We start from the raw sequence: 115,343 nt of genomic DNA, 5'->3' as shown, positions 1-115,343 counted from the left end.
ATCCGGTCGACAGGAGCGAGGCCACTTCGCGCAGGTCTTGCACAGCCGCTTCGACTTCTTTTTCCAGCGGAATGATCGTGTGGGTAATCATGATGCAGCTCCGGCGTTACGCAATTCGGTGGGATTCAACGCAAACGCAGCAAACGATAATCGAAGTATTCGGAACAGAGACACCCGCTCAAGCATCAGTCCACTTTTCCCACACCAACCACCGAATTAAGCCGACATCAGCCACTGAGCTCCCCCTCTTAGGCTCACTCCCTCGCACAAGGAAGTGAGCCGGTCATGTCAGAGCGCTTTTACCCCCCCACCGAAGAACAGCTACTCAAACATCGAATTCTGATCCCGCCGCCATCGCACGTGCCTTACTCGCCGGCTGTTGATTTTTTCGAACCGCCCCCTGCCACGGCCCCTACGCTAGCCAAGCCTCCCGGCTGCGTTTTCATCAAGCCCTGCCAACTGCCCGACGGCGTCAGCCACTACTTCAATCCACCGGTTACATCCCGTTGGAGCTGACTCACGTAACCGGCGAGCAGCTAAAAGGACCGAAGAAAAAACGAAACATCAAAAAATACCTATGAGGGCTACATGGGACTGAAAGTGAGATTGGAATGGTTCGACAGAACCACAGAGTTGCTACGCGGAACGCAGGACTCAGCGGATTTGGGAGATGACTACTCCGTGATTTCCAAGCTGGGGCTGTCGGCAGCCGAGGACGTCAATAACGGCATGTTTGAACTACGTAGGGAGTGGCTAACAGTGATACAGGCTCACTTCGCTCATGAAATTGCCCTGTCAGAGAGCGACTACTTCATCGCCTTTGATTACGAAGATGCGAACGAATAACACACATCTGGAGAATTCAGCTTCATGCGCAGGCTGTCACTGACAAACAAAAAACTTCGCAATATCCCCAGGCACCTCAGGGCCCTGACGCGTTGGGCAGACGGCTACGAAGGTTGCTTTTACGAAGCCTTACCGTTGCCCCCGGACTACGTGAACCTGAAAATTCCCGTTATCGAAAACCTTGTTGAAGGTCATCAAACCACGCCGGAGATTCTGGCGCATTGCGCTCAACAGTTGATCAAGGTTGCAGGCCACTTGATAGAAGCACGGTCAGACGATGACCCTGAGTGCTGGGTTGTCGCCTGCATCATGGTCCCGGATATGTTTTCAAGCAGAGTCTGTGTCTACACCGATAAAGCCCGCTATCTCGGCCACACCCAACCCTTCGATTACGAGTACTTCCGTCAAACCCGCATCACGGACCGAAGCCTTGCCCGCGAATGGGGATTGGTCGTTCCGCCAAGGCTCCACGAAGTTGGCTTTCACTTTACCCACGAGAACGAAAACGCAGAGGTTTTCGAGTCAGAGCATTGGTACTTCGGCGAAGTCAGCACGACCGATGAAGACCCTGGCGCAGAGCGCTGGGAGTATCAAACCTTCAGATCCTTCCAAGCGCAGCATCCGCATTTGTTCGCTCCATCCAAACTGGCGTAATTAGCGGCAGAGAGCTTTCCAAATGACGATGAAAATCAGATTGCGTCGGTACGAAAAGCACAGCAATGACTTGAAGGCGGATGAGTACTCAGCGGAAATTGCAGATCCAGACAGTGTCTTTGAAGCGTTGGATCTAGCCGAAGAGACCGCGATATATGCCGACGTATTCAACGTTCTGCCTAGCTGGATAATGATTATTCAGCCGCATTTCCAGCACATGATTGAACCCGACCGACTCGACTACCAAATCTCCTTCCGCTACCAAGGCGCCTGGCCACCGCCGCCAAAGCAACCCAAGAAGGCGTCTTGATGCAATGAAACCCACACCGCAAAAGCCCGCCTTCTAGCGCTCACCGGACTCTTAATATCAAACGCCAGTTGCACACTCCATGAAGGACAGCGATACGAGCATCGGGGCCTGCCAGGCATACCGAGGTGATCCCATCGCAGCCTCGCTGGGGCTCGACAGCTCCCACAGGGGATCGGAGGTGCGGCCGCTTCAGGTGTTCTCAAATACCAACCGCGCACACAACCCGCCCCGCTCGCGGTTATGCAGCGCCAGCTGGCAGCCAATCTTGCCGACGATCATCTGCACAATCGCCAACCCCAACCCCGCGCCATTGGCATTGCCTCGGCTGTAAAACCGCTCGAACAGGCGCTCCATCTGCGCCTCGTCAATCCCCGGGCCCTGGTCTTTCACGCTCAGGCAATGGCTGCCGATCACGACTTTCACTTCGCTGCCCGCCGGGGAGAAGTTGAGGGCGTTGGTGACCAGGTTCTGGAACGCAATGGCCAGCGCCACCGGCTCGGTGGCGACCCAGCAAGCCTCATTGCCTTCGAGCACCAGGTCCACGCCTTTTTCCAGGGCCAGCGGGGTCAACTCGGCGAGTTCTTCGCGCACCAGTTCGGTCAGTTGCACCCGTTCACATACGGGGTTGTTCAGTTGCGGTTCGATGCGTGCCATGGTCAGCAGCTGGCTACCGATGCGGGTGGCGCGGTCGACGCCGTTGACCAGAAACTCCAATGCCTCGCGCCGTTGTTCTTCAGTGACGGCGCTCTGCGCGTTCTGGGCGTGAATGCGCAGGATCGCCAGCGGCGTGCGCAGTTCGTGGGCCGCGTCGGCGATGAAACGGCGTTCACGGTCCAGCAGTTCATCCACTTGGACCAACAGGCGGTTGAGCGCGGTTTGCATGGGCTCCAGGTCGCCAGGCAAGGGCTTGAGGTGCAAGGGTTGCAAGGTCTCGGCGGTTCGCCCACGGATGGACAGGGCCATGCGGCGCAATGGTTTGAAGCCCCAGCCAATCACCAGCCAGATCAACAGCGCCAGCAGCGGTACACCGATCAGCGTGGGCCAGAGGGTGTGGCGCACAATGCGCTGGATCAGGTCCTGGCGGATGTCATCGCGCTCGCCGACCCAGATCAACAGACCCTGCTGCGGGTCGGCCAGAAGGAAGGCGCACCAGTCGTTGCCGTTGTCCATCAGGTCGTGGGAACCGAGGGTCGCGGGCGGCGCCGCCAGCACGGGGGCTTCGGCGGAGCGCACGAGCAACTCACCCGCGCTGTTCCAGACCTGGAACGTCAGGCGGGTTTCATAGGGGTGGGCCACGCCATCCTCGCCCACTCGGCTCATGGCCTGGTCAAACGCCTGGTACAGCCGGTCCCAATCCGCTTCGCCGGGGTCACGCTGGCGCAACACGCCTTGCAGCAGGCGCGCACTCTGAGCGAGTTGAGCGTCGTAGACTTCTTCGATTTCGTGGTGGCTGTCACGCAGCACCAACCAGCTGATCAGGGCGTCACCCGCCAGGATCAGTAGCAACACAGGGACGAGGATGCGCGCGCGCAGCGAGGTCATGGTTTGAGCGCCAGTACATAGCCAACACCGCGCACGGTGCGGATCAGCTCGGTGGATAACTTTTTGCGCAGGTTGTGGATCAACACTTCCAAGGTATTGCTCTCGACCCGATCCTGCCAGCCATACAGCGCACGGGACAGGCGTTCACGGGTCACCACCTTGCCGGGGCGCACCATCAGTTGGTGCAGCAGTTGGTATTCCATCGGGGTGACGATGATGTCGGCGTCCTGGTAGCGCACCTGCTGGGTCGCCGGGTCGAGGCTGATACCGACGTGCTCGAGCATCGGTTGCGCACGCCCCTGACTGCGGCGCAACAGAGCGCGCACGCGGGCTTTGAGTTCTTCGACATCGAAGGGTTTGATCAGGTAGTCATCCGCGCCGGCATCCAGCCCGGCGATGCGCTCGGCGGTGCCGTCGCGGGCGGTGAGGATCAGCACCGGGATATCGTGCTGCGCGGCGCGCAATTGCTGCAACAGGTCGAGACCATCGAGGCGCGGCAAGCCGAGGTCGAGCAGCAACAGATCGAAGCTCTCCGTGCGCAGGGCATGCAGGGCCGCGAGGCCATCGTGCAGCCAATCGAGGGTGTAGCCTTCGGCGCCCAACGCCACGCGAATGCCCTGGCCGAGGGCACGATCATCTTCGACGAGGAGTAGGCGCATAGCGAAATCTCTGTAGGAAACGGCCGCATCATGCCGGGTTCTGGCCCTGGCTATTTCGGCAAAGATGTTACGGCGCATTGCCAACTAAGGTTGCGCTAAGGTTGGTTTTGCACTGTGAGACCTCCCACATTTGCTGAGAGCTTTTCCATGCGCAAAATTCTCCTGCTGTCCCTGATTCTCGCCAGCCCCCTGGCCGTCGCCGGCCCGCAGTGCACCACCGCCGAGCGTTCACAGTGGCAAGACGAAAAAGCCTTCCAGGACAAGCTCAAGGCCGACGGCTACACGATCAGCAAATTCAAAGTCACCGACGGCAATTGCTACGAGATCTACGGCTTCGACAAGGACAAGCGCAAGGTCGAGATCTATCACGACCCGGTCACCGGCATAGCCGTGAAGACTGAGATCAAGGGCTGATATGCCGGGCGACTCCCTGCGTCTGTGGGACCCGCTGGTCAGGCTGTTTCATCTGTCGATCGCCGGGGTCTTCATCGCCAACTACGCCTTGAATGAGGCGGGCGATACCTGGCATGTCTGGCTGGGCTACTACGCCATGGCCTGGCTGCTGGTGCGCACCGTGTGGGGGTTCGTCGGGCCGCGCAGCGCACGCTGGGCAGACTTCTGGCCCACACCAAAACGGCTGAAGGCCCACGTGCGCTCCCTGCTTGACCGCAACCCGCAACATCGCTTGGGCCATTCGCCGCTGGGTGCGCTGGTGATGGTGTTGATGCTGACGGCCCTGCTGACACTGGGTGTCAGCGGTTTCCTGATGCAGGAAGTGGACGCGCTATGGGGCGCCGACTGGCCGCTGCAAGTCCACGCGAGCGCCGCCAATGTGCTGCTGGCGCTGGTGTGCGTGCATGTGCTGGGCGCCGTATTTGAAAGTATCCAGGTGAAGGACAACCTGCCGTTATCCATGCTCACCGGCCGCAGGAAGCGCTTGCCGGATGAACGTGCGCAGTAATCTTTTCCGACAGGTTCTCTATGCGCTCCGCCTTAATCATCTGCAGCCTGCTCGCGGTATTTTTCGCTGCCTGGCAAAGCCATCCGCCGCATACCCTGGCGCCATTTGCCCAAGCCGGCCCGAGCGATACGCCAGCCGCCACGACGCCGCACTACACCAGCCGTTTTGTGTCCTCGCAGCTCACCGATTTTGTGCACTCCTCCTCCGTGACGGCCCTGCCCGGCGGCGATCTGATGGCGGTGTGGTTTGCCGGCTCTCGCGAAGGCGCCGCCGATGTGCAGGTGCGCACTGCGCGGTTTGATGCGCATAGCGGCGAATGGGGCGCCGAGCAGGTGTTGGCCACGCGTGAAAGCACCCGCGATGGCACCCAGCGCTACATTCGCAAGCTGGGCAACCCGGTGATCGCGCTGGGTCCGGATCAACGCCTGTGGATGTTTTATGTGTCGGTGTCGGTCGGTGGTTGGGCGACCAGCGCGATCAACGTGATGGTCTCGCAGGATCTGGGCGCGAACTGGTCGGCGCCTCGCCAACTGGTGACCTCGCCCTTCTTCAACATCAGCACGCTGGTGCGTGCCGCACCGGTGTTTCACGCCGACGGCTCCATCGGCCTGCCGGTTTACCACGAGTTCATGGGCAAGTTTGCCGAGTACTTGTACTTGAGCGCCGACGGTGCGGTGATCGATAAATTCCGTATCAGTCGCGGCAAGCATTCCCTGCAACCGACCATCGTGCCGCAGGATGGCCAGCGCGCCGTGGCGATGCTGCGTTATGCCGGTGACACCCATCACCGGGTCCTGGCCAGCCGCACCGAAGATGCCGGGCAAACCTGGAGCGAACCCTACCCACTGGCCCCCGCCAACCCCAATTCGTCGCTGGCGGCCGTCGCCACCCAGGACGAGGGCCTGCTGGTGGCCCTCAACGACCTGCAAGACGGTCGCTTCAAACTCAGCCTCTACGGCACCGACGCCCGCCTCAGCCAGTGGCGCAGCGTGGTCGAGTTGGACCAGTCGCCTGACCCGCAGGGCCAACCGTTCGCCCCCGAGGTGTACAAAGAAATCATCGGCGAAGGCTTTCGCGCCTCCAGCGGGGCCCGGCGCCTGCCGCTGGCACAACGTTTCCTGAGCAACCTGGACTACCGCGTGTGCAAGCCGCGTGGCTGTGAATTCGAATATGAATACCCCTACTTCAGCCGCAGCCCGGACGGCATGTACCACTTGGTGTACTCCTGGAATAACACCTTTATCAAACACGTCAGCTTCAACGAAGCCTGGCTCGCGGAGCGTCTGTGATGATGTCGTTGTGGCAAGCCCATTTGAGTTTTGTGCTGCTGGGCTTTGTGCTCTCCAGCACGCTGGGATTCACCCGGCGATGGCGGCCATGGTTGCTGCCGATGTGGGCAGGGCTCAGCTTCATTCCCGTGCATGAGCTGCCGCTGGCCGCCTACGTGCGCAGCTTCACCGATGACTTGGCCATCAGCACCCTGGTGTTGCTGGCGTGGGTCGCGCTCTGCCGTTTGGGGCTGCTGCAAGCGCTTGAACCCAGGCATCAACGGCAACTGCTGATGCTGTTCGGTGGGCTGAGCCTGCTGCTGTATCCGGCCACGCTGGGGCTGACGTATGTCGACCCTTACCGTTGGGGTTTCAACCCGCGCCCGATGATCGTGATGCTGGCAGCTGCCGCGTTGTTACTGGTGTGGCTACGCAATGCCCTGTGCGTCTGGATGCTGGCGCTGGGCACCCTGGCGTTCGCCTTGCGGCTCAAGGCTTCGGAGAACTACTGGGATTATCTGGTCGATCCGCTGTTGGCGGGTTACTGCCTGGTCGCCGGATTATCGCAACTCAAACTGTGGGAGCGGGCTTGCTCGCGATGGCGTCGGCACGGCCAGAGCCGCTTTGGCTGATACACGCTGCATCGATTCAAAAAATGAGGACGAAACATGGGTGCGTTGCAATCACGCCGCCTGCGCTATGGCGTGGGTGCGATCGGGTTGGTTTTTGTGTTGCTGGCGGCACTGCGGCTGGTGTTTGTGGTGGGCTTTTCGGGCCTGGATCTGAACACGCCAGGGCTGATGGAAACCCTGGGCATCGGCCTGCGGTTCGACCTGCGCCTGGCGGTATTGATCCTGTTGCCACTGGCCGTGCCGGCCTGGCTGCCACGCTGGAACCTCACCACGCTGCCGGCCCTGCGCTGGCTGGCACGCGGCTATCTGGTGCTGGTATTGGCGGTGGTCGGCCTGGTGTACATCATCGATTTCGGCCACTACGCCTACTTGGGGACACGCATCAACGCGACCGTGCTTCGTTACCTGCAAGACGCGCAGATTTCTCAACAGATGGTGTGGGAAACCTACCCGGTGCTGTGGATAACGGCCTGTTGGCTGAGCGCCGTGGGGCTGTGGGTGTGGGCGCTGGTCTGCCTGGAACGACTGACCCTGGACCGCAAAGCCCAGCCAATCGGCAAACTGGCGCTGGCCTCTGTCTCAGTCATCGGCGTCATCGCGGTACTGCTGGCCCTGCTCGGCCGCGTGGCTAACCTCAACCTGGAAAACCCGGTGCCCCTGCGCTGGAGCGACGCCTTCTTTTCCGGCAACAGCCAGGTGGCTGCGGTGGGCCTGAACCCGGTGCTGTTTTTGTACGACACGCTCAAGGTCGGCCAGGCGCAATTCGACGAAGCCAAGGTGCGCGAGCTGTACCCGCAAGTCGCCCACTACCTGGGCGTCGACCAACCCGATGCCGAGCGCTTGAACTTTACCCGCGAACAGGCCGTGCAGCCCTATCGCCTGGCCGGCGAGCGGGCGCCTAACGTGATCTTTGTGATGCTCGAATCCCTCGGCACCAGTGCCGTGGGTGCCTACGGTAACCCGCTGAACCCCACGCCGAACCTGGACAAACTGGCGACGCAAAGCTGGTTGTTCAAACACTTCTATGTGCCCGTCACCGGCACTGCGAAAACCGTTTGGGCGAGCATCACAGGCGTGCCCGACGTGACCCGCCGGGAGACCGCCACCCGCAACCCGTTGATCACTCGCCAACACACGTTGATCAACGCGTTCGAGGGTTACCAGAAGTTCTACATGATCGGCGGCAACGCCGGTTGGGCGAATATCAACGCCCTGATCCGCCAGAGCATCGACGGCGTGCAACTGTTTGAGGAAAGCCACTGGCACTCGCCACGCGTGGACGTGTGGGGTATTTCCGACCTGGATTTGTTCAAGGAAAGCGATCGGCTGCTAAGCGCTGTTCCCAAGAACCAGGCGTTCTTCGCCTACCTGCAAACCTCCGGCAACCACCGCCCCTTCACCATTCCTGAGCAAAACGATGGTTTCCAGGTAAACGACGTCACGCTGGAGCAAGCCCAGGCGGCCGGTTCACGCAGCGTCGAGCAATACCAGGCGGTGCGGCTGCTGGACTACAACATCGGCCGCCTGATGGAAATCGCCAAGGCCGGCGGCTGGTACGACAACAGTATTTTTGTGTTCTTCGGCGACCACAACACGCGCATCAGCCAGATCCCGCACATGGCCCCGGCTTTCGAGCAATTGGGCCTGGAAAGCAACAACGTACCGTTGCTGATCCACGCGCCCGGCCTTGCGCCTCGCGTGATCGAAGAAGCGGTGGGCCTGGCCGACCTGCTGCCCAGCGTGGCCGGCCTGGCGGGCGTACCGTTTACCAATAGCGCAATGGGCCGGGATATCCAGCAACCGGCGCCGGAAGGCGAACGCATGGTGCCGTTGGTACTGCAGGAAGGTACATTTCCGATTATTGGCGGGGTCACCCAGCGCTTTCTCCTGCAAATGCAGCACGACGGTAGTTCACCCACCTTGCATGACTTGGCCTCGCCGACGCCTCGCGAAGACGTCGCTCAACAGCATCCCGAAGCGTTCCAGCGTTTACAGGCGCTGACACGGGGGCTGCATGAAAGTGCACGGCTGATGCTGTTCAGGAATGTGCGCGAATAATCACTTGGGCTGGAAGGTTTCCAGGTACGCCAGGATGTCCTGGATTTTTTGCGGGTCACTGATGCCCCAGAAAATCATGCGCGTACCGCTGACCACGTTCTTCGGCGCCTCGATATAGGCGGCGAGTTTGTCGCGGGTCCAGACCACGCCGGAGTTTTTCATCGCATCGGAGTACTGATAGTCCGTAGTGGTGCCGGCGGGCCTGTCGATGATGCCGTTGAGCTGCGGGCCGAAACCACCCCGCGCGCCCTCGCCGATGCTGTGGCAGCCGCCGCAGGTCTTGGTGAAGAGCTTGCCGCCCGCCTCGGCATCCCCGGCAGCGAAGGCCGGGCCGGTGGTGAGCATCAGGGCGCAGGTCAATAAGGCGTACTTCATGGGCGACTCCACATCAGGTGTAGCGGGCGATTATGCCTGTTTGTCAGTCGGCCATGCCTTGAGGCGTGCGCGCCGATGACCACTCATCGTTTTGGATAGCCTGGATCGAACCTATTCGAGCCGGTCCCACTCCATCTAGTTGTTATCAGCGGGTGAAGTAAAAATCATGGCTCAGCCAGCAATTTTAGTGTTGGAAGACGACGAAATCATTCGGGCGTTGATGGTGGATGTACTGGAAGATTTCGGTGCTCGGGTGACGTCGTTTCCGTCGGCTGATGAAGGCATGATTTACCTGGAACGCGGCGATGCCCCGGTGGACCTGATTGTCAGCGATATCCAGATGCCGGGTTTACTCAACGGGTATGACTTGAGCAAAGTCGTGGCCCATCGCTGGCCCTATGTGCCGGTGGTGCTGACGTCCGGCAATACCAAGTTGGCGGCTGAGTTGGGCAAGTCGGTGAGATTCCTGCCTAAACCCTGGAGCGTCGAGCATTTACTGCAATGCGTGCAAGGAGCTCTGACCCCGCAGGGTTTCTCGATGCATTAATAGCACCGCGACATCATTTGAATTGAACTTTGCGGTATTCGCCAAGGTCGTTGGTGAGACTAGGAGCGATTTTTTCTGATCCGCCGGTCAGTGTTTTCGTGTTTCGCGCAGAACCCGGCCATGAGTTGTGTAGAATCGTCGCCCATTTCCACGCGTCATTCATGGCCGAGAGGCCCACAGTTCGAGCTTATTGAATGCATTCACAGGCCCATGACGTCAGTGCGCCCTCGTTGCTGGAAGCGTTGCGCACAGGCACCGGCTTGTTGCATGTCGCGTTGGAAAAGCGCTTGCCGTTTTTTTCCGAACACCTGGACGCGCAGTGGTATCAGCGCTTGCTCCAGGCGTATTACGGATTTTATGCACCGATGGAAGTCAGCCTGTATGCAAGCGGCCTGATCCCCGCAGGTTTTGACCCGGCACAGCGTGTGAAAACCCCGACACTGGTGAACGACCTGAAAGCCCTCGGCCTGGACGACGAAGCCATAGCGGCCTTGCCCTACTGCCGCCAACTGCCGACCTTCGACACCCCCGCCGCATGCCTCGGCGCTCTTTACGTGCTGGAAGGCGCGACGCTCGGAGGCCAGGTATTGCGCCGGGAAATGGCCCAGCGCCTGGCGGTGAATGCCGACAACGGTGGCGCATTTCTTAACGTCTACGGCGCCGAAACCGGTCGACGCTGGAAAGACTTTCTCGATTACCTGGGTTGCCTGCCACTGGACGCTGACGCCAAAGCGCGCGCGGTCATTGCTGCCCGCTCGACATTCAGCGGCTTTGAGCAATGGCTCGAACGCCAGGAGGTACTGCTATGAAACCCGATGATTTTGAAGAACTGCTGGCCAACTGCGCCGACGAACCGATCCGCTTCCCCGGCGCCATCCAGCCCCACGGCGTACTGCTGACCCTGTCGGAACCGGGCCTGAATATCATCCAGGTCAGTGCCAACGTCGGCAGCCTGTTTGGTCACGCGCCGGAGTCACTGCTGGGCCAGCCGTTGCACACATTGATCGGGATGGACCACGCCCAGGCCGTGCAATCGATAGCCGAGCACGATACGTTTTTCGACGCGCCGACGCTGCACGTCACCTTCAATGGCGAGCCCTTCGAAGGGTTGCTGCATCGCCACCAGAATGTACTGGTGCTGGAATTCGAGCCGCGGCTGGAGCACTTCAAGCCGCGCGCGCTGAACGGCCGCACCAGTGACCTGGGCAAGATGCTCAAACGCCTGCAATCGGCGAAAACCCTGCAGGCGCTGTACGAAATCAGCGTGGCCGAAATCCAGGCGATGACCGGTTACGACCGCGTACTGATCTATCGTTTCGAAGAAGAAGGCCATGGCCAGGTGATCGCCGAAGCCTCGGCACCGTCGATGGAGCTGTTCAACGGGCTGTTCTTCCCGGCGTCCGACATTCCGGAACAGGCCCGCGAACTGTATCGCACCAACTGGCTGCGCATTATCCCGAATGCGGCCTACGAGCCAGTGCCCTTGGTGCCCAAGTTGCGCCCGGACACCGGCCAGCCGCTGGATTTGAGTTTCGCCACCCTGCGCAGCGTGTCGCCGATTCATTGCCAGTACATGCAAAACATGGGCGTGCTGTCGTCCATGAGCATTTCGCTGATGAAGGGCGACAAGCTTTGGGGGCTGATCAGTTGCGGCAACCGCGAGCCGTTGCTGGTACCCAACGAACTGCGCAGCGCCTGCCAGACCATCGGCCAGGTGTTGTCACTGCAGATCAGCGCGATGGAAGCGTTGGAGCTGAACCGTCAGCGCGAAGAAAAAATCGACGCCTTGGCCACCCTCGACAAAGCCATGAAAGCCTGCGACGGCAACGTGTTCGATGGCCTGGCCCAGCAAGGCCAAGTGCTGATGGACCTGACGCTGTCCGGCGGCGTGGCGATCATCGAAGACAGGCAACTGCACCGTTTCGGCAATTGCCCGGAACCGGCGCAGATCCGAGCGCTGCATAAATGGCTGCAAGACAGCGGCGAAGCGGTTTTCTCCAGCCATAACCTGGTGTCGGTCTACCCTCCAGCCGCAGCGTTTCAACAGGTCGCCAGTGGAGTATTGGCCATGAGCTTGCCGAAGCCTGTGGATAACGGCGTGTTGTGGTTCCGCCCGGAGGTCATCGAGAACGTCAACTGGAGCGGCGATCCGAACAAGCCCCTCGATCTGGAAAGCTCTGACGCCGGCTTGCGCCTTCGCCCGCGTACGTCTTTTGAAATCTGGAAGGTGGAAATGGCCGGTATTTCCACCAAATGGAGCCATGGCGACCACTTTGCCGCCAATGACCTGCGCCGCTCGGCCCTGGAAAACGACCTGGCCCGCCAGGTTTTGCGTGAACAACAGGCCGTACGCGCCCGTGATGAGCTGGTGGCGGTGGTCTCCCACGACCTGCGAAACCCGATGACCGTCATCTCGATGCTCTGCGGCATCATGCAAAACGCCTTCAGCTCTGACGGCCCGCACACGTCACGGCGGATTTCGTCGGCCATCGACACCATGCAACAAGCCGCCGGACGTATGAATACGTTGCTGGATGATCTGCTCGACACCTCGAAAATCGAGGCGGGGCGTTACGTGGTCAAGCCGGTGGCGCTGGATGTCAGCCAGATGTTCGAGGAAGCCTATGCCCTGCTGTCCCCACTGGCGTTGGAGAAAGGTATCGACCTGTCGTTCAACGCCGAGCCGGGCCTTCGGATCAACGCGGACCCGGAGCGGCTGTTCCAGGTCCTGTCGAACCTGATCGGCAACGCCATCAAGTTCACCCCGCGCCAGGGCAATATCGGTATCAGCGCCATGAGCCATGGCGAAGAGATCGTGTTTTCGGTACGCGACTCCGGCGAGGGCATCGAACCCGAGCAATTGCCTCACGTCTTCGACCGTTACTGGACCAAGACCGAAAACAACCCCACCGGCACTGGCCTGGGGCTGTATATCAGCCAAGGGATCGTGCAGGCTCACGGCGGCAAGATCGTTGCTGAAAGTGAGGTGGGGCGTGGCAGTGAGTTCCGCTTTACGGTGCCACGCCTCCACGACAACGCTCAGGCCTGACCCAAGCGGTCGGGCGACGCTTGTGCCCGCCCGCTCTTGTTAAGGATGCCGAACGCATTACGCGTGAGCCGGGCCAGCGCATGTTCGCCACGCGCGGCCAGGGAGAAGTGCTCCAACGCCCCCCACAGCTCAATGTCACCCACCAGGTAGACCCGATGCCTGGCGCGGGTCAGCGCCACATTCAGCAGGTTGGGTTTGGAGGCTGCCCATTGCGCGCCTCCCGCGTGGTCCCTGTCCGCGCCCAGGATCATGAACACCGTGTCCTGCTCTTTGCCCTGAAACGTATGCACCGTGCCGACGTTACGCTTGACCCACTCTTTAAGGTCCGTGCGCCGGGGCTCGGCACCCGCCCATTTGACTTGCATCAGGTGCTGGCGCAACGCCTGGCGCACGGCCTTGAAGGGCGACACCACATACAATCCGGGCAATGCCTGGTCGCGCTGGAACAGGCACACGATCACCTTCGCCATGAATTCAATCTGCTCGTACACCACTTGTTTGCGGGTCACGTTGCCGCGGATGTCGACCCAGCCGCTGGGCAGGTCGATCAGCGGCGCGTCCGGGGCGTTTCGCTGCGCAAGGCCCAAGACCATCTTGTCGTCATAAGCCATGCGATTGGCCAGGGAAAACATCGGGTCATAGCAACGCCGGTGCACGCGCAACGGGCTGCCAATCCAGAGACGCTGCCCCATCATCGGCGCATAGGTGCCAAAACGGCTGGCTTGATCCGCCAGGCGTTGCACCGACACCTGATGGGGCGCATAGCTGTCGTCCTGGGTAAACGGTGACAGTTGCCCCAAGGCCGTGATCAGTTGCCGTGGCAGGGTAAACACCGGTTCAATTTGCAGCGGGTCGCCTACCACCACACAACGTCGGGCTCGCCATAGCGCACCGACCGCCGCCTGGGGCACCGCCTGCCCGGCTTCGTCGATAAAAACCCACCCCAGCGCGTCGCTTTGCAAGCCTCGAAACTGATTGGCAAAGGAGGCAAACGTGGTGGACACCACCGGCACAATCATGAACAGGTTTTGCCAGATCGGCAGTACGTGGCCGGCGTCTTCCGGCTGCTTGTTATTCAGCAGGTTGGAGATGGCCCATAGATTGGAGCGCATGCGGTTTTTGGGTTGCCCGGCCTCATGCAACCAGGCTTGCTGCAATTGCAGGGCAGCCGCGAACAACGCCGAGCGCAGTCGAGCGAACTGAGCGTCATGCCACAGACCGTTGATCTGAAACTGCGGCAACTCCAAGTCAGCCAGGGCGGCAGGCAGCACAGGAACACCCAGGCTTTGCTCAAGTACCGCACGCTCTGCGGTTTTGGTTTCCCAGTCGCGAGACCTTTGCGCCAGGCTGCGCTCACAGGCTTGCCGTTGAGCGTCAAGCTTCGCGAGCTGGCTGGAAAGGCTCGCCGCTTCGCTTTTGAGCGCTCTGAGACGAGCATGCGATTCGAGTTGCAACTTGGCATTCTCAGCGCATTGGCGAATGTAGGTCCTGGCAGACTGGGTGCGCCACAACCGCGCCCACCAACCAGGCGAGGTGCGATCGATCAGTCGTTGCTGTTCGACGAGCAATAGGCACTCCTGCCCCTCCACGTGCTGCAGGCGCAGATTCTCGCGCACAGCCGCGTCAGCAGCCTCCACGCCCGCTCGCAATTGCGTATGAGCTTGCTGCGCCTGCGCCACGTAGCTGGCCTGGGTACCATCGCCCAGCTCTTCGAGCAATTGCGCCAGGCGCTCGCGCTCAGCCAGTGCGGCGCTGACGGCCTTGTCGGCCAGGCTGAAAGCGGCGCGAGCCTCAGCAAAACGGGTCGGCTGCGCCTGATCGAACCACTTCCAGAGGGTTTGCGGCCGCTCGGTTTTATCGGACTCGAATTCGTTGAAAAACAGCCCTTCGCGAAAGCGTCGCCGATTACCGGCGTTGCCCAATGCACAGCTGACAAGGCCCCAGGGAACGTCCCGGCCCTTGGGGAAAACCGGGCCGGATTTTTTGACCTTCACGGCCAGGTTATGGGCCACCGGTTGCAGGTAACCGACTGATTGCCAGGCAGCGTCCAGGGCGCTGCGCTTGGTCAAGTCCACCGAGATGTTTTCCACCGCGGCATTATTCGACGATGCCACGACCATCTCAAAACCGGTCAGGGCCTCGATCAAGGGCCATACCTTGCGCTGTTCATCCATGAAACGAACAGTCAGCGGCTGCGTACTGAACGCATCATTGACGCTCGACAGGCCCGACAGCACCCGCGCACGGCGCACGATGTTGTCGGCAAACAGATCTCGCAACAGTGTCGTCTTGCCGGTACCCGGCGGCCCGTTGACCGCAAACAAGCCGTTGTACTGCAAGTCTGCGCCGGCTTGATTGAGCGCGAACTGTTGCATCAGGCTCATCGGGTGCTCGGCGTTGCCCAACCAGTGGCCGATGCTCAAATGGCGCGGCCGCAGCCGTTGGTACAACAGCTCGCGCCCGGCGTTGGAATACAGGTCCAGGCGCTGATCATCGGCAAGCGGGGTCAGGTACTGCCGCAGGGCGGCGGGCACGTTGCCTGTCCGCACACTGTGCATCGCCCGCTCGAGATCGCCGATGTAAAAGCTGTTGAGGATGTCGAGGTCGTCGACAGGGTCATCCTCATCCTCCTCCTCTTCTTCCTGGAGTGTTGCGGGCTCCTGATCGCTTGCATCATCAAGCGCCTGGGTGGTCCTGGCCTTGGTCTTGACCTCAAGTACGGCCAGCGGCTGGTCAGCCCCTGGGTAAAAACCCGCCCACTGGCACAGGGTCTGGTGCAGCGAAAGCACTTCACTCGCCGTCAGCGGGCCGCTGGCATTATCCACACGGGTGGCGAAGAAGTTGTTGAACCGGTTGACCAAGTCGTCGCGGGCAGACTCGAACTCGGCGGCTCCCAGCGCTCCCAACCCGTGGGACAACGCCTGGCCCAAGGCCCAAGGTGCGGTAGAAATGGAGATGGAGCCGGCGAGGGGGCAACCGGACTTATCCAGGCTGATCCTGGCAAAACAGGTCTGCCCCTCAAGGTCGGCACGCGCCTCTTCCTCGAAGCGCGCGGCGGCACTCAACGGTGCGGGAACCGGTACTAACCTCTCACACAGCGAGAGCACTGCAGACTTGTCGAACACGCCCAGGAAGAGGCTGTAGCTGATGATCTCCTGATCAACAGGGACATCCATGCGATTCCACTGGGTAGAGCCGGCGTCGAGACAGGCTTGCGGCAAGATCACCTTAGATTGCCAGTCCTCCAACTCATCCAGGCGCTGATCCAGGCCATAGGGCACAAAAAATTCGACCTTGTGCCAATAATCCAATATGGCTAAAAGTCTTTGCTGATCAAAGGGTGCCAACGTCCTGTATCCCGAATATCCATAATCGAAGGGTGAGTGTACACGCCCCCTCTTCGCAGCGGAGCAGCGCCATCGCCACGCTCGGTCATCTTTTGACGCGAGACGTTTATAGCCCAGTCGCCCAGTGCTCTGTAGGTTGGGTGCGCGTCGACCCGCTCGACACGTTCCCACCAACGGAGATCGCCATGATCGATTTGTTTTTCAGCATTCCGCCCAGCTATGCCTCCCTGCATCCGGATCGCAGTGTCACGCCTGACCGGCCCCCAACCGTAAAACCCAAGCCTGCGCCCGAGCCTGGCCCCGCCATCGATTTCAGCGGGCGCCGAAACAAAGCGGCTCGCCCAGGCAATCTGGATAGCCTTGGAGGCGGAAGCGTTCTTTAAACGCTGCTTGAGATTTTTGGCAGGAGCGAGCTTGCTCGCGAAAAACTCACAGGCGCCGCGCTCATTCAGGCAACCCGCGTTATCGTTGACGTTTTTCGCGAGCAAGCTCGCTCCTACATTGGCATGAGTGATGGCTCATAGCCACAACTCTAAAGCAGTATTCCCGCCCTATTCAAAGCCCACGGCCCACGAGGTAAAGTAGCGCCAGCCACGGAGTATCGGCGTCAACCATGATTGGCCCTCAGAGCCAATCCAAGCAGGGAGCGCGCATATGGACGATACCTCCGACAACCCGCCGCTGAGGAACGATTTTTCCGACCTCAACAGCGAACTGCTGCACGCGGTCATGGAATTGGTCAGCGATGGGATCTGGGATTGGAATGCCAATACCGGCTTCGTCTACCGCAACCCCGGCTGGTACGACATGCTCGGCTACCCCCGCCACTCCATGGAGAACAGCGTATTCACCTGGGAGAACGTGATCCACCCGGATGATTACCCGCAAGTCATGACGCTGTTCGATGACTACATTCATCATCGTGCGCCCTTTTACCGAACCGAATACCGCTGCCGCAAGGCCGATGGCACTTACCTGTGGATCGAAGACCGCGGCTACATCATCGCGCGCAATGACGACGGCTCGGTGGCGCGCATGGTCGGTGCCCATCGCGATATCCAGATACGCAAATCCTCGATCGAACAGCTTGAGCGACGTAACCAGTCCCTTGAAGCCCTGGTAGCCGAGCGCACCCGCGAGCTGTCACGGGTCAACCAGCAACTGCAATTGCAACTGGAAGAAAACCGTTCCCTGGCTGAACGCGACGCCCTGACCCACGTGGCTAACCGCTACTGCCTGGAGAAAGTGCTGCTGGAAGAATGCGAGCGCGCCGAACGCTTTCGTTCGCCGCTGGCGCTGGTGGCCATGGATATCGATGACTTCAAGCCGATCAATGATCAGCACGGCCACGCCGTCGGTGACCAGACCCTGGTGCGTGTGGTGGAGAGCCTGTCGGCCTGCGTACGCGAGGGCGACCTGCTGGCGCGCTGGGGCGGCGACGAGTTCATGTGGGTCTTGCCCAAAAGCTCGCTGGCGGTTGCCAGGGCGCTGGCCGAAGAGGCCCGCCGCGCCATGCACGAGGCTCCGGCGGTAGGTGCGTTCGCCCTCACCTTGAGCATGGGGGTGGTCGAACGTCGGCCGGGTGAGTCTCCCGCCGCCCTGGTGGCAAGGGCCGATCAAGCGTTGTATCGGTCCAAGGCGGCGGGAAAGGACAGGGTGTCGGAATAACGATCAGCGCACCGGCGGCGCGTACTGGATGCCGCCTTCACTCCACAATGCATTCAGCCCGCGCTTGATCTTCAATACGCTGCCCTGGCCGATGTTGCGCTCGAACACTTCGCCATAGTTGCCCACCTGCTTGACGATCTGCACCACCCAATCCTTGCGCAGTTTCAGGTCCTTGCCATATTCACCGTCGGCGCCGAGCAGACGGGCGACGTCGGGATTGCGGGTGGTCTTGGCTTGCTCTTCGACGTTCTGCGAGGTGATGCCCATTTCCTCGGCATTGAGCATGGCGAACAGCGTCCACTTGACGATGCTGAACCACTCATCGTCGCCCTTGCGCACCAGCGGCCCCAACGGTTCCTTGGAGATCACTTGGGGCAGCACGACGAATTCGTCCGGGTGGGCCATCTTGATGCGCTGGGCGTACAGGCCCGACTGATCGGTGGTCAACACATCGCAACGCCCGGATTCCAGGCCCTTGGCGCTTTCATCGGCGGTATCGAAGGTGATCGGCGTGTACTTCATGCCGTTGGTACGGAAGTAATCGGAGACGTTGAGTTCGGTCGTCGTGCCGGCCTGGAGGCAAATGGTCGCACCGTCCAGTTGCTTGGCGTCGGTCACGCCCAACTTGTGGTTCACCAGAAAGCCGATCCCGTCGTAGTAGGTCACGCCGGTGAACACCAGGCCCATGCCCGAATCACGCGAACTGGTCCAGGTGGTGTTGCGTGAAATCACATCGACTTCACCCGATTGCAGCGCGGTGAAACGCTCCTTGGCGGTCAGCTGGCTGAACTTCACTTTCGAGGCATCGCCAAATACCGCTGCGGCGACGGCATGGCACACATCGACGTCGATCCCGGTCATCTTGCCCTGGCTGTCCGGTACGCCGAAACCCGGCAGGCCGTCGCTGACCCCACACTGGATAAAACCCTTCTTCTGAATCGCGTCCAGTGTTGCGCCCGCGTGCGCAGTACCGGCCAAGGCCAAGGCTGCAGTGGTGCCGATCACGGCCAAGGTGGTTTTGAATGGGTTCATGCAAGGCGCTCCCTGTCATTCCTTTTTATTCGGCGCTGCACAGCCCGCGCCGGTTTATAGTGATGCCAGGCAGTATCGGCAGGTTTCCCGCCTGCCACAAACGACCTTTCGGCAAAGGCTCCTTCCAATTTGGAATGAACTGCATGATTTCAAAACGCTTGACCCCTTCGATGACCGCCTTGCAATGCTTCGAAGCGGCCGCCCGCCACCTGAGTTTCACCCGTGCCGCTGAAGAATTGCACCTGACCCAAAGCGCGGTGAGCAAGCAGGTGGCGCAACTGGAAGAGATGCTGTGCCACAACCTGTTCGAACGGGTGCGCCAGCGCTTGTACCTGTCACCGGCAGGTTCGCTGTACCTGGCCGAAGTGCACAAGATCTTGACCCAGGTGGATATCTCCAGCCGCTATATCCTCACCTACGGCGGCGAGACCGAAGTACTGCGCATCGCGACCCAGCCAACGTTCGGTGACCGTTGGCTGGTGCCCAAGCTCAAGGATTTCGCGGCCAAACATCCCAGTATCCACTTGGACGTACGCAACGAGCTGGAGCCTTTTGACGTGCTGCAGGCCAAGGCGGATATCGCGTTTTTCTTCGGCCAGGGCTCATGGCCTGGGGCGACCTGCATCGAGTTGTTTCACGAGGCGGTGGTGCCGGTCTGCGCACCGGGGTTCGTCGCCGAGGGCAGCGATGCCTCTTCGCGCCATACCCTTCTGCAGTGCACTTCGCGCCCGGAAGCCTGGCACGAGTGGTTTCTGGAGCAGGGCCTGCACTCGCAGAACAGCTACCACGGGCCGCGTTTCGATACGTTCTACATGTGCATCCGTGCGGCGCAGTCGGGTTATGGCGTGGCATTGGTGCCGCAGTATCTGGTGGTCGAGGAGTTGGCCAGCGGCAGCTTGATGATCCCGTGGAACTACGCAATGCCCAGCGCCGGCGCGCATTTTATTGCCCATGCCGAACATGCCGGCGATATCCCCAAAGTGAAGGCCTTCCTGAACTGGATGGTCGACTACGTCGGCGCACATCCTGACTTTTAATAATGACCCGGCGACTTTATTTCGTTTGCGACAGGGCCGGGCGTGCGGCTTAGATAAAAAACGCCCGCCACTGCCGAGTCCGAGAGTCATGAGCCACGCCACCATCAGCCAGTCGATTTCCATCGTTCACCCGATCAGCCTCAGCCACGGCAAGAACGCCGAGGTGTGGGACACCACGGGCAAACGCTATATCGACTTTGTCGGCGGCATCGGTGTGCTCAACCTCGGCCATTGCCACCCAGGCGTGGTCGAGGCCATTCGGGAACAGGCCACGAAGCTGACGCACTACGCGTTCAACGCCGTGCCCCACGCGCCCTACCTCCAATTGATGGAACGCCTCAGCGCGTTCATTCCGGTGGGTTACCCGGTCAGCGGCATGCTCACCAACAGCGGCGCGGAAGCCGCTGAAAATGCCTTGAAGATCGTGCGCGGCGCCACCGGGCGCACGGTGGTCATCGCCTTTGACGGCGCCTTCCATGGCCGTACCCTGGCCACCCTCAACCTCAACGGCAAGGTCGCGCCCTACAAGCAAAAGGTCGGCGTACTGCCAGGCCCCGTGTATCACCTGCCCTACCCCAGCGCCGACAACGGCGTCACTTGCGCCGAAGCGCTGAAGGCCATGGACCGCTTGTTCAGCGTGGAAATCGATGTCAGTGACGTCGCCTGTTTCATCATCGAACCGGTGCAGGGCGAAGGCGGCTTCCTGGCCCTGGATATCGAGTTTGCCCAAGCCTTGCGGCGCTTCTGCGATACGAACCACATCCTGCTGATTGCCGATGAAATCCAGTCCGGCTTTGGTCGCACCGGCCAACGCTTTGCGTTCTCGCGACTGGGCATCGAACCGGACCTGATCCTGCTCGGCAAAAGCATCGCCGGCGGCGTGCCCTTGGGCGCCGTAGTCGGCCGTAAACCTTTGCTCGACAACCTGCCCAAGGGCGGCCTGGGCGGCACCTATTCCGGCAACCCCATCGCTTGCGCCGGCGCATTGGCTACCCTCGATGCAATGACGGATGCCCACCTCAAAACCTGGGGTTCACAGCAGGAAGAAGCCATCACCCGTCGTTACCACGCCTGGCGCACCCAGGGCCTGTGCGCGTACCTGGGCCGCATGACCGGCGTGGGGGCCATGCGCGGCATCGAGCTGGTCAATGCCGACGGCACGCCGGCCTCCAAACAACTGACCCAACTGCTGGAACTGGCGCGGGACGCGGGCTTGCTGCTGATGCCCAGCGGCAAGTCGCGGCACATCATCCGCCTGTTGGCACCACTGACCATCGAGCCTGCGGTGCTGGAGGAAGGCCTGGATATCCTGGAGGCGTGCCTGCGGCAGTTGGCCTAGTAAAGCGGAGGGTGACGTCGGTCCGGTCCCGAGGTGACCGTTGGTCTGTTCTGCGGACGAGTCGCGATAAGGGCATTGTGCTGCCTTGACCTGACTCCCCTGCCCCTTGAAAATGCGCGACGCTTTTTTGTCCCGCTTACTGAAGTAGTGAAATTTCAATGTCCGATTCGCACACCGAAGAATCCGTAGTCGCCTTGCACTCCAAAGCTGAATACGAAAACGCCATCAATCTTTCACAGCATGTGCCTGCCGCCAAGATCATCAGCGAGATGGTGTTGGACGCGTTCCACACCTCCAAGGAAAGCGACCAGATCCGCGAACTGCGCGTCGCTATCCGCCAGGCCCACGATGCCTTCGACGATGACAAAGCCTACGACCTGATGGGCCAGCTCAAGCAACTCAAGGACGCCGAAGCCGCCGACAATGCTGCGCTGGAAAACCTCAGCAGCCAGTTTTCGATCAGTCGCATTCTGTCCAGTTTCAAGGACGACCCCGAGTTTCAGGAACTGGTCTATGGCCTGGCCCTCAAGGTGCTGAACCAGAGCCACCAGGCCATCAGCAACCCAAGCGCCGGCAAGGGCAAGGCGGCCCGCGCCAAGAAAGAAGCCGAAGTGTTTGTGATCAGCAAAGACGGCATCAGCGTCACCCTGCCGCTGCGCACGCCACGCTCCAAACTGAACGTGGACCGCGAGGCGCTTGAGTTCCTCGGTTTTGCGTTCGTGGGCGAAGGCAGCGAAGCAGAACTGGAAAGCGAAACCTTCATCGACAACAGCGGCGTAGAGCAGCCGGTCACGCGCAAAAGCATCGTGACAGCCCTGCAACAGCAGAGCGCCTTTGACGGCTACGCCATCGCCGCGCAATAAGGGCGTTCAGCCTGTGGCGAGGGAGCTTGCTCCCGCTGGGCCGCGCAGCGGCCCCAGCTTTGGGTTTGAAAAGACTGGGCCTGCTTCGCAGTCCAACGGGAGCAAGCTCCCTCGCCACAGTCGCAGCGTTGCGCCTTTGGCCGACTAAGCGTTCATCACCTGCCCCGCGAACACTTCACGAAAGCGTTCCATCTCCTGCTGGGTGCCGACTGTCACCCGCACCCACTGCGGCCAGTTTTTCCAGACCCGCCCCACCATCACGTTCTGTGCCGCAAGCCGCTCGATGACGTGCTCGGCGGGCTGTTTCACGTCGATCATGAAGCAGTTGCTCTGCGAGACCGTGCAGGTGAAGCCGCGGGACTTGAGCCAGGCCAGCGTTTCCTCGCGCACCCGGGCATTGAGCGCCTTGCGCTGCGGCAGCAGCGTGACGTCTTCCAGGCTCGCCCGGGCGCCGAGCAAGGAGGACGCGGCCGGTACGTTATCGCCACCGAACACTGCCAGCCGCTCCAGCAACGCAGGGTGGCCGATTGCCAAGCCCAGCCGCGCGCCGGCCATGCCATAGATTTTTGAGAATGTGCGCAGCACCAGCAAATCGTCATGGTCCTTGACCCAGCTCACGCAACTGGGGGCATCGGAGAAATCGATATACGCCTCATCCACCACCAGCACGCAGCCTTCGGGTTTGTTTGCCAGCGCTTGGCGGATCGTCGCGCTGGGCGTCAGGGTGCCGGTCGGGTTGTTGGGGTTGCACAGGTAAAGCAGGCCCGCCTGGGGATCAGCGGCGAGCATGGCGGGCACATCATGGGCGTGCCTGGCATCGAGGTTCACTTCGTGCACCGGCGCCTTGTGCGATTCGGCAGCTTGGCGCGGCAGCTCGTAGGACGGCGTGGCCATCACCAGGCTGCGGGCTTCGCTGGTGAACGCCACCACGGCGTAGCGCAGTGCGGCCATGGAGCCGGCAAACACCGCCACATGGTCTTCCGGGATGGCCTGCTGCTGGGCGAACAAAGCGGCCAACGCGTACATGTCCGGGTAGGGATAACGCCCGGACGTCGCGATCCCACGCTGCATCGCCTCACGAGCAACGCCCGAGGGGCCGTAGGGGCTTTCGTTGTAGTTGAGCAATACCTTGTCAGACGCTGCCGCCGCCGGGCTGGCGAGCGCCCAATCCAGACGCCCGAGTATCGGCAGGGCCGCGCCGACGGCAAGAAGGGAACGACGACTCACGCTGACCATGGTAACGACTCCTCGTAGGCGGGGATGGATTCGCACAGCTCATACAGAGGAGTATGACGAGGAGAACACCGGCTGATTTAACCGGGCACTGGGCGATCAGCGCTCCAGGTAGTCGATGATGGGGTAGTTCGCACACAACGCCTGCACCTGCGAACGCAGCTGTTCGCTTACCGCAGGGTCCTGCCGGTAATCCTCCTCGCCCAGCGGTGTCACGCTGTCCAGCACCTGGCAAATCAGCGCGACAACCTGCCGGCAGCCGGGCGGGTCGATCATGCGTTGCGCCATGGAACCGGTTCCGATACACACGCCGCTGGTGACCCATGACGAGCGCGTCTCACCCGGCACGCGATGCTTGTTCACCAGCAGGCCGCAGCCCTCCAGCGCCGACTCCGCGATGGCGCCGGTCATCGCGCCGCGCAACCGGATCAGCACCGTGTGGTTTTCGCTTCGCCCACCCACGACGTCATAGTCATGCGCCTGAAAAGCGCGGGCCATTTCATCGGCAAGTGTACGAACCCGCTCCATGCAGGCGTCGAATGCCGGCGACTTGGCGTACCCCAGGGCAGCCGCTTTAGCCGCGATCATATTGACTGCCGGTGCCCCCTGCATGCGAGGAAAGACGGCCTGGTCGAGGACGCGGCTGAAGGTCGACTTCAAGCCGGGCACCTTGGTATTCGCATCGCGCCCGGACAGGATCAGCCCACCACGAGGGCCGCCCAATTGCTTGTGCGTGCAGGTAATGGTGACATGGGCTGCGTTGATCGGGTTGGGATGGCGTCCGGTCACGACCAGCCCGGCAATGTAGGAAATGTCAGCGAGCAGGATGGCGCCGGCCTCATCGGCAATCTCGCGAAACCGCTCGAAATCCACCACCCGCGAGTAAGCCTGCGCCCCACAGATGATAATGCGCGGACGATGCGCGAGGGCCAGGCTGCGCACCTGCGCGTAATCGATGAGGCCGTCGGCGGTGGTGCCGTAACGGATGGCTTTGTAATAGGCGCCCGTGAGTACAGCCGGGCTGCCGAGGGCGAGATCGCCGTCATGGTCGTGGGCCATGCCCAGTAAGGTATCGCCCGGTTCAAGCAGCGCTGAGAGGACTTGGGAGATCGCACTGGAGGCCGAGTGCGACTGCACGCCTGCGTAGTGGGCATCGAACAGTTCCAGCGCCCGGCGAATGGCCAGGGCTTCGACTCGGTCGACGTTCTCGCAGCCCGTACGATGACGCCTGCCCGGCATGCCTTCCGCCGTGACATTGACCAAGGCCGAGGCACTGGCCACCAGCGTATGCGGCTTGACGGCGCAGGATGAAGAGACCAGCGATAAGGTGCGGTGCTGTCGCGTGACTTCCGCATCGAGGATGCTCGCCAGCTCAAGGTCTTCAGCGTGCAGATCCGCCAGGCCACGACGCAGCAGGTCGGCCTGGTCTTTCAGTGGTGCGGTATTGAGTGCCATCAGTGCGGTTCCCTTCCAGGGTGTTGCGAGCCGATTCGTCCTGAACCGAGGCATTCAATTAAACAGAAATTTAAACATTTTCCCAATTAAATGTTCATTTCTGCGCGCACAGATGACGGCAAAGCAGCGAGGCAGAGCATGCGGGACTTTATTGTTGTGGCCGACGCGTGCAACACTCGCGACGCCGTGCAACTGGCGGTGTGGAAAACGGACGTTTATACCTAAAGGGAAGTGGTGAGCACGTGATACACAAACGGGAAAAAACCGAGCACTTGAAGAGCAACATCAAGTACTTGATCAAAAGCCGTGGCGAAACCCAGCTTTCGCTAAGCAGTGCCGCCGGCCTGACCAGGACCACCATCTACAACATCCTGGAAGGCAAGGTCGTCAACGTACAGCAGTCGACCATTCGCAAGATCTCCGACTTCTTCGGTATCTCCTACGACGAGATCGAGACCGTCGATTTCGAAGCCAAGGAAATCCTCGAGAGCAGTGTCTCCCCTCTGGGCAACATGAATCCCGCAGCCGTGCCGGTGCTCAAGGAAAGCCAGGTGATGCAGAACCTGGACAAGCGTATTGGCGAACTGGCCACGCGGTATCCGTTGACCTACTACTTCGGCACCTGCTGCAACCTGATCGGCGTGCGCCTGGAGCGCGGCATTCCCGGCATCAACGAAGCGGGTGATTTATTGATCGTGCAAAAAGGCACGTCGAGCCCCGGCAAGGAAAAGTTGGTGTACGACAGGGCCATCCGCAAGATGTTCATCACCCTTGACGCCTGTAGCGCTTCGGAACGCCTGTGCGTGATCGGCGACATCATCGAGGAGCGCTTCAATGACAACGTATGAAGCGAGCGTTGAAAACAGCAACTACAAGCTGCTGGGGTTTGAGAATGACAAGAGCCTGGCGATCATCATGGTGATTGCCACCGGCAAGGTCATCAAAATGAAACTGAGCGAAGTCATCAACAGCGAAATAATGGACAACCTGAACAAAATGGAAGTCAAGAACCTGTACAAGAAGTTCTATTCGCAGGGAGGCACGCTGACCGCCTATGACTTGAACGATCGTAACGAGAACTCCTGGATGATCTACATCATCCTCAACCTGCTGTTGTTCACCTTCTATATTTTTACCAGCATCGCCGCGACCAAACCCATTTACCTGGAGTCGCTGGGCATCATCGTCACGCCGGGCACCTTCCTGTATCCGCTGACCTTTCTGATCGTAGACCTGCTCAACGAGCAGTTCGGCCTGCGCCTGGCCAGAAGGGCCATTCTGTTTGCGTTTGCCAGTAACGCGATGATCATCATCCTGCTCTACGGCTCGACCTTCCTGCCGGGGCTGCCGGGCTGGAAACTGGATGGGCCGTACAACGACGTGATCATCCAAGTGTCCTCGGTACTGGTCGCCTCCTCGGTGTCGTTCCTGGTGTCCGAGAACATAAACTCGTACTTGCTGTGCAAGATCAAAGAGCTGACCAACTCCCAGTACCTGTACCTGCGCATCTTCCTCAGCACATTCTTCGCGGTCATCATCGACAGCTTCCTGTTTTGCTTCATCGCCTTCTACGGCGCGATGCAAACCAGCGATATCCTGAGCATGATCTATGTGCAGATCGCGATCAAAGTCGGCTTTGCCTTCTTCAATATCCTGCCTGCCTACGGTGCGCGCGCATTGTTCAAGCGCTGGATCACCGGCACCACGGCAACACTGTAACCTGTGGCGAGGGAGCTTGCTCCCGCTGGGTCGCGTAGCGGCCCCAGCTTTTGGTTTGAAAAGACTGGGCCTGCTACGCAGTCCAGCGGGAGCAAGCTCCCTCGCCACAGGTGAGCGGTTGCTCGCGGGAATTACTTAATTCAGCTGCAACTTCTGCTTCAGGCTCTGCATGACTTCAGCCTTGTTCTGCAGGTAGTCATTCAAGCCCCGTGCACGCAGGTTGCACGCGTCGCAGTTACCGCACCCCGTACCGATGATGCCGGTGTAGCAGGTCAGGGTCTGATGGCGCACCAGCTCCAACTGGTTGTGATAGTCGGCCAGTGCCCAGGTCTCGGCCTTGTTCAGCCACATCAACGGGGTGTCCAGGTGCAGCTTGTATTCCATGCCCAGTTCCAGCGCCTTGTTCAGCGCCTTGACGAACTCATCGCGGCAATCGGGGTAACCCGAGAAGTCGGTTTCGCAGACGCCGGTAATCACGGTTTCAGCCTTCACCTGGTAGGCGTAGATCGACGCCAGGGTCAGGAACAGAATATTGCGCCCCGGCACAAACGTACTCGGCAGGCTTTCGCCCGAGCTGTTCACGGTCGGCACCGGGATGTTGTCGCGGGTCAGGCTGCTGATGGCCAGTTCGCCGAGCAACGACACATCCATCACTTTGTGAACGGTGGCGCCCAACTGCTTCGCAAGCTGCTGGGCGACTTCAATTTCCGCTACATGGCGCTGGCCATAATCGAAGGTAATGCAGTGCACTTCGTCATACCGCGTCAAGGCCTGGATCAGACAGGTCGTCGAATCCTGCCCGCCACTGAAGACCACAACGGCTTTTTTACTCATCTCTGCGCTTCCTGCATTTGTAGAATGTGGGTGTAGGAGCGAGCTTGCTCGCGAAAAACGACAACGATAACGCAGCGAGTCCGGTTTGGCACGACGCCCTCAGGTTTTTCGCGGACACGCCAAAATATAAAAAACCCCGTGCTTCTTTCGAAGGCGGGGTTTTTCATTGCTCCAAGACTCAGTGTGCGTAGGTCAGCAACAGCTCTTTCGGTACTTGGAAATCCAGGGACATCATCACGCTCAGCGCGGTGATGGTGAAGATCGAGAACACGAACAGCTTGCGCGCCCAGACGGTGTCATCCACCGCCTTGTAACCGGTCCAGGCCATGTACAACCAGTACATGCCCATGGCGGCCGCAACGGCGAGGTAGCTCATGCCGGCGTAGCCACTGAAGGTCAACATCAAGGTCGCCAGGAGGAAGGCCAGGATGTAGAGCAGGATGTGTTTCTTGGCCACCTGGATGCCACGCTTGACCGGCAGAACCGGAATCGAGGCAGCCAGGTAGTCATTGAAGCGGAAAATCGCGATGGCGTAGGAATGCGGCATCTGCCACAGGCTGAACATCACCAGTAGCGTCAGCGCGGCCATGTCGAAGCTATTGGTCACAGCCACATAACCAATCACCGGCGGCATCGCCCCCGACAGACTGCCCACCAGCGTGCCGTGAACCGACTTGCGCTTGAGGTACAGGCTGTAGAGGCCGACGTAGATGACAAAGCCGATCACGGCAAACAGCGCCGCCAACGGGTTGGCCACCTTGTACAACAGGGCTACACCGGCAACACCCAGGACGGTCGCGTAGACCAGTGCCAGTTTCAGGGAAATAAGCCCCTGCACCAGCACGCGGTTCTTGGTGCGTTCCATCTTGATATCGATGTCACGGTCGATGCAGTTGTTGAAGACACAACCGGAAGCTACCACCAGGGACGTGCCGATCATTGCAGCCAGGAAGATGGCCAGATCGACATGTCCCTTGGAGGCCAGGAAGAAACCGCCCGCCACAGAAAGCACGTTACCGAAAATGATCCCCGGTTTGGTGATTTGGATAAAGTGCTTAAGCGACATCGGGTCTTACCTCACTTCGCCATCATGTAGGTGTGGATGCTGAACATGATCCACAGCGACAGACCAACCAGCAGAACGATCACCAGGCCTGCGAACACGAATGCAATCACGTTCTCACGCTGGGCCGCAGAGCGGTCCAGGTGCAGGAAGTACACCAGGTGAACCAGAACCTGAATCACCGCGAACGCCAGGACGATCATCAAGGTGATCGACTTCGGCAAGGTTGGGTACATCACCAGGCCGAACGGGATCAGGGTCAGGATGACCGACAGGATGAAGCCGATAGCGTAAGACTTGACGCTGCCGTGGCTTGCATCGTGGCTGTCATGGGAGTGTGCATTAGCCATTACAGAGTCCCCATCAGGTAGACAACGGTGAATACGCAGATCCAGACCACGTCCAGGAAGTGCCAGAACAGGCTCAGGCAGCTCAGGCGAGTCTTGTTGGTGTTGGTCAGGCCGTGCTTATTGACCTGATACATCATCACCGCCATCCACAGCAGACCTGCCGACACGTGCAGACCGTGGGTACCTACCAGCGTGAAGAACGCGGACAGGAAGCCGGAACGGTGCGGGCCGTAGCCTTCGGAGATCAGCAGATGGAACTCGTTGATCTCCATGCCGATGAAGCCCAGGCCGAACAGGAAGGTCAGTGCCAACCAGCTCAGTACGCCTTTCTTGTTGCCCTTGTAGAAGGCCAACATGGCGAAGCCGTAGGTGATCGAACTGAACAACAGCAAGGCGGTTTCGCCGAGCACGTAAGGCAGTTCGAAGATGTCGTGGCCCGACGGGCCACCGGCAGTGTTGTTTACCAGTACCGCGTACACCGCGAAGATCGACGCAAACAAGATGCAGTCGGTCATCAGGTAGAGCCAGAAACCGAAAACGGTCATCGGCCCCGAGTCGTGGTGATGGTCATCGTGCCCATGGTCATCGACATGGGCGTGTCCAGCATTGGTCACTAAGTTCGACATGGTTTAAGCCTGTTCCAACGAGGTTTCTACACGGTTGGCCGGAATCTTCTTCTCGGCTACCAGGCGAGCGTGCTGCTCGGCTTCGATGCGCTCGATCGTCTCGACCGGCACCATGTAGCCTTGATCATCACGGGCAGCGTGAATGATGAAGTAACCGATAGTGCCGACCAGGCTCACGATTGCCAGCCACCAGATGTGCCAGATCATCGCGAAACCGAATACGGTCAACAGGCCGCCCATCACCACGCCAGTGGCGGTGTTGCTTGGCATGTGGATCGGTTCGTAGTGCTTAGGCTTCTGGTACGCAGTACCGTTTTCCTTGGCTTCGGTGAACGCATCAATGGTGTTCGCAGTAGGGATCACGGCGAAGTTGTAGAACGGAGGTGGCGACGAGGTCGACCATTCCAGGGTGTGGCCGTTCCATGGGTCACCGGATTCGCACATGTTCTGCTTGCGATCACGCACGCTGACGTACAGCTGGATCAACTGGCAGGCGATACCCACGGCGATCATCAACGCACCGAACATGGCGACGTACAGGTACGGCACCCACTCAGGATTGGTAGTGGCGTTCAGACGACGGGTCATGCCCATGAAGCCCAGCGCATAGAGCGGCATGAATGCAACGAAGAAGCCCGAGATCCAGAACCAGAACGCAGCCTTGCCCCAGCCTTCGTGCAGCTTGAAGCCGAACGCTTTCGGGAAGTAGAAGGCGAAACCAGCGATGTAGCCGAATACCGCCCCACCGATGATCACGTTGTGGAAGTGAGCGATCACGAACAGGCTGTTGTGCAGTACGAAGTCAGCACCCGGAATGGCCAGCAGTACGCCGGTCATGCCGCCGATGGCGAAGGTCACCATGAAGCCCAGGGTCCACAGAACCTGGCTGGTCATGCGCAGACGACCGTGATAGATGGTGAACAGCCAGTTGAACAGCTTCACCCCCGTCGGGATGGAAATCAGCATCGTTGCCAGGCCGAAGAAGGCGTTGACGCTGGCACCCGAACCCATGGTGAAGAAGTGGTGCAGCCAAACCATGAAGCCCAGGATCGAGATCGCGCCGGAAGCGTAGACCATCGAGTGGTGACCGAACAGGCGCTTGCCGGTAAAGGTCGAGATCACTTCGGAGAAGATACCGAACGCCGGCAGGATCAGGATGTACACCTCAGGGTGACCCCATGCCCAGAACAGGTTCACGTACATCATTGGATTGCCACCAAGTTCGTTGGTGAAAATGTGGAAATCCAGGTAACGGTCAAGCGACAGCAGCGCCATGGTAGCGGCCAGGATCGGGAACGAAGCCACGATCAGGACGTTTGCCCAGGTGCAGGTCCAGGTGAAGATCGGCATGTCCATCAGTTTCATGCCAGGGGCGCGCATTTTCAGGACGGTGGCCAGGAAGTTGACCCCCGTTAGCGTCGTCCCGAGCCCTGATAGCTGTAGCGCCCAGATGTAGTAGTCCACACCCACGCCCGGACTGTACTGAATGCCCGACAATGGCGGATACGCAACCCAACCGGTCTTGGCGAATTCGCCGACGCCCAGGGAAACGTTGATCAGCACCACACCGGAAACCAGCAGCCAGAAGCTCAGGGAGTTCAGGAACGGGTAGGCAACGTCACGCGCACCGATCTGCAGCGGCAAGGCAAGGTTCATCAAGCCGGTGAAGAATGGCATCGCCATGAAGATGATCATGATCACACCGTGAGCGGTGAAGATCTGGTCATAGTGTTCAGGTGGCAGGTAGCCAGGCGAACCCTCGGTGGCCATGGCCAACTGGGTACGCATCATGATGGCGTCGGCAAAACCACGCAGCAGCATGACCATGGCAACGATGACGTACATGACGCCGATTTTCTTGTGGTCGACCGAAGTCAGCCATTCGGTCCACAGGTAGGACCACTTCTTGAAGTACGTGATACCTGCAACCAGTGCCAGACCACCCAGCGCGATCATGGCGATGGTCACCATCACGATCGGCTCGTGGAACGGGACCGCATCCCAACTTAATTTACCAAACATCGTTTACTCCTCTGCCCCAGCAGTTGAATGCGAGCCCGTGTCAGCACCTTCAACCACGGCCACTTCTTTCTTCTCGTGCTTGACCGGCTTGCCTGGCTTCATACCTTCGTACTTGTCGACGATTTTCTGAAACAGGTTCGGCTCATACGCGGAGTACAGAGCGACTGGGTTGTTCTGGCTTGGTTTGGCCAGGGCGTCGTATTCAGCTTGATCAAGCTGTTTAGGTGCGGCCTTGACTTCGGCTACCCAGGCGTTGAAATCTTCCTGGCTCGTCGAGATCGCTTTGAATTTCATGCCGGTGAAGCCAGCACCGCTGTAGTTGGCGGAGATGCCTTCCATTTCAGCTTTCTGGTTGGCGATCAGGTGCAGCTTGGTCTGCATGCCTGCCATCGCGTAGATCTGACCGCCCAGGGCTGGGATGAAGAACGAGTTCATCACGGCGTCGGAGGTGATCTTGAAGTTAACCGGGGTGTGCTCCGGGAATACGATCTTGTTGACGGTGGCGATACCCAGGTCCGGGTAGATGAACAGCCACTTCCAGTCCAGCGCGACCACTTCGATGTTGATCGGCTTGGCGTCGGATTCCAGCGGACGGTATGGGTCCAGTGCGTGGGTGGACTTGTAGGTCACATAACCCAGGGCAATGATGATGAGGATCGGGACCAGCCACACCGCGATTTCGATCTTGGTGGAGTGCGACCACTTCGGCGCGTAGGTGGCGCTGGTGTTCGACGCGCGGTATTTCCAGGCGAAGGCGAAGGTCATGATGATCACAGGAACCACGACCAGCAGCATCAGCAGGGTGGCGGTGATGATCAGGTTTCGTTCATCCAGACCGACCTGTCCTTTTGGGTCGAGCAAGGTCCACTTGCAGCCTCCCAGCATTAACAACATGCCAAGCAGCGGCAAAAAGCCTAGTAATCGGGGGTACCTGTTTTTACTCATCTCACGACCTCTAAAGCAGCTTGCGCAATGCAGTTGGGTTTTGATCGCCAACACTTCACCCTGCCAAGGGTTGGCATTTCTCTTCGATTGAATAAGAGCCTGCCCATCACGTCATATATGTACGTTTCACGGACCTGCAGTGAGTTCTTATTCGATTTCGTGGTTAAAGGCCTTGTTACAGACCAATTCCATTTGGTGCGGATAGTTGAAAGGCTGCCGGAACCTGGGGTCGCACAGAGCCTTCCATCTGCTCCTCGACCGCTCCAATGCTCAAATATTGAACAGCACCGGACATTCAGTGCGGGCGATTGTAGTTAGCTAGCGATGTATAAACCATGTCTTATAAAGAAATAATTTTTATCGATTACAGCAATAATCCTTCACCATTCTTGCAACGGTTCGCGATCTTATCGCGTTCGATTCTCAACAAAAACCACAAAAATTGCCGTGTTATTGGGCAAAGGGCCACATCCCTTACAGCCTGTAAGGGCATGTCAAACGCGGGCAAGTGCCCATAAAACAAGGCATTCGCAGACTGCTCCGGCACTGGAACGCTACAGGCTTTGCGCGGTCTCACACACCACGAACTGACAGCACAATTTGCGCGTTTGGCGCAAATTTAATGGCCCGTGGCACGGCTCGGAAACGTCCTGCGACAGCCTCCGTGTGACAACATGTCGCACACTGCGCGCACCTGAAATTGCTCCTTGTCACGGCAGTTTCACAAAATCCCTACAAAGCAAAACGCCCCGGCCTTCCTTCAAGAAGGACCGGGGCGTTTTCGTCAGCGACTCAGTGGTTGCGTTGACGGTTACGGTAAATGCCCAGAGGCACCAGGATCACCGTCAGCACGAACGCCACCAGTGCCCATTGCGCCAGGGACAGGCCGAGGATCGGCGGGTACGGTGTGCTGCAAAAGCCATCGACCTGGAAACCCAGCGGGAACACCTTGGCCAGCGGCAGTTCATCGACAATCGGCTGCAATACATCTACACCGCAGCTGACCTCGGGGAACAGCTGGGTATACACATGATGCCCCGCGGCGGCGACGCCACCCAGCGCGCTGAGTACGACCAACCCTTCGAAGAACGTGAGCGCGCCCTTGGTACGCATGGCTGCACCGATGAACGCGAACACCGCGATCAACAGCAAGGCATAGCGTTGCAGGATGCACAGCGGGCACGGCGCCTCGCCCAGCACCACTTGCATGTACAGCGCCCCGCCGATCAGCGCCAGGCAGATGATGCCCAGCAACACCAGAAAGCGTCGCTCCCTGCCTAAACGCAATTCGTCACTCATCCCCGTTTCCCTTTGTCGTTGTGCCAATGGCCGCAAGTTTACACACAGGGAGTGGTTTAAACAGACAAGGGTTAACAGCAGATTAATCTGGGCAAATAGAGATCCAAATGTGGGAGGAGCTTGCCCCCTCCCACACATTGAACAGCGTTGTTCCCGCGAAATTATTCCAGCGCCGCCGCCGGGCCGAAGAATTCATAGCGGCTTTGCTTCTCCGGCACACCCAATGCCTTGAGGTGGCGCTTGATCGCCGCCATGAAACCTTTAGGCCCCAGGAAGTAGGCATCCACATCACGCTGCTCAGGCAACCACGCCGCCAGTTGCTCGCGGGTCAGCATGCCGACTTTGTCCGCCGCCGCGCTCACGCCGTCATCCTCGGCATAGCAGTAAAAGCGCTTGAGCTGGGGATGTTGGGCAGCCAGGCCATCCACCCAGTCGCGAAACGCATGCACCCCGCCGTTACGCGCACAGTGAATGAAATGCACCGGCCGCGCTGTCGCCAGGGCCGCTTCGAGCATCGGCAAGGTCGGTGTGATACCCACCCCGCCGCTGATCAGCACCAGCGGCTTGTCGCTGGCCGCCAGGGTGAACTCACCCGCCGGCGGGAACAGCTCGATAGTCGCGCCGACGTGCATCTGGTCATGCAGGTAATTGGAGACCCGCCCATTGGCTTCACGCTTGACGCTGATGCGGTACAGGCCCTTATCGGTCAGGGCCGAAAGGGAGTAGTTGCGGCGCACTTCCTCGCCGTCGAGCAACAGCTTCATGCCGATGTATTGCCCAGGTGCGGCCGCCAGGATCGGGCCGTTATCCGCCGGGGCGAAATAGAAGGAGCTGATCTCATCGCTCTCCTCCACCCGTTTGACCAGGATAAACGGCCGCGCACCGCGCCAGCCGCCCGGGGCCTGGGCTTTCTCGTCGTAGATGGCGGCTTCGGCGCCGATCAGGATGTCCGCCAACTGGCCATAAGCCGCACCCCAGGCACTGAGCACTTCAGGGGTGGCGATCTCGCTGCCCAGCACCTCGGCGATGGCGCGCAGCAAGCAGCCACCGACGATCGGGTAGTGTTCCGGCAGAATCTGCAAGGCCACATGCTTGTTGATGATCTTCGCCACCAGGTCGCCCAGTTGGTCCAACTGGTCGATATGCCGCGCGTACATCAACACGCCGTTGGCCAGGGCCCGAGGCTGGTCGCCACTGGCTTGGTGGGCCTGGTTGAACAATGGGCGAACCTGCGGGTATTCGCTGAGCATCATGCGATAGAAATGCGTGATCAGGGCTTCGCCGCCGCTTTCCAGCAGGGGCACAGTGGATTTGACGATGGCACGGTCTTGGGCACTAAGCATGGCTGACTCCTGGGTCTTTTTACTGATTGCCCTTACCTACTCAGTATTCGTGCCAACTTTTTATTGGTTATTTTTCAATGAGTTAAATATTTTGTAGTCAGTATGACCTCCTACAACTTATAGTCATAAGGACTACAAGGAGTCATTATGACTGCGCAATCGTTGCTCACGACCCTGCTGCCTCTGGTCGCCGACTTATCCCGCGAGTTGCCTGAGGGCGAGCGCTACCGCCGCTTGCTACAAGCCATGCGCGCCCTGCTGCCGTGCGATGCCGCCGCGTTGCTGCGCCTGGACGGCGAATGGCTGGTGCCCTTGGCAGTCGACGGTTTGAGCCCCGATACCCTCGGGCGGCGTTTCAAGGTCAGCGAACACCCGCGCTTTGCCGTGCTGTTGAGCAGCCCCGGCCCGACCCGCTTCGACAGCGACAGCGAACTGCCCGACCCTTACGACGGCCTGGTCGATGGCGTGCATGGGCATCTGCAAGTGCACGACTGCATGGGATGCCCGCTGTTTGTCGACGATCACCCCTGGGGCCTGCTGACCCTCGACGCCCTGGACACCGAGCGCTTCGAGCGCGTCGAACTGGCTGCCCTACAAGCCTTCGCCAGCCTCGCGGCCGCCACCGTCAACGTCGCCGCACGTATCGAACACCTGGCCCTGCGTGCCGAAGATGAGCACCAGCGCGCCGAGATTTATCGCCAGGCCAGCGGCCAGCAGCACAAGGAAATGATCGGCCAGAGCAAGGCCCACAAGCGCCTGGAGGAGGAAATCAAGCTGGTGGGCAGCAGCGACCTGACCGTGCTGATCACCGGCGAAACCGGGGTGGGCAAGGAATTGGTCGCGCAAGCCCTCCACGCCGCTTCGCACCGCGCCGAAAAACCGCTGATCAGCCTCAACTGCGCGGCGCTGCCGGAGACGCTGGTGGAGAGCGAACTGTTCGGCCATGTGCGCGGTGCCTTCACCGGCGCGTTGAACGAGCGCCGGGGCAAGTTCGAGCTGGCCAATGGCGGCACCTTGTTTCTGGACGAAGTGGGCGAATTGTCACTGACAGTACAAGCCAAACTGCTGCGCGTACTGCAGAGCGGCCAGTTGCAGCGCCTGGGCTCGGACAAAGAGCACCAGGTGGATGTGCGCCTGATCGCCGCCACCAACCGCGACCTGGCCGAAGAAGTGCGCAATGGCCGTTACCGCGCCGACTTTTACCACCGTCTGAGCGTATACCCGCTACAAGTACCGGCGTTGCGCGAACGTGGCCGCGATGTGCTGCTGTTGGCGGGGTTCTTCCTGGAGCAGAACCGCTCGCGCATGGGCCTGGGCAGCCTGCGCCTGAGCAGCGACGCGCAAGCGGCGCTGTTGGCCTACAACTGGCCGGGCAATGTACGCGAGCTGGAGCATTTGATCGGACGCAGCACCCTGAAGGCCTTGGGCAACTGTCGCGAACGCCCGAAGATCCTGAGCCTGAGTGCCCAGGACCTGGACTTGCCCGACATCAGCACGTCGCCTGAGGTCGAAACGCCACCCGCACCGGCCCCCACGGTGACTGGCGACCTGCGCCAGGCCACCGAGCATTATCAGCGCCAGCTGATCAGCGCCTGCCTGGAGCGCCACCAGCACAACTGGGCCGGCGCCGCCCGCGAACTGGGCCTGGACCGCGCCAACCTGGGCCGCCTGGCCAAACGCCTGGGCCTCAAACCGTAGTGAGCGGGCTTGCCCCGCGCTGGGGGGCGAAGCCGCCCCAACAAAGACGCCGCGGTATTTCAGGAGGACCGAGGTGCCTGGGTTTGGGGCGGCTGCGCCCCCCAGCGCGGGGCAAGCCCGCTCACTACTTCAGGCAATGGCGCGGGATGGAGTCAATGTCGGCTTGGGCTTTCTGAATACCAGCACATTGCCCAACATCACCAGCACCAACCCCATCAGCGCCGGCGCGGTCCATTGATAGCCCTCGGCAAACGCCGACACGTTCAGCGCCACCACCGGGAACAGCACCGTGCAATACGCCGCGCGCTCCGGCCCCATGCGGCCGACCAGCGTGAGGTAGGCGGTAAAGCCGATCACCGAACCTGGGATCACCAGGTACCCCAGCGCGCCGATGTAACGTGCACTCCAATCCATATCGAACGGGATACCGCGCACGGCACAGTAGGTCGCCAGCATCGCCGAGCCATACGCCATGCCCCAGGCATTGGTGGTCAACGGCTTGAGCCCGGCCTTTTGCTGCAGGCTCGACAACATATTGCCCGCCGAAAAGCACATCGTGCCGAGCAACGCCAGGCCCAGGCCGAGCAAGGTCTGCGGGCTGGCGGTATGCCCGACCAGCTCCGGCCAGAACAGCAGGCCCAGGCCCAGTAACCCCAGCGCGCCGCCCATCAATACGTTACGCGCGACCCGTTGGCCGAAGAACACCCGGGCATTCAAGGCGTTCCACAGCGTGGCCGTGGAAAACACCACCGCCACCAACCCGCTGGGAATCCACTGGCTGGCGGTGAGAAAACACATGAAGTTGACGCAGAACAGGCACACCCCCTGGGCCAGGCAAATCAGGTGCCCGCGCCGGTTCATCACCTGCAGCTTGCGGCTGAGCAGCAACAGCGCGAACAGCACCAACGCCGCCAGGCCGAAGCGATAGACGATCGACACCGGAATCGCCACTACGCCCAACTGCCATTTGAGGGCAATCCAGGTGGTGCCCCAGATCAGCACCGTGAGTAAATACAGGAAAAGGTTCATAGCGGGCTCCGTCGATTGAGCCCCAGTGTCGCCGCCTCCCTGGCAACTGCGCTTGCACATTCTTGCGCTTTTGTCGGGCGGTGGGATCACAGCGCCGACCGCCCGGAGTAGGATGCAAGGCGCCGGAGAATACGCCATGCCAACCCTGGAATCGCTGCAGGTCTTTCAATCCCTTAACCGCTCGCCCAACGCACGCCTGGAAGCCTGCGCCGAGCTCGGTGACGGTTTGTCCGCGGCCTTGTGGAGCAACCACCACGATGCCCAGGATTACCAGGCGCCCGACCATCACACCCTGTCTTGCTATATCGGCGGCGGCACCGGCACGTTCCGGCGTGACCAGCCGGGCACCAAGGGCGGGCCGGACAAGCTGTGCATCCTGCCCGCCGAGCATCAGTCGGCCTGGGTGATCAACGGCGAAATTCGCCTGGCCCATGTGTATTTCAGCGCGGAGCAATTTGCCCTGGGCTGCGTCACCTTGCTTGACCGTGAGCCACGCGCGCTGCAACTGCGCGAAAGCACCTTTCTGGAAGATGCCGCCCAGGCCCGCCGCTTTCACCGCTTGATCGCCCTGAACTGGCATGAGCCCGGCGAACGCCTGCTGACCAGCAGCCTGGCCCATGAAATGCTCAGCCACACCCTGCTCAGCCAGGTGGGCGCACGCGACGGGCTGCGGTTGAAAGGCGGGCTGGCGGCCCATCAGCGCCGGTTGTTGATCGAGTACATCGACCAGCATCTGCAAGACCCGATCAGCCTGGGCCAGTTGGCCGGGCTGTGTGCGCTGTCGGAATACCATTTTGCGCGAATGTTCCGCCAGAGTTTCGGCCTGCCGCCCCATCAGTATCTCTTGGCGCGACGCCTGGCGCGTGCGCAAGCCCTTCTGCGCGGCGGCGCGTTGCCCTTGGGTGAGATCGCCTGGATGTGCGGCTTCTCCAGCGCCAGCCACTTCACCCATCGTTTTCGCCAGGCCCTGGGCGCCACGCCCGGTGAATACCGCCAGGCCTTGCGCGGCTAGGCCATCAAGCCCAAGGTCTTGGCCTTGGCCACCGCTTGGGTTCGTCGTTCCACGCCCAGTTTGCTATGGATACGCCGGGCATGGGTCTTGACGGTGTGCAGGGAAATAAACAGTCGGTCGGCGATTTCCAAGTTGGAGTTGCCCAGGGCGATCAACTGCAACACTTCCAGCTCACGCTGGCTCAGGGGATTGTCCGCCGCACCCGCCGGTGACACTGGCGTCTCCAGGCCCAATTCGCTCAACAGCCCAGGCGAGCGCAAACGCAGCTCGCGCAGCGCCTGCTGCACCTGGCAACGCTGCGCCAGCGCCTGCCCGGTTTGCAGCGCATGGCGGGCCAGCGCCGGGTCGCCCAACTGCCAGGCCACTTCACCCAGCACCAGGTGCAATTCGGTTTCCAGGCACAGCATGCCGCGCTGGCGAGTAGTCTCGAGCAGCGCATTGAGGCGTGCGATGGGTTGATCGGCGCACCCCAGCTTGACCTCGGCCAGCACCAGCAGGTACTCCAGGCGCGGCACCAGTTCCAGGGTGGCCGGCGGCGCCTGGCGGGCCTGGGGGCCACGAAAGTGACGCAATACCCGACGCACCGCCTCTACCGTCAGTTCGGCACGCCCCTGCTGCAACCAGAAATGCCCACTGACCAACAACAGCACGGCGCGGTACACCGTGTCCGGCACCTGGCGTTGCTGCATCAGCCGTTCGGCGTCACGCAACTGGATAAAGGCCTGGGCGTAATCGCCATGGTTGGCTGCCAGCAACGCCAAGCCGAGAAATCCATACAGCACGCGCTTGTCGTGGCTGTGCAGGCACAGGTTCAACCCTTCGGTGAAACACTCGGTCGCCAGCGCGTCGTGCCCTTGGCGCAACGCCAGGTGCCCACGTCGCAGGGCGATACGCCCGGCCAGTGGCCCGGCCTTGAGCCGCTGGCGAACCAGCATGGCCTGTACCGTCTCCAGCAGGCTCTGGGCCCGATAGGGCGCACCGCGCTGCTCCAGCAATTGAGCATGATCCAGCTCAAGCAGGGCCTCCAGGATCAGCGAGCCATGGGCACGGGCCAGGCAGAGGGCTTCACGATTCAAGGCTTGAGCCACGTCCAGCTCACCGCGCAGCAAGGCTTGCTGGGTCAGGCCCGACAGGCACATCAGGCGTGAGGTCCAAGCGCTGTCGGGCAAGGCTTGCAGCGCTTCCAGAAAATGCTCGCGGGAGCGCTCGGCATCGCCGCCCAAATGCAACAGCCAGCCCCATTGGGCCTGCCAGCGGGCCAGCAAATGGCACTGTTGCGCCGCCGTCGGCTGCGGCGTAAACCGTGCGAGCTGGTCGATACACACGCCTGCTTGTTCAAAGCGGCCGGCAAACAGCAAGGCAGCCGTCATCAGCCCGACCCGTTGCGCCGAGCCCAACAGCAATTCATCCCCGTGCTGCTCATGCAGGCGCAACAACAGCACGGCGTTTTCCCCGCGGAACAAATCCTCGAAACTGAAATGCTGCAACAGGCTCACCGCCACTTCGTACTCTTCGGCCTGCAGCGCCTGTTCAAAGGCGGCTTGCCAGTCGCTTTCTGCGCTGAACCACTGGCAGGCGCGTCGATGCCAGGAGCGCTTGGCCGGCCAGGGCGTCTCACGCAGCAGTCGCGCCAAAGGCGGAAATACCTGCAGCCAGTCCGGGGTGTCTTCCCAGGGCTGGATAAACGCACCGAGGGCCTGCAACTCGCGCAGGTAGCGGTCACCGTCACCGAAGCCGAACAGGTGCTCACACAACCCCGGATTGAAGCGTGGCATGTGGGCCAGCACGCGCCAGGCTTCGGCCAATTCAGCAGGCAGGGTGCTGAATAGCTCATGTTGCAGGTAGTCGAGCAAGGTCTTGTCGGGATGACCGTCGCCAAGCAAGGCGATGCGCACCCCGGCGCACCAACCGCCACTGAACTGCATCACACGCTCGAGGGTCGGCCCGGCGCCGAGCAATCGCTGGATTTCCGCTGGGCTGAACAGCAGCTCGTGGCACTCCCACAGTTCATCGTCGAGCAGCAGGCGTGGCCAGTTGCACGCTGGGCGCCGCCGTACGCCCAGCCACCAAGTGAGTGCCGGGCTGGCGGCGCTGAGCAGGCGGTCAAGCAAGGCGTCCAGTTCGGGCGCGGGCACACGGCAAAAATCATCGAGGAACACCCAACCCGGCGGCTGCCAGCGGCCAAGGTCGAGCAACAGGGTAGCTTCGTCGCTAAAGGGCAGGCCCAGGTTCTGCGCCAACCGCCGGCAGAACTCCAAGGGTGTGAGCGCGGCGCCATTGAGGGGCAGCCAATAGACCTGGCAGCCTGCCGGCGCCTGCAAGGCACACTCGGCCAGCAGCGCACTTTTGCCGCTGCCACCGGGCGCGCACAGCAGTTTCACCCGGGCCGACGCGGCCAGCAACGGCTCGGCCAGGCGTGGTCGCAACAGATGATGGGCGGACAGCCGGGGCATGAATCCAGGACGGTCCAGGCAGCGTGTCATGGCAGTCATTGCTGCATCCTGCTTTTTTATTGTTATGCGATCTGGGGCCTACCCTAGTCCTGTGGTGAGGGGTTATTGAAGAAGTATTCAGCACACTGATTGTCAGCCATGCACAAAACCAAATGTGGGACGGGGCTTGCCCTAATGCTAGTCAATTAAGAGAACCTGCCGCGGCCAAACTCTGTAGTGAGCGGGCTTGTCCCGCGCTGGGTGGCAAAGCCGCCCCAACAAAGACGCCGCGGTATTTCAGAAGAACCGAGGTGCCTGGGTTTGGGGCGGCTACGCCACCCAGCGCGGGGCAAGCCCGCTCACTACGGATGACGTGTTCTACATCCCACCCTTTAACTGACTGGCATTAGGGTTTGCCCCCCTCCCACATTTTTATTGCGTTTCAAACAGGCATTATCGAACGCCCTCGGACCTCAACGCCGCCGGAGTGTAATCCGCAGCCTTGGCCGCAAAACCGAACACGAAGCTGCTCTTCTCCTCGTTCTTCATGCCCAAGGCGATGTAGCGCCCGGCGATGATGTCGTACAGGGTTTCCACGGTGTAGGCCGGCACCTGGTGGTCATAGTAGAACTGTGCATGGCCTTCGGCGACACGCCACAGCTGGCCACGGCCGTCGTAGTGGTCCACCAGCGCGACTTGCCAGCTGTCTTCGTCGATGTACATGTGGCGCTTGGCGTAGATGTGCCGCTCACTCGGCTTGACGGTGCCGACCACTTCCCACACGCGGTGCAGTTCGTAGCGGGTGAGGTCCTGGTTGATGTGCCCGGCCTTGATGATGTCGTCGTACTTGAGGGTCGGCGAATCAAGCTTGTAGCTGTTGTAGGGGATGTACATTTCTTTTTTGCCGATCAGCTTCCAGTCATAACGATCAGGAGCGCCGGAGAACATGTCGAAGTTGTCGGTGGTACGCAGGCCGTCGGAGGCCGTGCCCGGGCCGTCATAGGACACCTGCGGTGCGCGCCGCACGCGGCGCTGGCCGGCGTTGTAGATCCAGGCCAGGCGCGGTTCCTTCACCTGGTCGAGGGTCTCGTGCACCAGCAGCACGTTGCCCGCCAGGCGCGCCGGCGCGGTCACCGACTGCTTGAAGAAGCTCAGCACGTTGGCCGCTTTGGCCTGATCGATATCCGGAATCGCTTGGGGCACCGCCACCTCCTCCTCGAAACGGATCGGCGTGTAGCTGCCGTTGGTCTGCGGGGTGGCCTGGGTGATGATGCGCTTGAGGTTACCGCCGTGGTAACGGGTGATGTGGTTCCACAGCACTTCCACGCCGTTCTTGGGGATCGGGAACGCGTAGTAACGGTTGCCGGTGAAGTTCTCCAGGCCGTTGCCGTCGTTGATGGCGTGCACGTTCAGCGCGCTGCGCTTGATCGACTCGTAGATGTCCGGTGGCAGGTTGACCGTACGGTGGCTGGGGTACACCGGGATCTTGTAGGTTTCGGGGTAGCGCTTGAACATCGCCACCTGGCCATCGGAGAGTTTGTCCTTGTACTTGTCCACCGTCGCTGCGGTGATCACGAACAGCGGTTTTTCACTGGCGAACGGGTCGGCCAGGAAGCCCTTGCTGTCCACCGCTCCGGCATTTTTCGGAATGCCGCCGGTCCAGGCCGGGATCGAGCCATCGGCGTTGCCGGCTTTCTCGGCGCCGACCGGGGTCAGGGTCGTGCCCAGCTTGGCGGCTTCTTCAGGCGACACCGCCGCCATCACGTTGGCGGCCAATACACTCAGCGCCATCACTGCAAATAGCTTACGCATAGGTTCTTGTCCTTCCTTAAAACCAGATCAGAAGTTCACGCCGAAGCTGAGGGCGATAAAGTCGCGGTCGGTCAGGGTGTTGTAGTCGCCACCAAAGAAGTCGGTGTAGCTGAGGCTGGCGGTATAGGTGTTGCGGTAGTCCGCATCCACGCCGACGCTGATCGCCTTGGCGCCTTCGTTGAAAATGCCGTTGGGGCCGTAGCCACTGACGTCATGGGACCACGACAGGTTGGGCTTGAGGTTCACCCCGGCGAACACGTTGTTGTAGTCCAGGATCGCCCGGGCGCGGTAACCCCAGGAGTTGGCGGTGACGAAACCGTCGGTATCGCCCTGGAACCCGTAGGCACCGAACACCGAGTCGCGGCCATAGCGCAGCTTGGTTTTGGCTTCCAGGCCGCCGACGTGCACGAACGCCGCCTCACCCACCAGGGTCAGGCGTTCGGCGCCCAGCACCTGGTCGAAGAACTGGGTCATGGTGCTTTGGATCTGGGTGATTTCCTTGCGGCGATAGCCTGAGTTGTCAGAGCCGAACGAGCTGCGGATCGGCGAAGCGGTATTACCGGCAATCGGGTTGACCAGCGCCAGGGTCAAATCGGTGGTGTTGAGTTGCACCGGTGCGTTGGGGCGGTAGCTGATCTCTCCGGTCCAGGCCGTGCCGGTCGGCAAGGTGGTGGAGAAGCTGGCGCCGTACAGGCGGATGTCTTCCGGGTAGTCGAGGTAATACTGGCCACGACCGAGCATAGTGCTTTGGGCCAGCCCCGCGCCGGAACCGGGGGCAATCGCGTTGGCAGCGTTGGCGATACGCCCGATGGTCGCCAGGCTGGTGTTGGCGGTAATCGTTCCCACGGTGGGCGTACGGCTGTGGTAGTTCATGAAGTACAGGCCGTATTCGGTGTCATCCCCCAGCCAGCGCAACGCCGCGCCGAACTGGCCGCCATCGCGGGCGTCACGGTCTTTGGCACGCTGCACCACCACGCCTTCGCGGGTGACCTGGAAGCCCTGGCCGAACGCCGCCGCCACTGGCTGCAACGGCGCGATCGCCGGGCTGCCGACGGTGTAGTTGTTGTTGCAGCCATGGGCAACCACGTCGTTGCCGAAGAAGGTGCCGCAGTTATCCACCACGGTGTTTTCCCAGTTCAACTGGTAGAAGCCTTCCACCGAGAGCTGATTGGTCAGGCTCTGGGAAGCGAACAGCATGTTGACCGGGATCAGCCCCTCCTTGATTTCAGCGCCCGGACGGCGAAAGGCCGAGACGTCGATGGGGTTGATGCTGTTGATCGAGTTACCGATAAACGTACTCTCGCCCCAGCTCACCACCTGTTTACCGACGCGCACAGCGCCCGGCAGGTCGCCGATGGAGTAGTTGTGATACACGAAGGCATCGAGCAACTCATAGCCGGAAGAGCGCGCGCCCTCGTCACGGTGGTTATTGCTGATCGGCTTGAATTCGCGGTCTTCGTCTTGCAGTTCGAAGTCGTACCAGTACTTGCCGCGCACGAACACGCCGCTGTCGCCGTACTTGAGCTCCAGGTCGTGAATGCCCTTGAAAATCTTGGAGAAGGTTTCACCCTTTTTGAAGTTCAGCCGCCCGTCATCCCCGGTGGACGCCTGCCCCGTCCCACCGTTGGAAACGCCGACCAGCTTCTTGTCGGCATCGCGCATGCCCCAGCTGGCGCCGACCGACAGCGAAGAATCGAATTGCCCTTCGACCTCGCCAATATTGAACGAAACCGCCTGGGCCTGGGCACAGCAGCCCAGTGCAACCGCTGCGGCGAGCGCCTGTGGCGTGAAGATGGCGCGCATTGTTGTTTTTGTCATGCGTCTTCCCCGGTGAGTGACAGAAGGCTCCACCCTACTGCCGCTCGCCAGGAGGGATAAGCGCACCAAGGAGGTATTCGCGTTGTCGCTCGAAAGGATGAACAGCCGCTCTGGCCGGGCTGCGGGCGGGGCCATGGATCGGGTAGATGACCCGTTATCAGAGGGATGGATGGCACACCGGCAACTGTTGCCAATCCGGTAACAGTCCTTGTCCCGATCCGCTATTACTCATTTCGTTACAACGGATTATTCTAAGCGGGCTTTCAGGGCAAACCGCCCGCTCCCACCTTCGGGAGAAAAGTCTGATTTCAACGGATTGGCTAATATATTCAATCTGTTACAGGTGTTCACCGACGTTGATTTATCGCTCCTTGATCCAACGTCTTACTTCGGCCGCTGCTTTTGCAGCGGCCTTTTTTATGCCCCCAATAAAACGGGGCGCCCTCAGCGCCCCGTTGGATTGTATATTTTTCGAACAATGATCAGAGGCTGAACTTCTGCAAGTTGGCCATCATCTCTTTCAAGGCTTCGATATTGTCCTTGGGGTGCGCGGCGCCTTCAAAGTCGCAGATCTGCGCCCAGTGCGCCGCGACATCCTCGGGTGAGAAGCCGGCGTCGGGGTCAAAGCCCACCCCGAGGCTGCGCTCCCAGCGGGTTTTGCCGATCCAACCGCCCCCCACTTCGAACAACCCGGCCGTTTCCTGGCAGGCCTCGCTGCCCAAGTAGACCACCAGCGGGCTGACCAGCTCCGGCTTGAGGCGCTCGAACACCTGCGGCGGGATCAGCCCTTCGGTCATGCGCGTGCCGCCGGTGGGGGCAATGGCATTGACCAGGATATTGTTCTTGCGCCCTTCCAGCGCCAGGGTGCGGGTCAAGCCGTACAAGCCCAACTTGGCCATGCCGTAGTTGGACTGGCCGAAGTTGCCGTAGATACCTGAAGTGGAAGCGGTGAAAATCACCCGCCCGTAACCTTGTTCACGCAGATGCGGCCAGGCGGCGCGGGTGACTTTATAGGCACCTTCGACATGCACCCGATACACCAGGTCCCAATCGCTGTCGTCCATTTTATGGAAGGTCTTGTCGCGCAGGATGCCGGCGTTGTTCACCACCACGTCGATGCGGCCGAAAACGTCGAGGGCGTTCTGTACGATCTTGTCACCGTCGGTGACGGAGTCATGGTTGGCTTCGGCAATACCCCCTGCCGCACGGATTTCAGCCACCACCCGATCAGCCGCCGAGGCATTGGCGCCTTCGCCCTGGGCCGAGCCGCCCAGGTCGTTGACCAATACTCTGGCCCCATGTGCGGCGAACAGCAGCGCATGGGCCCGTCCCAATCCACCGCCGGCACCGGTGACGATCACGACCTTATCCTGGAACTGCACTGATTCACTCATACCGAACTCCGCTGGCGACAATGGGCAATGGACTGAGTGTCAGGCACCCAGCCTCTGGTCACAATAAAGTCGGCCGGGGCTGAATGGTGCGCGATAAGGCAGCGGGATGATTGCGCCACTCAGGAATAGGCCGCACGCGACTCAGACGGGCCAATACGCTCGCGAAACGCCAAATAGTGTTTGAGCACCTGTACGGGGGCTTCGATCTGCGGATAGTGGCCGATGTTGGCCAGCAACACCGTATCGGCGTGGGGCACCAACTGCTCATAACGCGCCACCATGTGGGCGCCGGAGATGGGATCGACCTCACCATCGATCACGCGCAGGGGCACCTCGCCACATTGCATCGCGCCCACCCAGCGCTCACGCAGGCGGCGGCGCTGCGGGATGTAGGCGATCAGCTTGTGCAGGATACGTGGGCCGTCGTTGCAGTTGAGCAGGCTCCAGAAATCATCCAGCACGCTTTCACTGGGCCGTGTGTGTGGGCCGAAAATCTGGTTGAAGCTGTTGGCCATCGCATTGCGTCCAAAGGCACGGCCGATCATCCAGCCAAGGGGGCTGAGCAACAATTTCTGCACCAGGGCCGGGCGGTGGGTTTCCGGGAACAGCCCGCCATTGAGGAACACGCAACTGGCCATCTGAAACCGACCTTCGTAGTGGCGGGCGAGCAATTCCTGGGCGACGCTGTCGCCATAGTCATGCGCCAACACATGCACGGGCTGCTCTATTCCCAAGTGTTCGAGCAATGCCTGTTGCAGATCCGCCTGCTCCAACAGGCAATAGTCGTGGTCCAGGGGTTTGGCCGAATCGCCAAAGCCCAGCATGTCGCAGGCGATCACCAGGTTGCGCTGCGCCAGGGGCTGCCACAGGTAATGCCAGTCCCAGCTACCGGTGGGGAAGCCATGGATCATCAAGAGCGGTTCGCCCTGCCCGGCCACCCAATAACGAATCGAGTAGCCACGAAAGACGAACTCCTGGCTACGTTTGCGCCAGGCTCTGAGGGGGATTTCGGCAAGAGGCATCAGCTTTTATACCCAGGGTCCTGCAGGTCCAATTTACGCAACAAGGCCGGCCAGGCCAGTGCACCGCCCATACCTTGTGCGCTCTTTGTGACAGCTGCCACCATCGCCTTGGCCCCGGCAAGGATCTGCGGCTCGATGGCAATCAATTCGGCGCCGCCGTTTTGCGCCAGGACCTGGATATCGCAGGCGCGCTGGAAGGTGAACATCATCAGGAAGGTGTCGGCAATGCTGCTGCCGCAGGTGAGCAGACCGTGGTTGTGCAGCATCAGGAAATTGTTCTCGCCCAGGTCGGCCTGCAGGCGGGCCTTTTCCTCGTGGTTCAGCGCCACACCTTCATAGGCGTGATACGCCAGGCTCGACAGCACGAACAACGATTGCTGGCTGATGGGCAACACGCCCTGCTTCTGCGCAGCGACGGCAACACCGGCCGCAGTGTGGGTGTGCAATACGCACACCACGTCGTGGCGCACCTCATGAATGGCGCTGTGGATGGTGTAGCCCGCGGGGTTGATCTCGTAGGGGCTGTCCATCCGCTTGTTGCCGGCCTGGTCGACTTTGACCAGGCTCGACGCCGTGATTTCGTGGAACATCAGCCCGTACGGGTTGATCAGGAAATCATCGGTGCCCGGCACCTTGGCCGAAATATGCGTGAAGATCAGATCATCCCAGCCATGCAACGCCACCAGGCGATAGCAAGCCGCCAGGTCGACACGGGTCTGCCATTCGGCAGCGCTGACCTGATCTTTGACATTCTGTGGCGCTTGAACAGGGGCTAGGCTCACGGCAACGACCTCCTTGGTGCATTTCTTATTATTTTTTGAGTGAGGGGCCAGTCTAGTCAGGCGTCGTGGCGTGCGGAGTCGCCTTGCCAGCCAGCTTGATGACTGAACGAGTCAGCCATGAGAATAGTACAAGTCGTGTCAGAGAACCGCCGCCAATAAAGGCGCGGCGGACGCTGGCATTGTTGCGCGCTTGCGATCAGCCGCGCAGTGCGATGATCAACTCGGCCAACCACGGTTCGGCGTCGGCTTCCGGGGTCACGCTTTCGCTGGCGTCCAGGCGCAGCATCGGCAGTACCTCACGTACGCCCAGTTCGCCGAACAGCTCGCGCATTTGCTCGCCACCGCCGCAGAAGGTGTCGCCGTAACTGGCATCGCCCAGGCCGATCACGGCACCGGGCAGGCCACGCCAGGCCGCCGGCAGTTGGTCGCGAATGCTCGAATACAGGGGTTGCAGGTTGTCGGGCAATTCCCCCATGCCGGTGGTGGAGGTCACCGCTAGAAACGCCTGGGGGGCAAACGCCTGCACATCGGCCAGGGTGGCGCGAGGGTTGTGCCAGGCTTCAAAACCGGCCGCGTTGAGGATGCCGACGGCGTGGCGGGCGACTTCTTCAGCCGTGCCGTACACCGAGCCGGAAAGGATGGCGACTTTCATCAATCTGATCCTGTCATTGAGCGAAAGCGTGGGATATTAGCAGTAGGCGCAAATTTTTCAGCGCGCCACGTGCAACATTCAAGACTTGCCATAAACTCCAAACTCCAGAACACGCCACGGACCGCTCGATGATTAACGCCAAGCTGATGCAAATGGTGGTCAACGCTTCCAACGACGGTATCGTCGTCGCCGAACGCGAAGGCAAGGACAAGCCGCTGATCTACGTCAACCCGGCGTTCGAACGCCTGACCGGCTACGCGCTGGACGACATCCTGTATCAGGACTGCCGTTTCCTGCAGTCGGGTGACCGCGACCAACCCGCCCTGATGGCCATTCGCGAAGCCCTCGACAGCGGCGGTGCCTGCCGCGAAATCCTGCGCAACTACCGCAAGGACGGCACCCACTTCTGGAACGAGTTGTCGCTTTCCACGGTGTACAACGAAGCGGATAAGCAGACCTACTTCGTCGGTGTGCAAAAAGACGTCACCACCCAAGTCAAAGCCCAGCAGCGCGTGACACAGCTGGAGGCCGAAGTGGCCGAGCTTAAACGCGAGCTGGCGGCGCTCAAGGCGACGAGTGGATTTAACAAACTGTAAAAAATGCAGTCTTTAGAGCGATAATGGCTTTTTAATGCCTCACCCTTGAGCTACATCAATGCACCGCGACGCTCTCTTGACGCAGGACGAACTGGATTTCATCCAAGATATGCAACATAACCCGCAACTCAACTTGCGGGATGCCGGGTCGAGCCTGACCGTCAATGGCGGTGCACAGATCCGCGATTTGCTCACGCGGCTGGCCGCCCATGACCATGTCACCATCCAGGCGCAGTTCGACAACCAGCAGCTCACCTTTCCCCTGCAATTGGTTGAAGACGAGTTTCATGCGGTGCATCTGCGCCTGGGCGTGCCGAGCATTTTCGAAGATGGGCCGATGGTCCGCCCCTGGCGCCTGGCCCTTGAAGCACCGGTGCCGCTGGAAAACGTACGCGGCAACCCGGGAGCGCTCTGGGTGCATGAGGTGTCATTCAAGGGTGTGCTGGTGGAGTTTCGGGGCCGGGCCAAGCCGCCGAAAACCTTTTCCCTGTGGTTCAGCCCGTCAGGTTACGAACGCATTGCCTTGCGTGGCGCGCTGGAGCGGGAAACCGCCCGGGGCTTGTTCGCTTATCGCTTGAACCAGAGTAACGCGGATGAAATCGAGCGCTTGCGCCAGTTCATCCTGCATCAGCATCGCCTGGTCCACCCCCACGTGCATGCCTGACTTCAGGTATCCAACTGCCCGTTGAGAAACTGCTGCAAGCGGCGCTGCATCAAGCGCCCTTCGTTGCCCAGACAGCCGATGGAGGAGCCTGCGAGGTCGTCTTCGGCCAGTTCCGAAGCCGCCCCGGCCAGAAACAGCGGGCAATCGAGCGTCAACGCCAACCGGTTCAGACGCTTGTGCAGGTCATGTCGGTGTGAATGGTTGGAGAAGACAACGAGCGCGCGCGGATGGGTCTTCTCACAGATCAGTGTCAACTCATTAAAAGGCTGGCCCATCGCGAGCACCTTGATGGCCAGGTCATCACGACTGATCAGTAATGCCGCGACCAGCAACTCCAATTTACGACACTCGCCGGGAATCGCGGCCATCACCACCCGCGGCGCCGAAGAGGCGCAGGCCACCTGCAGGCGCTGCAGGGCCTGCACGCGCAGGAAGGCATCGTAGAACAGCCATTCGCTGGCCTGACCGAACTGGTTCTGATGATGCAGCAGCTCGCCCCAAAGCGGCATCAGGATGTTCTGGAACGCCACACTGAGGGGGTAGGTGCCCAGGATCTGGCCATACAACTGCTCCAGCACGCGATCGTCGAAAACACTGACGGCCTGCATCAGGCGTGCCTGCCATTGCGACCATTCTGCGTTTTCGACCGTGCCCTGCTCGGAACGTACGACTTTTGCCTGCTGCTCGTCACGCGCAAGGATCTTGCCCACCTTGCTCACTGCCACACCGCGTTCAACCCAATCGAGAATGCGATGAACGGTTTCAATATCGCTCTTGGAGTAGAGCCGATGCCCACTTTCGGTGCGCGTGGGCTGAATCAGGCCATAACGGCGCTCCCAGGCGCGCAGCGTGACTGGATTGATGCCTGTCAATCTCGAGACTTCACGAATCGGAAACAGCTGATCTGAATCGGTCGGATCTAGAAGCGAAGTGCTATCTATCGGAGCAGTATTCACGGGCATTTTGAACAAAAACCAACGGTAACTGGGCGTTCATTTAACGCCTTTAGAACTGTCTTTTTCAAGGTGTATGCCCTTCAGACCAATGTCACTGGCGCATTTTTGCAAAACAGGAATAATCCTTGCCTGTTTTTTCCACGTGGCTGCACTACCCCCGCAGCTTCGTTCGTGCGCGACCTACCCGGTGCTGCGCACCCGTTATCTGGAGATACACAATGTCTACCTCCCCCGTTACCTTGATGGTCGCGCGTCGCGTGGCCAAAGGACGCTACGAAGAATTGATGGCCTGGCTGCGCGAAGGCGAGCAACTGGCCACCGACTTCCCGGGTTACCTGGGCTCCGGCGTACTGGCCCCGCCACCCAACGATGACGAATTTCAGATCATCTTCCGCTTCGCCGACGAAAAAACCCTGCATGCCTGGGAGTTCTCCGCTTCGCGCAGTGCCTGGCTGAGCCGTGGCAGCGAGCTGTTTGCCGACCCGTCCGAGCATCGCGTCAGAGGTATTGACGGCTGGTTCGGCGCCGCGGGCGCACGCCCTCCCCGCTGGAAACAGGCGGTGGCTATCTGGCTGGCGTTCTTCCCGGTGTCACTGCTGTTCAATTTCGGCCTTGGGCCATTGCTCAGCGAGCTGGATCTGTTCAGCCGCGTGCTGGTCAGCACGGCCGCACTCACGCCATTGATGGTTTACTGCTTTATCCCGTTGTCGACCCACCTGCTGGCAAACTGGCTACATCCCACGCCACCGCGCAAGGCCACTGAAGCCGCCGCGTGAGTACAGGGGGGCCGGTCGCTGGTATCATTTCAACCTGCCAGCGATTTGAGTCCCCCCATGACTGCAACCAACGCCCCGATCCTGATCACCGGTGCCAGCCAGCGCGTCGGCCTGCACTGCGCCGAGCGCCTGCTGGATGACGGTTACCCGGTGATGTTCAGCTACCGCAGCGAGCGCGAAGGCATCCAGACGTTGCGCGAGCGTGGCGCGATCGGCCTGTTTGCCGATTTTTCCAGCGAAGCCGGGATTCTTGCGTTTATCGCGCAGTTGAAGACTCACACCGACAGCCTGCGTGCGATCGTCCACAACGCCTCGGCATGGATCGCGGAGACGCCGGGCGATGAAAGCCGCGCCTTGCAGGACATGTTCAGCGTGCACATGCTTGCGCCCTACCTGATCAACCTGCATTGTTCAGCGTTGCTGCAGCGCTCGACGCCTGCCGATATCGTGCATATCAGTGATGATGTGGTGCGCAAGGGCAGTCGCCAGCACATTGCCTACTGCGCCACCAAGGCCGGGCTCGACAGCCTGACGCTGTCGTTTGCCGCGCAGTTCGCGCCGCTGATCAAGGTCAACGGCATCGCCCCGGCAATGGTAATGTTCAACGAGGACGACGACGCCGCCTACCGCGCCAAGGTGTTGGCCAAGTCCGCTCTGGGCATCGAACCTGGGCCGCAGGTGATCTACCAGAGCCTGCGTTACCTGCTGGACAACCCCTATGTCACCGGAACCACCCTGACCGTCAACGGTGGGCGGCATATCAAGTAAGCCGTTTTTGAGGATGTCGTATGACCTTATCCCTGCCCCACCATTACCGCGAGATCCTCAAGGGCCTGGGCGAAGACCCGCAGCGCGAAGGCTTGCTCGACACGCCCAAGCGCGCCGCCAAGGCCATGCAATACCTGTGTCACGGCTACGAGCAGAACCTGGACGAGATCGTCAATGGCGCACTGTTCGCGTCCGATAACGACGAGATGGTGATCCTCAAGGACATCGAGCTGTATTCACTCTGCGAGCACCACCTGCTGCCCTTTATCGGCAAGGCCCATGTGGCCTATATTCCAACCGGCAAGGTGCTCGGCCTGTCGAAGCTGGCGCGCATTGTCGACATGTATGCGCGGCGCCTGCAGATCCAGGAAAACCTCACGCGGCAAATTGCCGACGCGATCCAGCAGGTCACCCAGGCCGCCGGCGTGGCGGTGGTGATCGAAGCCAAGCACATGTGCATGATGATGCGCGGTGTGGAGAAACAGAACTCAACCATGAACACTTCGGTGATGCTCGGCGCGTTCCGCGAGTCGAACACCACGCGCATGGAGTTCCTGCAACTGATTGGACGGAGCAAATAGCAATGCCACAACTTCAACCAGGCATGGCGCGCATCCGGGTCAAGGACCTGTGCCTGCGCACATTTATCGGTATCAACGAGGACGAAATCCTCAACAAGCAGGATGTGCTGATCAACCTGACGATCCTGTATGCCGCCCAGGAAGCCGTGCGTGACAACGACATCGACCACGCGTTGAACTACCGCACCATCACCAAGGCCATCATCGCCCACGTCGAAGGCAATCGCTTCGCCTTGCTGGAGCGCCTCACTCAGGAACTGCTGGACCTGGTGATGAGTAACGAATCGGTGCTGTACGCCGAAGTCGAAGTGGACAAGCCGCATGCGCTGCGTTTTGCCGAATCGGTGTCGATTACCCTGGCGGCCAGCCGTTAACCTCCCCTGAATCTGCGTGAACCCTATGAACGATCAACAACGTCTCGAACTCGAAGCCGCCGCCTTCCGCCGGTTGGTGGCCCATCTGGACAGCCGCAAGGACGTGCAGAACATCGACCTGATGAACCTCGCCGGCTTCTGCCGTAACTGCCTGTCAAAGTGGTACAAGGCCGAGGCTGACGAGCGCCGGATCGAACTGAGCCTCGATGACGCCCGGGAAGTGGTGTACGGCATGCCGTATGCCGAGTGGAAAGCCCAATACCAGAAAGAAGCCAACGCCGACCAACAAGCGGCGTTCGCCAAAGGAAAACCCCATGACTGATTTGAATACCCTGCGTGCCAGCCTGAACAGCGGCGAACATGCTTTTGCCGATACCTTGGCGTTTGTCGCTGCCGGTTATGACTACCAGCCGCAAGCGTTCACCAACGGCAACGTGGAAAACGCGGCCGGGCAGAACGAAGGGTCGTGCAAGACGCTGGGTTTGGCCCTGCTGGAAGGCTTGAGCGATCAGGAAGCTCTGCTGGCATTTGGTGAGCATTACCGCTCGGTGGTGGCGACGCCTGAGGGCAGCGACCATGGCAACATCCGTGCGTTGATCGCCAATGGCTTGGCCGGTGTGAAGTTCAGCGCGCAGCCACTGACTCGCCGCGCCTGAGCCAGGCATAAAGCAAAATGTGGGAGGGGGCTTGCTCCCGATGTGCCGCGAAGCGGCCCCAGCTTTGGGTTTGAAAAAGCTGGGCCTGCTGCGCAGGCCATCGGGAGCAAGCCCCCTCCTACATTGGTTTTGCGGCGTTGGTTAGAACGAAGCGTCCTTCAAGCCGTCGAGGTAGCGCTCGGCATCCAGGGCCGCCATGCAACCGGCACCGGCCGAGGTGATGGCCTGGCGGTACACGTGGTCGGCCACGTCACCGGCAGCGAAGATACCTTCAATGTTGGTCGCAGTCGCATTGCCTTCACGGCCGCCTTGCACCACCAGGTAGCCATCTTTGGCTTCGAGCACGCCTTCGAACAACGAAGTGTTCGGCGTGTGACCGATGGCAATGAACACGCCGTCGACTTTCAGCTCGTCGAAGCTGCCGTCGTTGTTCTTCAAGCGCGCACCGGTCACGCCCATGTTGTCGCCCAGGACTTCGTCCAGGGTGGCGTTGAGCTTGAGGATGATCTTGCCTTCAGCGACACGGGCATGCAGCTTGTCGATCAGGATTTTCTCGGCGCGGAAGGTTTCGCGGCGGTGAATCAGGGTCACGGTGCTGGCGATGTTGGCCAGGTACAGCGCCTCTTCAACGGCCGTGTTACCGCCGCCGACAACGGCGACCGGTTTATTGCGATAAAAGAAACCGTCGCAGGTCGCGCAGGCGGAAACGCCTTTGCCCATGAACGCCTCTTCGGACGGCAGGCCAAGGTAACGGGCGCTGGCGCCAGTGGCGATGATCAAGGCGTCACAGGTGTAGACACCGCTGTCGCCGGTCAGGCTGTAAGGCTTCTTGGAAAAATCGACCTGGTTGATGTGATCGAACACGATCTCGGTTTCAAAACGCTCGGCGTGTTCTTTCATACGCTCCATCAGCGCCGGGCCGGTCAGGCCGTGGACATCGCCCGGCCAGTTGTCGACTTCAGTGGTGGTGGTCAACTGACCGCCCGCCTGCATGCCGGTGATCAGCAGCGGCTTGAGGTTGGCCCGGGCAGCGTAGACGGCAGCGCTGTAACCGGCAGGGCCGGAACCGAGAATAATCACTCGCGAATGACGGGTATCAGACATGACTCACTCCTGTCGACCGCCCGGACAACAAGGCGGCTGGAATAAAAAAGGACCGCGAAGCACTTGGGGAAGGCTTGAACTCGCAGGCCCTGAAAAATAATGGGTGCAGCGTATCGAGGGGGGCAAGATTAAGGAAATACGGAATAACAATCCAGCTCATAGGTGGTCTCTATGCAGTCGACTCGGTTGATCGAGACGTTTGTTACTGCTGATGTCGCCGCTTTCGCCCAACCGGCAAAGCCGGTAAGGTCGGCGCGTTTGTCTCATTGCTCGGAGTTCTCCATGCCCGCCCCTGCTCTTTCCGGCCCGCAATACCTGCGCGAGGGCCTCAAACTGGTGTTGAGCCCCGGCCTGCGCCTGTTTGTGCTGCTGCCGCTGGCAATCAACCTGGTGCTGTTCGTCGGCTTGATCTATTTCGCCGGCCATCAGTTCAGCCTGTGGGTCGATAGCCTGATGCCGACGCTGCCCAGTTGGTTGAGCTTCCTCAGCTACATCTTGTGGCCGCTTTTCGTGGTGCTGGTGGTGTTGATGGTGTTTTTTACCTTCACCATGCTCGCCAATATCATCGCGGCACCGTTCAACGGTTTTCTCGCAGAAAAAGTTGAAGTGGTGGTGCGTGGCACCGATGACTTCCCGCCGTTCAGTTGGGGTGAGCTGGCCGCGATGGTGCCGCGTACCCTGGCTCGTGAGATGCGCAAACTGGGCTACTTCCTGCCACGCGCCATCGGCTTGTTTATCCTGTCGTTCATCCCGGTGGTCAACCTGATCGCGGCGCCGTTGTGGCTGCTGTTCGGTGTGTGGATGATGGCGATCCAATACATCGACTACCCGGCCGACAACCACAAGCTGGGCTGGAACGAAATGCTCGCCTGGCTGCGCCAGAAGCGCTGGCAGAGCATGAGCTTCGGCGGCATCGTCTATCTGGTACTGCTCGTGCCGGTGGTCAACCTGCTGATGATGCCGGCGGCCGTGGCCGGGGCCACGTTGTTCTGGGTACGCGAGCAAGGCGCCGAGGCGATGACGCGGCAAAACATGGCCAAGTCATAAATCCATCATCCCAATGACACAATGACGACATGGCCCGCAGAGACACTGTGGGTCATGACGACAGCCTCGCTTCACATCACCTTAATTACCGAAACCTTCCCGCCGGAAATCAACGGGGTGGCCAATACCCTTGGCCGCCTGTGCGAGGGGTTGCGTGCGCGCGGCCATCAAGTCGAGCTGGTACGTCCTCGCCAGGGCGCCGACCAGAGCCGCCCCAACGACGACCAACTGCTGCTGTGCCGCGGCTGGCCGCTGCCGGGTTACCCGGGCCTGCAGTGGGGCCAGTCGTCGATGCACAAATTGCTGCGGCGCTGGACGCGCCAACGCCCCGATGTGCTGTATATCGCCACGGAAGGGCCGTTGGGGCTATCGGCCCTGCGTGCGGCACGTCGCCTGGGTATCAGTGTGGTCAGCGGTTTCCACACCAATTTCCAGCAGTATTCGAACCAATATGGCTTGAGCGTGCTGAGCCGTATGGTCACCCATTATCTGCGCTGGTTTCATAACCGCTCGACCTTGACCCTGGTGCCGAGCGCCAGCCAACGCCTGGAGTTGGAACGCCGCAATTTCGAACGCCTGGGAATGCTGGCGCGCGGGGTCGACAGCCAATTGTTCCACCCGGCCAAACGCGATAACGCACTGCGTGAAAACTGGGCGTTGAACAGTGAACAGATCGCCGTGTTGCATGTAGGCCGCCTGGCCCAGGAAAAAAACCTGGGGCTGCTCAAACGTTGCTTCGAAACCCTGCAAGACAGGTATCCACTGCATCAGATGAAACTGGTCATCGTCGGCGATGGCCCACAGCGCGCAGCGATGGAAAAAGCACTGCCCGAAGCGATTTTCTGCGGCACTTTGCGCGGTGAAGAATTGGCCCGGCATTACGCGTCGGGCGACGTGTTCCTGTTCCCCAGCCTGACCGAAACCTTCGGCAACGTCGTGCTGGAGGCCATGGCTTCAGGGTTGGGGGTAGTGGCATACGATCAGGCGGCGGCGACCCAGCACATCCGCCACGGCTACAACGGTGTGACTGCGATGCCGGGGGATGAAGAAGCCTTCTGCGATGCGGCCAACTGGTTGCTTGAAGAGCGCGAGACCTTGCGCAGGGTGCGCCTGAATGCGCGTCAGCATGCCAGTCGCCAAGGCTGGCCAGCCATTATCGAGCAATTCGAGAACCAGTTACGTGGTGTGTGCGCGCAGGGTTTTACCCCATCCAAACCCGCCACACCTGCGCTGAACGATCTGCGAGTGCCGTAAGTCGGTTCACCACGCCTCCCGGCACGCCCCCTAAAACCGGTTCCAATCTTCACAATCGTCTCTGCGTACCCCCCGAATCACCGAGCTACAACGGCATATTTCGGGAACGTCACGCTGCCAGTCACCACCCACATGACACCTGCTATCGAAGGTGTTTTCCTGTTGGACCACCCCGAATCAGGCAGGTATTTCTCACAAAAATTGATAGAGAGCGTTATGTCGACACTGATCAATTGGCCAATGGCTCCGCAATTGCTGCACCACAACACGCAGCCCCAGAACACTGCACAGGCTCCCGAATTGAGGCGCTCCGGCGGCGGATATGAAATGGCGATGTATGGAAAGGAAACCCCGCCCAATTGGGGCCATCCACGGCCTGAACGTCCGGATTACGGCTGGAATCAGCCACTGCCTACCCATCCGGATTACGGCAGTTACCGTCCGCGTCCTACCCGCCCGGAATACGACAATCACCACCGTCCGTACGCAACCCGCCCGGACTATGACAATCATCGTCCTTACCCAGCCCGCCCGGACCACGACAATCACCGTCCTTACCCAACCCGCCCGGACTACGATAATCACCGACCGCAATACACCCGACCTGATTATGGCTGGAACCGCCCGCTACCTACCCGACCGGATTACGACAGTCACCGTCCGCACTACCCCCGCGCGGATGACGGCTGGAACCAGCCGCAATATACCCGCCGGGGTAACAACCCATACCGCGACCTGTGACAGGACAACGCAGTGAATAGCTGAAACAAAACGGGAGGCAGGGTCTTCCACCCCCTGCCTCCCGTTGAAAACCGCATATTTACCTGCCATTCAAACCAGGGTCGTCAATGCCTCACGACTGAACGGCAGGATGTCACTCTCGCGTCCTTCGCGCACCTTCACCGCCCAATCCGGGTCCACCAGCAGTGCGCGCCCTACGGCTACCAGGTCAAACTCCTCGTTGTTCAGGCGCTCCAGCAGTTTTTCCAGGCTCGCCGGCTGTGCAACTTTATCGGTGTTGACCATGAACTGCAGGAACTCGCCATCCAGGCCGACGCTTCCGACGGTGATGGTTGGCTTGCCGGTGAGCTGGCGGGTCCAGCCAGCCAGATTGAGGTCGGAGCCTTCAAACTCCGGCTCCCAGAAGCGACGGGTAGAACAGTGGAAAATATCCACACCGGCGTCGGCCAACGGCTTGAGGAATTCTCCCAGCGCCTGCGGGGTGTGCACCAGGCGCGCGCTGTAGTCCTGCTGCTTCCATTGGGAGAAACGGAAAATGATCGGGAAATCAGGGCCGACAGCGGCGCGGGTCGCCTGGATCAACTCAATGGCAAAGCGCGAACGGTTGGCCAGGCTGCCGCCATATTCGTCGGTGCGCTGGTTGCTGCCTTCCCAGAAGAACTGGTCCACCAGGTAGCCGTGGGCACCGTGGATCTCCACACCGTCCATACCGATGCTTTGGGCATCCTTGGCGGCTTGGGCGAAGGCATTGATTACGTCTTTGATATCTTGGGTGGTCATGCCATGGACGACAACGGTGCCATCCTTGAGTTTTTCCATCGGGCCATATGCCGGCACGCTGGCGTCCGGTTCGGTGCCGATGCGGCGCACGCTACCCACATGCCACAACTGCGGGACAATCTTGCCCCCTTCTGCGTGTACGGCGTCGACCACTTTTTTCCAACCGGCCAGTGCGGCATCACCGTAGAAATGCGGAACATTCGGGTAGCCGTTGGACGCTTGATGCCCCACCACGGTGCCTTCAGTAATGATCAGCCCCACGCCAGCGGCAGCGCGGCGGCGGTAGTACTCGATGACCTTGGAATTGGGCACGCCACCTGGGGAGAACGAGCGGGTCATCGGCGCCATCACTACGCGGGTCGACAGCGTCAGTGCACCGAGCTGGAACGGTTTGAACAAGGCTTGGACAGGCATGGGAGCGCTCCACGGGAGACTGGATTTATGATGCCGATAATATGGTGAGATCAGGGTGCTTCATAGCACTATTGATCTGGGTGATTAAGGGCTAAAAGCGAAGGCCGCTAACCTGTGGCTAGGGAGTTTGCCCCCTGGCCACAAGTAAGGGAGATGTTCAGCTCAGGGCTTTTTCGATGGCATGGACGATCGTTGGATCGTCCGGTGCGGTGCGCGGCGAAAAGCGTGCAAGCACTCGCCCATCCTTGCCCAGCAGGAATTTTTCGAAGTTCCAGGTGATATCCCCAGGAAACTCTGCGCCCTCGCCCGCCAACAAGCGGTAGAGCTGATGGCGATCATGGCCATTCACATCAAGCTTGCTGCCCAATGGAAACGTCACGCCGTAGTTGAGGCTGCAGAACGCCTGGATTTCTTCCTCGGTGCCCGGTTCCTGGCCTGCAAACTGGTTGCAAGGCAGGCCAAGCACGGTAAACCCCTGGTCCTTGTACTGCTGATAGAGGTTTTCCAACGCCGCGTATTGCGGGGTCAGGCCACATTTGGAGGCCACGTTGACCACCAGTACGACTTGCCCCTTGAAAGGCGCCAGCGGCAGCTCATGTCCGTCTAAAGCTTTGAGTTTCAGGTCGTGGAAAGCGCTCATGACGAACTCCAGATATCCCATGTTCTTCGCATTGCGGCTCTGCGAGATTACAACCCGCAAGCCTGCAATCATAGACGCCGATTGCAAAACTCGCCTGCGAGTTACTGAGCGGTAGGCCAGGGCAAAATCGGAATCGCGGTCACCGCATTCTGCGGGCTGCCTTCGATCAAACGGTCGCTGTAGACCAGGTAAACCAGGGTATTGCGCTTCTTATCGAGGAAGCGCACCACTTGCATGGTCTTGAACACCAGGGAGGTGCGCTCCTTGAACACTTCGTCGCCGTCCTTGAGTTCGCCCTTGAAGCGAATCGGCCCGACCTGGCGGCAGGCAATCGAGGCTTCGGCGCGGTCTTCGGCCAGGCCCAGGCCACCTTTCACACCGCCGGTCTTGGCGCGGGACAGGTAGCAGGTCACGCCATCAACCTTGGGGTCGTCAAACGCCTCGACCACAATGCGGTCGTTGGGGCCGACGAACTTGAACACCGTCGATACCTGGCCGATTTCTTCTGCGCTCGCCAGCAGCGGCATGGCCAACAGCAGGCCGAGCAATCCTTTCATTACGCGCATCGTGTATTCCTTTGGTTAAACCAGGATCAGGTTATCGCGGTGAACCAGTTCCGGTTCGGCCATGTAACCCAATAGTCCGACAATCGCGTCAGACGATTGCCCAATGATTTTCTGCGCTTCCAGCGCGCTGTAGTTGGCCAGGCCGCGGGCGATCTCACGGCCGTCCGGCGCAACGCACACGACCATCTCGCCACGGCGGAAACTGCCTTGCACCAGCTTGACGCCCACCGGCAGCAGGCTCTTGTTGCCTTGAGACAAAGCCGACACAGCGCCATCGTCCAGCACCAGGGTGCCACGGGTTTGCAGATGGCCGGCCAGCCACTGTTTGCGCGCAGCCAGCATGCCGCGCTCCGGCGACAGCAGCGTACCGATGCGTTCACCGGCCTTGAGGCGGTCCAGCACACGCTCCAGGCGCCCGCCGACGATAATGGTGTGCGCACCGGAACGCGCAGCCAGGCGTGCGGCACGCAGCTTGGTCTGCATGCCACCACGGCCCAGGGCGCCACCGACGCTGCCGGCCACGGCGTCCAGGGCCGGATCATCGGCACGGGCTTCGTAGATCAATTGCGCGTCGGGGTTATTGCGCGGGTCGGCGTCGAACATGCCGTCGCGGTCGGTGAGGATCACCAGCAGGTCGGCTTCCACCAGGTTGGCTACCAGGGCGGCCAGGGTGTCGTTGTCGCCGAAGCGGATTTCGTCGGTGACCACCGTGTCGTTTTCATTGATCACCGGGATGACCTTGAGCTCCACCAGCGCACGCAGGGTACTGCGGGCGTTGAGATAGCGCTTGCGGTCGGACAGGTCGTCGTGGGTCAGCAGGACCTGCGCGGTGTGGCGGCCGTGCTCGGCGAAGCTGGATTCCCAGGCTTGCACCAGGCCCATCTGGCCGATGGCGGCGGCGGCTTGCAGTTCGTGCATCGCGCTGGGTCGCGCGGTCCAGCCGAGGCGGCTCATCCCGGCGGCAACCGCCCCGGACGACACCAGCACCAACTCGACACCGGCCTCATGCAAGGCCACCATTTGCTCGACCCAGACGCTCATGGCTGCGCGATCAAGCCCCTTGCCATCCGCCGTCAGCAACGCACTGCCGATCTTCACGACCCAGCGCTGCGCACCTGTCACTTTGCTCCGCATCATCTTCAACCTTAAAGTGAGGGCCGCGCGACCCAGCGCCGCCCATAACGTTATACCCGGATACCAAAACGCCGCTCTATAAGGAGCGGCGTTCAAGTTTATCGCAACGAATCAGTCGCGCACGTAAATGATTTCCGGGCCATCTTCATCATCCACGTCTTCTTCGTCCCAATCATCGTCGCCGATGTCATGGACCGACTTCACGCCGCTGCGGCGCAGGGCACGCTGGTCATCCAGGGCCTGCAACTGAGCACGGGCTTCGTCTTCGATGCGCTGGTCGAGCTCGGCCAGTTCGGCCTTGTACACCGGGTCGGCCGCCAGGCGGTCGGCGCGGTCTTCGAGGTAGCGCATGATGTCGCGGGTCAGGCGCTCGGTGCCTTCTTTGGCGATGGCCGAGATCACATAGACCGGGCCTTCCCACTCCAGGCGGTCGACGATTTCCTTGACGCGGGCCTCGTGTTCTTCTTCGAGGATCTGGTCGCACTTGTTCAGTACCAGCCAGCGATCACGCTCAGCCAGGGACGGGCTGAACTTGGTCAACTCGTTGACGATCACTTCGGCGGCGTCCGGCGCGCTGGTGTCATCCAGCGGGGCCATGTCGACCAGATGCAGCAGCAAACGGGTACGCGACAAGTGCTTGAGGAAGCGGATGCCCAGGCCAGCGCCATCGGAAGCACCTTCGATCAGGCCGGGAATGTCGGCGATCACGAAGCTTTTCCAACGGTCGACGCTGACCACGCCCAGGTTCGGCACCAGGGTGGTGAACGGGTAGTCGGCGACTTTCGGCTTGGCCGCCGAGACCGAACGGATGAAGGTACTTTTACCGGCGTTCGGCAGGCCCAGCAGGCCCACGTCGGCGAGTACTTTCATTTCCAGCTTCAGGTCACGCTGCTCGCCCGGCTTGCCCGGTGTGGTCTGGCGCGGCGCACGGTTGGTACTGGACTTGAATCGGGTGTTACCCAGACCGTGCCAGCCGCCCTGCACAACCATCAGCTTCTGGCCGGCCTTGGTCAGGTCGCCAATCACTTCCTGGGTCGCGGAGTCGATGATCGTGGTGCCGACCGGTACGCGCAGTACCAGGTCCTCGCCTTTTTTACCGGTGCAGTCGGTGCTGCCGCCGTTGGAGCCACGCTCGGCGTCGAAGTGCCGGGTGTAACGGTAGTCGACCAGGGTGTTGAGGTTTTCGTCGGCCATCATGTAGATGGAACCGCCGTCACCGCCATCACCGCCGTTGGGGCCACCGTTTTCGATGAATTTTTCGCGACGGAAACTCATGCAACCGTTACCGCCGTCGCCTGCTTTTACTCGGATGGAAACTTCATCAACGAACTTCATAACAAAACGCCTCTCGCCTCTTGGACGAGCTTAAGAAACCAAGACATAAGACTCTTGCAAAAATGAGCGCAGCGACCTCAAGCAACGACCGCAATTCCTGCTGCTCTCGCCCATTACAAACAGCTTTGCAAGAGACTCACTCCACAAACGAAAAAGCCCCGTCGCAAGACAGGGCTTTTCCAGCGATCTCGCGATTAAGCTGCGACAACGCTCACGTAACGGCGGTTGAAAGCGCCTTTTACTTCAAACTTGATCACGCCTTCGATTTTCGCGAAGAGGGTGTGATCTTTACCCATGCCTACACCGTAACCGGCGTGGAATTGGGTGCCGCGCTGACGCACGATGATGTTGCCCGGAATGATTTTCTGGCCGCCATACATCTTCACGCCAAGGCGTTTGGCTTCTGAGTCGCGACCGTTACGGGTACTACCACCAGCTTTTTTGTGTGCCATGAGTCAATTCTCCTAGTGAGGAATTAGGCTGAAATTAAGCCTGAATACCGGTGATTTTGATCTCGGTGTACCACTGGCGGTGGCCCATACGCTTCATGTGGTGCTTACGACGACGGAACTTGATGATGCGGACTTTATCGTGACGACCTTGGGAGATCACTTCAGCCACAACGGTAGCGCCAGCAACAACTGGAGCGCCGATGTTCACGTCATCGCCATTGGCGACCAACAGAACGCGATCAAAAGTAACGGATTCGCCGGTAGCGATTTCCAGTTTTTCGATCTTCAGGTATTCACCTGGGGCGACCTTGTATTGCTTGCCACCAGTAACAATTACTGCGTACGACATGGTATTTCTCCGATAATCCTGCTCACCCAGCTCTTTATAAGAAGAGGTATTGGCTGGCATGGCTGCATGGGATGGACGTCCCGAATGCAATTGCGTAAGGCAGGTGCTGCCCAGGAAGTTCAGGGTGCGCGATTGTACGCAAGCTATAGAGGCCTTGCAAGTGGCCGTCCATCGCGCCTTGACACTGCGGGGTCAGGGTCCTAGCATGCCGCGCAACCCTTCTGGAGCGACTGTCGCTGATGCAACCCCAAGCTTTCTACCGCGCGGTCGCGGACGATTTTAGCGCCGTCGACGGCATCATCAAGCAGCAGCTGACGTCTAAAGTGCCGCTGGTCTCCAAAATTGGCGACTACATTACGTCGGCGGGCGGTAAACGCCTGCGTCCTTTATTAGTGTTGCTGTGCGGCAAGGCCCTGGGCCGCCAAGGCGATGACCTGCGCCTGCTGGCAGCAACTATCGAGTTCCTGCACACCGCCACCCTGCTGCATGACGACGTGGTCGACATGTCCGGCATGCGTCGGGGTCGCGAGACCGCCAATGCCATGTGGGGCAACGCTCCCAGCGTCCTGGTGGGCGATTTCCTTTACTCGCGCTCGTTCGAAATGATGGTCGAACTGGGTTCGATGCCCGTGATGAAAATTCTTTCACAAGCCACGCGCATCATCGCCGAAGGCGAAGTATTGCAGCTGTCGAAGGTCCGCGACGCCAGCACCACCGAAGAAACCTACATGGAAGTCATTCGCGGCAAAACCGCGATGCTCTTCGAAGCTTCGACCCATAGCGCAGCCGCCCTGTGTGGCGCGACCGCCGCACAGGCTGAAGCCCTGCGCACCTTTGGCGACCACCTGGGCGTGGCGTTCCAACTGGTGGATGACCTGCTCGACTACCGTGGCGACGCAGAAACCCTGGGCAAGAACGTCGGCGACGACCTGGCCGAAGGCAAACCGACCCTGCCGCTGATCTACACCATGCGTGAAGGCACGCCGGAACAGGCTGCGCTGGTACGCAAGGCGATCCAGAAAGGCGGGATCGAAGACCTGGAAGCCATCCGTGCAGCCGTTGAAGCCTCCGGCTCCCTGGATTACACCGCGCAACTGGCGCGTGACTTCGCGGCCCGCGCCATCGCGTGCCTGGAAGCCCTGCCGGCCAGCGAATACCGGGACGCCCTGGTCGAACTGAGTGAGTTCGCGGTCGCGCGTACACACTGAAATACCTGCATGTGGGAGCCCCCCCTCCCACATTCAAGCCTATTACCAATTCCCGCCCCTGGCCCAATTCCCTATATAATGTGCGACTTTTAGCCCTCCTGACTTTCAAGGAACTTTAGTGAGCACGTTGCCACCCTGCCCAAAATGCAATTCCGAATACACCTACGAAGACGGCGCCCAGCTGATCTGCCCGGAATGCGCCCATGAGTGGTCCGTCAACGGCGAAGCCGAAGCGGCCAGCGACGAAACCGTGAAGAAAGACTCTGTGGGCAACGTCCTGCAAGACGGCGACACCATCACCGTGATCAAGGACCTCAAGGTCAAAGGCACGTCCCTGGTGGTCAAGGTCGGCACCAAGGTCAAGAACATCCGCCTGTGCGACGGCGACCACGATATCGACTGCAAGATCGACGGCATCGGCCCGATGAAACTCAAGTCCGAATTCGTCCGCAAGGTCTGAATCTGCTGGTTCCATCCCGCGCCCGCCGCGGGGTGGCGTTTCGCCATCTCCTTTGACCGAACGCAACGGTCCATCCAGAAAACCCAGAAAACCGCCAATAGACACTTGCTATTCGACGAATAAGAATTATTCTCATTGAAACCCATCAAGGAGAATGAACCATGACTTATTTGATCGATGCCTGGCTGGACCGCCCACACCCCTACCTGCGGATTCTGCATCGGGAAACCGGTGAGGTTTGTGCAGTACTGGAAGAGGAAGCGCTGAACGAACTGCAGGATCAGGGTGACCTGGACGTCAATGGCTTGAGTTCAAGTGAACCCGGTGTGCTGAAAGAGGTGGTGAGAAACCTGTTTCTATTCTGCTATGCCCGAGCGTTGCGCCCGGCGACGGAGCTCAATGGCAAGTTCCATCCATGAACACACCCGCAAAACACTGTGGGAGCGAGCACGCTCGTTCCCACAGATAATCAGCAGGTCTTACAGAACGTCGAGCAGCTCGACGTCGAATACCAGAACGCTGTGCGGTGGAATGCTGCCAACGCCTTGAGCGCCGTAAGCCAGTTCGCTCGGCACGTACAGACGCCATTTGCTGCCGGCATTCATCAGTTGCAGGGCTTCGGTCCAGCCGGCGATCACGCCACCTACCGGGAATTCTGCAGGCTGACCGCGCTCGTAGGAACTGTCGAACACAGTGCCGTCGATCAGGGTGCCGTGGTAGTGGGTACGTACTTGATCTTCACGGGTTGGCTTGGCGCCGGTACCGGCAGTCAGCACTTCAAATTGCAGACCGGAAGCGAGGGTGGTGATGCCATCACGCTTGGCGTTTTCCGCCAGGAATGCCAGGCCGGCGCCAGCAGCGGCTTCAGCTTTGGCAGCGGCTTCGGCTTGCATGATCTCGCGGATGACTTTGAAGCTTGCAGCCATTTGCTCTTGGTCAACACGGCTTGGCTTACCACCGAAGGCGTCGGTCAGGCCGGCCAGGATCGCGTCCAGGCTCACGCCCGGTGGTGGGTTGTCGCGCAGTTGGTCGCCCAACTGACGGCCGATACCGTAGCTGACGCGGGTTTCGTCGGTGGACAGATTAACTTCGGACATGAAGAGGCTCCGCTGTAGGGCCACACAGGAAAACGCCGTTTCCCGCGCCGCCCAGAACTAAAAGGGCCAGCAGACTAGCACACATGCGTCGTCTGTGATGAGCCCTGCGCACGTACCTATCTACCGCCGTCGTTCCAAGCCGGCATCTCATGCTGAGGCTCCTTCCATCACATTGGAGACGGTGCCATGAGCACACCCTCTGCATCCCAACTTGAGCAACTGCATGCGCAGTTGCTTGAGATTGATCCGAGCCTGCGCAGCCAAGCCAGCAAGCCTGCCCCACCGCCCCAGGAGCTGACTGACCTGGAAAAATTGAACGCCACGCTCAAGCAAGCCAACCACACTTTCCTCGACCAGGCGCGTGCGCTCTATCAGGACCTGGCCCAAGTCGACCTCAGCCAAAGCGGCGGCAAGGCGTTGTTGACCCGCCTGCGGGCCAAACTGAACGAACAGTTGCAAGACCTTGATGACACCAGCTCCGTCACCGGTCAAGGCCGTCAGACCTTCATGCGCTACGCCGCCGGCAGCACGGCACTGGAACGGGAGGCCAGCCTCAATATCAAGGACCATCTGCTGAACCCGGTCGACCTGCGCATGCTTGAGGATTGCTCACGCGTGCCGTCGTTACGACCGGGTATCTATGCATTGACGTTCACCTATCAGGAGCAAAGTGTCGAATTCGCCGGCGCATTTGTATTGACGCGCCAGCCGAGCCCGGTGGTCGATAGCCTGACCAGCGATGCCGCGCTCGGCCCGGTACTGCTCTTTACGCCATCGGCGGGCCTGTATGGGTTCGATACCCTGCTCGAACTCGACCAGAGCCTGAAAGCGAACATAGCCGAGCGCGGAGAAATCCTCCGGCACTTGCCGGTGCGTTATCAACACTTGGGCGTCGCCGACATCTGGCCGCTGGAGCTGCGGCCGATCGACGACCTGCTGGTGTTCGAACACAGCTACCAGGCGCTGCTCGACAAACGTCGCCTGGACATCGACCTTGCGCTGAGCCTGGTCAATAACCCGCGCACTGACAGTGCGCAGTTGATCGAAGAGCTGGACGCCGCTATCAGTGCGGCCCTGCCCGACCTGTCCCAGCGCCTGGCAATGCGGCGCCAGCGCCTGCTGGAGTGGGCGTTGCATAAAAGCTTGCCCGACTGGTACCGCAGCGCCGATGACGCGAAGCAAGCCAACCTGGCGGACTGCATCGTTCAGTACAACCAGGCCCGGCAGACATTTCTTGAACTGTTCGGCCCCTGGATAACCCCTGGTGCCCTGGCCCATTACCAGTTGCTCGAACAATTGGCCGACCAGTTGGAGATCCATGACCTCGACCCGCAGCAACTGCTCGTCACCACCCGCCGCGAAGTGGCGGATGTGGGCGCCTACGTGCAACAGCGCAGCCTGGTGGATGTCGCCCTCGCGGGTTTGCACAGCGACGACCGTCTGCCCGGCTCAGCCTTTCTCAAGCACACCACCCTGAGCTACGCCGGCGCACCGTTGCAAGGTCGCCACGCGCACCTCACGCCACAAAGCCTGCTCGACCTGTTGCAACCGCTGGACCCGCGCCTGGAGTTTGCCGCTCAGCAGAAAAAAGCCGTGGCTACGCCCGAAATCCGCCAGGCGACCAAAGCCATGCTCGATCGACGCCTGGCACTGTTGGCCTATACCGCCAACCTGCAAGGCCACTTGAGCGCGGCCGACTATCAATTGTTTGAACAATTGCGCAGCACGCCCGGCTCGGCGCTGCGTGCGCAGACCGTGCTGCTGCATGGCGCGCAGCTCAAGGACCTGTGGCTGCTGCGCGAGAACGACGCCAACGGGCAACCCAAACGCTTACTGCTGTGCACTCCCGACTCACCAAGGGGGCAAATGTTTATCGGCTTCAACAGCCTGCGCGAATGCCAGACGCACATTCTCGCCTGGGCGGCGGACACGACCCGGCATAACGGAAAAACCATGGTCGACTACCTGCTGGAGCAAGTGCCACAGCGCTTTCGGCCGACCATGCGCATTGTCGCCAGCAAGCTGGGTTTTCGACCGGATGCCATGGAGCACGAGGAAGTCACCCTGGGTAAGCCCTGCACCCACAATGCCTGCCTGGACGCCATGGTTGAGCACCTGATGGCGCAATTGATCGACGACTATGAATACAGCAGCCCGCTCTGGCTGCGTTCCGCCTCTCAAACTGAGCGCATCCGCCTGACAAGCCTCGCCGAAGATGCCGAAGGCGCCTTACGCACCTACAACGCCCGGCCGGATGCGGAGGCCAACTTCCCGACCTTTGCCGCGTATGTGCATGAGCAGGCCACCCTCAGCCTCAACAAGCTGTTGGGCCGGATGCACAACAAGGTCGACCCGGACCTGGTTTTTGCCTACACCCCCAAACCGTTGTTGGGCCAAGGGCCGAAACCTGTGTCCTACACCGAACTGTATCGCGACGGGTACGCGGACAACGTGGGGTTTATCAACGAAGACTTTTCCAGCTCTGCGACGTTTCGTGGCCCGCCCGGTGTCGACCTGAGCGCGCTGACCCCACAGAAGGTCGCGGCCGCGGTAAGAGGCGTATGGATCGGCAAACGTTACACCGACCTGGTACACACGCAATTGCAGGCCGCCAACAGCCCAGGCTATACCGAAAGGCGCAATGCCACGCTGAAGATCACCCAGTTGCAAATGCAAAATGCCGCTCTGCAATCACGCCTCGAAGGGCACATCGCCAATGTCGACCTGACTTGGTTGACCCAGGCGATCAGCAGCCTGGGCCAGAGTGCAGTGACCCAGCGCACCACTTACAAAATACATCGCCTGTTTATCGACGGCAGTTGGGTCATGGGCGTTTACCTGTTCAGCCACGCGGATAACCCGGTGCTGCTGTACACCCCGAATGCCCCGGATGGCATCAGTTTTCGTGAAGCGAAACTGTTCAACTACCTGCTCAAGAACCTCGATGGTGCGGTGGAATATTTCTGTAGCCGCACCGCGCAGCAGTCCCAGGCACGTATCCGGGATGTACTCGAAACCGCCAAAAAGGGCCTGCCCGACGACATCAACCGCACCAGCCCCAGCCGCCCCCATTACGACAGCATCGAGCGCGTCACGCCCTTGACCGACCTGCGTCACGAGTTCTACAACATGGTATTGCAACGCCGGATCGACGACGTCCACGCCACTACGGTGAACCGTACGCAGATGATCATGGGCATTGTCTGGACCTGCGTCGAATGGGTCACTGCCATCGCGACCATTCCCTTTCCGATTCTCAGCCTGACCCTGGGCGGGTTGCTCGCATTCAAGGATGCGCTGCTCGCGCTCAACGCGTGGCACCAGGGTGACCGCGACGGTGCATTGCTGCATTACATCGGTTACCTGGCCAACCTGGGCGGTGCGCTGCTGTTTGACTTGAGACCTGCCTTTCGCGGGCCGTTCAACGCACTGCGTCCGACACTCAAAACCGGTAAACAGGCGGCTGACAGCGCACTGCTCAAACAACTCGAACCCACCAGCCCGCCAGACATGCAACCGCTGCTGTTCGATGGCCAACCCTACTGGATCAAGCCCTCCCCGGATGCCCTGGGCCGCCACCTGCTCTATCGCCAGGACCCGGCCTCCGGCCAGATGCGCTCGACCGCACGCTTGGTCAACCAGGATACCGAGGGTCGCTGGGTGCGTTCCGGCGTGACCGGTGGCGGGCGCAAGAAATATGAGCTGCTACCCGAAGAGGTCGACGACACGCTGGCGAAATACGAGATTTCGCCCAGCGAAGGTAAATATTTCCGAGCCGTACTCGATGAAGGCTTCAAAGCCCGGCTGGTCACCAATTGGGATCCCGACGTCATCGGCGCTACCCAGCGCTACGTCTACGACCAGTTGCAGCCGCTACGCAATGCCTACGTCGGCCAGATCGAGCAATTGACGAAGGATGCCGAGGCTTTCTTCCTGCGTCCCCGCGTACACCCCATCAAGCCGCAAGTCCCCCCAGTGGCCGCAGAAACCGCGCACGCCGAACTGCTCAAGCTTTTGTTCTCGCCGGGTAAACAGCTGCTCATCGGCGCCCATAATGCGTCCATCGCCAGCAAACAATTGTTGATCGAAAACATGCAGTCCCTGGCCGAGCAAGGGCTCAAGCGGCTGTACATCGAAAACCTGCCGGTTGACGGGTTTCGCAGCAAACTGAAGATCCTCAACCGCGAAGTCGAAGGCAATGTCGCGGTGGCACTTGAACGCATCACTGAGCATCTGGCCAGGGTCGATCACGCCTTGGGGTTCGCTACCGATGCGCCTTTCAGTTTCCGCAAGCTGGTGCTTGAAGCGCACAAACACAACGTGATCATCGATGGGCTGGATGCGTCGAGCTCCTACCACATGGAGCACGTACTGGCCCTGGGCGACGGCGAGCGGCTTATCCCACGCTCGAGCCGGCTGCGAAATTTCTATTCGCACCAGGCAATTGCGCGCAACGTGAAAAATCGCCCCGGGGAAGGCTGGATCGCCCTGGTCGAGCAGGACCGCATGGGAAGCCACGCGATGACCACCGGCCTGGCCGATCTGCAAAACACCTTGGCGCTGCGCGTTCAAGACGTGGCACCTGACCAGCCCGTGGGCGTCTGGGTCGACACCTTGCCTGCGGCGCAGTCCAGGGGGCATCTCACGTTGTCGCTGTCGACGAACCTGCACGTGCGCGCCCAACCGGCAGTGGCGCAGGCGCCTGCGGCCAGGGCCGGCACCACGCACTTCAACGAGTTCGACATGCCCCACGCCATGAAGAAGCAGGCCGGGCAATTGGCAGCGTCTCATCGTGGCCTGGATACACGCTACGCCTTGCATCAGGGCGACCCCCGCCAGGCCACGTTCGCTGAGTTCATGCGTATTCGCGAGCGCTTGATCGAACGCGCCGAAGCCTTTTTTGCCGGGTACACAGCGCCACGACGCAGTGCCCTGGCTTACCTGGCCAACCTCACGAACGAAGAGGACCTGATCAAGCGCCTCTTTCAACAAAAACTCGGGCTTGTCATCGGAGAGGCGCACTCGGCGCAGTCGAGTAAGGAGTTCCTGATCAAGCACATGAAGCTGCTGAAGAAACAGGGGGTAAAAACGCTGTATGTCGAACACCTGCTGACCGACCTGCACCAGCACGAACTGGATATCCTGCATGACACGCTGAAAATGCCCAGCGGCTTGCAGGCCTACCTGAATGCCCAAGACCAGGGCCATATGCTCATGTACACCGGGCCGAACACTTATACCAACGTGATCAAGGCCGCCAACAAATACGGGCTGCGCGTGCGCGCCCTGGATTGCACTGCCAGCTACCACACCAAAGGGGCCAGGGGCAGCAGCCCGCGCAACACGCTGTTCAATTATTTCGCCAACGAAGTGATCAAGGCCGACCAGGCGGCGTTCGGGCCCCATAAGTGGGTGGCGTTCATGGGCAGCGGGCACACCGATATGAACCTGTTGGTGCCCGGTATTGCCCAGTTGCAGGATGCCGTCAGCCTGCATGTGCGCGATGCTGCCGCCGGCACTGCACGCACCCTGCAACAGGGCGGCTGGGTCGTGGATGAGTCCAGCTCATTGGCCTTGCGCAGCGACTTCACACTGCAGGTCGGTGTCGCCGGCAGGCGCGCCATGCGTCCACCCGCGCCGCCAAGCCGCGAGCGGTTGCGCCTCAAGGGACACTTCATCATCGAGCGGCCATCGGCCTACGAGACGAACCTGGTGCACCATTCCAACAGTGGCGACATCGTGGTCACGCCGATTCAGATCGATGACATGGGCCAATTCTTCATCAACCGGTGGGAGGGGATTCGCGACAAGCGTTTTGTCTATCAAAGCCAGCTGATCGAAGCGCTCAAGTACGAGATCCATCTGACACCGGCACCGTGATGCCTCGGGGGCTCCTGCCCGCACGTCGGCCGGGGGCCCCCTTTCGATCTACCGGACAAAAGACATTTCAGATTCTGGCCGTGCTGCCGATATGGCCTACATACCTCAGCTGGCTCAAACAACAACACCGCCCAGCATTCAGATCACACTTTGCGGAGCTTTCAATGAACAGCTGGTTCGGTAACATCAGCGTCAACCTCAAACTGGGCCTGGGCTTCGGCCTGGTGCTTGTCCTCACCTCGATCCTGGCATTGACCGGCTGGACCAGCCTGGGCGGCCTGATCGACCGCAGCAACTGGATGAGCGACATTACCCAGCTCAACGCCTCGCTGACCAAACTGCGCATTGCGCGCCTGCAGTACATGCTCGCCAACGGCGACGAAACCGTGGCCCAGAACGTACAAGCCAACCTGGATACGTTCGCCGCCCAGCAACAGAAGCTGCTGGACAGTTTCAAGAGCCCGGAAAACCTCAAGCTGCTCAACGAGCAGAAAGGTGTCATCACTGCCTATCAACAATCCCTGAACAAAATGCGAGAGGCCTACCGTAACGGCAACGCCTCACGCCAGGTGATGGGCGACAAGGCCGATATCGCCAACGCCCAGATCAACGCGTTGGAAGCCACCGTGAAGCAAATGCCTGACAGTTCGGAGCACCTGGCGCAGTTCCAGGCCGTGGCCGAAGCCAAGATGCAGTTCCAACTGGCACGCTTTGAAGTGCGCGGCTACACCGGCGATACCAACCCGGACACCGAAGCCCGCGCCGCCGCACAGATTGAAAAAGCCATTACCGGCCTGAAAGACCTCAACAGCGTCTTCGGCGCCAGCCAGCAAAGCGCACTGAGCGCGCTGGAAACCGCGCTCGGCGCCTACCGCAGCGCCCTGCAGAACTACAAGGCCGCTAACGCGAATATCGTCGCTGCCCGCGCCGAAATGACCACCCAGGGTGCCGACATCGTCACGCTCAGTGACAAGCTGTATGACATCCAGCTCACTCGTCGCGATGCCGAAAGTACCCAGGCGCGCAGCCTGCAACTGATCAGCACCCTGCTGGCGTTGCTGGTTGGCATCATCGCTGCCTGGGTGATCACCCGCCAGATCACACGCCCACTGCAAGACACCCTGGCGGTGGTCGAGCGCATCGCCTCCGGCGATCTGAGCCACAACATTCAGATCACCCGCCGGGATGAACTGGGCGTGCTGCAACAAGGTATCCAGCGTATGGGCACCACCCTGCGTGAATTGATCAGCGGCATCCGTGACGGTGTGACGCAAATCGCCAGTGCCGCCGAAGAGTTGTCGGCCGTTACCGAACAGACCAGCGCGGGCGTCAACAGCCAAAAGGTCGAGACCGATCAGGTCGCCACCGCCATGCATGAAATGACCGCGACGGTGCAGGAAGTCGCGCGTAACGCAGAGCAAGCCTCCCAGGCGGCCTCCGACGCTGACGGCCAAGCTCGCGAGGGTGACAAGGTGGTCGCCGAAGCTATCGCCCAGATCGAGCGCCTGGCTGACGAAGTGGCGCGCTCCACCGACGCCATGTCGCACCTGCAACAAGAGAGCAACAAGATCGGCAGCGTGATGGACGTGATCAAGGCCGTGGCCGAGCAAACCAACCTGTTGGCCCTCAACGCGGCCATTGAAGCCGCCCGTGCCGGTGAAGCCGGGCGTGGCTTTGCCGTGGTCGCCGATGAGGTACGCGGCCTCGCCCAGCGCACGCAGAAATCCACCGAGGAAATCGAAGGCCTGGTCGCCGGTTTGCAGAACGGCACCCAGCAGGTGGCCAACGTGATGAACAATAGCCGCAGCCTCACCGACAGCAGTGTCGAACTGACCCGCAAGGCCGGCGCCTCCCTGGAAAACATCACCCGTACGGTGTCGAACATCCAGTCGATGAATCAGCAGATCGCGGCGGCCGCCGAACAGCAAAGTGCCGTGGCTGAGGAGATCAGCCGCAGCATCGTGAATGTGCGCGATGTGTCGGAGCAGACGGCGACCGCCAGCAACGAGACCGCCAAGTCGAGCGTGGAACTGGCGCGATTGGGGAGCCAGTTGCAGCAGATGGTCAGTCATTTCCGGGTGTAAATAGCGCTATCACTGTGGCGAGGGAGCTTGCTCCCGCTGGGCCGCGAAGCGGCCCTGATCAAGTTGATGCCGATTCGGACTTGAAAGCCCAGTGAATGCTTTGGGGGCTGCTACGCAGCCCAGCGGGAGCAAGCTCCCTCGCCACAGGCAAACTTAGACATACTCGGCCCTCCGTGAGTTGGGCCTTACCTCCAGCGCACTTACCGGAACACGTAAGCCTTGGGACGCAGGTCGAATGCGTCCTTTGAGATAGCAACCCCGGCTACTCACTGGGTTTGCAAAAAAAAACCGCCCTACTAAGGCGGTTTTTTATTGCCTGCGATAAAACGCATGACAACGCCCCCCGTGGAAGCAACCCCACTACAGAGACGAAAACCCACCGCCCAGCTCCCCGCTACGCGCCAGGAAACGCCCCGAGCGCTGACCATTGGCCTGCCCCTCGCTGTAGCTCAACACGCCATTGACCCACACCCGCTCAATCCCCTGCGCCGCCCGCTGCGGCTCCTTGAAATCCGCCACATCCCGTACGCGCAATGGGTCGAACAACACCAGGTCAGCCCAATACCCCTCACGAATCTCACCACGTTCGGTCAGGCCAAACCGCGCCGCCGACAGGCCGGTCATCTTGTGCACCGCCGTGTGCAGCGGGAACAGCCCTACGTCCCGACTGAAATGCCCCAGCACACGGGGAAACGCGCCCCACAAACGCGGATGAGGGAACGGGTCTTCAGGTAACCCATCGGACCCCACCATCGACAGCGGATGCGCGAGGATGCGTCGCACATCTGCCTCATCCATCCCGTAGTACACCGCGCCAGCCGGTTGCAGGCGACGGGCCGCGTCCATCAGCGAAAGCCCCCATTGGGCGGCAATGTCCTGCAGATCGCGCCCGCCCACTTCCGGGTGCGGCGTCGACCACGTGATGGTAATGCGAAACGCATCGGTGACTTGCTTCAAGTCCAGGGTCGATGAGCTGGCCGCATAGGGATAACAATCACACCCTACCGGATGGGTTTTCGCCGCCTGCTCCAGCGACGCCAGCAATTGCGGACTGCGCCCCCAGTTCCCCGCACCGGCGCATTTGAGGTGGGAAATGATCACCGGCGCCTTGGCGTGCCGACCAATCAGAAACGCCTCATCCATGGCCTCCAGCACCGGTTCGAATTCGCTGCGCAAATGGGTGGTGTACACCGCACCGAAGGCCGTCAGCTCTTCACTCAGTTGCAGCACCTCATCGGTCGTTGCATTGAACGCGCTGGCGTAGGCCAGGCCTGTGGATAAGCCCAGGGCACCCGCCTCAAGACTCTCCTGCAACTGCCCACGCATGGCAGCAATTTCATCCGGTGTGGCGGTACGCTGCAAATCGTCCATGTGGTTGCTGCGCAGCGCCGTATGGCCGATCAATGCAGCCACGTTGACGGCCGGCTGGGCGCCTTCGACTGCAGCGCGATAATCGGCAAAGCGCGGGTAAGTGAACGCCGCACGCGTGCCCAGCAGATTCATCGGGTCCGGCGGATCGCCGCGCAAACTCACCGGCGCGGCGCTGATGCCACAGTTGCCGACAATCACCGTCGTCACGCCCTGGCTGAGCTTGGGCAGCATCTGCGGATGGCGGATCACCACCGTGTCATCGTGGGTGTGCACATCGACAAACCCCGGCGCCAGCACCAGGCCGCGGGCATCGACTTCATGTGCGGCGGTAACCGTTGCCAGATCACCGATCGTCTCGATACGCCCAGCCAACACCCCCACATCGGCGAGATAGCCCGGCGTGTTGCTGCCATCAATGATCAGCGCCTGACGTATCAACGTGTCGTACTTCATCTCAATCTCCAAGGGGCAGGCTGTCGGGGCCGCCGCGATAATCGTCCAGGGCCAGCTTGATCCGGCGCAGCCGCTCCTGGTTGTCGTCCGGCTGGGCCAACGCCAGTTCGGTGGCAAGCAGATCTATGGCCAGCAGCATGCCGTAGCGCGCTGCGGTGGGCTTGTAGATAAAACTGGTTTCGGCCGGTTGCAGCGCCAGCACGACGTCCGCCAACTGCGCCAATGGCGAGTTGGCCAGGGTGATCGCGATGATGCGTGCCTCGTAGTTGCGCGCCAGTGCGACCACGTCGAGCAATTCAGGGGTCAACCCCGTGAGCGAGCAGACGATCAGCGCCTGTTCCGGCCCCAGTGTCGCCGCCGTGACGCGCATCATCACCGGGTCATGGCTGGCGGCAATCGAATAACCCAGGCGCACCAGACGCACCTGCAACTCATCGCTGCACAGGCTTGATGGGCCGCCCATACCGAAGGCATGGATCATCCGCGCCTTGCTCAACACACTGACCGCATCGGCAAAACTCGCCTGGCTGAACCCTGACAGGTGCTGACGCAGCGTGGCCTCGATATCGCCCAGGATCTGTCGATGAAAGGCCGATTGCTCCGGCAGACCCGCCGGGTCCAGGAAGCGGCTGCCGACGCCGCTGGCCTGCGCCAGTTGCAGGCGCAGGTCACGCAAGTCGCGGCACCCCACACTGCGTGCAAACCGCGATAACGTGGCTGTGCTGACCTCGGCCCGCAACGACAACGCCTCCAGGCTGGCCGACGCGGCAAAACCCACATCATCGAGCATCAGCTTGGCGATACGCCCTTCACCGGCACTGAATGAATCCTGGCGGGCGCGGATCTGGTAGAGGATGTCCATGGTGGCTCCGGGTTACACAATCAGGCTCATAGGACCAGAGACAAGCCGTAGGTCAGGCCGAACGCAATCACCGAAATCAGCGTCTCCAGCACGGTCCAGGTCTTGAAGGTCTGGATGACCGTCATATTGAAGTATTCCTTGATCAGCCAGAAGCCGCCGTCGTTAACGTGGGAAAAGATCACCGAACCTGCGCCGGTAGCCAGCACCAGCAACTCGGGATGTGGATAACCCAGGCCCATGGCAACCGGTGCCACCACGCCGGACGCGGTGGTCATGGCAACGGTGGCCGAGCCCGTGGCAATACGCATCAGCGCAGCAAACAGCCAGCCCATCACCAGCGGCGACAGCTGGAAAGCATGGGCCAGGCCGAGAATTTCATGGGTGACGCCTGCGTCCACCAGAATCCGATTCAAACCGCCGCCCGCCCCCACCAGCAAGGTGATGCTCGCAGTCGGCGCCAGGCATTCGTTGGTGAACTTGAGGATCGATTCGCGGTTGAAGCCTTGGGCAATCCCCAAGGTCCAGAAGCTGACAAGGGTCGCCACCAGTAGCGCGATCACCGAGTTGCCGATAAACAACAGGAACTGATTGAACCCGGTGCCCGGCGTGGAAAGCACGTTGGCCCAGCCGCCGATCATCATCAGCACCACCGGCAACAGGATGGTGCCCATGGTCAGCGTGAAACTCGGCAAGCGCGTACGCGGTTCGCGCTCGATAAACTGACGCTCCAGCGGGTTTTGCGCCGGCAACTGAATACGCGGCACGATGAATTTGGCGTAGACCGGGCCTGCAATGATCGCCGTCGGAATACCGATCAGGATCGCATACAGCACGGTCTGCCCCACCGACGCGTTATACGCCAGCACGGCCATCATCGCCGCCGGGTGCGGGGGCACCAGCGCGTGCACCACCGACAGGCCGGCCACCATCGGCAGGCCGACCATCAGGATCGACACGCCCACCCGCCGCGCCACGGTAAACGCGATGGGCACCAGCAACACAAACCCCACCTCGAAAAACAGCGGCAACCCCACCAGGAACGCAATACACACCATCGCCCAATGCGCGTTACGCTCGCCGAAGCGGTTGATCAACGTACGCGCCACCTGCTCGGCGCCACCGGACTCGGCCATCATCTTGCCGAGCATGGTGCCCAACGCTACCACTAGTGCAATATGCCCCAGGGTTTTACCGACGCCCGCTTCATACGAGCCCATGATCGTGTCCGCCGGCATCCCGGCCATCAGCGCCAGGCCAATGGACACCAGGGTGATGACGATAAACGGGTTGAGTCGGTAACGTGCAATCAGCACGATCAAAGCAATGATGGCGATGGCAGCATATGCCAATAGCCCGAAGCCCGGTGATGCGGCCATGCGGTACTCCTGGGAAAGGGTCACGTCGAATAGGTTGTGAAACTCATAAATCATTCCCTGGTGGTATTTTCAATTTTTATGAAATTAATTTTCGCCCACGGATAAGCGCTGTCGCGTTGGGATATGCCCAACACCCGTGCATGAAAATCCGGGGGGTGTTCTTACATGAAGATCAGAGAACAGCGGAAACTCAGGCGCCCGCCCCAAGTCATAGAATGCGCATTCACTCACGCCCAGGAAAACCGAACATGATTCGCCCATCCCTCGCCGCCGGCGCCCTGCTGCTCGCCCTGTGCGGCACCGCTTCAGCTGCCGATAACGCCGTGTTGAACAAGTGCATGGACAGCGCCAACACCACCGCCGACATGGTCGGTTGCAATACCCAGGCTGCCAAAGTGCAGGACGAACGCCTGAACAGAGCTTACAAGACTGCGCTTGCCGCTCAGGACGGCCCACGTAAACAGCAACTGCAAGACGTGCAGCGCCTGTGGATAAAGTACCGTGACGCCAATTGCGCCTTCGCCGGCAGCGCAACCGGCGGCAGCATCGATCAGGTCAATGGCTCGGGCTGCGTGGTGGACATGACCCAGACCCGCGCCCAGGAATTGGAAGACCTGGTCGGGCCTTGATCAATCCGGTTGAACGCGGGCACGCTTGAGCAGCTTCTTGCAGCGCTCCGACAAATGCAGCACCCGCAGGTGCTTGCCCGCCTTGGCGTAACGCTCGCGCAAGGTCATCAACGCGGCAATCGCCGAATAGTCGACAAAGCTCAGGTGACGGCAATCCAGCGTCACCTGGGCCGGGTCATTGGCCGGGTCGAACTGGTTCAGAAACGGCGTGGTCGAGGCGAAAAACAATGTGCCGTGCAGGCGGTAGAGTTTGCTGCCATCGGCCTCCAGCGACTCATCGGCGTACAGCTCACGCGCCTGTTGCCAGGCGAAGTTGAGCGCCGCAATCACAATGCCGCATAACACAGCGGTCGCCAGGTCAGTGAACACCGTGATCACCGTCACCGCGAGAATTACCAGCACATCGTTGAACGGCACCTTGTTGATCACCCGCAGCGACGCCCAGGCGAAGGTCTGCTGGGACACCACGAACATCACCCCGACCAGCGCCGCCAACGGAATCCGCTCGATCAACGGCGACAGAAACAGAATGAACAACAGGATCATCACCCCGGCAAACACGCCGGAAAACCGCCCGCGCCCGCCCGAGCTGAGGTTGATCACGGTTTGCCCGATCATCGCGCAACCGCCCATGCCGCCGAACAGTCCCGAGACCATATTCGCCGCGCCCAGGGCCACGCTTTCACGGTCGGGGTAGCCACGGGTTTCGGTGATTTCGTCTGTGAGGTTCAGGGTCAGCAGGGTTTCCAGCAGCCCGACCATGGCCATCAGGAACGCATAGGGCGCGATGATGCCGAGGGTTTCCGGGGTCCAGGGGATTTGCGGCAGCGCAAAGGTCGGCAAGCCGCCGGCAATGTGGGCCATGTCGCCCAATGTGCGCGTCGGCAGGCCAAGCAGGTACACCGCCAGGCCCACGCCAAGAATCGCCACCAAGGCAGGCGGCACCGCGCGGGTCAGGCGTGGCAACAGATAGACGATGGCCATGGTGACCAGCACCAGCCCCACCATCACGTACAACGGTGTGCCGCTGAGCCAGGTGTCACCGCTCTTGAAGTGCTCCAACTGCGCCAGCGCGATGATGATCGCCAAGCCGTTGACGAAGCCGAGCATCACCGGGTGCGGCACCATGCGCACCAGCTTGCCCAGGCGCAGGACGCCAAAGGCAATCATGATCAGCCCGCCCAGCAACACCGTCGCCAGCAGGTACTCCACGCCGTGCTGCACCACCAGTGCGACGATCACCACCGCCATCGAGCCGGCGGCGCCCGAGACCATGCCCGGCCGGCCACCGAACAACGCGGTGAGGGTGCAGATGATAAAGGCGCCGTAGAGCCCCATCAGCGGGTTGAGGTGGGCCACCAGGGCAAAGGCGATGCATTCGGGCAGCAGCGCGAAAGACGTGGTGAGGCCGGCCAGGGCATCGGCGCGCAGACGGGAGAGCTTCATGAGGTACCAGGGCATTGCGGGGATAAGGCGGGGAATGGTACGGAAATGAGGCGGGTGGGGATAGCCTTATGGACCGAGTCGTGCCCATCGGGAGCAAGCCCCCTCCCACAATTGCCTGCATTCCAGAGTTGGAACGCGGTCAACTGTGGGAGGGGGCTTGCTCCCGATAGGCAGCGACTCGGTGTCAAGCGAACATCAAACCATCTCGTGACGAATCCACTCGATCACCGACTGACGCTTGGGCTCCCATCCCAACAACTCACGGGCCTGTTTGCCCCGCACCCGGCTGTTGGAGCCCAGGCCATAGTTGGCCATTTCATAGCCCCACTCGGCTTCAGCTTCGGCCAATGGCCAATCCTGGGGTTGACCCAGCTTCAGGGCTTCGGCCATGGCGCGGGTCATGTCGGCAAACGCCGCTTCGCCGCTTTCTACAAAGTAGAAAGTGCCCGGTACGTTCCGGGTCAGGGCCAGCAGGTACAGAGCCACCACGTCTTCAATATGCACGTTGGACCAAATGTTCTGCCCCGGGCCGACATGGCGCACCACCCCACTCTTGCGCGCCTGCTTGAGCAAACGCGGCAATTGCACGCTGTCACGCTTCACGCCCAGGCTGTGTCCGTAGATCAGGGTGTTGCAGATCACCGCCGAGTTGACGCCCTCTTGGGCGGCAGCGAGGATCAGATTGTCGATGGCCACCCGCGCGGCCTTGTCGACCGTCGGCTCCGGCAGGTTGTCTTCAAAATAGATCACATCGCTGGCCTTGCCGCCCGACGCATCACCCACGATGCTCGAACCGCTGGTGTGCAGGAACGGCTTGTTCGAGCCTTTCAAGGCGGCGAGCAACGTTTCTACAGCGCCACGATGGTCGCTGCTGGCGGCGTTGATCACCGCATCCGCTTGCCGGGCTTGCGCGGTCAACAGCGCGGCATCCTCGAGCGTGCCGATCACCGGGGTGATGCCCAGGGCGGTCAGTTCAGCCGCCTGTTCGGCGCTGCGTACCAGACCGGTCACGGTGTGGCCGGCCTTGACCAGGCCGGTGGCGATGGAGCCGCCGATAAAACCGGCTGCACCGGTTACGAATACGTTCATGGAGTGTGCTCCTGACGAGATCAATGTGGGAGCCAGTATCTGCCCCCCATCCCCGTCGAATAAGCCCTCCGCACCCAATTCACTCTTGCGCTCAAGTCACGAATCAGCGGGCATACCGCGCCAGCTTGGCCTGGATAAAGTCCAGGAAGCACTGGATGCGCAGCGCCAGTTGCGAGTTGCGGTAAAACACCGCGTTGATCGGCTGGCGGTAACCACTGTTGAATGTTTCCAGCACCGGCACCAGGCGCCCGGCGTGGATGTCTTCGAAGGTCATGAAGTTGGACAGGCAGCAAATGCCCTGCCCTTCCAGCGCCAGATGCCGCAGGGTTTCACCGCTGGAGGCGGCGATGCCGGGCCGGATCAGCCAGCGGTCGCCTTCCACGTGGCGCAGCGGCCAATGGTTGAGGGTTTCGGTCTGGGTGAACCCCAGCAAGGTGTGATCCGCCAATTCGGCCACCGTGCTCGGTGTGCCGTACTGCTTGAGGTAGGTGGGGCTGGCCAGGATGTGCAACGGCGACCAGCCCAGGGAGCGCGCATGCAGGGTCGAATCGGCCAGCGTACCGATGCGGATGGCAATGTCGGTGCTCTGTTCCAGCAGGTCGATGATCAGATCATCGCTGTTCAGTTCCAGCTGGATATCGGGGTAGAGGCTGCGAAACTCGGCGATGTACGGCAATATCCCATGCAGCATGAACGGTACGGCAGCATTGATGCGCAAGCGCCCGGCAGGTTTTTTCTGGCGTGACGACAGGCGTTCTTCCAACTCATCCATCTGCGCCAGGATCACCTTGGCCTGCTCAAAGAAGTACTTGCCCTCTTCGGTCAGGTCCATGCGCCGCGTGGTGCGATTGATCAGCGTCGTCTCGAGCTTGGCTTCCAGGCGCGACAGGGTGCGGCTGACCGCCGACGGCGTCTGCCCGACCTGCTCCGCCGCAGCGGAAATCGAGCCGCATTCAATCACGCTGACGAAGGTTTGTAGCTCATCGGATCGGGCTTTCACAGACTGTCCTCTTTTCGGGTCCCTGCAAAAATACCCTTAACGGGAACGCACGAATAAGCCTTTTCAACCGCCAACCAGCAAATGACCGCCCAATAGCGCCATGCCGACAAAAAACACGCGCTTGAACACCGCCGCACTGATGCGTTGGCGCACGACCTGGCCGAGCCACATCCCCAGCAACGCAGGCACCATGGCCAACAGTGACGCATTGATTTCCCCTGCGCCCAACGTGCCACGCCAAAGCAGCCCGGCCGCCAGTGCCAGTGTAGAAACGCTGAACGACAGCCCCAGCGCCTGCACCAGTTGATCGCGATTCAAGCCCATGGCCTGCAGATACGGCACCGCCGGGATCACGAAGACGCCAGTGGCCGAAGTGATGACGCCGGTGATCAGCCCACACACCGGGCCCAACCAGCGTTCGGTCTCAGGCTTGACCTTGAACGTGGGCAAGCACAACCCGCTCAACGCATACACCAGCAACGCAGCGCCCAACGCACGCACCGCCCCATGGCCACCGTCCATTCCCAGCCACTGCGTACCGAGCCCGGTGCCGAGGAAAATCAGTAGCAGCATCGGCCACAGGCGCTTGAGCAAGTCACTCAAATGGCCGCCAAAGGCGAGTTGCCAGAGGTTGGTGACCATCGAGGGAATAATCAGCAATGCCGCAGCCTGTGCCGGTAACATAGCCAGGCCGAGCAACCCCATGGCCACCGTGGGCAGGCCAAGGCCAATCACACCCTTGACGGTACCGGCCAGCAAAAACGTGCCAGCTACCCACAACGTCAGGGCCGGGCCTATGTTCTGGTAGAACGCGAGGAAAGTATTCATGCCGCGATTGTGGCGTTTTTCGAGCTGGCCGAAAATTCGCCATATACTGAGGCAGACTCTTGTTTTGCCGTAGGCACATGCCATGCACTTTGACCTGATCGACCTGCGCCTCTACTTGCATATCCTCGACACCGGCAATATCACCGCAGGCGCGGCGCGCAGCCATTTATCGCTGGCGGCGGCCAGCGCACGCATCCGCGCGATGGAAGCGTCGCTGGGGATCGCGTGCCTTGAGCGCGGCCGTCGCGGTGTCACGCCCACCGCCGCCGGCAAAGCCCTGGCCCGGCATGCCCGCTTGCTGTTGCAACAGGCCGAGCACTTGCAACAGGACCTGGCGGAATACGCCAAGGGGATCAAGGGCCAGGTGCGCCTGTTGTGCAACACCACGGCCCTGAGCGAATACCTGCCGGAATTGCTGGCGGACTTTTTGCGCGAACACCCCAACCTCGAGATCGACCTGCAGGAACTGCCGAGCCTGCGTATCACCCAGTCCTTGCGCCAAGGCACGGCAGACCTGGGGATCATCTCCGACGCGGTGGATACCCACGGCCTGCAAACCCTGGCGTTTCGCGATGACCCGCTGGTGTTGATCCTGCCCCTCGAGCATCCCTTGGCAGCCGGCACCGTGAGTTTTATCGACAGCCTGCAACACGACTTCGTCGGCCTGAGCGCCGACAGCGCGCTGTCGATCTACCTGGAGGAACAGGCGCTGCACAGCGGGTTTCGCTTGCAGACGCGCATCCGTGCCGAAGGGTTTGAGGGGGTGATGCGCATGGTCGCCCGCGGTGCCGGCCTGGGCATCGTGCCCCAGGCCGCCCTGGACCGCTGGCCATCGCAGCGCCGCTTCAAGGCCCAGCCATTGCGCGAAGCGTGGGCCTGCCGACAGCTGCTGCTATGCGCACGCTCGTTCGAGCATCTACCGGGTTACGCCAAGGCTTTGTTCGACGCCTTGGCCCTGCCCTTGCGGAAAAACCCGTAGTACACCGCCGACAGAATCAGCAGGAACGGCACGCCGAACACCAGGGTCATCTTGAACGCCTCGGTGAAGTACGTGGTGATCATCACCGCCCCCATCAACACCAGGCCCAGCAAGGTGCTGTAGGGAAACAGCCGCAGTTGGAACGACAGCTTCGGCCCGCCATGGCGTTGGCGATAGCGGCGGAAGAACAGGTGCGTGAGGAAGATCATGAACCAGGTGAAGATCGCACCGAACATCGAAATCGCCATCATCAGGGTGAACGAGCTTTCCGGGTACACCACGTTCAACAAGGTCGCCAAGGCAATCCCCGAGCTGGACAACAGCAAGGCATTCAGCGGAATGCCGCTCTTGCTCAACGCCCCCATGGACTTGGGGGCAAACCCTGCACGCGACAGGCTGAACAGCATGCGCGTGGTGATGTAGAGCTGGCTGTTCATCGCCGACAGCGCCGCGATCAGGATCACGAAATTCATCACGCCGGTGGCGCCGGGAATACCGATGGTCTGCATCACCGTGACAAACGGACTCTGGGTTTGCCCGGCCTGGCTCCACGGCACGATGGCAAGCATCAGGGCCAGGGTCAGCAGATAGAACACCACCAGGCGCACGATGGTCGCACGAAAGGCCTTTTTCACTGCCTGCTCGGGGTCTGCCGCTTCACCGGCGGCGACTGCGATCATCTCCACGCTCAAATAGCTGAAGATCGACACAATCACCGCGATCCACATACCGCTCAGGCCATGCGGGAAAAAACCGTCGTGAGACGTGTAGTTGTGCACGCCGTATTCCGGGTTGCCGGAGCCGAACACCACGTACACCGCGAGGATGATGAAGCCGACGATGGCGCTGATCTTGATCGTCGAGAACCAGTACTCAAAGTTGCCGAAGGTTTTCACGCTGATCGCATTGAGCAGGATCAGCACACTGGAAAACGACACGATCCACACCCACTCCGGCACATTGGCGAACCAGTACTTCATGTACATCGCCACCGCCGTGACCTCGGCACCCACCGCCAGCACAATCGCCGCCCAGTACGCATAGCGCACGAGGAAACCGGCCAGCGGGCTGATGTAGAACTCGGCATAGGCGCCAAAGGAGCCCGAGGTGGAGTGAGCCACCGTCATCTCCGCCAGGCAGCCCATCAACAGCAAGGTGATCAACGCGCCGATGGCGTAGCTCACCAGCACACTGGGCCCGGCGTAGCCGATGGCATAGGCGCTGCCCATGAACAGCCCTGTGCCGATGGCGCCACCGATGGCGATCATGCTCATCTGGCCGGAGGTGAGCTGGCGCCTCAGGCCCAGTTCGCGGTGGGTGATCTCTGCAAAGCCGTGGTCTGGCGTGGTCACGTGGTGTGCCCCTTTATTATTGTGATTGCACAGTGGGTGTGGTGTTGGCGCAGTTACTGTGGGAGGGGGCTTGCTCCCGATGGCGGTCTGAAGTCAAAGCATTGGGTGACTGACACACCGCTATCGGGAGCAAGCCCCCTCCCACATTTAGACCTGCATGCCTGTCAGGTGACGCTGTTGCGCACCTTGAATTGCGGCTGGTCCCAGGTGCGGTTGTCGAGGATTTCGCCAAGGATCTGCACGGCGTCAAATACCTCGGTAAAGCCGGTGTAAAGCGGGGTAAACCCAAAGCGCATGATGCGCGGCTCGCGGTAATCACCGATCACGCCACGGGCGATCAACGCCTGGATCACCGCATAGCCTTCTGGGTGTTCGAAACTCACATGGCTGCCACGCCGGGCATGCTCACGGGGCGTGATCAACACCAGGCCGTGGGCGGCGCAACGGGTTTCAACCAATGCGATAAACAGGTCGGTCAACGCCAGGGATTTTTTGCGCAGGCTGGCCATATCGGTCTGGGCAAAAATCTCCAGGCCGCATTCCACCATGGCCAGCGAAGTGATCGGCTGGGTGCCGCACAGATAACGCGCGATGCCGACGCTGGGGGCGTAGGTCGATTCCATGGCGAACTGTCGGGTATGCCCAAACCACCCCGACAACGGCTGGCGCACCACATCCACCAGCGCCGGGTTGACCCACACAAACGCCTGGGAACCCGGCCCACCGTTGAGGTACTTGTAGGTGCAGCCAATCGCGTAATCGGCCTCGGCCTGGTGCAGATCAATGGGGACTGCACCCGCAGAGTGAGCCAGGTCCCAGAGGCTCAGCGCGCCGCATTCGTGGCTCAAGGCAGTGAGCGCCTGCATGTCGTACATGTAGCCGGTCTTGTAGTTGACGTGGGTGAGCATCACCACCGCGACATCCTGGTCGATGGCCTGGGGCAGTTCATCCGGGCTGTTCACCAGGCGCAGGCAATAGCCCTGCTGCAGCAACTCGGCCAGGCCCTCGGCGATATACAAATCAGTTGGGAAGTTGCTCGCCTCGCTGACGATGACCTTGCGCTGAGGCTGGCGTTGGCGCTGCACGCTCAACGCGGCGCTGAGCACCTTGAACAGGTTGATGGACGTGGTATCGGTGATCGCCACTTCGCCATCCCGTGCACCGATCAACGGTGCCAGGCGATCGCCCAGACGCAGTGACAACTGTGCCCAACCGGCGCTGTTCCAACTGCGAATCAAGCCATCGCCCCATTCCTCGGCGATCACCTGTTGTGCACGCTCAAGGGCTGCCACCGGGCGGGCGCCGAGGGAATTGCCGTCGAGGTAGATCACCCCCGCAGGCAGGGCGAACCGGTTGCGCAACGGGGCAAGGGGATCCTCGGCATCGAGGGCTTGGCAGTGGCTTCGAGTGGTCATGGGCGGTCCTGGTTTTTATAAGTGACGTTGAGCCAAATAATGAACGAAGTTTTAGAGAATTTTCGTGCAAAGTGCCGCGCAACAGGCTAATTAAGCTGTAGGAAATTCGAATTCAACCCCCAAACACGCGGATTTATTCTAAGCATGATTCTCGACGCCACCGACCTGCGCCTCCTGCATTTCCTGCAACAGGATGGCCGTATCAGCAATCAGGAACTGGCGGAAAAAGTCGCGCTGTCGCCGTCCGCCTGCCTGCGCCGTTTGCGCCTGCTGGAGAGCGAGGGAATCATCAGCGGCTACCGCGCCGTATTGAATGCCGAGCGGTTGGGCATCGAGCTGGAGGCCATCGTGCACCTGTCGCTGCGCCAGGATGTGGAGGACTGGCATGAGACGTTCATCAAGAAGGTGCAAGGCTGGCCGGAGGTGGCCAGTGCATACGTGATTACCGGAGCGAGCAACTATGTGTTGCGCGTGCAGGCGCGCAACCTCAAGCACTTTTCGGACTTTATCGTGAACCACCTGAACCGCACGGCGGGGGTGATGGATATACGTTCGGAGATTGTGTTGCAGAAGATCAAGGATCGGGACGAAGTGCTCGACCTGGTGGTGCGCAAATAACAGCAACACCACAAAACCCTGTGGGAGGGGGCTTGCTCCCGATCGCGGTGCATCAGTCAACATATCAGCCACTGACACAGCGCGATCGGGAGCAAGCCCCCTCCCACATTTTTTAACCGCGTTCAGTCTTCCAGGGCACGCACTCGCTGCATGCGTTTTTGCTCCACCGGCGCGGCGGCGGTTTGCAACTCAAAGTCAAAATCAATCTGCGCAAACCGCCCTTCCACACCCAGCTCCCGTGCCAACTGCGGGTCGTCACTGAAACGGATCTCGGCAATCAACTCATCGCGTGTCGCATAGGCAAAGTCATCATGCAGGTACGGGTCATCCGACAGGTTGATCTGCGTGGTCAGGTGCCGGTACCCAGGCGCCGAAATGAAGAAGTGAATATGCGCCGGCCGCTGCCCATGACGCCCCAGTTGATCGAGCAAATGCTGAGTCGGGCCGGTTGGCGGGCAGCCGTAGCCGGACGGCACGATGCTGCGAAAACGGTAGTTGCCCTGGGCATCGGTCTCGATGCGCCGGCGCAGGTTGAACTCCGATTGCGTGGGGTCGAACCACGAATAAGTGCCGCCGGTATTGGCCTGCCACACATCCACAATCGCCCCCGCCAGCGGCTTGCCGTCGGTGTCGCGCACCTGCCCGCGCATAAACAGCGGCACCGCGTCGTCCAGGCCATCATCCAGCCGTGCTTCGTACTTGCTCAGCGGCGCCCCGGCCACATACAGCGGGCCTTCGATGGTGCGCGGCGTGCCGCCGGACTTGCCCGCTTGCTCATCGGCAGCGTCCATCAGCAGGTCCAGGTAATGCTCAAGGCCAAGTCCGGCCGCGAGCAAACCGGCTTCCTGGTGCTTGCCCAGCTCATTGAGGTAATTGACCGCCTTCCAGAACTCTTCCGGAGTCACTTCCAGGTCTTCGATGATGTTTACGGTGTCGCGCAAAATACGGTAGATCAGGGTCTTGGTGCGCGGGTTGCCGCCGTCATTGAGGTTACCGCTGACTTCTTCAAGAAACTGTTGGGCGTGCAGCGTCTGGGACAGTCGGATGGACATGGTGCATTCCTCATCTTGTAGTTATTCGGTGTAGAAGCAGGCTTAACGGTCGTCGTCATGGATCGACGATGGGTGACGACACAGAGCGTTGACCTCGATCGTCATATAAGGGAACAGCGGCAATTGCATCAGCAGGTCGTGCAGCGCTTGCACGCTGTCGACATCGAACACGCTGTAGTTGGCGTAATGCCCGGCGATCCGCCACAGGTGGCGCCACTGGCCCTCTTGCTGCAGGCGCTGCGCCAAGGCTTTCTCTTCGGCCTTCAAGGCCGCTGCACGTTCGGGGTTCATGTCCAAAGGCAGGTTCACGGTCATTTTTACGTGGAACAACATGGCAGGCGCCTCTTAATGTTTATCACGACGCGAGAACGCCAGGCGCTCTTCATCGATGGCCAGGCCCAGGCCCGGTGCGGTGGAGACATGCAGTTGGAAATCGCGATACACCGGTGGCTCGGTCAGGATGTCCTCGGTGAGCAGCAGCGGACCGAACAGTTCGGTGCCCCACGCCAACTGGTTCAGCGTGAGAAAGGCATGGGCCGAAGCCAGGGTGCCGATTCCCCCTTCGAGCATGGTGCCGCCATACAGGCCGATACCTGCCGCTTCGGCAATCGCAGCGGTGTGCAATACGGCGCGCGGGCCGCCATTCTTGGCGATCTTCAGGGCGAACACCGAGGCGGCGCCTTCGCGAGCCAGGTTGAAGGCGTCTTCCACACACTCGATAGACTCATCGGCCATGATCGGCGCCGGGCTCGACAGGTTGAGTCGCGCCATGCCGCCACGGTTGTTACGCGAGATCGGTTGTTCGATCAGATCGATACCGTTATCGCCCAGCACCCTGCACGCGCGCAGGGCCACCGCCTCGTCCCAGGCCTGGTTGACGTCGACCCGCACACTGGCACGATCGCCCAGGGCCTTTTTGATCGCGATCACATGGGCCAGGTCACGGTCCACCTCACCCGCGCCGATCTTCAATTTGAACAGGCGATGGCGACGCAGGTCGAGCATCTTTTCGGCCTCGGCAATGTCTTGCTCGGTATTGCCGCTGGCCAGGGTCCAGGCCACCGGCAAGGCATCACGTACGCGCCCGCCGAGCAGTTCGCTGACCGGCAGATCGAGGCGTTTGCCGAGGGCGTCGAGCAAGGCCGTTTCGATGCCGGATTTGGCGAAGGTGTTGCCGCGAATGCTGCGTGCAAGGCGCAGCATGGCCGCGTTGATATTGCTCGCGTCCTGGCCGATCAGCAGCGGGGCGAAGTGCCGGTCGATGTTGACCTTGATGCTGTCCGGGCTCTCGTTGCCGTAGCTCAGCCCCCCGATGGTGGTGGCTTCGCCGAGGCCTTCGATACCGTCGCTGCAACGCAGGCGGATGATCACCAGGGTCTGGTTCTGCATCGTGTGCATCGCCAGCTTGTGCGGGCGGATGGTGGGGAGGTCGACGATGATTGTCTCGATCGACTCGATGGTACACATCGGCATAACTATACCCGCTGGGTTCTTTATGGGTTTGAGCCGATTCTGCTGCGCAATTTCACGGGCTTCCAATATAGAATTGGTCTCAAGCGATACCCTACAGGTATCAAAGGAGTCGATATGGAACTGCGTCATCTACGCTATTTCCAGGTACTGGGTGAAACCCTGAACTTCACCCGCGCCGCCGAACGCCTGCACATTGCCCAACCGCCGCTGAGCCGGCAGATCCAGCAGTTGGAAGATGAGTTGGGCGTGACGCTGCTGGAGCGCGGCCGGCCGCTGCGGCTGACCGAAGCCGGGCGGTTTTTCTATGAGCACGCCAAGGTGCTGCTGGAGCAGTTGCACACGGTCAGCGACAACACGCGGCGCATCGGCCTGGGCGAGAAAACCTGGCTGGGCATCGGCTTTGCACCGTCGACCCTGTATGGCGTGCTGCCGGAATTGATCCGCCGGCTGCGCAATCACGAGACGCTGGAACTGGAGCTGGGGTTGTCGGAGATGACCACCTTGCAGCAGGTCGAAGCCCTCAAGGCAGGGCGCATTGATGTGGGCTTCGGGCGTATTCGCATCGACGACCCGGCCATCGTCCAGCGTGTGCTGGTGGAAGATCGGCTGGTGGCCGTGCTGCCGGCCGGCCACCCGTTGCTCGACGCGCCCGCGACCCTCGCTCAATTGGCCTCCGAGCCTTTCGTGCTCTACCCCGGCAACCCGCGCCCCAGCTATGCCGACCATGTGATCGCACTGTTCGACGCGCAGGGTTTGAGCCTCAAGGTTGCGCAATGGACCAACGAACTGCAGACCGCCATCGGCCTGGTCGGCGCAGGCATGGGCCTGACGCTGGTGCCGGCCTCGGTGCAGGTGCTGCACCGCGCCGATATCGGCTACACACCGATAGTGGAAAGCACCGCGACCTCGCCGATCATTCTCAGCCGCCGGGTGAATGACCAGTCGCCTGGGCTCAGTCATTGCCTGCAACTGGTGGAAGCGTTGACAAACTAATGTGGGAGGGGGCTTGCTCCCGATGGCGGGGTACCAGTCGATACAGCGTTGACTGAACCACCGCTATCGGGAGCAAGCCCCCTCCCACATTGGATCTTCATGGGCTTCATAGACTGCGCATCCGCTTGCGCTGCTGGGTCTGGCTCGGCGACTCATCGAACAGCTTGCGATACTCCGCCGCAAACCGCCCCAGGTGGGTGAAGCCCCAGCCCAGGGCGATTTCGGAAATGGTGCGGGTAGCGCCGTGTTCGAGGATTTCCTGGCGCACCGCGCCCAGCCGGTATTTTTTCAGATAGGCCATGGGCGACAGGGCGAAGTACTTGCGGAACGCGTCGAACAGCTTGAACCGGGAGACACCTGCGGCGGTTTCCAGGTCTTCCAGGTGCACTGCTTCGCGGGCATTGTCGTGGATGTATTGCCGAGCACGGATCAGATAGTGCGGCAGTTTCACCCCGAGCACGTCGCGCAATTCTTCGGAGTAATTATTCGGCTGGGCCAGGATCAACCCCTTGATCAACGAGCTTTCCAGGTCCCGGGTAAACGCCGTCTGCTCATACAATTCGCTGCTGTGCTCCAGCTCCGCAATGAAGTAGCGCGCCATGCGCCACCAGGATGCCGAGGCGCCCTCCACCGCGTCCATCACCGACTCGAAACGCAGCGGTGCCTCAGTCGGCCGTTACAGCAGTCCCTCCAGCGACTCACTCATCGCCGTCCGCGTAATCACGACCTGCAACTTGCGGCAATCACCGGAAATCGCCAGTACCTGATGCTCGTTGGGCGAGATGATCACCCCTTGGTCGCGATTGGAACTCAGGCGCTCACCGTTCTTGCTCAACTCTTGCTCGCCCACCAATGGCAGGCTGAGGCTATAGCTGCTGAAGTGCTCGGCGTCTTCGATGTCGATAGTCACATCCGTGCCGTATTCGATCACGCCCAGGGTGGTGGCGCGGGACTTGAGCACATTGGCGCTGTGATGGAAGCGCAGGCGTTCGGGCGTGGCCGTCACCAGGCGATGCGGCCCGCAAATACCGGACATCCAGCTGCGGGCGCCTTCCAGGTCGAAGCGTTGAATCGTTTGGCTGCTCATCAGGGTGCACCCACGGCGGTTAGGCATTTGCGCGCTCTGGCGGCGCGTCGTTGTGGTTTGACAGCAAGTAATGCGCCACGCCCGCTCAATTGCCAGCGGGTGGATAGCAATGGACGACTAAGTGGATAAGCAGTCGGCTTTTGCGACCATCGCCCTGCAAGACAGTAGCGCATCCCGTCACCGCCATGCACTGGGTTGGGTATTTGCTGCCCACTTATCCGGGGCAATTTTCCGGAGCAGGTTCCCCCACTAAGCGGATAGCCCACGCCCTGCCCTGCTGCCTCTAATAAACCACCGATTAGCCCTATCAAAAAGGTGCCTCCCATGAGTGGTGCAAGAAGCGTCGAGCAATGGAAAACATTTATTGAAGGCTGCCTGGATTTTCGCCCGGTGGATGAAGTGTTCCGCATTGCCCGCGACATGTTCACTGAGCCGCAACTGTTCGATCTGGAGATGGAACTGATCTTCGAAAAGAACTGGATCTATGCCTGCCACGAAAGCGAACTGGCCAACAACCACGACTTCGTGACGATGCGCGCCGGGCGCCAGCCGATGATCATCACCCGCGACGGCGAAGGCCAGCTCAATGCACTGATCAACGCCTGCCAGCATCGCGGCACGACCCTGACGCGGGTCGGCAAAGGCAATCAATCCACCTTCACCTGCCCCTTCCATGCCTGGTGCTACAAGAGCGACGGCCGGTTGGTGAAGGTCAAGGCGCCAGGGGAATACCCGGAGGGTTTCGACAAGGCCACGCGCGGACTGAAAAAGGCACGTATCGAGAGCTACAAGGGCTTCGTGTTTATCAGCCTGGACGTGAATGGCAGCGACAGCCTGGAAGACTTCCTCGGCGATGCAAAAGTGTTCTTCGACATGATGGTCGCCCAGTCCGCTACCGGGGAGCTGGAAGTGCTGCCGGGCAAGTCCGCCTACACCTATGACGGCAACTGGAAGCTGCAGAACGAGAACGGCCTGGACGGTTATCACGTCAGCACCGTGCACTACAACTACGTGGCCACGGTGCAGCATCGCCAACAAGTGAATACCGAGAACGGCAGCGGGTCTGCCGGCACCCTGGACTACAGCAAGCTCGGTGCCGGCGACGCGAATACCGATGACGGCTGGTTCGCCTTCAACAATGGCCACAGTGTGCTGTTCAGCGATATGCCCAACCCCAGCGTGCGCTCCGGCTACGCCACCATCATGCCGCGCCTGGTGTCCGAACACGGCCAGCAAAAGGCCGAGTGGATGATGCACCGCCTGCGCAACCTGAATATCTACCCGAGCCTGTTCTTCCTCGACCAGATCAGCTCGCAGCTGCGCATCATCCGCCCGGTGGCGTGGAACAAGACCGAGATCATCAGCCAGTGCCTGGGGGTGAAGCACGAGTCTGACGCCGACCGTGAAAACCGCATCCGCCAGTTCGAAGACTTCTTCAACGTGTCCGGCATGGGCACCCCGGATGACCTGGTGGAGTTCCGTGAAGCCCAGCGCGGTTTCCAGGGCCGCCTGGAACGCTGGAGTGATATTTCCCGCGGCAGCCATCGCTGGGAAACCGGGCCGACGCCGAACAGCGAGGCCATCGGCATCCAACCGGCCATGACCGGCACCGAATTCACCCACGAAGGTTTGTATGTGAACCAGCACCGCAACTGGCAGCAGTTCCTGCTCAACGGGCTCGATCAAAAAGCCTTGAAACTGCGGGAGGTGAACTGATGAACGCGCAATTGCAGTACCGGATCGAGCAATTTTTCTACCGCAAGTCCGAACTGTGCGACGCCCAGGATTGGGACGCCTATGTGCAGTTGTTCGACCCGCAAAGCGAATTCCACCTGCCGCAATGGGATTCGGAACACGTCTATACCCGCGACCCCAAGCGGGAGATGTCGTTGATCTATTACGCCAACCGTTCGGGCCTGGAAGACCGCGTGTTCCGCTTGCGTACCGGCAAGGCGGCTTCGGCGACCCCGATGCCACGCACCTTGCACCTGATCAATAACGTGCGGATTGCCGAGCAGGCGGACGGCACGTTGGAGGTGCGCTTGAACTGGCACACGCTGTTTTACCGCCTGGCCACGTCGGAGCAGTTTTACGGGCACGCTACATATCGTCTCAAACCCCATGGCGACAGCTGGTTGATCATGCGCAAACACACGTTGCTGCTCAACGACACCATCAACTCGGTGCTGGATTTCTATCACCTCTAACCACGTGTAGTAAGCGGGCTTGCCCCGCGCTGGAGTGCACAGCCCTCCTGTTTTTTGGGGCCGCTACGCAGCCCAGCGCGGGGCAAGCCCGCTCACTACAAGTTCGCATGCTGATGTGGAGCACAATGGATGAATCACAAAGTGGCCTTCAGTTTTGCCGACGGCAAGACCTTGTTCTTTCCCGTAGGCGCCCATGAAATCCTGCTGGATGCGGCCTTGCGCAACGGCATCAAGATCCCGCTGGATTGCCGCGAAGGCGTCTGTGGTACCTGCCAGGGACGTTGCGAGTCCGGCGAATACACCCAGGACTATGTGGACGACGAGGCGCTTTCCAGCCTCGACCTGCAACAGCGCAAGATGCTCAGTTGCCAGACCCGGGTGAAGTCCGATGCGACGTTCTATTTCGATTTTGACTCAAGCCTGTGCAACGCTGCGGGGCCGGTGCAGGTGCGCGGAACAGTCAGCGCGGTGCAGCAGGTGTCGGCCAGCACCGCGATCCTGCAGGTGCAGCTTGATCAACACCTGGATTTCCTGCCCGGCCAATACGCCCGCCTGGCGGTGCCCGGCACCGACAGTTGGCGTTCTTACTCCTTCGCCAACCGTGCGGGCAAGACGCTGCAATTCCTGGTGCGCCTGCTGCCGGACGGGGTGATGAGCAACTACTTGCGCGAGCGCTGCCAGGTCGGTGATGAAGTGCTGATGGAAGCGCCCTTGGGGGCGTTCTACCTCAGGCACGTCACCCAGCCGCTGGTGCTGGTAGCCGGCGGTACCGGGCTGTCGGCGTTACTGGGCATGCTCGATGAGCTGGCCGCCAACGGTTGTGAGCAACCGGTGCATCTGTATTACGGTGTGCGCGGCGCCGAAGATTTGTGCGAAGCGGCGCGTATTCAGGGCTACGCTTCAAAAATCGCTGATTTTCGCTACACCGAGGTCTTGAGTGACCCGTCCCCCGAGTGGCCTGGCAAGCGCGGCTACCTCACCGAACATTTCGACCTGGCCGAATTACGGGACAGATCGGCCGATATGTACCTGTGCGGTCCCCCTCCAATGGTCGAATCCATCCAACAATGGCTGACGGATCAGGCGCTTAACGACGTTCAGCTGTATTACGAAAAGTTCACGCAGAGTAATATCTGACCCTCAGTACTTCTGAGGGGCGGATGCGGCGTGCACTTACCCTAAGAAAAACAAGCAGAAGGGAATGTTAATGGCGGATGACATGGTTAACCCGGTGGGCCTCAAGCGTGGCCTGAAGAACCGGCATATTCAGCTGATCGCCTTGGGAGGGGCGATTGGCACGGGGTTGTTCCTCGGCTCGGCCGGGGTACTCAAGTCGGCGGGGCCGTCGATGATTCTCGGTTACGCGATTGCCGGTTTTATCGCATTCCTGATCATGCGCCAGCTCGGCGAGATGATCGTCGAAGAGCCCGTGGCCGGTTCCTTCAGCCACTTCGCGCATAAATACTGGGGCGGTTACGCAGGCTTCCTGGCCGGCTGGAACTACTGGGTGCTCTACGTCCTGGTGGGCATGGCCGAACTGACGGCGGTGGGCAAGTACATCCAGTTCTGGTGGCCCGAGATCCCGACTTGGGTCAGTGCGCTGGTGTTCTTTGTCGCGGTGAACCTGATCAACACCCTGAACGTGAAGTTCTTCGGTGAGGCCGAATTCTGGTTTGCGATCATCAAGGTGGTGGCGATTGTCGGCATGATCGTGCTCGGCTGCTACCTGCTGTTCAGCGGCAGCGGCGGCCCTCAGGCGAGCGTCAGCAATCTGTGGAGCCACGGTGGTTTCTTCCCGAATGGCGGCATGGGGCTGTTGATGTCCATGGCCTTCATCATGTTCTCGTTCGGTGGCCTGGAGCTGGTGGGTATTACCGCCGCCGAAGCCAGTGAGCCGCGCAAGGTAATCCCGAAAGCCATCAACCAGGTGGTGTACCGGATCCTGATTTTCTACGTCGGCGCCCTGACCGTACTGCTGTCGCTGTACCCCTGGGACCAGCTGCTGCAAACCCTTGGCGCCTCGGGCGATGCCTATAGCGGCAGCCCGTTTGTGCAGATCTTCTCGCTGATCGGCAACGACACGGCAGCGCACATCCTCAACTTCGTGGTGCTGACGGCGGCGCTGTCGGTGTACAACAGCGGTGTGTACTGCAACAGCCGCATGCTGTTCGGCCTGGCCGAGCAAGGCGACGCTCCGAAGTCGCTGATGAAGCTCAACAAGCAAGGCGTGCCGATCCGCGCCCTGGCGATTTCGGCGCTGGTGACGATGCTGTGTGTGGTGGTCAACTACGTCGCGCCGAAAAGTGCCCTGGAGTTGCTGTTTGCGCTGGTGGTTGCCTCGTTGATGATCAACTGGGCGCTGATCAGCATCACCCACATCAAGTTCCGCAAGGCCATGGGTGAACAGGGCCTGACACCGTCGTTCAAGACCTTCTGGTTCCCGTTCAGCAACTACCTGTGCCTGGCGTTCATGGTGATGATCATCAGTGTCATGCTGGCGATTCCAGGGATCAGCGAGTCGGTGTATGCGATGCCGGTGTGGGTGGGGATTATCTACATTGCCTACCGGTTGCGGATCAGAAACGCGAAAGTAGCCGTGGCACAGTCATGATCGTTCCCACGCTCCGCGTGGGAATGCCGCCAAGGACGCTCCGCGTCCGCCTTCAGAGACGTGACGCGGAGCGTCACAACCTGCGTTCCCACGCGGAGCGTGGGGACGATCAAACCAAAAGTAGCCGTGGCGCAGTCATGATCGTTCCCACGCTCCGCGTGGGAATGCCGCCCAGGACGCTCTGCGTCCGCCTTTAGAGGCGTGACGCGGTGCGTGGGGACGATCAGCTGCGGTTCATAGCGTTGAGCGCACTCGCCACAACTCGGGGAACAGCACAGTGTCGAGCATCTTGCGCAAATACCCCACGCCTTCGGTACCGCCGGTGCCGGGCTGGAAGCCGATGATCCGCTCCACCGTGGTCACATGCCGAAAGCGCCACTGGCGGAACGAATCCTCCAGGTCGATAAACTTCTCGGCCAACTGATACAGGTCCCAGTAGCGGTTCGGATCGCGGTAGACCTCACGCCAGGCCGCTTCCACCGATTCATCGTGAACCGTCGCCGCCGTCGGGTCGCGCTCGGCGCGTTTCGGGTCAATCGCCAGGCCGGCCTTGACCATCAGGTTGATCGCCTCGTCATACAGCGACGGCGTGGCAATCGCCACTTTCAACTCGTTCAACAACTCAGGCCGATGAGCGTGGGGCCGCAACAGCGCCGCGCTTTTGTTGCCGAGGATAAATTCGATCTCGCGGTACTGGAACGACTGGAACCCCGACGACTGGCCCAGGAACGGACGGATCGCCTTGTACTCCGACGGCGTCATCGTCGCCAGCACCGCCCAGGCGTGTACCAGTTGATCAAAGATCCGCGACACCCGCGCCAGCATCTTGAACGCCGGCGGCAGTTGGCCCAGGCGCATGTGCTCACGGGCGGCCTTGAGTTCGTGGAGCATCAACTTCATCCACAGCTCGGACGTCTGGTGCTGGATGATGAAGAGCATTTCGTTGTGGTCCGGCGACAGCGGATGCTGGGCGCTGAGGACTTTGCCCAGGTCCAGGTAATCGCCGTAACTCATGGACTCGGAAAAATTCAGTTCGGCGTTGTGCCATTCTTCCGGGGGTTGGTAATCAGGCGAGAAAGGGCATTGGCTCATCGCGTGGGCTCCTTGAGCGGGCGGAGAATGGCGCGAACCGGGCTCGCGTCGAGGTTGGCAAACCGCAGCGGCAACGCGATCAACTCGTAGTCGCCCTCCGGTACGTCATCGAGCACGATGCCTTCGAGAATCGCCATGCCATGGCGCGCCACGGCGTTATGGGCATCCATGGTCTTGGATTGTTGCGGGTCCAGGGACGGGGTGTCGATACCGATCAGACGTACTCCCAGCCCTGCCAGTCGTTCGATGGTTTGCGGGGCGATGGCGGTGAAGTTCGAATCCCACTCAGTCAGCGGCGCCTGTGCATAAGTACGCAGCAACACGCGCTCCGGCAAGTTATCCACACGCCCGTCCAACTGATGCGGCTGCACCAGCGCGCCGCTGTCCAGGCAATGCAGCACACGGCATGGCCCCATGTACACCTCCAGCGACACCTCGCCAATGGGTGCGCCGTCCGCGCTGTAATGCAGTGGCGCGTCCACATGGGCGCCCGTGTGCGGTGACAGGGTGACGCGCCCGACGTTCACCGGGCACTCCGGGCCGAACTGCCACACGCGCTCTTCCTGGAACGGCGTGTCACCCGGCCAGGTCGGGGTCGCCGTGCTCAAGGGTGGGCTGATATCCCACCACGTTTTTATTGGGTTCATCGCAAGGCTCTCACTCGTTATGCGGTGAATGATACGAGGGCCTGCTGCGAATTTTCTTGCGAATTCTGGCGTGAGGCGGGAAATCTTTCGCACTTACTGCGAGGAAAACGCGGATTGACGGTGGGTTATATCAAATAAACACGGCTGCGCTTCTGGGCATCCCGATGTCGAGTTCAGACCACTGGTGCAGCGCCCAAGGCCGTAGGGTTGAGCTTTCCCTACCTTGCCTCGGAGACATCATGTCCAAGCCCATCACCGTACTGCGCGACACCCACCCACTGCCGGTCCTGGACGCGTGTAAATGGGAAAAGCTCGAAGGCGACCCGCACACCGTCAACCTCAACGCCTACACCAGCGAAGATGGCAGCAAGATCATGGGCACCTGGATCTGCACACCGGGCAAGTGGTATGTGGAATATGTGAAGTGGGAATACTGCCACTTTCAGGAAGGCTACTGCGTGATCACCCCGGACGGCATGGAACCGATTCACCTGCGCGCAGGGGATATCTTTGTGGTGGAGCCGGGGATGAAGGGGACGTGGGAAGTGGTCGAGACGGTGCGTAAGTATTTTGTGTTTGCTTGAGCCGCAAAAAACCGGGAGCCGCCAAAGGCAGGCTCCCGGAAAACGCCCTATTCGGGCTTGCGATAGCTGTTGATGATCGCCGAGAAGTCCTTGCCCCCTTCCCCGCGCTGGCTCATCGATTGGTACAACTGCTGGGCCACGGCGCCCAGGATCACAGGTTGCTTGGCCTGGCGCGCGGCTTCGGTGGCCAGGCCCAGATCCTTGAGCATCAGGTCGGCACCAAACCCACCGGTGTAACCACGGGACGACGGTGCGGTTTCGATCACGCCCGGCCAGGGGTTGTAGGTGTCTGAACTCCAGCAGCGCCCGGTGGAGCTGTTGATAATGCCCGCCAGCACCTGAGTGTCGATGCCCAACGCATCCCCCAGCGCCATGGCTTCGCTGACGCCGACCATGCTGATGCCCAGCAGCAGGTTGTTGCAGATCTTGGCGATCTGGCCGGTGCCGACGTCGCCGCAATGCACGATATTACGGCCCATCTGCGCCAGCACCGGTTGCAGGGTGGCGAACAGTTCCGGGGTGGCGCCGACCATAAAGGTCAGGGTGCCGGCACTGGCGCCACCGGTGCCGCCGGAGACCGGGGCGTCGGCCATCACCACGCCTTGCCTGGCAGCCGCAGCGGCAACATCGCGCGCGGTTTGTGGGTCAATGGTGCTGCAATCCACCGCCGGCACGCCTTGGCCGATACCCGCCAAAACGCCGTCATCATTGAGCCACACGCTGCGCACATGAGCAGCGGCCGGCAGCATGGTAATCACCAGTTCCGCGCCTTGGGCGGCGTGACGTGGCGAGTCGCTGACGGTGCCGCCCAGCTCGGCCAGTTCCTTGAGCACGCTCTGGTTGAGGTCGAACAGGCTCAGCGCGTGGCCGGCCTTGATCAGGTTGCGGGCCATGGGCGCGCCCATATTGCCCAGGCCGATAAATGCAATCTTCATGGTCGTCTCCCGGAATCAGCGCAGGTTGATGGTGGTGTTGACGCCATCGTTGACCGTATCGTCGTCGAACCAGCGGCTCGTCACGGTTTTGGTCTGGGTGTAGAACTGCACCACTTGCTTGCCGTACGGGCCCAGGTCGCCGAGCTTGGAGCCACGGGAACCGGTGAAGCTGAAGAATGGCACCGGCACCGGGATCGGGATGTTGATGCCAACCTGGCCCACATCGATTTCGCTCTGGAACTTGCGCGCCGCCGCGCCGCTCTGGGTGAACAGGCCGGTACCGTTGCCGAACGGGTTGGCGTTGACCAGTGCGATGGCTTCATCAAGGGTCGCGACTTCGATCACCGCCAGTACCGGGCCGAAGATTTCCTCGGTGTAGATCCGCATATCGGTCGTCACGCCCGAGAACAAGGTCGGGCCGACAAAGTTGCCTTGCTCGAAGCCCGGCACCTGGATGCCGCGGCCGTCCAGCTCCAGCTTGGCGCCTTCTTTGACGCCGCTTTCGATCAGCTCCAGGATGCGCGCCTTGGCCCGCTTGGAAATCACCGGGCCTACATCAGTGCCCGCTTCGCTGCCGGCATTGACCTTGAGCTTTTGTGCCAGCGCCTTGAGATCCGGCAGCCATTGCTTGGACGCCCCCACCAGCACCACCACCGAAGTGGCCATGCAGCGCTGGCCCGCCGCGCCAAAACCGGCACCCACCAGCGCATTGAGGGTGTGTTCGCGGTTGGCGTCCGGCAGCACCACGGCGTGGTTCTTGGCCCCCATCATCGACTGCACGCGCTTGCCGTGTTTACCCGCCAGGTCGTACACATGCGTGCCCACGGCGGTCGAACCGACGAAGGACACAGCCTTGATGTCTTTATGGGTGCACAGCGCATCCACGACATCCTTGCCGCCGTGCACCACGTTGAGCACGCCGGCCGGTACACCGGCTTCCAGCGCCAGCTCCACCAGCAGCAGGGTCGACAGCGGGTCCTGCTCGGACGGTTTGAGGACGAAGGTGTTACCGCAGGCGATCGCCATCGGGAACATCCACAACGGGATCATCGCCGGGAAGTTGAAGGGGGTAATCCCCGCACAGACGCCGATAGGCTGGCGCAGGGTGTAGGTGTCGACGCCACCGGCGACGTTTTCAGCGAATTCTCCCATCTGCAGGGTGCCGATGGAGCACGCGTGTTCAACCACCTCCAGGCCACGGAAAATATCGCCCTCGGCATCGGCAATGGTCTTGCCCTGCTCGGCGCTGAGCACCACGGCGATACGCTTGGAATGTTCACGGATCAGGGCTTGCAGCTTGAGCATGATGCGCATGCGCGCACCGATCGGCGTCAGCTTCCAGGTCTGGAAGGCGCGGTGCGCAGCGTCGATGGCGGCGTTGACTTCATCAGCGGTGGCAAACGGGACTTTGGCCAGCACTTGTTGGGTGGCCGGGTTGACGATGTCTTGCCAGTGGGTGGTCTTGGACTCGACCCATTCACCATTGATCAGCAACTTGACCTGTTGCACGGAAATATCGGCGGAAGCGTTCATGGGGTCTCCAAATCTTATAGTTATGCAGAGAACCAAGGCGTTGAATCGCCTTGAAGAATGAGGCGTTCGAACTGTTTTTGGAGTATAGATGTGCAAATCTCTAATAAGAACGCACATAAAAGCCGGACCAACATGCAAAAAAACATCACGTCGCTAGGCTCCCTGAACTGGGATGACCTGAAGTTTTTCCTCGAAGTGGCCCGCACCCGAAAGGCCAGCGTGGCCGCCAAGCGCCTGGCGGTGGACTACACCACCGTATCGCGGCGCATCAGTTCACTGGAAGTGTCGCTCGGCACGCTGCTGTTCGAAAAATCCCGGACCAACGGTTTTGTGCTCACCCCCGAGGGCCAGCGTTTGCTGGGCTACGCGGAGTCCATCGAAAGCACCCTGCACATGGCCTGCGAACAGGTTTCCGGCTCCGGCGTGGCGCTGTCCGGCCACGTGCGCATGGGCTGCACCGAAGGCTTCGGCAGTTTTTTCGTCACCCCGCAGTTGAGCCACTTCGTCGATACCTACCCGGCCATCTCGGTGGACATCCTGCCGCTGCCCCACTTCATCAGCCTGTCCAAACGCGAAGCCGACATCGTCATCGCCCTGGAACGCCCGGAGCACGGGCCGTATGTGTGCTGCAAACTGTGCGATTACAAATTGCAGCTGTACGCGACCCAGGAATACCTCGATCAACACCCGCCGATCCAACGCCCGGCGGATCTGGCTGAGCATCCGTTTATCAGTTATGTGGACGACTTGGCGTTCAGCTCGGAGTTGCTGTACCTGGCGAATGTGGTGCCTGGCGCCAGCGCCAGCTTGCGCAGTACCAGCGTGATTGCGCAGTACGTGGCGGCGCAGCAGGGGCGGTCGATGGCGATCTTGCCGTGTTTTCTGGCGGCGCAGGATCCGCGACTATTGCCGGTACTCGGCGAGCAGATTTCCATCACCCGCCAGTTCTGGATGTATTGCCGCGAGGATTTGCGCAAGTTGAAGCGGATCACCCTGTTGTGGGACTACATCCGCGAGGTGACGGAGCAGAATCAGGGGTTGTTGATGGGTAAGACGCGGGAGATCAGGTTCGCGGACTAAAGGCTCGCCATTCAAATGTGGGAGGGGGCTTGCTCCCGATTGCGGCGGGTCAGTTGCCGATGAGTTGGCTGATCCACTGCTATCGGGAGCAAGCCCCCTCCCACACTTTGATTGCATTTCAGATTGAAGACGCTTAGTCGGCGATCACGACGATTGCCACCCGCCGATTCTCGGTGCGCCCGGCTGCCGTGGTATTCGGCGCCACCGGCTCGCTGCTGCCCAGGCCGCGTAGCTGGATGTTTTCTTCCTTCATGCCCACGCTCTTCAACACGTTGCCCACGCTTTTGGCGCGGCGCAGGGACAGTTGCTGGTTGTACGGTTCCTTGCCCGAGGCATCGGTGTGGCCGTCCACGCGCACGCGGTTGATGCCCGCGCCCACCAGGGCTTTGCCGATGCGTTCGACGATGTCGGTACTGGCTTTATTCAGGCTTTCAATATCGCTACCGAACAGCACTTTGCCCGACAGGCCAAATGTCCAGCCGTCGTCAGCCAGCTCAAAGCCTTGTTGTTTGAGCACGGCCACTTGTGCCGGGGTCAGGCCCTTGGGTGGGGCTGTCTGGCAGCCGCCGAGGGCAAGCAGTGCCACCAGCAAGGTGATAAACATAAAACGTGCGGTCGAGAACAAGGGATCAACTCCTGTGTTGAATGTTGACGACGGGGCGCTCCGGCTCCGCCGTTTGCTGGCCGCCCGAAGACATGCGTTTGGCCTGGTACATCGCCGCATCGGCGGCATTGAGCAAGGTGCCCGGGGTGGCGCCATGCTCGGGATAAATGGCAATGCCGATACTGAGGGAGGTCACTACCTGGGTATCGCCGGGCAGCGGGATCGGCACGTCCATGCTGGCAATGATCTTGTCGGCAATGCGCCGGGCATCTTCGGCCTTGTGCAAGGGCGCCAGCAGGATCGCGAACTCATCGCCGCCCAGACGCGCTACCAGGTCATCCTCCCGTAATTGCGCGCGCACGCGCTCGGCGACGGCCACGAGCACGGCGTCACCCGCCGCATGACCGAAGTTGTCGTTGATGTCTTTGAAGCGGTCGCTATCGAGAAACAACACCGCAACCTGCTCATTAACCTTGGCGGCGCTGCGCAGGGCACGGATCAAGCGGCCTTCGAAGAACGCGCGGTTGGGCAGGCCGGTGAGGCTGTCATGGCTGGCCTGGTGGGCGAGGGTTTCGTTTTCGCTTTGCAAGTGGCTCTGCCAGGCTTCCATCTCGCCAAGCAGGGCGTTGAAGTCGCTGCCCAGGCTGTCGAGTTCGGCGATTTGCGCCGGTGGCACACGGCGGTCGAAATCGCGCTCGCTGCGGGCAGCGTGAGCCACGGCGGCAAGGCTTTGCAACGGTTGGGTGATGCCCCGTAACAGGCGCCGCGCCAGGTACAGAGCCACCCAGGCGCTGAGGGCAGTGCAAATCAAAATGCCGGCCAGGCCGCTGAGTAAAAAGCGCAGGAGGCTGCCGCCGTGGCCGACCACGTGAATGCTGCCGACGATTCGCCCCTGGTGCAGGATCGGCTGGCTGATGGGCTGCTCGAGCAAGGTGCGCGCCAATACCAGTTCGACCTGCGACAACATTCCGGTTTCCGGGCGGATCCACTGCGCCAACAACTGCCCGTTGGCATCGTAGACTTCGGCCTGGGCCACTTCTTCGGTGGAGGCGATCAGGCTGAGGGCCTCGGTGGCGGCGGCGCTGTCGTTGAACACCACCGCGGCTTCCACGGTGTAATTGATGGAACGAGCGATCAGGTGCAGGTTGTGATCGGCGTACACCCGCAGCGCCAACACCCCGAGCAGAGTCAGGGATACGCTGGCCAGCGTCACTGCCACCAACGCCAGGATCAGGTGCCCACGGCCGATGACCGAACGCAGGGTCGGTCGCACTTTGATAGCGGTCATGGCACTGGCGCCCGGCGCCGGGATAGTTGCAATACGCTTGGATGAATGCGCACGCCGCTGCGTGCGACGGAGTCCAGGTTGACCTCGAACGACACCTGCTCATCGCCCACACGCAGGCAGAACAGGCTGCCCACAGTGCATTGGTCACCGCCTTCACTGATGCTGAGCACCGGGTGACCGATCAATGAAGTAAACAACCGAGTGCGCTCATCGACGCTGAGCTTGCCGATGTACACGGCGTCGCAGGCACTGACGATATCGGGGTGATCGGCCAGCAGGCGTCGCACCACCACCGGACGACCGGTGGCCTGGGTGGTGCCTTTGATCAGGTCATCGGTGTATTGGGTGGGGCCGACGATGCACAGCCGCAGTTGCGCGGGCTCCGTCGGCCAGCGTGCGTAACTGAGGATGCCGAGTACCACTTGAGTGACTGCCTGGGCGCGGTGATCTGCGGGGCTGGGCGACTGTGCAAAGACCGACGGCACGAGCAGGCACAGTACCGCTACCAGTAACAGGCGTCTCCAGCTCGAACTACGCGCTGTGGACCGGACAGCCACGTTCATGCAGCGATTCTCTCAGGTATTTTCAAGGTGATGCCGCAACGATAGCACAGCGGCGGAAAACCCTACGAGGCAAGGCTTACGCGGGGTGCGCTATTTTTTCAGAAAAGCCCTACGATTGAATCAGAAATATTTCATGACCAGACAGTCAGTTTATTCAGTCCCTGCGTCCAGCTCCAGCATCAGCCCGCTCAAGCGCTTGACCTTCCGTCGCACCGCTTCCTCGAACACACCTCCACGCGGCTCAATCAGGCTGAACCAACGCTTGGCCCGGGTGATGCCGGTGTAGATCAACTCCTTGGTCAGCACCGGGTTCAGCGTATCCGGCAGGATCAACGCGGTATGGGTGAACTCCGAGCCCTGGGATTTATGCACGGTCATGGCGTACACGGTTTCCACATCATTCAGACGGCTGGGCAGCACAAAGCGCACACCGCCCTGGCCATCGTTACGTGGAAAGGCCACACGCAACACCTGCGGGCCGCCGTCGCTTTCCGGCAGTTTGAGGGCGATGCCGATATCGCCGTTCATCAAGCCCAGGCCGTAATCGTTGCGGGTCATCAGCACCGGACGACCTTCATACCACTGGTCGTCGCCTTCGATCAGCCGCACTTTGCGCAGCGCGGCGGTGATGCGCAGGTTCAGCCCCTCCACGCCCCAGGGGCCTTTGCGCACGGCGCAGAGCAGTTGAAAGGCGTCGAAGGCTTGCAGCAGTTGTTGCGCCCAGTGGGTCCAGGCGGGGGCTTCGCGGGGGGTGTCCAGGGCCGGACGGGCGCTGCGCAACAGGTTGAGGTAATAGCGATAGCCTTGGGCTTCATCGCCCTGCCCGTCCAGTACCAGGCGCTCCAAGGCGTGGTCGTGCTCGCCCTTGAGGCGCAGGCAAAACAGGTCAGCGTGAGTGCGTGCAGCCAGCAATTTGCGCGCCTCCTCGGCATTTTGCTGGTTGACCCAACGTGCCAGCTGGCCGATGCCGCTGCCTTCACCAAACCTGCGCGAGTAGCGCAGCATAACCACTTGCTGGGCCAACGGATGGCTGCCGTCGACGTCTTCCTGCAGGCCACTTTTACCCAGGTCCTCGCCGCTGACGGCTTGCAACCATTCACGGGTTTCGGCGCTGTACCAGCCCGCTTCAGCATCACGGCACAAATCGCCGAGCACCGCACCCGCCTCCACCGAAGCCAGCTGATCCTTGTCTCCCAGCAAGACCAATCGCGCATGCGGTGCCAAGGCATCCAGCAGGTTGGCCATCATTTCCAGGTCGATCATCGAGGCTTCGTCGACCACCAGCACATCCAGGGGCAGCGGGTTGCCAAGGTGGTGACGAAAATGCCGCGTGCCCGGACGGCTGCCCAGCAGGCGGTGAACGGTGGTGACCTGGGTCGGGATTTTTTCTCGCACGTTGTCCGACACGTTCAGCGACAGGACCTGTTGGCTGATGGATTCGGTCAGGCGCGCAGCCGCTTTACCGGTCGGCGCCGCCAGGCGGATACGCAGTGGGTTGCCGGTCTCGACGGCCGGGGCCTGCAAGAGCGCGAGCAAGCGCACCACGGTGGTGGTCTTGCCGGTGCCGGGGCCGCCGGTGACGATGCTGAAAGCCCCACGAGTGGCCAGGGCGCAGGCGAGTTTTTGCCAGTCGATCACGCCATCCGGGGGGGGTTGGTCAAACAACCGATCCAGGCGTTGCGGCAAATCGGCAGCGTGGCTTTCCTGAGTTGCCAGGCGCAGGCGCAAGGCCATGTCGATGCGCCGTTCGTAGGTCCAGTAGCGCCGCAGGTACAAGCGAGTGCCGGACAGGACCAGCGGGCGACTGTGGGCAGCCTCACTGCCATCCACCGCCAACGCCACCAACTGGCTGGCGGCCAGCGCATGGCACCAATGCGCGCCGTCAAGGCCATCCAGCAATTGCGACGGCAGCAGCATGGCATCGGTTTGCACGTCGCCTTCGGGCGGTAATGACAGGGCAAAGTCCGGCGCCTTGAGGGTTTCGAACAGGTCGAGGCATACGTGCCCGTGGCCCAGTTGATGGCTGGTCAACGCTGCCGCCAGCAGTACCAGAGGGTCGGCCTGTGGGTCGAGTTCGTGCAGGAAACCGACAAACGCTTTGTCCAGGGCTCGCAACCAGCCACGCTCTACCCAACGATCGAGGAGTTGCACCAGGTCGGTGGCGCGTTCGAGCGGTTTCAATGCCTCAAGCGGCTGGGGCGACAGGCTCATAGCAGAACTCCTTGTTCCCAGGCGGGTTCAACCTTGGGCGGGATGGGCTTGCCCTGGAACAACAGGTCCAGGCCTTCGATCAGCGCCCGTGGCGGTCGGGTGAAATACGCGCCTTTGCTTGCAGACTGGGTGCCACGCAGGAACACATACAGCGCACCGCCGACGTGCCGGTCATAGTCGTAATCCGGTAGTCGAGCCTTCAACTGGCGGTGCAGGGCCAGCAGGTAAAGTACGTATTGCAGGTCGTACCGATGCTCCAGGATCGACTGTTCCATGGCTTCCAAGGTGTAGGACGAGTCGTCGGGGCCAAGCCAATTGGATTTGTAATCGGCCACGTAATAGCGCCCGGCGTGCTCGAAAGTCAGGTCGATAAAACCTTTGAACATGCCATTGAGCAACACCGCTTCGGCCGCCACGCGGGAGGCACCGTTGTGGGTGAACTGGCACACCCACTTATCGAGGGCGAGCACGTCGACCTTGTGGCTGGCGAACCAGAATTCCATTTCGATCTGGTAGTGCTGCAGGCTGTTGAGCGTGACCAGCGCGTTATCCAGCGCAAACGGCGTGCGCAGTAACTGGCCCAGCCAGCCGCTGAGCGTCACGATCCAGCCCTCCCAGTTGCGTCGGTTACAGCGCGCACCCACGGCTTTTTCAATGGCTTCGGGGGTTACGTTGAAGCCCTCCTCTCCCGCCCATTCCAACAGGCCGTGGAGGAAGGTCCCAGGATTCGGGCCGCGTGGGAAACGATGAATGTCACCGCCAGACGCTACCACTTCACGTGGTGCGTCGGGGTCGAGGCGTTCATCGTCGAACAGTTTCTGGGCTTGCGGGCTTTCCGGTGCTTCAAGGCTTGCGGCGCTCATGCTGTCGCCGATTCTTAAAGCGCTGTAGGAAGCGATCCACCAGTTTTCGGCAGCCTTGCGCTTCGGCAGCAGAGGCGCGAGCAACGTGGCTTCATTGCGTGGTGGGTGGAACACGCTATCTTGCGCTTCGGGCACGTGGCCATAGTCGATAGCGGCGCAGCCCGCCTGTAAATCCAATAGCCAGCGCGCCAACGCAGCGGACTCACTCAGAGAGGCGCCTGCGCCGAGCAGATAACCCAGCGCGGACAGGTGCAAGACCGAGCTGCTGTTGTTACCGCGCTTGAGGTCGGCGATACCGAGCCAGCAAGCGTGTTTGGCACGGGTCAGGGCGACGTAGAGCAAGCGCAGGTCTTCGGCCAGACGCTCATCGTCGGCCTGGGCGATCAATTCGGCGGTCGGCCGCAGACTGACCTGGGCCTTACCCTTTTCATCGTGATAATGCAGCGGTAAGCGGCTGCCATCCACCGGCTTGGCCGAACAGATAAAGGGCAGGAATACCAAGTCGTATTCCAGGCCTTTGGATTTGTGGATGGTCACGACCTTGACCAGTTGCTCATCGCTTTCCAGGCGCAGGATCTGTTCTTCACCCGCCTGGCCGGATAGCGCCAGGTGTTCGGCCAGATGGCGGATCAACGCCTGCTCACCGTCCAGCTCCGAGGCGGCCTGTTGCAGCAATTCGCTGAGATGCAGCAGGTTGGTCAGCACACGCTCGCCATCGCTACGGGCGATCAGGGTTTGCGGCAGTTTGAAATCATGGAGCAGGCGTCGCAACATCGGCAGCACGCCCTGGGTGCGCCAGATCGCGCGGTAACTGCGGAACTGCATGACGCGGGTCTCCCACGCCAGTTCGTCCTGGTTCAGACGTTCAAGTTCATGCAGCGACAGGTTCAAGGTGACGCAGGCCAGCGCCGCCCGCAGCGGGCGCTCGACGTCAGGTTCGGCACATGCCTTGAGCCAGGCGAGCAGGTCATGGGCTTCCTGGGCGGCGAAGACTGAGTCTTTATCCGACAGGTATACGCTGCGCACGCCACGGGCGGCCAATTCGGCGCGCACGGCCTGGGCTTCCTTGCCGTCGCGTACCAGGATGGCGATGTCTGACGGCAGCACGCCTTTGAAGCTGCCGTCCGGTTGCAGGAAGCCTGCACTGCCTTGTTGCCCGCCATTGAGCAATCCAACAATGTGCGTGGCACAGGCGGCCGCCAGTTGTTGACGATACACCGCGTTGGAAATCGGTTGATCGGTGGGCAGGTGCCAGAGGTTCATCGCCGGCAGTGTTTGCCCATCGACCTGCAATTGCTCCTTGCGGCCTTGGGACAGCACTGAGTGGAACGGCACGGGGTTGTCGCCATTCGGCTTACGGAACAGGAACGCGCCACGCCCGGTTTCCGCCCGTTGGAACACATGATTCACCGCCTCAACCATTGCATGGCTGGAACGGAAGTTGGTGCCCAGGGTGTGGTGACGGCCAGTGGTGGCCTGACGGGCACGCAGATAGGTGTAGATATCGGCGCCACGGAACGCGTAGATCGCCTGCTTGGGGTCGCCGATCAGGAACAGACCGCTGTCGAGGTGGTTGTCCTCGATGCGGTAGATCCTGTCGAAAATACTGTATTGCACCGGGTCGGTGTCCTGGAACTCATCGATCAGGGCGACCGGGAACTGCTCGCGGATCACGCTGGCCAAGCGCTCGCCCCCCTCGGCGTGCAGGGCGGCGTTCAGACGGATCAGCATGTCATCGAAGCCCATTTCGGCGCGGCGGCGTTTTTCATCTTCGAAGCGTTTACCTACCCAGCCGGCGGCGTGTTGCAACACGGCGGCGTCGGGGGTGGGCAGCGCGTCGAGGGCCGCCTTGAGGCCGGCCATGGCGTCGATGCCCGGGTGGCGTGGTGGCTCGCCCTTCCAGGCTTCGGCCATTCCGTCGGGCGTCAGGCGTGTAAAACCGGTGCCGATGTCGAGTTGCTCAAGGGTTTCGTCGGCGGCCCAGGCACTGATTTTTTCAAACCAGGGTTCGAAGTAGCGGGCTTGCATCTTGCGGCCATCGACGGTTTTGGCGGCCACGGCTTGCAGGCAGATATCGCGCAGCTCGGCGGCCCATTGCTGCCAGGGCGCCTTGAGTTGGATCAGCGCTTCGCGGCGTTCTTGCAGGCAGGCGTTGATCAACTCGGCCGGCTCGCGGGTTTCGTCCGTCGGCCGCTCGCTGCCGAACAGCGCGCGAACCCGTGGCATCAATGCGGCCGGGCCCCCCCAGTGATTGCGCACCCAGTTAAGCGCGTCGTCGCGCATCGGGTAGCAGAACAACCGCCAGTAGTCGCGCAGCACTTCGCCGAGCAAGTCGCTGTGGTCGGTTTCCAGGGTCTGGGTAAACAGGCTGCCGCTGTCGAAAGCGTGCTCACGCAGCATGCGCTGGCACCAACTGTGGATGGTCGAGACAGCGGCTTCATCCATCCATTGCGCGGCAATGTCCAGCCGGTTGGCACAGGCGGGCCATTGCTCGGGGAGGTATTGATCGCGCAGGTCGGCGATCAGCGTATCCGGTGGCTGGATTTCATCGCGAAAGAAGCGTGCGGCTTCGGCCAGGCGGATGCGGATGCGTTCACGCAGTTCTTTGGTCGCGGCGTCGGTGAACGTTACGACAAGGATTTGCGGCGGTAACAGTTCACGGCCGAAGCCTGACTCTGCGTCACCGTGACCGAGGACCAGGCGCAGGTACAGGGCGGAAATGGTAAAGGTCTTGCCGGTGCCGGCGCTGGCTTCAATCAGCTGGCTGCCTTTGAGCGGGAAGGCCAGGGCCAAGGGTTTGCTGCTCATGTGCTGGCCTGCGAACTGGTGAGCGATCGCCATGGGGCGTTGATCAGTGGGCGGTACAGGGTTTCGCACCAACCTTCAAATTCTTCGCTGGCGATAAGCGTTGCGTAATCGGGAAATTGTCGGGTGAGCGCCGGAGTTTCGCGGCGTTCGCCGTCGTGGGTCAAACCGTCGCCTTCGTAGGCTTTGCTTGCAGCCGCCTGGGCCTTGGCGGGATCGGTCTGGCCGAGCCAGGCGAACGCGGTTTTTACGGCTACCGGAAGCGGTTTGCGCATGCCAGTGTGCCAGGCCAACAGCAGGTTGCCGAGGATTTCCTGGGCCGCCGATGGTTCCAGCGGGGCCAGTACCAACGTGTCATCGCTCGCCACCAGAGCGGTACTGAGTGAAAGACCGCACGCACAGGCCACCACATGATTGACCCACGGGCGAATCAGACGATGCCACTTGCGCGCCTTGATCGAACCGATGCTGTTGGGGATGGTGGTGACACTTAACAGGCCGCCATCGTTGCGCCGATGCAGACCGCTGATCCAGCCTTCCAACCGAATGCCCTGACGCTCAAAACTGACCGGTTCTGCCCCTGTGTGTGGGGTTGGCCAGAGCGCCAGCAGTTGCTGGTAGCGTTGCAACAGGCCGGGTAAGGGCTCGATCAACTCGTTGCGCAGACACTCGCCAAAACCGACCATGGGCAACAGGCCACTGCCTTGCAGACGCAGGGCTTGGGCATTGAGCGCGTGGTCCACGTGATCGGGTCTGACCAGCGCGGCGTTCAGCAGGCTGTCGCTGAGGCTGTAGCGTTGCAGTGCGTCGAGGACGAAAGGTTCTTCATCGGCCAAGGGCACTTCGGCGGCTTCAAAGAACACTTTCAGACGCTGGCTGAAGAAATGTTTGACCGGGTTACGCAGGAAGTCCTGCAACTGGCCGAGGCTCAGGGGTTCTTCTTGTTGGTGATCGGCCAGTTCGTATGCTTGCGCCATGGCGTCAGGCGTTTCGTGCAGCAACTGCCATTCGCGGGCGTAGCTGAAGAGCGGATCGCCCGCGTGAAAGTAACGAGCGCTGAAGGGTTGGAGCGGGTGTTCCTGGGTCATTGCGTCGATCAGCGGTGTGTGTGGTTGTGCGTTCTGCCAGCCACTGGCGAGATGGTCACGCAGTTGGCCGATCAGTACCGAGGCCGGGCGATCGCTGTTGTCACGGATGCTGCGGCCCACCCAACTGATATAGAGCTGGTCGCGGGCCGACAGCAGCGCTTCGAGCAGCAGGTAACGGTCGTCTTCGCGACGTGAGCGGTCACCGGGGCGGTAGTCGCTACCCATCAGGTCGAAGTCCAGCGGCGGTTGGGCACGTGGGTAATCGCCGTCGTTCATGCCGAGCAGGCAGACCAGCTTGAACGGGATCGCCCGCATGGGCATCAGCGTGCAGAAATTGACAGCGCCGGCGAGGAAGCGCTGGGACAGACGCCCCTGGTCAAGGCCGGCCAGCCAGGCTTCACGGACGACAGTGAGGGGTAACTCGTCGTATAGGCCAACGGACTCGCAGGTCTCCAGCCAGGTCTCCCTGAGTTGTTCGAGTTGGCCCAACAGGTAGTCATCGTGTTCGCTGCTGGCCAGGAAGAAGCGTTGCATCAGACGTTGCAGGCGCTCACCCCATTCTTGGGGAGCCGCAGGTTGCGAGAGTGCGTGATGTGCATCACTCAGCGCGTCAAGCAAGGCCACCAGAGGGCCAATCAGGGCAGCGTCGAGGCCACCGATTTCATCATAGGGCTCGATGCCTTCGTAGGCTCCACCGGTGCCGACCGCATAGCCCAGAAGCATGCGGCGCAAGCCAAATCGCCAGCTGTTTTGCTCCAACTCATTCGGCAGCCCCAGGCCGGCGCGCTGTTCGGCGTTGAGCCCCCAGCGCACGCCGGCGCCTTCGATCCAGCGGTGCAGCGTCGGCAGGTCGCGTTCCTTGATGGCGAAACGTTCGCGCAAGGCGGGGACATCGAGCAAGTCGAGGATTTCACTGACGGGGAAGCGGCTGTCGGGGAGTTTCAGCAGATGTTCGACGGCGATCAATAGCGGATCGCGACCGCGTTGGCCCTGGTCGGTGAGGGTGAAGGGGATAAAGCGCGGGTCATTTCGCTCCAGCTGTCCGAATACGGCGCGAATGTGCGGCGCATAGCTGTCAACGTCGGGGACCATGACGATGATGTCTCGGGGGCGCAACGTGGGGTCGGCACTGAAGCGTTGCAGCAACTGGTCGTGGAGGATCTCCACTTCGCGTTGGGCGCTGTGGGCGATATGGAAGCGGATTGAAGTATCGCGCTCCAGATCAACAGCCGGCCATAGCTCGCGTGTTTCATTGAGCGGGCGCAGTTCGAGAATGTCGTCCTGCAATTGATTGAGCAACGTGCGGGGTTCACTTTCACTGAACAGATCGATGCGGCCGTCACGGAACGCGGCGCGGTAGCTGTTGGGGTCGTCGTAGCTGTCCAGCAGGCTGATGTAGTCACGGCCTTGTTTGCCCCAGGCGGCGAGCAGCGGGTGTGCGTGCTGATGCAGGGTTTGCGGGTCGAGGGTGACCGGCATCCCGGTTTTACGTGCCTGGCGTTTATATTCGTTACGCAGCAAGTCTTTGTCAGCGACGATGTCGGACCAATGGTGACGGCATGGGTTGTGAACGCACAGCAGCACCTGGCTGAAGCGTGCCAGACCGGCGAGTGCTTCCAGCGCTTGGGCGGGCAGCGATGAAATGCCGAACACGATCACCCGCGACGGTAGACCTTCAGGGGCCGTCTCCAGTGTATTGATGCGCTCGATGAAACGTTGGTGGACGCCTGCACGACTCTCGGCCATGCCTTCTTCCCCCACATCCAGCAACAACGCTCGCCACAATTCGGCTTGCCAGCAATTGGCGGGGTTGAGCGGCTTGGATTCGCCTCGTCCGTTACGCAGTTGATGCCGGCCGGCTGCCCAGTCTTCCAGCCAGTCGGCGCGGTAAACCTGGTATTGGTCGAACAGGTCGGCCAGGCGCTCGGCGAGTTGGTAGCGCTTGCGCAAATCCGTGTCGTGGGTAAGGAAGCGCTGTAGCGGCTCGAAATGCGGCTGGTCGATGAGTTCCGGGAGTAGGCGCATGAGACGCCAGGTCAGTGGAGCTTTATCGAGCAGGGATTTAGGCGGGATTTCGTCACGGCCCAGGACCATTCGGTAAAGCTGCCACATAAAGCTGCCGGGGAGCTGCACATCGATTGCGGCGGCGATTCCGCAGCCGCCCATGTCGTCATCCTCCGGATCTTCAGCCAGGGCTAGCTTGAGCCACTGGGCGATGCCGTTGCTTTGGACCAAGGCGATCTCGTTTTCCAGGGGCGCCAGAGGGTAGCGTCGCATCCAACTGACCACCAGGCTGCGCAGTTCATCCAGGCGGTTGCCGTGAACCACCATGAATCCAGCGCTGAGGGACGTCGCTTGCGGCATAACGGCTTCCTTGGGAAAAGCAAAATCGAGGCGTGGACTTTAGCATTGAAGACCATCTCGATGAGCCCCTACGCATTTTCGATCGCCCAAAACAAAACCCCATCTGCTTTCGCAAATGGGGTTTCGGAATTTAATCTTGACGATGACCTACTCTCACATGGGGAAACCCCACACTACCATCGGCGATGCATCGTTTCACTGC

At 60.8% G+C, this 115,343-nt stretch carries 102 protein-coding genes and 3 pseudogenes (1 of these 105 running past the window's edge); 47 read left to right on the top strand and 58 right to left on the bottom strand.

The window, feature by feature from the left end; all coding sequences use genetic code 11:
- A protein-coding gene (locus tag JBE38_RS15840; RefSeq protein ID WP_205344643.1) for a helix-turn-helix domain-containing protein crosses the window boundary here: on the bottom strand, nt 1-91 show its start. The gene continues 389 nt to the left of window position 1, outside the view; 91 of the gene's 480 nt are visible here — the first part of the coding sequence; it begins with the start codon at nt 89-91; its stop codon lies off the left edge, out of view.
- Nucleotides 92-285: 194 nt separating this feature from the next.
- Here JBE38_RS15840 and JBE38_RS27690 point away from each other — a divergent pair.
- The 4 genes and pseudogenes from JBE38_RS27690 to JBE38_RS15825 all read left to right on the top strand — a co-directional run.
- Nucleotides 286-515: pseudogene (locus JBE38_RS27690) on the top strand (detoxification); the annotation flags it as partial.
- 73 nt (nt 516-588) lie between these two features.
- Complete coding sequence (locus JBE38_RS15835) at nt 589-846, top strand: colicin E3-like toxin immunity protein (RefSeq protein ID WP_205344642.1); 258 nt, start codon at nt 589-591, stop codon at nt 844-846.
- A gap of 24 nt (nt 847-870) precedes the next feature.
- Nucleotides 871-1,500 (top strand): DUF3916 domain-containing protein, encoded by a 630-nt coding sequence (locus JBE38_RS15830; protein WP_205344641.1) that lies wholly within the window; start codon nt 871-873, stop codon nt 1,498-1,500.
- Between the two features lie 22 nt (nt 1,501-1,522).
- Complete coding sequence (locus tag JBE38_RS15825) at nt 1,523-1,810, top strand: colicin E3-like toxin immunity protein (RefSeq protein WP_205344640.1); 288 nt, start codon at nt 1,523-1,525, stop codon at nt 1,808-1,810.
- 189 nt (nt 1,811-1,999) lie between these two features.
- On the opposite strand, the gene JBE38_RS15820 is transcribed toward JBE38_RS15825, so the two are convergent.
- Complete coding sequence (locus JBE38_RS15820; RefSeq protein WP_205344639.1) at nt 2,000-3,352, bottom strand: sensor histidine kinase; 1,353 nt, start codon at nt 3,350-3,352, stop codon at nt 2,000-2,002.
- Complete coding sequence (locus JBE38_RS15815; protein WP_205344638.1) at nt 3,349-4,011, bottom strand: response regulator; 663 nt, start codon at nt 4,009-4,011, stop codon at nt 3,349-3,351. The genes JBE38_RS15820 and JBE38_RS15815 overlap by 4 nt, the downstream gene beginning before the upstream one ends.
- 147 nt (nt 4,012-4,158) lie before the next feature.
- Between JBE38_RS15815 and JBE38_RS15810 the strand changes: the two genes are divergently transcribed.
- The 5 genes from JBE38_RS15810 to JBE38_RS15790 are packed head-to-tail and all read left to right on the top strand — an operon-like array spanning nt 4,159 to nt 8,930.
- Nucleotides 4,159-4,425 (top strand): PepSY domain-containing protein, encoded by a 267-nt coding sequence (locus tag JBE38_RS15810; protein ID WP_205344637.1) that lies wholly within the window; start codon nt 4,159-4,161, stop codon nt 4,423-4,425.
- Nucleotide 4,426: 1 nt separating this feature from the next.
- On the top strand, nt 4,427-4,972 hold the full coding sequence (locus JBE38_RS15805; RefSeq protein WP_205344636.1) for a cytochrome b/b6 domain-containing protein: 546 nt from the start codon (nt 4,427-4,429) through the stop codon (nt 4,970-4,972).
- A gap of 20 nt (nt 4,973-4,992) precedes the next feature.
- Entirely contained in the window at nt 4,993-6,261 is a 1,269-nt protein-coding gene (locus tag JBE38_RS15800; RefSeq protein ID WP_205344635.1) for a sialidase family protein, read from the top strand.
- Nucleotides 6,261-6,872, top strand: coding sequence for a hypothetical protein (locus JBE38_RS15795; RefSeq protein WP_205344634.1), 612 nt, complete (start codon nt 6,261-6,263; stop codon nt 6,870-6,872). The genes JBE38_RS15800 and JBE38_RS15795 overlap by 1 nt, the downstream gene beginning before the upstream one ends.
- Nucleotides 6,873-6,908: 36 nt before the next feature.
- The gene (locus JBE38_RS15790; RefSeq protein WP_205344633.1) at nt 6,909-8,930 is read left to right on the top strand and encodes an LTA synthase family protein; all 2,022 of its coding nucleotides are present in this window, start codon (nt 6,909-6,911) and stop codon (nt 8,928-8,930) included.
- Here JBE38_RS15790 and JBE38_RS15785 read toward each other — a convergent pair whose 3' ends face one another.
- Entirely contained in the window at nt 8,931-9,305 is a 375-nt protein-coding gene (locus JBE38_RS15785; protein WP_090368658.1) for a c-type cytochrome, read from the bottom strand.
- 166 nt (nt 9,306-9,471) lie between these two features.
- On the opposite strand from JBE38_RS15785, the gene JBE38_RS15780 reads away from it, so the two are divergent.
- The 3 genes from JBE38_RS15780 (at nt 9,472) to JBE38_RS15770 (ending at nt 12,901) form a co-directional block, all read left to right on the top strand.
- Entirely contained in the window at nt 9,472-9,852 is a 381-nt protein-coding gene (locus JBE38_RS15780) for a response regulator (RefSeq protein ID WP_205344632.1), read from the top strand.
- A 194-nt stretch (nt 9,853-10,046) separates the two neighbouring features.
- Nucleotides 10,047-10,661, top strand: a complete 615-nt coding sequence (locus JBE38_RS15775) for a biliverdin-producing heme oxygenase (RefSeq protein ID WP_060754350.1) — start codon at nt 10,047-10,049, stop codon at nt 10,659-10,661.
- Nucleotides 10,658-12,901, top strand: coding sequence for an ATP-binding protein (locus JBE38_RS15770; RefSeq protein ID WP_205344631.1), 2,244 nt, complete (start codon nt 10,658-10,660; stop codon nt 12,899-12,901). Before JBE38_RS15775 ends, JBE38_RS15770 begins: the two co-directional genes overlap by 4 nt.
- Here the strand turns inward: JBE38_RS15770 and JBE38_RS15765 are convergent.
- Nucleotides 12,892-16,212 (bottom strand): DEAD/DEAH box helicase, encoded by a 3,321-nt coding sequence (locus tag JBE38_RS15765; RefSeq protein WP_240202524.1) that lies wholly within the window; start codon nt 16,210-16,212, stop codon nt 12,892-12,894. The two genes, JBE38_RS15770 and JBE38_RS15765, sit on opposite strands and share 10 nt — an antisense overlap.
- A gap of 5 nt (nt 16,213-16,217) precedes the next feature.
- Nucleotides 16,218-16,736 carry a hypothetical protein gene (locus tag JBE38_RS15760; protein WP_205344765.1) on the bottom strand — a complete coding sequence of 173 codons (519 nt, stop codon included), beginning with the start codon at nt 16,734-16,736 and terminating at the stop codon, nt 16,218-16,220.
- A gap of 166 nt (nt 16,737-16,902) precedes the next feature.
- Between JBE38_RS15760 and JBE38_RS15755 the strand changes: the two genes are divergently transcribed.
- Nucleotides 16,903-17,916 (top strand): sensor domain-containing diguanylate cyclase, encoded by a 1,014-nt coding sequence (locus JBE38_RS15755; RefSeq protein ID WP_090368645.1) that lies wholly within the window; start codon nt 16,903-16,905, stop codon nt 17,914-17,916.
- 3 nt (nt 17,917-17,919) lie between these two features.
- Here the strand turns inward: JBE38_RS15755 and JBE38_RS15750 are convergent, their stop codons facing one another.
- Nucleotides 17,920-18,948, bottom strand: coding sequence for an amino acid ABC transporter substrate-binding protein (locus JBE38_RS15750; protein WP_060754354.1), 1,029 nt, complete (start codon nt 18,946-18,948; stop codon nt 17,920-17,922).
- 143 nt (nt 18,949-19,091) lie between these two features.
- Between JBE38_RS15750 and JBE38_RS15745 the strand changes: the two genes are divergently transcribed.
- From JBE38_RS15745 to JBE38_RS15735, 3 genes are all read left to right on the top strand, one after another.
- A complete protein-coding gene (locus tag JBE38_RS15745) occupies nt 19,092-19,985 on the top strand; it encodes a LysR substrate-binding domain-containing protein (RefSeq protein WP_205344629.1) in 894 nt (297 codons plus the stop codon).
- 88 nt (nt 19,986-20,073) lie between these two features.
- On the top strand, nt 20,074-21,324 hold the full coding sequence (locus JBE38_RS15740) for a 2-aminoadipate transaminase (protein WP_205344628.1): 1,251 nt from the start codon (nt 20,074-20,076) through the stop codon (nt 21,322-21,324).
- A 158-nt stretch (nt 21,325-21,482) separates the two neighbouring features.
- Nucleotides 21,483-22,187: a hypothetical protein gene (locus JBE38_RS15735; protein WP_060754358.1), complete on the top strand. Its 705-nt coding sequence runs from the start codon at nt 21,483-21,485 to the stop codon at nt 22,185-22,187.
- A 144-nt stretch (nt 22,188-22,331) separates the two neighbouring features.
- Here the strand turns inward: JBE38_RS15735 and ptaA are convergent, their stop codons facing one another.
- Both ptaA and JBE38_RS15725 read right to left on the bottom strand, forming a co-directional pair.
- Nucleotides 22,332-23,423 (bottom strand): pyoverdine biosynthesis transaminase PtaA, encoded by a 1,092-nt coding sequence (gene ptaA / locus JBE38_RS15730; protein ID WP_205344627.1) that lies wholly within the window; start codon nt 23,421-23,423, stop codon nt 22,332-22,334.
- A 96-nt stretch (nt 23,424-23,519) separates the two neighbouring features.
- Nucleotides 23,520-24,875, bottom strand: a complete 1,356-nt coding sequence (locus tag JBE38_RS15725) for a serine hydroxymethyltransferase (protein ID WP_205344626.1) — start codon at nt 24,873-24,875, stop codon at nt 23,520-23,522.
- 242 nt (nt 24,876-25,117) lie between these two features.
- Between JBE38_RS15725 and JBE38_RS15720 the strand changes: the two genes are divergently transcribed.
- Both JBE38_RS15720 and JBE38_RS15715 read left to right on the top strand, forming a co-directional pair.
- On the top strand, nt 25,118-25,723 hold the full coding sequence (locus JBE38_RS15720; protein WP_090368635.1) for a helix-turn-helix transcriptional regulator: 606 nt from the start codon (nt 25,118-25,120) through the stop codon (nt 25,721-25,723).
- Nucleotides 25,710-26,594, top strand: a complete 885-nt coding sequence (locus tag JBE38_RS15715; RefSeq protein ID WP_060754361.1) for a queuosine precursor transporter — start codon at nt 25,710-25,712, stop codon at nt 26,592-26,594. The genes JBE38_RS15720 and JBE38_RS15715 overlap by 14 nt, the downstream gene beginning before the upstream one ends.
- Before the next feature lie 135 nt (nt 26,595-26,729).
- On the opposite strand, the gene queC is transcribed toward JBE38_RS15715, so the two are convergent.
- The 8 genes from queC to hmpA all read right to left on the bottom strand — a co-directional run bounded on the left by queC (nt 26,730) and on the right by hmpA (nt 35,076).
- Complete coding sequence (gene queC, locus JBE38_RS15710) at nt 26,730-27,428, bottom strand: 7-cyano-7-deazaguanine synthase QueC (protein WP_205344625.1); 699 nt, start codon at nt 27,426-27,428, stop codon at nt 26,730-26,732.
- A gap of 178 nt (nt 27,429-27,606) precedes the next feature.
- On the bottom strand, nt 27,607-28,494 hold the full coding sequence (cyoE, locus tag JBE38_RS15705) for a heme o synthase (RefSeq protein ID WP_060754363.1): 888 nt from the start codon (nt 28,492-28,494) through the stop codon (nt 27,607-27,609).
- 11 nt (nt 28,495-28,505) lie between these two features.
- Entirely contained in the window at nt 28,506-28,841 is a 336-nt protein-coding gene (gene cyoD, locus JBE38_RS15700) for a cytochrome o ubiquinol oxidase subunit IV (protein WP_060754364.1), read from the bottom strand.
- Nucleotides 28,841-29,467 (bottom strand): cytochrome o ubiquinol oxidase subunit III, encoded by a 627-nt coding sequence (locus JBE38_RS15695; protein WP_060754365.1) that lies wholly within the window; start codon nt 29,465-29,467, stop codon nt 28,841-28,843. The genes cyoD and JBE38_RS15695 overlap by 1 nt, the downstream gene beginning before the upstream one ends.
- 3 nt (nt 29,468-29,470) lie before the next feature.
- The gene (gene cyoB / locus JBE38_RS15690; RefSeq protein ID WP_090368629.1) at nt 29,471-31,489 is read right to left on the bottom strand and encodes a cytochrome o ubiquinol oxidase subunit I; all 2,019 of its coding nucleotides are present in this window, start codon (nt 31,487-31,489) and stop codon (nt 29,471-29,473) included.
- Between the two features lie 3 nt (nt 31,490-31,492).
- Nucleotides 31,493-32,434, bottom strand: a complete 942-nt coding sequence (gene cyoA, locus JBE38_RS15685) for a ubiquinol oxidase subunit II (protein ID WP_090368627.1) — start codon at nt 32,432-32,434, stop codon at nt 31,493-31,495.
- 792 nt (nt 32,435-33,226) lie between these two features.
- Nucleotides 33,227-33,733: a disulfide bond formation protein B gene (locus JBE38_RS15680; RefSeq protein ID WP_060754368.1), complete on the bottom strand. Its 507-nt coding sequence runs from the start codon at nt 33,731-33,733 to the stop codon at nt 33,227-33,229.
- 161 nt (nt 33,734-33,894) lie between these two features.
- The gene (gene hmpA, locus JBE38_RS15675; protein ID WP_060754369.1) at nt 33,895-35,076 is read right to left on the bottom strand and encodes an NO-inducible flavohemoprotein; all 1,182 of its coding nucleotides are present in this window, start codon (nt 35,074-35,076) and stop codon (nt 33,895-33,897) included.
- A 147-nt stretch (nt 35,077-35,223) separates the two neighbouring features.
- Between hmpA and norR the strand changes: the two genes are divergently transcribed.
- Nucleotides 35,224-36,774: a nitric oxide reductase transcriptional regulator NorR gene (gene norR / locus JBE38_RS15670; RefSeq protein WP_205344624.1), complete on the top strand. Its 1,551-nt coding sequence runs from the start codon at nt 35,224-35,226 to the stop codon at nt 36,772-36,774.
- A 129-nt stretch (nt 36,775-36,903) separates the two neighbouring features.
- On the opposite strand, the gene JBE38_RS15665 is transcribed toward norR, so the two are convergent.
- Nucleotides 36,904-37,803, bottom strand: a complete 900-nt coding sequence (locus JBE38_RS15665) for a DMT family transporter (protein WP_205344623.1) — start codon at nt 37,801-37,803, stop codon at nt 36,904-36,906.
- Nucleotides 37,804-37,939: 136 nt separating this feature from the next.
- On the opposite strand from JBE38_RS15665, the gene JBE38_RS15660 reads away from it, so the two are divergent.
- A complete protein-coding gene (locus tag JBE38_RS15660) occupies nt 37,940-38,815 on the top strand; it encodes a helix-turn-helix domain-containing protein (protein WP_205344622.1) in 876 nt (291 codons plus the stop codon).
- On the opposite strand, the gene JBE38_RS15655 is transcribed toward JBE38_RS15660, so the two are convergent.
- The 7 genes from JBE38_RS15655 to JBE38_RS15625 all read right to left on the bottom strand — a co-directional run bounded on the left by JBE38_RS15655 (nt 38,812) and on the right by JBE38_RS15625 (nt 48,727).
- Complete coding sequence (locus JBE38_RS15655; RefSeq protein ID WP_205344621.1) at nt 38,812-41,307, bottom strand: LuxR C-terminal-related transcriptional regulator; 2,496 nt, start codon at nt 41,305-41,307, stop codon at nt 38,812-38,814. The two genes, JBE38_RS15660 and JBE38_RS15655, sit on opposite strands and share 4 nt — an antisense overlap.
- Nucleotides 41,308-41,700: 393 nt before the next feature.
- Entirely contained in the window at nt 41,701-43,059 is a 1,359-nt protein-coding gene (locus JBE38_RS15650; protein ID WP_090368617.1) for a DUF1329 domain-containing protein, read from the bottom strand.
- 27 nt (nt 43,060-43,086) lie between these two features.
- Nucleotides 43,087-44,877: a DUF1302 domain-containing protein gene (locus JBE38_RS15645; protein ID WP_161550043.1), complete on the bottom strand. Its 1,791-nt coding sequence runs from the start codon at nt 44,875-44,877 to the stop codon at nt 43,087-43,089.
- A gap of 482 nt (nt 44,878-45,359) precedes the next feature.
- Entirely contained in the window at nt 45,360-46,271 is a 912-nt protein-coding gene (locus tag JBE38_RS15640) for an SDR family oxidoreductase (protein WP_090368613.1), read from the bottom strand.
- 119 nt (nt 46,272-46,390) lie between these two features.
- Nucleotides 46,391-47,293 (bottom strand): alpha/beta fold hydrolase, encoded by a 903-nt coding sequence (locus JBE38_RS15635; RefSeq protein WP_090368612.1) that lies wholly within the window; start codon nt 47,291-47,293, stop codon nt 46,391-46,393.
- On the bottom strand, nt 47,293-48,075 hold the full coding sequence (locus tag JBE38_RS15630; RefSeq protein ID WP_104994782.1) for a class II aldolase/adducin family protein: 783 nt from the start codon (nt 48,073-48,075) through the stop codon (nt 47,293-47,295). The genes JBE38_RS15635 and JBE38_RS15630 overlap by 1 nt, the downstream gene beginning before the upstream one ends.
- A 196-nt stretch (nt 48,076-48,271) precedes the next feature.
- Complete coding sequence (locus JBE38_RS15625; protein ID WP_060754378.1) at nt 48,272-48,727, bottom strand: flavodoxin; 456 nt, start codon at nt 48,725-48,727, stop codon at nt 48,272-48,274.
- Between the two features lie 128 nt (nt 48,728-48,855).
- Between JBE38_RS15625 and JBE38_RS15620 the strand changes: the two genes are divergently transcribed.
- Both JBE38_RS15620 and JBE38_RS15615 read left to right on the top strand, forming a co-directional pair.
- Complete coding sequence (locus JBE38_RS15620) at nt 48,856-49,323, top strand: PAS domain-containing protein (RefSeq protein ID WP_060754379.1); 468 nt, start codon at nt 48,856-48,858, stop codon at nt 49,321-49,323.
- Between the two features lie 58 nt (nt 49,324-49,381).
- Nucleotides 49,382-49,987, top strand: a complete 606-nt coding sequence (locus JBE38_RS15615) for a hypothetical protein (RefSeq protein WP_060754380.1) — start codon at nt 49,382-49,384, stop codon at nt 49,985-49,987.
- A 2-nt stretch (nt 49,988-49,989) separates the two neighbouring features.
- Here the strand turns inward: JBE38_RS15615 and JBE38_RS15610 are convergent, their stop codons facing one another.
- Entirely contained in the window at nt 49,990-50,949 is a 960-nt protein-coding gene (locus JBE38_RS15610) for a MerR family transcriptional regulator (protein WP_090368608.1), read from the bottom strand.
- 212 nt (nt 50,950-51,161) lie between these two features.
- On the opposite strand from JBE38_RS15610, the gene JBE38_RS15605 reads away from it, so the two are divergent.
- Genes JBE38_RS15605 through JBE38_RS15580 form a run of 6 tightly spaced genes read left to right on the top strand, consistent with a single transcriptional unit; the run spans nt 51,162 to nt 54,098 of the window.
- Nucleotides 51,162-51,719 carry an antibiotic biosynthesis monooxygenase gene (locus JBE38_RS15605; protein ID WP_090368605.1) on the top strand — a complete coding sequence of 186 codons (558 nt, stop codon included), beginning with the start codon at nt 51,162-51,164 and terminating at the stop codon, nt 51,717-51,719.
- Between the two features lie 57 nt (nt 51,720-51,776).
- Nucleotides 51,777-52,487: a dihydromonapterin reductase gene (folM, locus tag JBE38_RS15600; protein WP_090368602.1), complete on the top strand. Its 711-nt coding sequence runs from the start codon at nt 51,777-51,779 to the stop codon at nt 52,485-52,487.
- Between the two features lie 20 nt (nt 52,488-52,507).
- Nucleotides 52,508-53,068: a GTP cyclohydrolase I FolE gene (gene folE, locus JBE38_RS15595; protein ID WP_090368599.1), complete on the top strand. Its 561-nt coding sequence runs from the start codon at nt 52,508-52,510 to the stop codon at nt 53,066-53,068.
- Between the two features lie 2 nt (nt 53,069-53,070).
- A complete protein-coding gene (gene folX / locus JBE38_RS15590) occupies nt 53,071-53,442 on the top strand; it encodes a dihydroneopterin triphosphate 2'-epimerase (protein WP_003194073.1) in 372 nt (123 codons plus the stop codon).
- A 25-nt stretch (nt 53,443-53,467) separates the two neighbouring features.
- Nucleotides 53,468-53,764, top strand: a complete 297-nt coding sequence (locus JBE38_RS15585) for a DUF1244 domain-containing protein (RefSeq protein ID WP_090368596.1) — start codon at nt 53,468-53,470, stop codon at nt 53,762-53,764.
- Entirely contained in the window at nt 53,757-54,098 is a 342-nt protein-coding gene (locus JBE38_RS15580; protein ID WP_060754385.1) for a HopJ type III effector protein, read from the top strand. The genes JBE38_RS15585 and JBE38_RS15580 overlap by 8 nt, the downstream gene beginning before the upstream one ends.
- 141 nt (nt 54,099-54,239) lie before the next feature.
- On the opposite strand, the gene trxB is transcribed toward JBE38_RS15580, so the two are convergent.
- Complete coding sequence (gene trxB, locus JBE38_RS15575) at nt 54,240-55,202, bottom strand: thioredoxin-disulfide reductase (protein ID WP_034115064.1); 963 nt, start codon at nt 55,200-55,202, stop codon at nt 54,240-54,242.
- Nucleotides 55,203-55,484: 282 nt separating this feature from the next.
- Between trxB and cysZ the strand changes: the two genes are divergently transcribed.
- The 3 genes from cysZ to JBE38_RS15560 all read left to right on the top strand — a co-directional run bounded on the left by cysZ (nt 55,485) and on the right by JBE38_RS15560 (nt 58,244).
- Nucleotides 55,485-56,249 (top strand): sulfate transporter CysZ, encoded by a 765-nt coding sequence (cysZ, locus tag JBE38_RS15570; protein ID WP_060754386.1) that lies wholly within the window; start codon nt 55,485-55,487, stop codon nt 56,247-56,249.
- 54 nt (nt 56,250-56,303) lie between these two features.
- Nucleotides 56,304-57,503 carry a glycosyltransferase family 4 protein gene (locus JBE38_RS15565; RefSeq protein ID WP_090368590.1) on the top strand — a complete coding sequence of 400 codons (1,200 nt, stop codon included), beginning with the start codon at nt 56,304-56,306 and terminating at the stop codon, nt 57,501-57,503.
- Between the two features lie 216 nt (nt 57,504-57,719).
- A complete protein-coding gene (locus JBE38_RS15560; protein ID WP_205344620.1) occupies nt 57,720-58,244 on the top strand; it encodes a hypothetical protein in 525 nt (174 codons plus the stop codon).
- A 90-nt stretch (nt 58,245-58,334) separates the two neighbouring features.
- Here JBE38_RS15560 and JBE38_RS15555 read toward each other — a convergent pair whose 3' ends face one another.
- The 7 genes from JBE38_RS15555 to rplU all read right to left on the bottom strand — a co-directional run bounded on the left by JBE38_RS15555 (nt 58,335) and on the right by rplU (nt 63,914).
- Entirely contained in the window at nt 58,335-59,438 is a 1,104-nt protein-coding gene (locus tag JBE38_RS15555) for an NADH:flavin oxidoreductase (RefSeq protein WP_205344619.1), read from the bottom strand.
- A gap of 157 nt (nt 59,439-59,595) precedes the next feature.
- Nucleotides 59,596-60,078 carry a glutathione peroxidase gene (locus JBE38_RS15550; protein WP_060754390.1) on the bottom strand — a complete coding sequence of 161 codons (483 nt, stop codon included), beginning with the start codon at nt 60,076-60,078 and terminating at the stop codon, nt 59,596-59,598.
- 101 nt (nt 60,079-60,179) lie between these two features.
- Entirely contained in the window at nt 60,180-60,644 is a 465-nt protein-coding gene (locus JBE38_RS15545; RefSeq protein ID WP_015885841.1) for a CreA family protein, read from the bottom strand.
- 15 nt (nt 60,645-60,659) lie between these two features.
- A complete protein-coding gene (gene proB, locus JBE38_RS15540) occupies nt 60,660-61,778 on the bottom strand; it encodes a glutamate 5-kinase (protein WP_060754391.1) in 1,119 nt (372 codons plus the stop codon).
- 111 nt (nt 61,779-61,889) lie between these two features.
- Nucleotides 61,890-63,113 (bottom strand): Obg family GTPase CgtA, encoded by a 1,224-nt coding sequence (gene cgtA, locus JBE38_RS15535; protein ID WP_060754392.1) that lies wholly within the window; start codon nt 63,111-63,113, stop codon nt 61,890-61,892.
- Between the two features lie 194 nt (nt 63,114-63,307).
- Nucleotides 63,308-63,565: a 50S ribosomal protein L27 gene (gene rpmA / locus JBE38_RS15530; RefSeq protein ID WP_003176049.1), complete on the bottom strand. Its 258-nt coding sequence runs from the start codon at nt 63,563-63,565 to the stop codon at nt 63,308-63,310.
- 34 nt (nt 63,566-63,599) lie between these two features.
- Complete coding sequence (gene rplU / locus JBE38_RS15525; RefSeq protein ID WP_003176051.1) at nt 63,600-63,914, bottom strand: 50S ribosomal protein L21; 315 nt, start codon at nt 63,912-63,914, stop codon at nt 63,600-63,602.
- Between the two features lie 239 nt (nt 63,915-64,153).
- Between rplU and JBE38_RS15520 the strand changes: the two genes are divergently transcribed.
- The 3 genes from JBE38_RS15520 to JBE38_RS15510 all read left to right on the top strand — a co-directional run bounded on the left by JBE38_RS15520 (nt 64,154) and on the right by JBE38_RS15510 (nt 66,001).
- A complete protein-coding gene (locus JBE38_RS15520; protein WP_060754393.1) occupies nt 64,154-65,122 on the top strand; it encodes a polyprenyl synthetase family protein in 969 nt (322 codons plus the stop codon).
- Between the two features lie 118 nt (nt 65,123-65,240).
- Nucleotides 65,241-65,582, top strand: a complete 342-nt coding sequence (locus JBE38_RS15515) for a zinc ribbon domain-containing protein YjdM (RefSeq protein WP_060754394.1) — start codon at nt 65,241-65,243, stop codon at nt 65,580-65,582.
- A gap of 161 nt (nt 65,583-65,743) precedes the next feature.
- Entirely contained in the window at nt 65,744-66,001 is a 258-nt protein-coding gene (locus JBE38_RS15510; protein WP_003194088.1) for a PA4570 family protein, read from the top strand.
- Between the two features lie 60 nt (nt 66,002-66,061).
- Here JBE38_RS15510 and JBE38_RS15505 read toward each other — a convergent pair whose 3' ends face one another.
- Nucleotides 66,062-66,679, bottom strand: a complete 618-nt coding sequence (locus JBE38_RS15505) for an FKBP-type peptidyl-prolyl cis-trans isomerase (RefSeq protein WP_060754395.1) — start codon at nt 66,677-66,679, stop codon at nt 66,062-66,064.
- Between the two features lie 186 nt (nt 66,680-66,865).
- On the opposite strand from JBE38_RS15505, the gene JBE38_RS15500 reads away from it, so the two are divergent.
- The 3 genes and pseudogenes from JBE38_RS15500 to JBE38_RS28035 all read left to right on the top strand — a co-directional run bounded on the left by JBE38_RS15500 (nt 66,866) and on the right by JBE38_RS28035 (nt 74,643).
- Nucleotides 66,866-72,559 carry a membrane-targeted effector domain-containing toxin gene (locus JBE38_RS15500; RefSeq protein WP_205344618.1) on the top strand — a complete coding sequence of 1,898 codons (5,694 nt, stop codon included), beginning with the start codon at nt 66,866-66,868 and terminating at the stop codon, nt 72,557-72,559.
- Nucleotides 72,559-73,740, top strand: a pseudogene (locus JBE38_RS28040) (methyl-accepting chemotaxis protein); the annotation flags it as partial. The gene JBE38_RS15500 and the pseudogene JBE38_RS28040, both read left to right, overlap by 1 nt.
- 39 nt (nt 73,741-73,779) lie before the next feature.
- Nucleotides 73,780-74,643 (top strand): methyl-accepting chemotaxis protein, encoded by an 864-nt coding sequence (locus JBE38_RS28035; protein ID WP_372241717.1) that lies wholly within the window; start codon nt 73,780-73,782, stop codon nt 74,641-74,643.
- A 360-nt stretch (nt 74,644-75,003) separates the two neighbouring features.
- On the opposite strand, the gene JBE38_RS15490 is transcribed toward JBE38_RS28035, so the two are convergent.
- From JBE38_RS15490 to JBE38_RS15480, 3 genes are read right to left on the bottom strand one after another with little or no spacing between them, the layout of a single operon-like run.
- Nucleotides 75,004-76,467, bottom strand: coding sequence for an N-acyl-D-amino-acid deacylase family protein (locus JBE38_RS15490; protein ID WP_205344616.1), 1,464 nt, complete (start codon nt 76,465-76,467; stop codon nt 75,004-75,006).
- Between the two features lies 1 nt (nt 76,468).
- Nucleotides 76,469-77,329, bottom strand: coding sequence for a MurR/RpiR family transcriptional regulator (locus JBE38_RS15485; RefSeq protein WP_060754399.1), 861 nt, complete (start codon nt 77,327-77,329; stop codon nt 76,469-76,471).
- A gap of 26 nt (nt 77,330-77,355) precedes the next feature.
- On the bottom strand, nt 77,356-78,759 hold the full coding sequence (locus tag JBE38_RS15480) for a GntT/GntP/DsdX family permease (protein ID WP_205344615.1): 1,404 nt from the start codon (nt 78,757-78,759) through the stop codon (nt 77,356-77,358).
- 194 nt (nt 78,760-78,953) lie between these two features.
- Between JBE38_RS15480 and JBE38_RS15475 the strand changes: the two genes are divergently transcribed.
- Nucleotides 78,954-79,334, top strand: coding sequence for a lysozyme inhibitor LprI family protein (locus JBE38_RS15475; RefSeq protein WP_060754401.1), 381 nt, complete (start codon nt 78,954-78,956; stop codon nt 79,332-79,334).
- On the opposite strand, the gene JBE38_RS15470 is transcribed toward JBE38_RS15475, so the two are convergent.
- The 4 genes from JBE38_RS15470 to JBE38_RS15455 all read right to left on the bottom strand — a co-directional run bounded on the left by JBE38_RS15470 (nt 79,335) and on the right by JBE38_RS15455 (nt 83,697).
- Nucleotides 79,335-80,780 carry a SulP family inorganic anion transporter gene (locus JBE38_RS15470; RefSeq protein WP_205344614.1) on the bottom strand — a complete coding sequence of 482 codons (1,446 nt, stop codon included), beginning with the start codon at nt 80,778-80,780 and terminating at the stop codon, nt 79,335-79,337.
- Nucleotides 80,781-80,975: 195 nt separating this feature from the next.
- Nucleotides 80,976-81,869: an NAD-dependent epimerase/dehydratase family protein gene (locus JBE38_RS15465; protein WP_198762535.1), complete on the bottom strand. Its 894-nt coding sequence runs from the start codon at nt 81,867-81,869 to the stop codon at nt 80,976-80,978.
- 103 nt (nt 81,870-81,972) lie between these two features.
- Nucleotides 81,973-82,869, bottom strand: a complete 897-nt coding sequence (locus JBE38_RS15460) for a LysR family transcriptional regulator (protein WP_060754404.1) — start codon at nt 82,867-82,869, stop codon at nt 81,973-81,975.
- A 63-nt stretch (nt 82,870-82,932) separates the two neighbouring features.
- Entirely contained in the window at nt 82,933-83,697 is a 765-nt protein-coding gene (locus JBE38_RS15455; protein ID WP_205344613.1) for a sulfite exporter TauE/SafE family protein, read from the bottom strand.
- 82 nt (nt 83,698-83,779) lie between these two features.
- On the opposite strand from JBE38_RS15455, the gene JBE38_RS15450 reads away from it, so the two are divergent.
- Nucleotides 83,780-84,676 carry a LysR family transcriptional regulator gene (locus JBE38_RS15450; protein WP_205344612.1) on the top strand — a complete coding sequence of 299 codons (897 nt, stop codon included), beginning with the start codon at nt 83,780-83,782 and terminating at the stop codon, nt 84,674-84,676.
- On the opposite strand, the gene JBE38_RS15445 is transcribed toward JBE38_RS15450, so the two are convergent.
- Complete coding sequence (locus JBE38_RS15445; protein ID WP_060754407.1) at nt 84,622-86,028, bottom strand: amino acid permease; 1,407 nt, start codon at nt 86,026-86,028, stop codon at nt 84,622-84,624. The genes JBE38_RS15450 and JBE38_RS15445 overlap by 55 nt on opposite strands.
- A 164-nt stretch (nt 86,029-86,192) precedes the next feature.
- A complete protein-coding gene (gene kynU, locus JBE38_RS15440) occupies nt 86,193-87,443 on the bottom strand; it encodes a kynureninase (RefSeq protein WP_205344611.1) in 1,251 nt (416 codons plus the stop codon).
- 144 nt (nt 87,444-87,587) lie between these two features.
- On the opposite strand from kynU, the gene JBE38_RS15435 reads away from it, so the two are divergent.
- Nucleotides 87,588-88,061, top strand: coding sequence for an Lrp/AsnC family transcriptional regulator (locus JBE38_RS15435; RefSeq protein ID WP_060754409.1), 474 nt, complete (start codon nt 87,588-87,590; stop codon nt 88,059-88,061).
- Between the two features lie 122 nt (nt 88,062-88,183).
- Here the strand turns inward: JBE38_RS15435 and catA are convergent, their stop codons facing one another.
- From catA to JBE38_RS15420, 3 genes are read right to left on the bottom strand one after another with little or no spacing between them, the layout of a single operon-like run.
- Nucleotides 88,184-89,113, bottom strand: a complete 930-nt coding sequence (catA, locus tag JBE38_RS15430; RefSeq protein WP_104994817.1) for a catechol 1,2-dioxygenase — start codon at nt 89,111-89,113, stop codon at nt 88,184-88,186.
- Between the two features lie 42 nt (nt 89,114-89,155).
- Nucleotides 89,156-89,446, bottom strand: coding sequence for a muconolactone Delta-isomerase (gene catC, locus JBE38_RS15425; protein WP_060754411.1), 291 nt, complete (start codon nt 89,444-89,446; stop codon nt 89,156-89,158).
- 12 nt (nt 89,447-89,458) lie between these two features.
- Nucleotides 89,459-90,586: a muconate cycloisomerase family protein gene (locus JBE38_RS15420; protein ID WP_205344610.1), complete on the bottom strand. Its 1,128-nt coding sequence runs from the start codon at nt 90,584-90,586 to the stop codon at nt 89,459-89,461.
- A gap of 114 nt (nt 90,587-90,700) precedes the next feature.
- Between JBE38_RS15420 and JBE38_RS15415 the strand changes: the two genes are divergently transcribed.
- The gene (locus tag JBE38_RS15415) at nt 90,701-91,579 is read left to right on the top strand and encodes a LysR family transcriptional regulator (RefSeq protein ID WP_205344609.1); all 879 of its coding nucleotides are present in this window, start codon (nt 90,701-90,703) and stop codon (nt 91,577-91,579) included.
- Between the two features lie 106 nt (nt 91,580-91,685).
- Here the strand turns inward: JBE38_RS15415 and JBE38_RS15410 are convergent.
- Nucleotides 91,686-92,666 (bottom strand): annotated as a pseudogene (locus JBE38_RS15410) (AraC-like ligand-binding domain-containing protein).
- A gap of 324 nt (nt 92,667-92,990) precedes the next feature.
- Here JBE38_RS15410 and antA point away from each other — a divergent pair.
- The 4 genes from antA (at nt 92,991) to JBE38_RS15390 (ending at nt 97,484) form a co-directional block, all read left to right on the top strand.
- Entirely contained in the window at nt 92,991-94,382 is a 1,392-nt protein-coding gene (antA, locus tag JBE38_RS15405) for an anthranilate 1,2-dioxygenase large subunit (RefSeq protein ID WP_205344608.1), read from the top strand.
- The gene (gene antB / locus JBE38_RS15400; RefSeq protein ID WP_060754415.1) at nt 94,382-94,873 is read left to right on the top strand and encodes an anthranilate 1,2-dioxygenase small subunit; all 492 of its coding nucleotides are present in this window, start codon (nt 94,382-94,384) and stop codon (nt 94,871-94,873) included. The genes antA and antB overlap by 1 nt, the downstream gene beginning before the upstream one ends.
- Nucleotides 94,874-95,002: 129 nt before the next feature.
- Nucleotides 95,003-96,010: an anthranilate 1,2-dioxygenase electron transfer component AntC gene (gene antC, locus JBE38_RS15395; RefSeq protein ID WP_205344607.1), complete on the top strand. Its 1,008-nt coding sequence runs from the start codon at nt 95,003-95,005 to the stop codon at nt 96,008-96,010.
- 70 nt (nt 96,011-96,080) lie between these two features.
- Nucleotides 96,081-97,484: an amino acid permease gene (locus JBE38_RS15390; protein WP_090368538.1), complete on the top strand. Its 1,404-nt coding sequence runs from the start codon at nt 96,081-96,083 to the stop codon at nt 97,482-97,484.
- Between the two features lie 234 nt (nt 97,485-97,718).
- Here the strand turns inward: JBE38_RS15390 and kynA are convergent, their stop codons facing one another.
- Nucleotides 97,719-98,576 (bottom strand): tryptophan 2,3-dioxygenase, encoded by an 858-nt coding sequence (kynA, locus tag JBE38_RS15385; RefSeq protein WP_205344606.1) that lies wholly within the window; start codon nt 98,574-98,576, stop codon nt 97,719-97,721.
- Nucleotides 98,573-99,223, bottom strand: a complete 651-nt coding sequence (kynB, locus tag JBE38_RS15380) for an arylformamidase (protein ID WP_205344605.1) — start codon at nt 99,221-99,223, stop codon at nt 98,573-98,575. The genes kynA and kynB overlap by 4 nt, the downstream gene beginning before the upstream one ends.
- 239 nt (nt 99,224-99,462) lie before the next feature.
- Between kynB and JBE38_RS15375 the strand changes: the two genes are divergently transcribed.
- The gene (locus tag JBE38_RS15375; protein ID WP_060754420.1) at nt 99,463-99,807 is read left to right on the top strand and encodes a cupin domain-containing protein; all 345 of its coding nucleotides are present in this window, start codon (nt 99,463-99,465) and stop codon (nt 99,805-99,807) included.
- A gap of 47 nt (nt 99,808-99,854) precedes the next feature.
- Here JBE38_RS15375 and mmsB read toward each other — a convergent pair whose 3' ends face one another.
- Together mmsB and JBE38_RS15365 are read right to left on the bottom strand one after the other, a co-directional pair.
- Nucleotides 99,855-100,742, bottom strand: coding sequence for a 3-hydroxyisobutyrate dehydrogenase (mmsB, locus tag JBE38_RS15370; RefSeq protein ID WP_060754421.1), 888 nt, complete (start codon nt 100,740-100,742; stop codon nt 99,855-99,857).
- A gap of 15 nt (nt 100,743-100,757) precedes the next feature.
- Nucleotides 100,758-102,275 carry a CoA-acylating methylmalonate-semialdehyde dehydrogenase gene (locus JBE38_RS15365; protein ID WP_090368537.1) on the bottom strand — a complete coding sequence of 506 codons (1,518 nt, stop codon included), beginning with the start codon at nt 102,273-102,275 and terminating at the stop codon, nt 100,758-100,760.
- Nucleotides 102,276-102,407: 132 nt separating this feature from the next.
- Between JBE38_RS15365 and JBE38_RS15360 the strand changes: the two genes are divergently transcribed.
- Nucleotides 102,408-103,355, top strand: coding sequence for a LysR family transcriptional regulator (locus tag JBE38_RS15360; protein ID WP_104994826.1), 948 nt, complete (start codon nt 102,408-102,410; stop codon nt 103,353-103,355).
- Nucleotides 103,356-103,488: 133 nt separating this feature from the next.
- Here JBE38_RS15360 and JBE38_RS15355 read toward each other — a convergent pair whose 3' ends face one another.
- The 6 genes from JBE38_RS15355 to recC all read right to left on the bottom strand — a co-directional run bounded on the left by JBE38_RS15355 (nt 103,489) and on the right by recC (nt 115,141).
- The gene (locus tag JBE38_RS15355) at nt 103,489-103,980 is read right to left on the bottom strand and encodes an OmpA family protein (RefSeq protein WP_060754424.1); all 492 of its coding nucleotides are present in this window, start codon (nt 103,978-103,980) and stop codon (nt 103,489-103,491) included.
- Nucleotides 103,981-103,984: 4 nt separating this feature from the next.
- Entirely contained in the window at nt 103,985-105,247 is a 1,263-nt protein-coding gene (locus JBE38_RS15350) for a diguanylate cyclase domain-containing protein (RefSeq protein ID WP_161550029.1), read from the bottom strand.
- Complete coding sequence (locus JBE38_RS15345) at nt 105,244-105,810, bottom strand: YfiR family protein (protein ID WP_060754426.1); 567 nt, start codon at nt 105,808-105,810, stop codon at nt 105,244-105,246. Before JBE38_RS15345 ends, JBE38_RS15350 begins: the two co-directional genes overlap by 4 nt.
- 150 nt (nt 105,811-105,960) lie before the next feature.
- The gene (recD, locus tag JBE38_RS15340) at nt 105,961-108,021 is read right to left on the bottom strand and encodes an exodeoxyribonuclease V subunit alpha (RefSeq protein WP_205344604.1); all 2,061 of its coding nucleotides are present in this window, start codon (nt 108,019-108,021) and stop codon (nt 105,961-105,963) included.
- Nucleotides 108,018-111,692, bottom strand: coding sequence for an exodeoxyribonuclease V subunit beta (gene recB / locus JBE38_RS15335; RefSeq protein ID WP_205344758.1), 3,675 nt, complete (start codon nt 111,690-111,692; stop codon nt 108,018-108,020). The genes recD and recB overlap by 4 nt, the downstream gene beginning before the upstream one ends.
- Nucleotides 111,689-115,141, bottom strand: coding sequence for an exodeoxyribonuclease V subunit gamma (gene recC / locus JBE38_RS15330; RefSeq protein WP_205344603.1), 3,453 nt, complete (start codon nt 115,139-115,141; stop codon nt 111,689-111,691). The genes recB and recC overlap by 4 nt, the downstream gene beginning before the upstream one ends.
- Nucleotides 115,142-115,343 lie beyond the last annotated feature (202 nt).

The sequence above is a fragment of the Pseudomonas sp. ICBG1301 genome, assembly GCF_016918385.1.
GTDB lineage: Bacteria > Pseudomonadota > Gammaproteobacteria > Pseudomonadales > Pseudomonadaceae > Aquipseudomonas > Aquipseudomonas palleroniana.
This window is presented reverse-complemented; position numbering and strand designations above follow the sequence as displayed.

Coding starts and splice junctions, on each gene's coding strand:
- JBE38_RS15835 (WP_205344642.1), top strand. CDS start 589: ATGGGACTGAAAGTGAGATTGGAATGGTTCGACAGAACCACAGAGTTG.
- JBE38_RS15830 (WP_205344641.1), top strand. CDS start 871: ATGCGCAGGCTGTCACTGACAAACAAAAAACTTCGCAATATCCCCAGG.
- JBE38_RS15825 (WP_205344640.1), top strand. CDS start 1,523: ATGACGATGAAAATCAGATTGCGTCGGTACGAAAAGCACAGCAATGAC.
- JBE38_RS15820 (WP_205344639.1), bottom strand. CDS start 3,352: ATGACCTCGCTGCGCGCGCGCATCCTCGTCCCTGTGTTGCTACTGATC.
- JBE38_RS15815 (WP_205344638.1), bottom strand. CDS start 4,011: ATGCGCCTACTCCTCGTCGAAGATGATCGTGCCCTCGGCCAGGGCATT.
- JBE38_RS15810 (WP_205344637.1), top strand. CDS start 4,159: ATGCGCAAAATTCTCCTGCTGTCCCTGATTCTCGCCAGCCCCCTGGCC.
- JBE38_RS15805 (WP_205344636.1), top strand. CDS start 4,427: ATGCCGGGCGACTCCCTGCGTCTGTGGGACCCGCTGGTCAGGCTGTTT.
- JBE38_RS15800 (WP_205344635.1), top strand. CDS start 4,993: ATGCGCTCCGCCTTAATCATCTGCAGCCTGCTCGCGGTATTTTTCGCT.
- JBE38_RS15795 (WP_205344634.1), top strand. CDS start 6,261: ATGATGTCGTTGTGGCAAGCCCATTTGAGTTTTGTGCTGCTGGGCTTT.
- JBE38_RS15790 (WP_205344633.1), top strand. CDS start 6,909: ATGGGTGCGTTGCAATCACGCCGCCTGCGCTATGGCGTGGGTGCGATC.
- JBE38_RS15785 (WP_090368658.1), bottom strand. CDS start 9,305: ATGAAGTACGCCTTATTGACCTGCGCCCTGATGCTCACCACCGGCCCG.
- JBE38_RS15780 (WP_205344632.1), top strand. CDS start 9,472: ATGGCTCAGCCAGCAATTTTAGTGTTGGAAGACGACGAAATCATTCGG.
- JBE38_RS15775 (WP_060754350.1), top strand. CDS start 10,047: ATGCATTCACAGGCCCATGACGTCAGTGCGCCCTCGTTGCTGGAAGCG.
- JBE38_RS15770 (WP_205344631.1), top strand. CDS start 10,658: ATGAAACCCGATGATTTTGAAGAACTGCTGGCCAACTGCGCCGACGAA.
- JBE38_RS15755 (WP_090368645.1), top strand. CDS start 16,903: ATGGACGATACCTCCGACAACCCGCCGCTGAGGAACGATTTTTCCGAC.
- JBE38_RS15750 (WP_060754354.1), bottom strand. CDS start 18,948: ATGAACCCATTCAAAACCACCTTGGCCGTGATCGGCACCACTGCAGCC.
- JBE38_RS15745 (WP_205344629.1), top strand. CDS start 19,092: ATGATTTCAAAACGCTTGACCCCTTCGATGACCGCCTTGCAATGCTTC.
- JBE38_RS15740 (WP_205344628.1), top strand. CDS start 20,074: ATGAGCCACGCCACCATCAGCCAGTCGATTTCCATCGTTCACCCGATC.
- JBE38_RS15735 (WP_060754358.1), top strand. CDS start 21,483: ATGTCCGATTCGCACACCGAAGAATCCGTAGTCGCCTTGCACTCCAAA.
- ptaA (WP_205344627.1), bottom strand. CDS start 23,423: ATGGTCAGCGTGAGTCGTCGTTCCCTTCTTGCCGTCGGCGCGGCCCTG.
- JBE38_RS15725 (WP_205344626.1), bottom strand. CDS start 24,875: ATGGCACTCAATACCGCACCACTGAAAGACCAGGCCGACCTGCTGCGT.
- JBE38_RS15715 (WP_060754361.1), top strand. CDS start 25,710: ATGACAACGTATGAAGCGAGCGTTGAAAACAGCAACTACAAGCTGCTG.
- queC (WP_205344625.1), bottom strand. CDS start 27,428: ATGAGTAAAAAAGCCGTTGTGGTCTTCAGTGGCGGGCAGGATTCGACG.
- cyoE (WP_060754363.1), bottom strand. CDS start 28,494: ATGTCGCTTAAGCACTTTATCCAAATCACCAAACCGGGGATCATTTTC.
- cyoD (WP_060754364.1), bottom strand. CDS start 28,841: ATGGCTAATGCACACTCCCATGACAGCCACGATGCAAGCCACGGCAGC.
- JBE38_RS15695 (WP_060754365.1), bottom strand. CDS start 29,467: ATGTCGAACTTAGTGACCAATGCTGGACACGCCCATGTCGATGACCAT.
- cyoB (WP_090368629.1), bottom strand. CDS start 31,489: ATGTTTGGTAAATTAAGTTGGGATGCGGTCCCGTTCCACGAGCCGATC.
- cyoA (WP_090368627.1), bottom strand. CDS start 32,434: ATGAGTAAAAACAGGTACCCCCGATTACTAGGCTTTTTGCCGCTGCTT.
- JBE38_RS15680 (WP_060754368.1), bottom strand. CDS start 33,733: ATGAGTGACGAATTGCGTTTAGGCAGGGAGCGACGCTTTCTGGTGTTG.
- hmpA (WP_060754369.1), bottom strand. CDS start 35,076: ATGCTTAGTGCCCAAGACCGTGCCATCGTCAAATCCACTGTGCCCCTG.
- norR (WP_205344624.1), top strand. CDS start 35,224: ATGACTGCGCAATCGTTGCTCACGACCCTGCTGCCTCTGGTCGCCGAC.
- JBE38_RS15665 (WP_205344623.1), bottom strand. CDS start 37,803: ATGAACCTTTTCCTGTATTTACTCACGGTGCTGATCTGGGGCACCACC.
- JBE38_RS15660 (WP_205344622.1), top strand. CDS start 37,940: ATGCCAACCCTGGAATCGCTGCAGGTCTTTCAATCCCTTAACCGCTCG.
- JBE38_RS15655 (WP_205344621.1), bottom strand. CDS start 41,307: ATGACTGCCATGACACGCTGCCTGGACCGTCCTGGATTCATGCCCCGG.
- JBE38_RS15650 (WP_090368617.1), bottom strand. CDS start 43,059: ATGCGTAAGCTATTTGCAGTGATGGCGCTGAGTGTATTGGCCGCCAAC.
- JBE38_RS15645 (WP_161550043.1), bottom strand. CDS start 44,877: ATGACAAAAACAACAATGCGCGCCATCTTCACGCCACAGGCGCTCGCC.
- JBE38_RS15640 (WP_090368613.1), bottom strand. CDS start 46,271: ATGAGTGAATCAGTGCAGTTCCAGGATAAGGTCGTGATCGTCACCGGT.
- JBE38_RS15635 (WP_090368612.1), bottom strand. CDS start 47,293: ATGCCTCTTGCCGAAATCCCCCTCAGAGCCTGGCGCAAACGTAGCCAG.
- JBE38_RS15625 (WP_060754378.1), bottom strand. CDS start 48,727: ATGAAAGTCGCCATCCTTTCCGGCTCGGTGTACGGCACGGCTGAAGAA.
- JBE38_RS15620 (WP_060754379.1), top strand. CDS start 48,856: ATGATTAACGCCAAGCTGATGCAAATGGTGGTCAACGCTTCCAACGAC.
- JBE38_RS15615 (WP_060754380.1), top strand. CDS start 49,382: ATGCACCGCGACGCTCTCTTGACGCAGGACGAACTGGATTTCATCCAA.
- JBE38_RS15610 (WP_090368608.1), bottom strand. CDS start 50,949: ATGCCCGTGAATACTGCTCCGATAGATAGCACTTCGCTTCTAGATCCG.
- JBE38_RS15605 (WP_090368605.1), top strand. CDS start 51,162: ATGTCTACCTCCCCCGTTACCTTGATGGTCGCGCGTCGCGTGGCCAAA.
- folM (WP_090368602.1), top strand. CDS start 51,777: ATGACTGCAACCAACGCCCCGATCCTGATCACCGGTGCCAGCCAGCGC.
- folE (WP_090368599.1), top strand. CDS start 52,508: ATGACCTTATCCCTGCCCCACCATTACCGCGAGATCCTCAAGGGCCTG.
- folX (WP_003194073.1), top strand. CDS start 53,071: ATGCCACAACTTCAACCAGGCATGGCGCGCATCCGGGTCAAGGACCTG.
- JBE38_RS15585 (WP_090368596.1), top strand. CDS start 53,468: ATGAACGATCAACAACGTCTCGAACTCGAAGCCGCCGCCTTCCGCCGG.
- JBE38_RS15580 (WP_060754385.1), top strand. CDS start 53,757: ATGACTGATTTGAATACCCTGCGTGCCAGCCTGAACAGCGGCGAACAT.
- trxB (WP_034115064.1), bottom strand. CDS start 55,202: ATGTCTGATACCCGTCATTCGCGAGTGATTATTCTCGGTTCCGGCCCT.
- cysZ (WP_060754386.1), top strand. CDS start 55,485: ATGCCCGCCCCTGCTCTTTCCGGCCCGCAATACCTGCGCGAGGGCCTC.
- JBE38_RS15565 (WP_090368590.1), top strand. CDS start 56,304: ATGACGACAGCCTCGCTTCACATCACCTTAATTACCGAAACCTTCCCG.
- JBE38_RS15560 (WP_205344620.1), top strand. CDS start 57,720: ATGTCGACACTGATCAATTGGCCAATGGCTCCGCAATTGCTGCACCAC.
- JBE38_RS15555 (WP_205344619.1), bottom strand. CDS start 59,438: ATGCCTGTCCAAGCCTTGTTCAAACCGTTCCAGCTCGGTGCACTGACG.
- JBE38_RS15550 (WP_060754390.1), bottom strand. CDS start 60,078: ATGAGCGCTTTCCACGACCTGAAACTCAAAGCTTTAGACGGACATGAG.
- JBE38_RS15545 (WP_015885841.1), bottom strand. CDS start 60,644: ATGCGCGTAATGAAAGGATTGCTCGGCCTGCTGTTGGCCATGCCGCTG.
- proB (WP_060754391.1), bottom strand. CDS start 61,778: ATGCGGAGCAAAGTGACAGGTGCGCAGCGCTGGGTCGTGAAGATCGGC.
- cgtA (WP_060754392.1), bottom strand. CDS start 63,113: ATGAAGTTCGTTGATGAAGTTTCCATCCGAGTAAAAGCAGGCGACGGC.
- rpmA (WP_003176049.1), bottom strand. CDS start 63,565: ATGGCACACAAAAAAGCTGGTGGTAGTACCCGTAACGGTCGCGACTCA.
- rplU (WP_003176051.1), bottom strand. CDS start 63,914: ATGTCGTACGCAGTAATTGTTACTGGTGGCAAGCAATACAAGGTCGCC.
- JBE38_RS15520 (WP_060754393.1), top strand. CDS start 64,154: ATGCAACCCCAAGCTTTCTACCGCGCGGTCGCGGACGATTTTAGCGCC.
- JBE38_RS15510 (WP_003194088.1), top strand. CDS start 65,744: ATGACTTATTTGATCGATGCCTGGCTGGACCGCCCACACCCCTACCTG.
- JBE38_RS15505 (WP_060754395.1), bottom strand. CDS start 66,679: ATGTCCGAAGTTAATCTGTCCACCGACGAAACCCGCGTCAGCTACGGT.
- JBE38_RS15500 (WP_205344618.1), top strand. CDS start 66,866: ATGAGCACACCCTCTGCATCCCAACTTGAGCAACTGCATGCGCAGTTG.
- JBE38_RS28035 (WP_372241717.1), top strand. CDS start 73,780: ATGGGCACCACCCTGCGTGAATTGATCAGCGGCATCCGTGACGGTGTG.
- JBE38_RS15490 (WP_205344616.1), bottom strand. CDS start 76,467: ATGAAGTACGACACGTTGATACGTCAGGCGCTGATCATTGATGGCAGC.
- JBE38_RS15485 (WP_060754399.1), bottom strand. CDS start 77,329: ATGGACATCCTCTACCAGATCCGCGCCCGCCAGGATTCATTCAGTGCC.
- JBE38_RS15480 (WP_205344615.1), bottom strand. CDS start 78,759: ATGATTTATGAGTTTCACAACCTATTCGACGTGACCCTTTCCCAGGAG.
- JBE38_RS15475 (WP_060754401.1), top strand. CDS start 78,954: ATGATTCGCCCATCCCTCGCCGCCGGCGCCCTGCTGCTCGCCCTGTGC.
- JBE38_RS15470 (WP_205344614.1), bottom strand. CDS start 80,780: ATGAAGCTCTCCCGTCTGCGCGCCGATGCCCTGGCCGGCCTCACCACG.
- JBE38_RS15465 (WP_198762535.1), bottom strand. CDS start 81,869: ATGAACGTATTCGTAACCGGTGCAGCCGGTTTTATCGGCGGCTCCATC.
- JBE38_RS15455 (WP_205344613.1), bottom strand. CDS start 83,697: ATGAATACTTTCCTCGCGTTCTACCAGAACATAGGCCCGGCCCTGACG.
- JBE38_RS15450 (WP_205344612.1), top strand. CDS start 83,780: ATGCACTTTGACCTGATCGACCTGCGCCTCTACTTGCATATCCTCGAC.
- kynU (WP_205344611.1), bottom strand. CDS start 87,443: ATGACCACTCGAAGCCACTGCCAAGCCCTCGATGCCGAGGATCCCCTT.
- JBE38_RS15435 (WP_060754409.1), top strand. CDS start 87,588: ATGATTCTCGACGCCACCGACCTGCGCCTCCTGCATTTCCTGCAACAG.
- catA (WP_104994817.1), bottom strand. CDS start 89,113: ATGTCCATCCGACTGTCCCAGACGCTGCACGCCCAACAGTTTCTTGAA.
- catC (WP_060754411.1), bottom strand. CDS start 89,446: ATGTTGTTCCACGTAAAAATGACCGTGAACCTGCCTTTGGACATGAAC.
- JBE38_RS15420 (WP_205344610.1), bottom strand. CDS start 90,586: ATGCCGATGTGTACCATCGAGTCGATCGAGACAATCATCGTCGACCTC.
- JBE38_RS15415 (WP_205344609.1), top strand. CDS start 90,701: ATGGAACTGCGTCATCTACGCTATTTCCAGGTACTGGGTGAAACCCTG.
- antA (WP_205344608.1), top strand. CDS start 92,991: ATGAGTGGTGCAAGAAGCGTCGAGCAATGGAAAACATTTATTGAAGGC.
- antB (WP_060754415.1), top strand. CDS start 94,382: ATGAACGCGCAATTGCAGTACCGGATCGAGCAATTTTTCTACCGCAAG.
- antC (WP_205344607.1), top strand. CDS start 95,003: ATGAATCACAAAGTGGCCTTCAGTTTTGCCGACGGCAAGACCTTGTTC.
- JBE38_RS15390 (WP_090368538.1), top strand. CDS start 96,081: ATGGCGGATGACATGGTTAACCCGGTGGGCCTCAAGCGTGGCCTGAAG.
- kynA (WP_205344606.1), bottom strand. CDS start 98,576: ATGAGCCAATGCCCTTTCTCGCCTGATTACCAACCCCCGGAAGAATGG.
- kynB (WP_205344605.1), bottom strand. CDS start 99,223: ATGAACCCAATAAAAACGTGGTGGGATATCAGCCCACCCTTGAGCACG.
- JBE38_RS15375 (WP_060754420.1), top strand. CDS start 99,463: ATGTCCAAGCCCATCACCGTACTGCGCGACACCCACCCACTGCCGGTC.
- mmsB (WP_060754421.1), bottom strand. CDS start 100,742: ATGAAGATTGCATTTATCGGCCTGGGCAATATGGGCGCGCCCATGGCC.
- JBE38_RS15365 (WP_090368537.1), bottom strand. CDS start 102,275: ATGAACGCTTCCGCCGATATTTCCGTGCAACAGGTCAAGTTGCTGATC.
- JBE38_RS15360 (WP_104994826.1), top strand. CDS start 102,408: ATGCAAAAAAACATCACGTCGCTAGGCTCCCTGAACTGGGATGACCTG.
- JBE38_RS15350 (WP_161550029.1), bottom strand. CDS start 105,247: ATGACCGCTATCAAAGTGCGACCGACCCTGCGTTCGGTCATCGGCCGT.
- JBE38_RS15345 (WP_060754426.1), bottom strand. CDS start 105,810: ATGAACGTGGCTGTCCGGTCCACAGCGCGTAGTTCGAGCTGGAGACGC.
- recD (WP_205344604.1), bottom strand. CDS start 108,021: ATGAGCCTGTCGCCCCAGCCGCTTGAGGCATTGAAACCGCTCGAACGC.
- recB (WP_205344758.1), bottom strand. CDS start 111,692: ATGAGCAGCAAACCCTTGGCCCTGGCCTTCCCGCTCAAAGGCAGCCAG.
- recC (WP_205344603.1), bottom strand. CDS start 115,141: ATGCCGCAAGCGACGTCCCTCAGCGCTGGATTCATGGTGGTTCACGGC.